This is a genomic window from Paracoccus versutus (assembly GCF_029909795.1).
Lineage (GTDB): Bacteria > Pseudomonadota > Alphaproteobacteria > Rhodobacterales > Rhodobacteraceae > Paracoccus > Paracoccus versutus.
This window is the reverse complement of record NZ_CP038196.1, coordinates 568,425-680,367: the sequence shown is the minus strand read 5'-3', so window position 1 is coordinate 680,367 and position 111,943 is coordinate 568,425. Positions and strand designations below refer to the sequence as shown.

Below are 111,943 nucleotides of genomic sequence, written 5' to 3'. Positions count from 1 at the left end.
GCATGGTCTACAATCGCGGCCAGCGGGCCGACTATGACGGGTGGGCGCAGCGCGGCAATCCGGGCTGGAGCTATGACGACGTGCTGCCCGCCTTTCGCCGCTCGGAAAAGCGGGGCGGCGCTGCCGATCAGGACTATCGCGGCACCGACGGCCCCCTGACCGTGACCGACCCGGCCTTCGACAGCCCGCTGTGCCGGATGTTCGTCGAGGCGGCCAGGGAAATGGGCATCCCCGAGGTCGAGGATTACAACGCCGCCGCGCAGGAAGGCGTCGGCGGCTTCCAGTTCACCATCGACCTGTCGGGCCGGCGCTCGGTCCGCATGAGCACGGCCCGCGCCTTCCTGCATCCGGCCGAAACAACCGGCCGGGTCTCGGTGCGGACCCATGCCTATGCGGCGCGCATCCTGTTCGATGGCAAGCGCGCCATCGGCCTGCGCTATCATGCCGGCGGCCCGCATGGCACGCCGAGCGAGGTGCGCGCCCGGCGCGAGGTCATCCTGTCGGCGGGCGCGCTGAACAGTCCGCGGCTGCTGCAGATCTCGGGCATCGGCGATCCTCGGCATCTGCGCGGGCTGGGGGTGGACCCGGTCGCCGCCCTGCCCGGCGTGGGCGCGAACCTGACCGACCACTACCAGGTGCGCGCGGCGGTGCGGCTGAAGGGCATCCGCACCGTCAACGAACGCGGCCGGGGCCTGGCGCTGGTTTCGGAGGTCGCGAAATGGGCCCTTGGCAGCCGCGACACCATCCTGGGCATGGGGCCGGTGCCGATGCGGGTCTTCATGCGCTCGGACCCGGCGCTGGATGCGCCCGACCTTCAGCTTTCCTTCACCCCGGCCAGCTATCGCGAAGGGGTGGCGGGGCTTCTGGACCGCTATCCGGGCATGACCTGCGGCGGCTACATGCAGCGCCCGGAAAGCCGGGGCTGGGTGCGGGCCGTGTCCACCGACCTGGCGGTCCAGCCCGAGATCCAGCCCAACTACCTGGCGACGGAACGCGACCGCATGGCCATCGTCCAGGTGCTGAAATACGCGCGGCAACTGCTGGGCGCGAAAAGCTTCGCACCCTATTACGTCCGCGAGGAATTTCCGGGCGACAAGGTCTCGACCGACGACGAGATCCTGGACTTTGCCCGCCAGTTCGGCGGCACCGCCTTTCACCATTGCGGCACGGCCCGCATGGGGCCGGCCAGCGATCCGATGGCGGTGGTGGACGAAAGGCTGCGGGTGCATGGGATCGAGGGGCTGCGCGTCGTCGATGCCTCGATCATACCGGCGATCATCTCGGGGAACACGAACGCGCCCACCATCATGATCGCCGAGAAGGCGGCAGAGATGATCCGCGCCGACAACGCCGCCTGACCTGCGGCCGCGCATCGGCCCGCGCCTTTGCGCCTTGCGGACGGGCCCGTGGGGGCGCCGCAAGCCGTTGTTGCGGCGCAGAGCGGAGGCTGTGTCGAACACGTTGCGGCATCAAGTTTCGCTTTGCAAAACATGTTGACGCGAATCGGGATTAGATTTACTTACTCGAAAGTAAGCAAAGGAGACGCGGATGATCCCCCAGCTTGCCAGGAATGGATCCACCTGGACGAAAAGATCGGTCGGGCCCTGCGATTGTCAACGAAGATTGGGCTGGCGGCGGCTTTCCGAAACCGCGGCCAATCCGCAAGGCGAGGATGCCCAGGAACATGGAAATCCCTCGGCAATATCCGCGCCCCATTCCGCATGAAACCGGGCGGCAAGGACAGGCAATCGCAAGGCAGGAGGAGGATTATGGATATGAATGAGCAGGTGCTTGCCGATTTGTCGGCATTCGTGGCCGATACACGCTTCGAGGATCTGCCTGCGGCGGTCGTGGATGAAACGGTTCGGATCATTCTCGACTCGGTCGGCTGCGGCATTGCCGGGACGACGCATAAGCGCGGCCAGATCGGCATCGATTACGGGCGGATGCAGGCCGGGACGGAGGCGACGATCCTGGGGACCGGCCATCGCGCCTCGATCCTTGGCGCCGCCTTCGCCAATGCCGAGTTGATCAATGCGCTGGACCATGACGCGGTCCTGCCGCCCGGCCATGTCTGCCCCTATGTCCTGCCCGGCGCACTTGCCCTGGCCGAAACCCGGCATGCCAGCGGCCGCGAGCTGATCCTTGCGACCGCGCTGGCGCACGAGATTTCCTGGCGCATCGGCAAGGCGATGGATTACCTGCGCGACATCCGGGACGGCAAGGTCGAGCCGCCGCCCGTCTGGGGTTTCGCCAGCACGATCTTCGGCGCGGCCGCCGCCATTTCCAAGCTTCAGGGCCAGCCCGCCGAGGTCGTCGGCAATGCGCTGTCGATCGCGGCGATGATCTCGCCCGTGAACGCGGCGGCGTCCTGGCGCCAGCACGCCCCGCCGACGACGATCAAATACATGCTGGGCGGCTGGCTGGCCCATGGCGCGATCACCGCCGCGCATATGGCGGGCTTCGGCCATCGCGGCGACCGGCAGATCTTCGAGCCGGAATACGGCTATCCGCGCTTCATCGGCACCCGCCGCTGGGAACCCGAACATATCCTGGACAAGCTTGGCAGCGAATGGCGCTTTCCGTCCGAAAGCTCGTTCAAGCCCTATCCGCATTGCCGTGTCCTGCACCCGCCGCTGGACGCGCTGAACCAGATCATCGACCAGAACCGGATCACGCCGGACGAGATCGAAGGCATCAAGGCCTGGGTCGAGGGTTTCCTCGAACGCCCGCTGTGGATGAACCGCGACATCACCGACGTGACGGATGCGCAGTTCAGCATCGCGCATGGCCTGGCGCTTGGCGCCCATCAATTCCTCCGCGGCCCGGAATGGCAAAAGCCCGAGAGGGTCTATGACCCCTCGGTCATGCGGCTGATGGAGAAGGTCGAGCATGTGATCCACCCGGATTATGCCGATTCGCTGACCAAGGACCGCGCCAGCCGCCCGACCCGTGTCGAGGTCCGCGCGCGCGGCCAGGTCTTCGTCGCCGAGCGCAGCCACCCCAAGGGCAGCGGCGCGCCGGGCAGCGACAGCTACATGACCACTGCCGAACTGGTCGAGAAGTTCCGGGTGAATGCCGAAGCCGTCCTGGCGGAGGGCCGCGCACGACAGCTCGCCGACCGGCTGCTGGACCTGGCCGATGCCGACGACGTCTCGGCTGTCGTCAAACTGGCCGGCACAGGCTGAACGGGGCTGGTCTTGCCGGCGGTGCGGGGCGGCGCATGGGCCCGGCAGGACAGGCAGGACTTCGCGCGGGAAAGGCTTTCCCCAGGTCGCCGCCGAACGGGGTGGTCCGAACCGGCTGCCCCGAGGGGAACGATCGACCCGTTTTCGGGCCGCGTATGAAACTGCTGCAGCGCAGGGAGGATGAAATGCCGCGTTTCGACTTTATCGTGTTCACGAATTGCAAGGAAGGCACGGACGAGGAATTCAACGACTGGTATACGCATCAGCATCTTCAGGACGTGATGCGCATTCCGGGCGTGGTCAGCTCCCAGCGATTCAAGCGCAGCGAGCACCAGCGCGATCCCGGTCCGTTCGAATGGAATTACCTCGCCATCTATAATTGCGATACCGACAACGTTCAGGACATCATCGGCCAGATCCGGGCGCGCGTGAATACCGATGCGATGCCCATATCGGACACGCTTGCGGAAAAGCGCTTCTTCTGCGTCTTCGAACCGATCACGGATATGCAATATCCGAAAGAATAAGCCAATCGCCCCCGCATGCCCATGGCGCTTGAATGCCAGGCCGTGGCGGAGAAACACGCGCCCCTTTTCAATTGACCAACACGAGGATTCCCATGGAGAACATCCTGACCCCCGACCAGCAGGAGATTCGCGACGCCGCCCTGCGCATCGCGTCGAAATTCGGCCCCGACTACTGGCTGGAACGCGACCGCGAGGGCGGCTTCCCCGAGGCCTTCTATCGCGCCTGCGCCGATGACGGCTGGCTCGGCATCGCCATGCCAGAGGCCTATGGCGGCGCCGGCCTTGGCATCACCGAGGCGGCGATCTTCTTGCAGGCCATGGCGGAATCGGGCGGCGCGGTGCAAGCCGCCTCGGCCATCCACCTCAATATCTTCGGCCTGCAGCCCATCGTCCTCTTCGGCACCGAGGAACAGCGCCAGCGCATGCTGCCGCCGATGATCCAGGGCAAGGTCAAGGCCTGTTTCGGCATCACCGAACCCGATGCCGGGCTGAACACCACCAAGCTCAAGACCCGCGCCGTGCGCCAGGGCGACAAATACGTGGTCAACGGCAAGAAGGTGTTCATCTCGACCGCGCAGGTGGCCGATTACATCATGCTGCTGGCCCGCACCACGCCGATCGAGGAATGCAAGCGCCCGACCGATGGCCTCAGCATCTTCTACACCAAGCTCGACCGCAGCCGCATCGAGGTGCGCGAGATCGACAAGATGGGCCGCAAGGGCATCGACACCAACGAGCTGTTCATCGAGAACCTGGAAATCCCCGCCGAAGATCTGATCGGCGAAGAGGGCCAGGGCTTCCGCTACATCCTGCACGGGATGAACGCCGAGCGCATCTTCGTGGCCGCCGAATGCATCGGCATCGGCCGGGCGGCGAACGAGCGCGCGGTGCAATATGCCAAGGAGCGCGTGGTCTTCGACCGGCCCATCGGCCAGAACCAGGGCATCCAGCACCCCTTGGCGCAGAACTGGGCGAACCTGGAGGCAGCGAACCTGATGATGCTGCATGCCGCAAGGCTGTGGGACGAAGGCAAGCCCTGCGGTTCCGAGGCGAATGCGGCCAAGCTTCTGGCCTCGCAGGCGGCGGTCGAGACCTGCAAGAACGCGATGCTGACCCATGGCGGCTATGGCTATGCCAAGGAATACCATGTCGAGCGCTTCATGCGCGAGATCATGATCCTTTATATCGCCCCGATCACCCCGCAGCTGATCCTGTCCAACATCGCCGAGAAGAAACTCGGCCTGCCGAAGTCGTATTGAGGGCGTGCTGCCCCCGGCGGATCGTCGCCGGGGGCACGGCCCAGGAAAGCTCGGGAAGAAAGAGCGATCCCAAAGAGCAAGCTGCTTGCCGCCATCCGCATTCTCGGGCTGGGTGCCATGTCCGGGCACGCCATGCGGGAACGCTGCCGCGCGCCTCGCTGCGAAAAGCGGCATCGTCCCCGGCGAAGGATCGAGCGAAGACCAGGCGGGGCATGCAGTTCCGCGAGGAAAAGCCCGATTCCGGCAACACGCCACTGGGCCTTTTACCCACGATGCCAAGGGGCCTCACGCGGGCGGCGGCAGGGGTGGCATAGGTCGTAGCCTGTTACCCGCAATGCCAGCGCGCCTCACTCTTTCCGCAGGATCTTCTCCATCGGCTTCCCCTTGGCCAGTGCGTCGACCAGCTTGTCGAGATAGCGGATCTCGCGCATCACCGGGTCTTGGATCTTCTCGACCCGGACCCCGCAGACCACGCCCCTGATCCGCGCGCACCGGGTTCACAGCCTCGGCAAGGAAAGTCTCGAAATCCGTCCGGTCTTTCAGCCGGGCCGCCAGTTCCTCTGGCCCGCAGCCCTTCAGCCAGGGGATGATCGCATCGACCTCGGCCTTGGTGCGGCCCTTCTTCTCCGCCTTCGCCACGCAATGCGGTGAGAGGCTGGCGAAGCGCGTGGTGAAGATCCTGTGCGTCATGCCGCCTCCCCCGACCGTTCCAGGCGCGTCACGTTGACCTGCCCGCGTCGAACGGGCGACGCGCTCCGGGCCAACCTCGGCCGCGGGCGATCAGTCCATCTGCGCCCCGGCATCCCCAGCAAGATCGCGGCAATAATGCCCGAAATCCCTGGCCGTGACGGGACCGGGCTGGCTTTCCAGCAGCAGGGCCAGCAGGATGCGGGCCTTCTTGCCCTGCAGCCGGCCCGCCAGGATCGCCCCCGCATGCTGCAAGTCCAGCGCGCCGCCGTCGGCGTAAAGCGGCCGGGTCTCGCCCCGCAGGCAGCGCGTCGTCACGACGCAGGTCACGCCCCGCTCCCGCGCGCGCGCCACGGCCGAGGCCAGTTCGGGCGTGCCGTTGCCGCAGCCGAAGCCCTCGATCACGATGCCCCTCATGCCGGTGGCGACGAGCGCGTCGATGCCGCGGCCGTCCATGCCCATCACCGCCGGCAACAGCGCCACGTCCTGGCTGATGCCGGTCGCCGGCCGGGGCGCGGGCCGGGGCGGCCGTGCCAGCAGGCGGATACCGGCACGGCCGACGCGCGCCACCGGGCCGAAATGCGGACCGGCAAAGCCGGCGCGGGCCTGCGCGTCTATCTTGGTGACATCCTCGGCGGCATAGGCGCTGCCGTCAAAGACCACCACCACGCCCAGGCCCCGCGCCTTGCGCGAGCCCGCCAGGCGCAGCGCCGCCGCCAGATTGCCCGGCCCGTCCGGCACGGGGCTGTCGGCGGCGAATTGCGCCCCGGTGAACGCCACCGGCTTCTCGGACCCGATCACCAGGCTGGCCAGGAAGGCGCTTTCCTCCATCGTGTCGGTGCCATGCGTCACCACGCATCCGGCCACCTCGGGATCGGCCAGATGCCCGGCGATCCGCCGCGCCAGTTCCAGCGACAGCGCCAGGTCGATGCGGTTGCTGCCGAGATTGCAGAACGGATCGACCCGCAGTTCCGACGGACCCGAGGGCAGCAGCGCTTCGGGCCCGTCCATGCTGAAGAGCCCGCCGCGGTCGGCCGAAAAGCGCGAGGCGATGGTGCCGCCGGTCGAGACCAGCGCGATGGTCCGTGGCGCCATGCCCGCCCCCTAGTGCAGAACCTGGCTGAGGAAGCGCCGGGTGCGCTCATGCACCGGGGCGCCGAAGAACGCCGCTGGGGGCGCCTGTTCCACGATCTGGCCCTGGTCCATGAACACCACCCGGTCGGCCACCTGCCGGGCGAAGCCCATCTCATGCGTGACGATCATCATGGTCATGCCCTCGGCCGCCAGGCCGCGCATGGTGTCCAGCACCTCGCCCACCATCTCGGGGTCGAGCGCCGAGGTCGGCTCGTCGAACAGCATCACGCGCGGCTCCATGCAGAGCGCGCGGGCGATGGCGGCGCGCTGCTGCTGGCCGCCCGACAGCTGCGAGGGGTATTTATGCGCGTGTTCGCCCAGCCGCACCCGCTCCAGCAGCTTGACCGCCAGCGCCTCGGCCGCGCGCCGGGACATGCCGCGCACCGACATCGGCGCCAGGACGCAGTTCTGCACCAGGTCGAGATGCGGGAACAGGTTGAAATGCTGGAACACCATCCCGACCTCGCGCCGCACCGCCTGCGCGGCGCTTTCGCTTTTGCCCAACTCGATCCCGTCCACGACGATCGAGCCCTCCTGGTGCTGTTCCAGCTGGTTCAGGCAGCGGATCAGCGTCGACTTGCCCGAGCCGGAGGGGCCGCAGATCACCACCTTCTCGCCCTTGGCGACCGACAGGCTGACATCGGTCAGCACCTGGAACGCGCCATACCATTTGTTCACCCCGGCGACGGAGATGATCGGCCCGGCGGGCGAGGCGTCTGGATTGGACATGGCGGACCTCCTGAATCCTGGGTTGGCATCCTTGACGGCCCGCCCCGGCGGGACTGCCGGAACGGGCGGGGTGCGATCAGGCGGCGGGCCGGGCGGCGCGCCGGCTGATCCGCTCGTCGAAATAGCCGGCGCGGACGGCGGCGCCGACCAGGTTCACGAAAAAGCGCCCGGCGGCGATGGCGGTCAGCTGGTTCACGTCCTTCGAGGGGGTGATCTCGACGATGTCCATGCCGACCACACGGCCCTTGCGCACCAGCCCGTGCAGCAGCTCGCGCATCTGGCAATAGGTCACGCCGCCAAAGGCCGGCCCGGCCACGCCCGGCATCACCGAGGGATCGACCCCGTCCGCATCCACCGTCAGGTAATAGCGCCCGCCGTCCGGGATGCGGTCCAGAATCGCCTGCATGCCCTTTTCGTGCAGCTCGTAGGCGGTGACGATGTTCGAGCCGTAAGCCTGCGCCGCCTCGTATTCCTCGGGGCGGGCGGTGCCCTGGGCGCGGATGCCGATCTGGAAGATCTCCTTCACATGCGGCATTTCCGAGGCGCGGCGGATCGGGCTCGACAGACCATCATGCACGCCGTTGATCTGGTCGCGCCAGTCCAGATGCGCGTCGATCTGGATCAGCGTGATCGGCCCCTGGTCGTCATAGGCGCGCAGCACCGGGATCGGGATGCCGTGGTCGCCGCCGATGATCAGCGGCAACGCCCCGGCGGCCAGGATCTTGCGCACCGCGGCTTCGGCATTGCGCGCATGCACCTTGGGATCGGCCGGATCGCCGGTCACGTCGCCGCAATCCACCGCCCGCACGTCGCGGCCGTCGTAAAGCGTGCCGCCGATGTCGAAATCATAGCGGTCGAGCAGCCGCACCGCCCGGTCCGTCGCCTGCCGCACCGCGGTCGGCGCGCGGCTCTGGTCGTTCGTCACCTCGTCCATGGTATAGGCCGAGCCGTAGGGGATGCCGAGAAAGGCGATGTCGGCATCCAGCGTGTCCAGGTCGGTATGCACGGTCGAATAGAGCATGCTGGTATGGCCATGCTTCGGTGCCGAGGTCAGCTTGCGGGTCATGAATGGTCCTCCGGGTAAATCAATGGCTTGGGGTGGAAAGGTCGGCGGGGGCCGCCACCTCGTGGATCTGGGCGAGGAATTCCCTCAGCCTGGGGTTCTGCGGGTCACCCAGCACCTGCCGGGCCGGGCCCTGTTCGGCGACCAGGCCGCCGTCGAGAAAGATCACCCGGTCGGCGACATGGCGGGCAAAGCCGATCTCATGCGTGACGATCACCATGGTCATGCCGCTGTCGGCCAACTCGCGCAGGAACAGCAGCACCTCCTTGACGATCTCGGGGTCCAAGGCCGAGGTCGGCTCGTCGAAGAGCATCAGCCGCGGCTCCATGGCCAGGGCACGGGCGATGGCGACGCGCTGCTTCTGGCCGCCCGACAGGGCCGAGGGATAGGCATCCTCCTTGCCGGCAAGGCCGAAGCGGGCCAGAAGCGCGCGGGCCTGGCGCTCGACTTCCTCGCGCGGGCGGCGCTGCACTTTGATGGGGCCGCGGGCGATGTTCTCCAGCACGGTCATGTGCGGCCACAGGTTGAACTGCTGGAACACGAAGCCCATCATCGGCCGCAGCTGGTCGATGCGCTTGTGCGACTGCATCCGCACCTTGCCGTCGCGGCCCGGCTCGCGGCCGATATGGGTGCCGTCCACCTCGACGAAGCCGCCGTCGGGAAAGGTCAGGTAGTTGATGCAGCGCAGGAGCGTGCTCTTGCCGCAGCCCGAGGGGCCGATGATGCAGACCACCTCGCCCGCCGCGACCTCGAAGCTGATGTCGCGCAGCGCGGTCATGGTGCCGAAGGACTTGGCCAGGTTCGAGACTTTCAGAAGGGGATGGGTCACTTGCTCCTCCGCATTCCGAGCTGGAGATACTTGTCGGCCAGGCTGTGGCGGGCCTGCTGGCTGCCCTGCGCGGCGCCGGCGGCGCGCTCGACCCGGTGCATGCCATGGGCGAAGGCCGAGGTGATGAGCCAGTAAAGCGCCGCCGTGGTCAGGAACACCTCGAACGGGGCGAAGGTGGCGCCCTGGACCACCAGGCCCTGATAGGTGATCTCGGCCACGGTGATGGTGGACAGCACCGAGGTTTCCTTGATCATCGAGATCGCGGTGTTGGTCGAGGGCGGCAGCAGCAGCCGCAGCGTCTGCGGGGCCACCACCTCGCGCATGCCCATGAAATAGGACATGCCGACGGCGCGCGCGGCTTCCAGCTGGCCCTTGGGCACCGCCAGCACCGCGCCGCGGATCACCTCCGAGAAATAGGTGCTGGCATAGAAGGCCAGGGCGATGCCGCCGACCACCGGCTCGGGCAGGCGCAGCCCCATGAAGGGCAGGCCGTAGAAGAAGATATACAGCACCACGATGAAGGGGATGTTGCGGAACCATTCCACATAGGCCCCGGCGATGGCGCGCAGCCAGCGGCGATGCGACAGCGCCATGATCGCCACCGGGATCGCCAGCAGGAAGCCCGCGGCGATGGACAGCAGGGCGACGACCAGCGTCATCCACAACCCTGCGGCGAAAAGCGGCCAATTGTCGAGAATGACGGAGAAATCGAGGGTCATGACCTATCCCCTGCGTGCGGCGAAGCGGGTTTCGATGCGGCGGCCCAGCTGGCTGATCGCCAGGTTCAGCGCAAACAGCACGATGGCGGCGGCCAGGAGCGCCTCGAGCGGGCGGAAGGTGGTGTTGGCGATCTGCTGGGCGGTGCGCAGCACCTCGACCACGGTGATGACCGACAAAAGCGCGGTGCCCTTGACGATGGTGGTCAGCTCGTTGACCAGCGGCGGCAGGATGCGGATGTAAAGCTGCGGCAGGATCACCCGCGTCCAGATCGTCCGCGCCCGCACGCCCAGGGCGATGGCCGCCTCGACCGGGCCGGGATCCATGCCGGCTAGGCCGCCGCGCATGATCTCGGTGATGAAGATCGAGCTGTTCAGCGCGATGGCCAGAACCCCGGCCTGGATCGGCGTCAGGTCCAGCCCCAGCGCCGGCAGGCCATAGTAGAACAGGAAGATCTGCACCAGGATCGGCGTGCCGCGGATGAAGCTGATCAGCACGCCGATGGCGCCGGTCAGCAGGCCGATGCCGGTGGTGCGCAGCACCGTCAGCACGGTGCCGCCGATCAGCGCCAGCAGCATCGCGCCCAGGGCGATGGTCAGGTTGGTGAGGGCTGCGGGCAGCAGCCGGGGGAAGGCGTCGCCAAACGCCAGCATATCGAAATCCACGGGCTTCCTCCTGCTTCTGCTCGGCCTGTGCCGCGGCCCCTTGCCAAGGGCCGCGGGGCCGTCAGAGCGCCCCTTCGGGCAGATAGCCCGTTTCGGGCAGCTCGTAGGTCATGCCGAGCCATTTCTGCTGCAGCTCGGCAAAGCGGCCGCTGGCCTTCAGCTCCAGGATGACGGCGTTGATGGCGTCGCGCAGGTCCTTGTCCTCGGGGCGCACCACCCAGGCGTTCAGGCTTTGGGTATCGGCCGCCTGCCCGACCAGCTCGAACACGCCCGGCCGTTCGTTCATCAGGTTCTGCAGCACCGGCAGCCCGGCCATGGCGGCATCCGCCGTGCCATTGGCCACCGCCAGGAAGGAATCGTTGAAGGTGGGGAACAGCTTCAGCTCGGCAAAGCCCTGGCCCTCGGCCTTCAGCTTCTCGTCCAGCGCCTTGGCGACCGGATCGACGGCCGAGGCGAGCTGCGTCGCCACCACCTTGCCGGCCAGGTCCTCGACGCCCCCGATGTCGCCGTTGCCGGCGCGCTTGATGGCATAGGCGGTGCTGTCGGCGATGGGCAGCGTATAGGCATAGCGCGCCGCCCGTTCCGGGTTGATGCCGACCGAGGTCGCCACGAAGTCGAACTTCTGCGCCAGCAGCCCCGGCAGGATGCCCTGGAACGGCAGGTCGAGCTGCTTGATCTCGACGCCCCAGGCCTTGGCGATCTCGTCCAGCAGGTCGCGGCCGAAGCCGGTGATCTGCCCGTCCTTGACGAATTCAAAGGGCGGATAGGCGGCCTCGGTGCCCACGACCATGGTGCCGGTGCGCCTGATCTTCTCGAAAGTGGTCTCGGCCAGAGCCGGCACTGCGCTCGCCAGGGCGATGGCGATGCTGACCGACAGGCCGGCAAAGGTGCGGCGGGTGATCATTGTCAGGCTCCTCCCTTGTCAGATGATCTGAGCCGTGGATAAGGCGAATCCGCGCCTTATCAAAAACAAAAATCATTCTCTGGTCGCGCGCCGGAAAACTCGCCGGCCCCGATGGGTTCCCATTAATTCCATTGTTTACAGGATTATGTCCCAGAAACACCCGCATATCCGGCACGATTCTAGCTTGCCATCATCCCGAAAATTCCTGATCATCATTCCCTAAAATCATGGTTTGACCCTTCATGTGCGCTGCCGACCCCCTCAGCCCCCCGCCGCGCCTGGCGATAGACCTGCATGCGCTTGAACTGTATCTCGCCGTCTTCGGCTCCGGCAGCATGACCGCCGCCGCCGAGCGCATGCAGCTGACGCAATCGGCCGTCTCCCGGCAGATCCTGCGGCTCGAGGCAGAGCTGGGCGTGCCGCTGTTCGACCGCACGTCGCGGCCGTTGGTGCCGACGCCCGCCGGCCGGCGGCTGGCGCAAAGCGCCGAGCGGCTGCTGTCGCAGGCGGCATCGCTGCGAAACGAATTGCTCGACGCCAACCAGACGACCCTGACCCAGCTGCGGCTGGGGATCATCGATTCGCTGTCCGATCCGCTGGTGCCGCAGCTGATCAAGGCCATGCGCCACACCATCGACGCGGTCTCGATCTTCAGCGGCTTCATGGAACCGCTGCGGCAAAAGCTGATCAGCGGCGACCTGGACGCCGTCATCTCGGCGGACCCTTTCGACGATCTCGACCGCTTCGACCGGCACGAGCTGTTCTCCGAGCAGTTCATCGCGCTGCTGCCCAAGGAGGTGCCGCCGTTCCGCGACGAGGAATCGTTTCGCCGTTTTGCCACCACCTCGCCGATGATCCGCTCGGGCGCCACCACCGGCATCGCGCGGCGGGTCGAGCAGCAGTTCCGCCGCACCCGGCTGGAGGTTCCGCATGCCTTCGCCTGCGACACCATCGATTCCATCATCAGCTTCGTTGCGGCGGGGCTGGGCTGGACGATCCTGACGCCAAGCTGCATCCGCAAATGCGCGCACCATGTGCCGTTCCTGCAGATCCTGCCCCTGCCCGGCCCGGCCTTCGCGCGGCGGATCTATCTGGTGACCCGCAGCGGCGAATTGACGGCGTTGAAACCGTTGCTGGTCCAGACCTGCCGCGCGATCGTCGCCACGCAATATGTCCCGGCTCTCAGCGCCCTGGCCCCATGGCTGGGCACCGCCGTGACGGTGGCGAAATAAGCCACGGCCTTGGGGGCAATATGACCGCGCGCCAGACCGAAACCGCCGCAGAGCGCGCCCTTGCTCAGCCCCCCGCGCCGGATTCCTTCGCGGGGCCTGGGCGGCAAATGCCTGGAAATCCGTCTGCCGGCGAAGCTCGTGCCATGCAGGCCGGGTCGTCACCGGGCGCCTGTCCCTGGGCATGGGCATTCGAACATGCCGGAATGCAAGCCGCCCCTCTTCGCCATGCGCCGGCATTGTCGCCAGAAGAATGCGGCGGCATCCGGCACCCGCCGGGGCGACCCGAAAGCTGCGGCGATGTTGCGATTGCACGAAGCGCAGGAATTGTATTCCCTTTGCTCGAGATGGATGAGCAATGCACCACGACCGCCGTATCGGACCGCCACCGCTTTCTGCGGCAATGCCTGTCGATCGATCTGGAGGTCAACCCCAGGACGGCGCGGATCTTTGCCTTCGCCGCGGTCCGTCACGGCATGGACGGGGCGATCCGCGCCGAAGAGGGACAGCTTGAGAAGGGGCTCGATCGTCTGGAAGAGGCGCTCGACGGCATCGCGCACCCGATCGGGCATAATTTCCTGCGGCACGATCTGGCGCATCTCGTGGCTGCCCGGCCGCGCCTGTCGCGGATCATGCAGGCGCCCATCGACACGCTCTGGCTGAACCCCCTCGCCTTTCCGCGCAATCCCTATCACCATCTGGTCAAGCATTATCAGGACGGGCGCCTGCAGGCCGGCCATGTGAACGACCCCGAGCTCGATGCGAAGCTGGTCTTCCAGGTGCTGGAGAACCAGCTCAAGGCCTTCAGCGACCTGAATGCCCAGACGCCCGATGCATTGACCGCCTATCACTGGCTGACCACGCGCAAGGATCTGAGCCGGGGATTCGACGCGGTGTTTGGCCATGTGCGGGGCGCCGGGCTACCCTCTCGGGAACAGGCCTTCGCCGCGATCCGCCGCCTTGCGGAAGGCAAGACCTGCAAGCAGCGCCTCGAGCAGGAACTGGACCGGCTGGCCAGCCCCGACCGCGGCTGGCCGATGGCCTATGCCCTGTCCTGGATCTCGGTCGCCGGCGGGGATTCGGTCATGCCGCCCTGGGTTCGGGCCCAGTTCAGGGAGGCCTCGCTGATCGTGCGAGAGCTGAGGGACGGCTCCTGCCAGGATCCCGGATGCGGATGGTGCGCGGAACAGAACGACCCGGTCAAGGCGCTCCGGCGCTGGTTCGGCTTCGATGCCTTCCGGCCGCAACCCGCCGACGAGAGGGGGCGCTCGCTTCAGGAACGCATCGTCGGCGAGGCGATGGACGGGCGGAACCTGCTGGGCATCCTGCCCACGGGCACCGGCAAGTCCGTCTGCTACCAGATCCCCGCCCTGTCGCGTTTCGACAGGACCGGCGCCCTTACCGTGGTCATCTCGCCCCTGGTGGCGCTGATGGCCGATCAGGTCCAGGGGATGGAGCGGGCCGGGATCTCTTCGGCCGTGACGATCAACGGGATGCTGTCGATGCCCGAGCGCAAGGACGCGCTCGACAGGATCCGCATGGGCGATGCCGCGATCCTGATCATCTCGCCCGAGCAACTGCGCAGCACCTCGATCCGCTCGGTGCTGCAACAGCGGGAAATCGGTCTCTGGGTTCTGGACGAGGCGCATTGCATCTCGAAATGGGGCCACGACTTCCGGCCGGACTACCGTTATGTCGCGCGCTTCATCCGCGAAACCGCCGGGGACGGGCCGCCGCCGCCGATCCTTTGCCTGACCGCCACCGCGAAGCCCGAGGTCGTGCGCGACATTCGCGAGCATTTCGAAAGCCGCGTCGGCGTCGAGCTGTTGCTTCTGGACGGCGGTGCCACGCGAGACAACCTGAGTTTCGAGGTCCGTCCGACGGGGAAAGAAAGGAAACTGGCCGACATCTTCGAAGTGATCTCGGACATGCTGCCCGCCGAAGGCCGCTCGGGCGCCGTGGTCTATTGCGCGACCCGGAACGCGACCGAGCGGGTCGCCGCGTTTCTGAAGCACCAAGGCATGGCGGCCGAGCATTTCCACGCCGGCCTCGGCGCCGACGACAAGAAGGACATCCAGGAACGCTTCCGAACCGGAGAATTGCGGGTCATCGCAGCCACCAACGCCTTTGGCATGGGGATCGACAAGCCCGACATCCGCCTGGTCGTGCATTGCGACATTCCCGGCTCGCTGGAGAACTATCTGCAAGAAGCCGGGCGGGCCGGGCGGGACCGGGCCGATGCCAATTGCGTGCTGCTTTATGCCGCCGACGACATCGAGCGGCAATTCCAGCTTTCGGCACGCTCGCGCCTGGCCCGGCACGAGATCGGCGCGATCCTGCGGGCGATCCGCCGGATCGACGAACGCACCCGCAAGACCGGGACGGTCGTCGCCACCTCGGGCGAGATCGTCCGCGAGGAAAAGGACCGCGAGTTCCAACGCGACAGCGCCACCGAAGACACGCGGGTCAAGACGGCGGTGTCCTGGCTCGAAGAGGCGGTGCTGCTGCGGCGCGAGGAGAACCGCGTCCAGATCTATCCCTCCTCGCTGAAGATCCGCACGCTCGACGAGGCCGAGAGCCGCTTGCGCGAGGCCCAGATCACCGAGGCCCGGCGCAAGGCCCTTGTCGCCATCGTCCGGCATGTGATGAACGCGCCGCCGGACCAGGGCATCTCCAGTGACGAGCTTTGCGGCGCGAGCGGCCTCACGCCGGGCCAGCTGAACAAGGCCATGGCCGATCTGGAGACCCTGGGCATCGCCAGCAACGATCTGGCGATCACCGTCTTCGTCCATATCGGCATCGAAGGGCATTCCGCCGCCCGCCTTGCCGAGGCGTCGGATCTGGAGAAAACCCTGATCGCGCTGATGCGCGAGGCGGCCCCCGATGCCGGGCGGTCCGAACCCGTCCCGCTGCACCTGTCGGAGACCTGCCAGACCCTGCGCGACAGGGGGTATAAGGAGGCACGCCCCGACATCGTCGAAAAGCTGCTGCGCGGCATGGCCCGCGACGGACGGGACCAGGATGGCGGCCGTGGCAATATCCGGCTGAGAAAGGCGTCGCGCAACACGCTTGCGGTCGCGCTCGAACGGTCCTGGCGGATCATCGAGCAGACGGCGGAACTGCGCTGGAAGGCAGCGGCCGTTCTGCTTGGACATCTGGCCGGCAAGGTCGGCAAGGGGATCCGGGGCAAGGACATCCAGATCGAAACGAAGATCGGCGATCTCCTGAACGCCATGGCCGCGGATATCGAGCTGAAAGCCAGCGGCGTCAGGGACAAGACCAAGCTCATGGAACGTGCGCTTCTGTGGCTGCACGAACAGGGCATCGTGACATTGGGCAAGGGGCTCATGATCTTCCGCCCGGCGATGACCGTCCACCTGAACCCCAAGGGCGGACCCTTCACCAAGGAACATTTCCTGCCGCTCGAGGAACATTACACCGAGCAGACCGTGCAGACCCATGTGATGGCCGCCTATGCCGAACGCGGCCTGGTCGACATGAACGAGGCGGAACGCCTGTCCGCGGACTACTTCACCCTGGACCAGGACAGCTTCCTGCACCGCTGGCTGCCCGGTCGGGGCCAGGACATCCGCCGGCAGACGACCGGCGCCTCCTGGAAGGCCATCGTCGAATCGCTGGGAAACCCGGTCCAGCAGCGGATCGTCACCGATACGCGGGAAAAGACCAATGTCCTGGTGCTGGCCGGTCCCGGCTCGGGCAAGACGCGGGTGCTGGTGCATCGCATCGCCTTCCTGCTGCGGATGCGCCGCGAAGATGCCCGCGGCATCCTGGTGCTGACCTACAACCGCCATGCCGCCATCGAGATAAGGGCGCGCCTGCGCCATCTGGTCGGCGACGATGCAAACGGCGTCACCGTCTCGACCTGCCATGCCCTGGCCATGCGCCTGGTCGGCGCCAGCTTCACCGGCCAGAAATCCGACGACCGCGATTTCGACGGCATCGTCATGGAGGCGGACCGCCAGCTGAACGGCGAGGGCCTGGGCCGGGCCGAGGCCGAGGCGCAGCGCGATGCGCTGATCCAGGGCTATCGCTGGATCCTGGTCGATGAATACCAGGACATCGGCCCCGAGGAATATGCGCTGATCGCGGCGGTGGCGGGCCGGTCGCTGGACGACCCGGACCTTCAGCTCAGCCTGTTTGCGGTCGGGGACGACGACCAGAACATCTATGCCTTCGCGGGGGCCTCGATCGACTACATCCGCAAGTTCGAGGAGGACTACCGCGCCCGCCCGGAATTCCTGGTCGAGAACTACCGCTCGACCCGGAACATCGTCGAGACCGCGAACGCCGTCATCCGGCCGGCGCGGGACCGCATGAAGGCCGATCGCGACATCACCATCGACAGCGGCAGGGTGATGGAGCCTGCGGGGGGTGTCATGGCCCGGCATGATCCCGTCGCCCAGGGTCGCGTCCAGCTGCTGGACTGTCCTGCCGGTGAAATCCCCCACGCCATGGCCGCGCTGGACGAATTGATCCGGCTGTCCCGCCTCGATCCCGAATTCTGTTGGGACCGGGCCGCGATCATCGCGCGGCAATGGAAGCGGCTTGGCCCCGTCCGGGCCTATGCCGAGACGCTGGGGATCAAGGTCGAGCTGGCCAGCGAAAAGCCCCCCGGCCTCTGGCGCCTGCGGGAAATGCAGGCCCTGGTTGCGGACCTGCGCCGCGAACCCGGCAGGGTGATGACGATCGCTGATATCCTGGATCTGCTGAACGCGCAGACACCGAGCCGGTGGATCGACCGCATCGCCGAGGGCATCGCGGCCCTGGCCCGCGAGTTGGGAACAGGCGCGATGCCGGCGCTGGATGCCATCGAATGGCTGGCCGAATGGTCGCGGGACAGCCGGGGCGAACAGCGCGGATTGCTTCTGCTGACCGGGCATCGCGCCAAGGGGCTGGAGTTCGACCACGTCGTGATCCTGGACGGCGGATGGGAAAACGCCAACCGTGGCGAGGATCAGGACGCCCCCCGCCGGCTCTTCTACGTTTCCATGACCCGCGCGCGCCAGACGCTTGCCATGACCACCACCGGCCGGCATGCGTTCCTGCAGCCAGGGGGCGACGGCATCCTGCACCGCCCGGTGCGCGTGGATCTCGGAAATGGCCTGCCGCCCGAAAGGCATTACGAACTGCCAAGCCTCGAGGCGGTCGATCTGTCCTTCGCCGGTCGTCTTGCGCCGGGACATCCCGCCCATGCGGCCATTGCCAGCGCCCGCTCCGGCGACGAGCTTCACTTGATCCGCGAGGATGGTCGCTGGAGCCTGCGCGACCGTCGCGGCCGCCCGCTTGGCCGCATGGCGAAAGCCTGGCAACCACCCGAGGGCATGACCTTCCTGAAAGGTTCCGTCGGTGCCGTCGTGCGCTGGCGGAAGACCGACAACGAGGAGGCCTACAGGGAATGGATCAAGCGGGACGAATGGGAAACCATCCTGCCCGAGCTTGAATTCACCCGCGATTAAACGGGGCAAGGCTTGTTCGCCCTGTCCAGATTCGGAGGCTGGATCGCCCCTGCCCCTTCCGCGATCAGATGGTGAAACCCTCCAGACCTCTCCAGGCGGATATGCGCGACGACGGGCGGACGCATGCCTTCATGGCCAGCACCATCGCGCTTGGCCGCGCCGGGGGCCATCGCCACGCCGCTTTCGAAAGCCGATCGCCCGGTCAACGCCGGATCGAGATTTCGGGCGAGAGGGCGAACTGATCTCCTCCAGTTCTGGCGCCGGCACGCAGCTGGAACTGCCCATTTCGAGCGTTCGACATGAGTTGGGTGATCTCGGTGCCGACCTCGAACGACGGGTGCCGGCTGCCACTGTCCGCCGGTCCGGCTGCCGGAGCCAACTGCGCCGACCTGGCCTGCTTCGAGGGCCGCGAGCGTGACGCGGCGCGCCCTGCCCCGGCGTCATAGGCGGCGCCGGCGTCACCCCGCCGGACGGTCTGGTGCGGCTCAAGCAGCTGCTTGCCGCGCAGGTGATGGCGGTCCGCTCCCTCGATGCGAACGACCTGGCGGCCCGGAACGACAAGGGAGGGTGGTGACATGCGCATTCTCGTGACCGCCGATCTTCACCTCGCCTTCTGGCTGCAGGCCGGCCGCGATCCGCTCGCGGCCCTTGATGCGGAGTTGCTCGCCTCGCTCGATGCGCTGATCGTCGCAGGCGATCTTTCGAACAAGCCCAAGGTGCGCTGGCCGCATATGCTCCGGCACCTGGGTCGCTATGTCGAGCCCGGCCGGAGCCATCTCCGGCCTGGCAACCACGACTATGACGACCATGCGCTGGACGGCGACGACTCGCTGGCAGCGATCTGCGCCGGGGCCGGGGAGCATTCCTGCAGAAGGCGGAACTCGTCCTCGGCAACCTGCGCTTCCTGTGCTGCACGCTCTGGACAGATTTCGCCCTGCGCGGCGATCTGCGCCTGGGCGATGATGGCGGCGCAGCGTGACGATTGCCGCTATCGCATCAGCTAAGGCTACCGCCGACACGACGCTTGCCCATGCCGATCACCGGACATGGCTGGAAGGGCGCCCTTCCCCGGCCTCACCATCGTCGTCGCCCATCACTGTCCGCATCCGGGCCTGATCGGCGGGCGGCGCAGTAATCTGGATCCGGTCTATGGCTCGGATATGCTACCGCTCATCGAGCGATATCAGACCAACAAGGCTCCGATCATATCAATGATACAATTACTGCCTCCCAGGGGTCCGTGCGCCGCTATACCGTGGAATATCGCCTCGTGAACTGCAGGGCTTGAAGTGTCATGTGCAGCACTGCCAAGACAATGATAATGGCCGGGTCCATTTCCATGGCACTCATCCACGGTTTTCGAGGCCATGCATCCGGTTACGCTTACGCCGGGCATGCCGGAAATATTGTTCAGGAATGCATTTCCCCCATGCTCCGGTGCCGAGGTGGCTTGGCAAGCACCATGATCGGCCTGCAGAAGGTGTTGCTGACGGTCCCGTATTCCCCATGGCAATCGATCTTCTCGCTTCCACCGCTGGCAATCTTGAAAACACCGGGCGCCACCTCATTCGCCATCAGGATGTCGGGAAGGCTGACGGCGATAGCTGTGGCTTTTGCCAAATCACCTCTGATGATCATTTCCATCTTTCGGCTGGAACTTTCCCTACCAGTTATATTCGAGGAGGAGACACCTCTGGACAGCGGAAACCCGTGGACAGCCATCAGCTTCCACAGCAAGAAAGCAGGAGGAGGATTATCGAAAAACTCTATGAATCACCATATGCCTGGACGAACATCGCCTCGTTTCACCGGAAAATCAGATCCCAGCACGGCGATGCTCACCGCAGACCAAGCTCGGTTGGGGGGATAATAGCCATCCAGAAGGTCGTTTCGTTTCCGAACATCGCGCCGACAGCGGCAAAGAAGGCAATAAGGCGACGGAAACGGCCTTCCCGCAGCTCGAATTCGTGCTGGCCACGACGGGCAACGTGCAGACCCAGGTCAACAACGTCGAGGATCTGATCGCCCAGCAGATCGACGCGCCAGTGATCCTCCCGCTGGCCGAGCCGGTCAAAGCCGCCAAAGCACGCGGCATCTTCTTTCAGTACCAATGCGACATCTGCTGCGCGTCATCCTCTGATCCGGTCCCAGGATGTCGGGATAGGAATGACCCTAACAGGCTGCTGAAAAAGGATTTTGAGAGGGCGACGCAGCAGAAATCGTTCTGGATCCAGCTGATATCGGCCCGAAAATAGGGTGTTTTCGGCAAATTTGAGGCGGATTTCCCGGTTCCCCGCCCGCGCTGTCCTGTCGCAAGGACCTTTTCAGCAGCCTGCTAAGTTGCCCACAGAGCCGCTCCCCTAGTTCTTGCGCTTCATCTGCAGCCCGGCAGCCTTGGCCGGGTTGCACCACTCCCGAATTGATCCCCTGGTGACAGATACGCCGCCGCCCGGCGATATCACAGAGGCGTTACGGCGCGCTCTGGTCCAACGGCTGGTCGCGACAGGATGATGCGATGTGCTTGACCGGAATTCTTCCCGGATCGCGGCGAGAAGGATATGGCTGCAACATAAAAAGTGGATGCGCCGAGAATCAGCCAGCGCAGCACCCTGTTCACGGCGGCCGTCGAGCGGATTCCACTTGATTCAACAGCGGAGAGGTCAATGCGGCTTTCGCAAATCAGGTCGCCTAACATTCCGGCGAGAGGCGCCGATTATCCACAATGACATTCCCCTGAGATCGTTACCGAAACAGCGGCCGGGCTTCATGTCAACTGCAGGCATCCGCCCGCCCAAATCGCCGACATGATAAAGTGGCACTTCACCCTATTTGTCCTCATTCGGTTTGGGGACGGCTCCTTCGGCCACCAGGATCTCATGCGCGGCCTTGAAAGCGTCAAGGCCTGCCGGGATACCGCAATAAGCCGTGGCGTGCAGCAACGTAGCGCGGATCTCGTCCACGGTGACGCCGTTGTTCAGCGCCCCCCGCACATGCAGCTTGATCTCGGGGGTGCGGCCAAGCGCGGTCAGCATGGCAAGGTTCAGCAGGCTGCGCGTCTTGCGGTCCAGGGTTGGATCGCCCCAAGCCCAGCCCCAGGCCCAAGCCGTGGTCGCCCGCTGGAACGACATCATGAAGTCGTCCGCCCGCTGCATCGAGCCATCGACATAGTCCGCGCCGAGCACCTCGCGCCGGATCGGCAGGCCCTTGTCGAACAATTCCTGGTCTTCGGCCATCGCGATATCCCTTCTCGCTTGATCATTCGCCGGCCTCCTAGCCGACCTGCATCAGGACGACGGTTCCGAAACGCCTTCCACGACCACGACATGCGCCTCGCATGCGCCGTCCCGGCGAGCACGGGCTTCCCGTAATTCCGGGGAATGAAAGCAGGCGCGGGCGCGGGCCAAGTCGGGAAACCGGATCACCACATGGCGCTGGAGAGCCGGGCCTTCCAGGGTCTCGGCTGCCCCACCCCGGACCAGAAACTCGGCGCCGAACTTCGCGAAAGCCGCGGGCGCCAGCGCCTGGTATCCGGCATAGGCCTCGGGATCGAGAACGGTCACATGGGCGATCCGATAGGCGCTCATTGCCCCATCCTCTGGTCATCCTCGTTCGCCGCATGCAGCAGCTTGCTTGCGATTTCCGCGGTTTCGGTCAGGTGCTCGCGCACGGCTTCGCCTGCCCGGTCCGGGTCTTGCGCGAAAATGGCCTCGGCAATGCGCTGCATCCGGGCCTGGCCCGATACATGCCGGTCGGTCGAGGCCAGCGTCAGCGCCCGAAGCCGCGAAATGCGCCCATTGAGGCGCTGGACGATCTCCCAGGCGATGTGATGCCCGGCGGTGACGAAAATGACCTCGTAGAACCGCGTCGTCGCATCGTAGAGCACCTGGGGATCGTCGGATAGAAAGGCCTCCTTGAGGCGCTGAAGCGCGGCCTGCAGATCGGCACGGGCGGACGTGTCGAGAAGCCTGGCGCAAGCCGCCGCCGCCGCCGCCTCCAGCCGGAGACGGATGTCATAGATCTGCCGGGTCTTGTCCCAGTCGAGGGTAGCGACGATCGGCCCTTGCCGGGGCTGGATCTCGACCAAGCCCTCGGCCTCCAGATAGCGGATCGCCTCGCGGATGACGGATCGCGAGACACCCAGTTGATCGACCAGCGTCCGTTCGACGAGCCGGTAACCGGAAGGGAAGCGCCCCGACATGATCGCGGCCCGCAAGCGCTCCACCGCAAGTTCGCGAAGCGTCTGAGGAACGTGCTCGATGCGCAGGCTGGCATGTTGTTCGTTTGTCATGGTGCCAGATTAACGCGGCTGGAATGCCAAGACAATGTCTTATTGACATATGGAATGTTGGTATACCACCTTCCGGTCATCGAATTGCTCTGGGGACTGCCATGATAGCGGAAATCCGCAAGACCTTGCTGAATATCGAGACCACGCTGAGCGAAGGCGGCCGCACCGCGCCGCAGCCTTTGAAGCTGATCACTGCCGCCGCCGTGCTGAAGAATCCCTGGGCGGGGCGCGGCTATGTCGACGACCTCAAGCCGGAAATCCACGCCGTCGCCCCGATCCTGGGCGAATTGCTGACCACTATGGTGATCGAGGCCGCCGGCGGCGGCGACAAGGTCGAAGCCTAGGGCAAGGCTGCGGTGGTCGGCCTCGATGGCGAGGTCGAGCATGCCAGCGCGCTGATCCATACCCTGCGCTTCGGCAACCAATACCGCAGCGCGGTGGGTGCGAAGTCCTACCTGGCCTTCACCAACACCCGCGGCCCGGCGCACGCCCCGATCATGATCCCGCTGATGGACAAGAACGACGAGGGCCGCCGCTCGCACTATCTGGCGATCCAGTTCGCGATCCCGGATGCCCCAGCCGCCGACGAGATCGTCGTCGCGCTCGGCGCCTCGGTCGGCGGGCGCCCGCATCACCGTATCGGAGACGCCATCAGGACCTGAAGGATCTGGGTCATGATGTCTCGAACCCTGCCGCTGTCTGACGGCGCCTCCGTCCGGCTGATCGAGGCCGGGCGCGGCGATCCGCTGCTGCTGATCCACGGCGTCGGCATGCGGGCCGAGGCCTGGGAGCAGCAGATGGCCGCCTTGTCGGCGCATCACCATGTCATTGCCGTCGACATATGCCGGGGCACGGCGCTTCGTCCCTGCTGCCGGCGGCTGCGCGCCTGCCCGATTTCGTCGCCTGGGCGGCGCGACTGGTCGAGGCGCTGGACCTGGGTCCGGTCAATCTGGCCGGCCACTCCATGGGCGCGCTGGTTTCGGCGGGCCTGGCGGTCGAGCGTCCCGACCTGGTCCGGCGGCTGGCATTGCTCAACGCGGTCCATCGCCGCTCGCCCGAAGCTCGCGCCGCCGTCCTGGCCTGCGCCGACGAGATCGCGCGCCGATCCGCGCTGGCTGCAGGCCGCCTTCACCTCGGCCAAGATCGCCGCCATCGTCATGGTGCTGTCCGTCGCCATCGGCCTGCTGGCCTCGCTGGCGCTGGTGCGCGGCCGGTTCCGCGGGCGGGCGGTGCTGCGCGGCTTCTTCCTGACCCCGATGGTGCTGCCGGTGGTCATCATCGCGGCGCGCTTTGCGCCGCCTTCCTACGGCTGGGGCTGAACGGCACGCTGGTGGGCTTTGTCATCGCGCATCTGATCGTCGCCCTGCCCTTCGCGATCATCACCATCTCGGGCGCGCTGGAAACCTTCGCCCCCTCCATCGAGGATGCCGCGATCCTCTGCGGCGCCAGCCCGTGGGAGGCGCGCTTCCGCGTCACCCTGCCGGCCATCAGCCACGGCCTGTTCTCGGCCGCCATCTTCTCGTTCCTGATCTCCTGGGACGAGGTGGTGCTGGCGATCTTCATGGCCTCGCCCAAGCTGCCGACCCTGCCGGTCAAGGTCTGGACCACGCTGTGCCAGGACCTGACGCCGGTGATCGCCGCCGCCTCGACCCTCCTCGTCCTTCTGACCGTGGTCCTGATGATCGCGGCCGCCCTGATCCGCAAAGGCAAATCCCGATGACCAGCCCCTACCTGCACATCAACGGCATTCGCAAGACCTTCGGAGACGTCGTTGCCACCGACCATGTCGAGCTGGAAATCGGCGAAGGCGAGTTCATGACCTTCCTCGGCCCCTCGGGCTCGGGCAAGTCGACGACGCTTTACATCCTGGCCGGTTTCCAGGATCCGACAGCGGGCGACATCAGGCTGCGCGGCAAGACCATCCTGCAAACGCCCTCGCGCACGCGCAACATCGGCATGGTGTTCCAGCGCTACACGCTGTTCCCGCATCTTTCGGTGGGCGAGAACGTGGCCTTTCCCCTGCGCGTGCGCCGCGCGCCGCAAGCCGAGATCGCCGCCAAGGTGAAGCGCGCCCTGTCGCTGGTGCGCCTGGACGGGTTCGAGGACCGGATGCCCGCCAACATGTCCGGCGGCCAGCAGCAGCGCGTCGCCCTGGCCCGTGCGCTGGTCTACGATCCGCCGGTCCTGTTGATGGACGAGCCCTTGTCCGCTCTGGACAAGAAGCTGCGCGAGGAAATCCAGTATGAGATCCGCCGCATCCACCAGCAGACCGGCGTGACCATCCTCTACGTCACCCACGACCAGGAAGAGGCGCTGCGCCTGTCCGACCGGATCGCCGTCTTCAACCGCGGCAGGATCGAGCAGGTCGGCACCGGACCCGAGCTTTATGCCAGTCCCGCCACGCATTTCGTGGCCGATTTCATCGGCGACAGCGCCTTCCTGGCCGGAGAGCTGGCCGAGGTGAAGGACGGCCGGGCCACGCTGCGTTTCACCGATGGCACGGTGCTGGCCGATGTGCCGATGCACGGCGCGGGCGCGCGGGGCGGCAAGGCCGAACTGATGCTGCGCCCCGAACGGATCGACCTGTCTGACACGATGGGCCCGCCGGGCGCCTCGCTGCCCATCACGGTAGAGGACGTGACTTTCCTGGGCAACAACAGCGCCGTCACCGCCCGCACCGGCTGGGGCGACCCGCTTTATATCCGGCTGAACTTCGGCCATCCGATGATGGGCAGCGTCTCGCGTGGGGACAAGCTGCATGTGCGCTGGCAACCGCAGGATGCCCATGCCTTCAGCAAAGAATGACGCCCGAGATCGGAATTCCCTCCAACCCGCCGGCTTGCAACACGCGCCCGCCCGCAGCGGAAACCGCGATGCTTGACCTGAACGATCCCTCGCTGCTGACCGGCAGCGCCCTCATCAACGGCTCATATGTGCCGGGCGACCGGGTGTTCACCGTGACGAATCCCGCAACCGGCACGGAACTGGCACAGGTGGCCGATCTGGGCGTTGCCGCGCTTCGCCAGGCCGTCGACGCCGCCCATGCCGCGCAAAAGCCCTGGGCCGCGCGCACCGGCAAGGACCGCGCGACGATCCTGCGCCGCTGGCATGACCTGATCATGGCCAACCCGGAGGATCTCGCCCTCATCCTGACCGCCGAGATGGGCAAGCCCCTGGCCGAGGCACGGGGCGAGATCGCCTATGGCGCATCCTATGTCGAATGGTTCGCCGAAGAGGCCAAGCGCGTCTACGGCGACACCATTCCCGGCCATATGCCCGACAAGCGCATCATCGTGCTGAAGCAGCCGGTGGGCGTCGTCGGCGCGATCACGCCCTGGAATTTCCCCAACGCCATGCTGGCGCGCAAGATCGCCCCGGCTTTGGCGACAGGCTGCACCATGGTCGCCCGGCCCTCGGAACTGACGCCGCTTTCGGCCCTGGCGCTTGGCGTTCTGGCCGAGCATGCGGGGATTCCGGCGGGGTCCTGAACATCGTGCCCGGCCTTGATGCCGCCGGCATGGGGGCCGAGCTTTGCGCCAATCCCAAGGTCGCGAAGATCACCTTCACCGACTCGACCCGCGTGGGCAAGATCCTGATGCGGCAGGGCGCTGATACGATCAAGGAGCTGTCGCTGGAACTCGGGGCAACGCGCCCTTCATCGTCTTCGATGACGCTGACCTGGACGCGGCGGTCGAGGGCGCCATGGCGGCCAAGTTCCGCAATGCCGGCCAGACCTGCGTCTGCGCCAACCGCATCTATGTGCAGACGGGGTGCATGACTCCTTCGTCGAAAAGCTGGCTGCCAAGATCGCGGCCCTGGCGGTCGGCGACGGTCGGGCCGAGGGCATCGCGATCGGTCCGCTCATCAACGACGTGGCGCTGGCCAAGGTGGAGGACCATATCGCCGACGCCCGCAGCCATGGCGCGACCATCGCCACCGGCGGCACACGGCATGCGCTGGGCGGCCGCTTCTTCCAGCCGACCGTGCTGTCAGGCATGACGCCCTCAATGAAGATCGCCCGCGAGGAAACCTTTGGCCCCGTCGCCCCCATCTGGCGCTTCGAGACCGAGGATGAGGCGGTGGCGCTGGCCAATGCCAGCGTATTCGGACTGGCGGGCTATTTCTTCTCGCGCGACCCGTCTCGCGTCTGGCGCGTGGCCGAGGCACTGGAGGTCGGCATGGTCGGGGTGAACACCGGCCTGATCTCGACCGAACTGGCGCCCTTCGGCAGCGTCAAGCAATCCGGCCTCGGCCGCGAGGGCAGCCATTACGGGATAGAGGATTACCTCGAGATCAAATGCATGTGCCTGTCGGCCTAAGCTACTTTGGCAGATTGCAGTCCTGCGAGCGTTTTGAGGATCTCCCTGTTCGGTTTTGCGGGATTCATGGGGTCGATTGTTGCAGGCACCGGCCAAGAACATGGATTGGCAAGTCGATCCGCAGCGGTGGCTTGAGCCGTTCATCACGGCCTTACGCGCGCGGATCTATCCGGCCTGTATGGCCAGGCTGATTGGTCCTGGGGATCGCAAGAGCATCCAACCGATGGCGCCGCGTGCCGCAGGCGCAAGCTATGACCCACTTCATCGCTGGCTTGTGGGATGCCGCGCCGTTGGAGGCGGCGCTGCCTGCCGAGGCCGAACAGACAAGTCGGCGGGGACGATGCGTGGCTGATTGTGGATGACACCGCGCTCCTCAGGAAGGGATGCCGGGCGGCCGGCGGCGCGCCGCAATATGCCTCGGCGCGCGGCAAGAATGCCAACTGCCCCACGCGGGTGGCGCAGACGCTGGCCTGGGGCGAAGTGCCGGTCACCGCGATTGTTGGCCATACTGCCCAGAGATTCAGGCTGAGGGCGAGAATACCGTAGATGCAGGAGATCGAGACGACATGAATGAGGAAATCAGACACGGCTTGCCTCGCTGACGAAAATGCCCTTGGGGTGGAACAGCAGGATGGCAACCAGCAGCGCGAAGGAAGCCGCAGGTGCATAGCTTGCCGGCAGGAAGAAGAAATCCCTCCCGATCAGCAGACCATAATTGAGATTGGTGATCAGCGTTTCGGCCGCCGCGATAATGACGGCTCCCACCACCGCACCAAAGGCGTTCCCCAACCCGCCAAGGATTGCCGCCGCAAAGACCGGCAGCAGCATGTTGGTCCCCATGTCGATGCTGACCGATCCCCTCAGCGCCAGCATCGCGCCGCCAAGTACGGCGAGAACGCCAGACAGGAAAACGACGAAGCCGGTTACCTGCCCGATGTTCACCCCGGCGGCGGCGGCGAGGACGGGGTTGGTCGAAACCGCGCGCATCTCTCGCCCGAGCGGCGTGCGGAACAAGAGCAATGCAAAGCTCAACAGCACGACCAGCGCCAGGCCGCCGGTGATCATCTGCATCTCGGTCACGCGCACACCCAGGATCCGGGTGGCAGGCGCAACGGGAACCGCGAAGCGCTGCGCCGACAGAACATGGCCAACGCGAGCGACCCGGTCAATGCGATCGCGGACTCCAACCGCAACAGCCGCTCGAAGATGAGGCGGTTGCACAACCAGGCCAGCACGCCCGCGGACAGCGCCGAAACCGTGATGGCCAAAGCCAGGGAAAACCCATGCCTTTGCAGCGCTATGCCGGTGCACAAACGCGACGTTTGGAAAGCAGGTCAAGGATTAGGCCGCCGTCAGGTTGACCGCGATGACATCCCGCCAGTTCTCGGGTGCCATCTCGGGGACCAGCCCCATCTGGCCGACGATGCCCGCATTGTTGAAGGCGCCGTCCAGCGCACCGAATTCCTGCAGCGCAAGGCCGGCCAGCACATCGGCATAGCCTTCATCCCTGACGTCGCCGGCCAGAACGCGGGCTCAGCCGCCGTCCCGGTTGATCGAGGCCGCAAGGGTTTCCAGTTCCGCCGCCCGGCGCGCGGCCAGCGCCAGGTTGGCACCCTCGGCGGCAAACAGCGTGGCTGCGGCTGCGCCGATCCCGCTGCTGGCGCCGGTGACGATGATCGTCTTGCTCGTCAGTTCCATGATCCGTTCTCCTGAATAGTGGCCCATGGGTGTCCAGCCGCGGGGCCGCCCTGGCGGCTTCCCGTTCCTTGCCCTCGAAAGGCGGCGGCTCATAGCCTGCGGGCGATGTCCGCCGCGATCCGCTGAAGCGCGGCATCACCCGGATGCGGAAGCTCGCGATAGGTCACTTTCTCCTCCGGGATGTATCGCCTGGAGGTGATGTCGTCCTTCTCGACCAGCGGCACCAGATGGGCATGGGCATGGGCATGGGCATGGACGACATCGCCGCCGGTGAAGGCGAAAGCGACCCGCTCGACATCGAACAGCGCCTTCAGGATCCTGGCAAGCCTCTGCGCCAGCCTCATGATGTCGGTGGCAATGTCCGGCGGCAGCTCATCGAAGGTTTCATAGTGCTCAATGGGGATGATCTGCAGATGTCCCGGCCGGGTCGGCCCGATATCCACGAGGCGCCCAGCCGTTCGTCGCGGAAGACCTCATGCGCCAGCCCCCGGTTGCGGGCGACCCGGCAGAGCAGGCAGGACATCGCGTTCACCCCTTCCCAAAGCCCGCGCTTTTACCCGATCATGTCGCGTCGTGGAAGATGATCCCCAGCGTGTGGCGCCGGCCGCCTCGGACGGTGCTGACGCCGTGGCGCATGTTCACGCGGTAATCGCCCCGGTTGCCGCGCACCGGGCGGTGATGCACCGCGAAGGCGACGGCGTCGCCCTGGCGCAGCGGCACAACCTCGGCCCGGCTCTGCATCCGGGGGCGCTGTTCGGTCAGCACGAACTCGCCGCCGGTGAAATCGCGCCCAGGCTCGGACAACAGGAAGGCCACCTGCAGGGGAAAGGCCAGCTCGCCGTAAAGATCCTGGTGCAGGCAATTGAAATCGCCCGGCCCGTATTGCAGCAAGAGCGGCGTCGGACGGGCCTGGCCGGCCGCATGGCACTGCTGCAGGAACGCGTCCAGCGTACCGGGATAGCGGGTGCCGATCTCCATGCGCGCGTTCCAGCCATTCGCCACCGTCGCCAGATGCGGATAAAGCCCCGCGCGCAACTCCGCCACCAGATCCGGCAGCGGATAGCCGAAATAGCGGTATTCGCCCTGGCCGAAACCGTGCCGGGCCATGTGGATATGGCTGCGGAAATGGCCCTCCTGCGGATAGAGCGCCGCCAGCGCGCGGCATTCGGCCGCGATCAGCAGACCGGGCAGGACCGCGCTGCCATGCCGATCCAGCTCTGCCCCGAAACTCGCCCAATCCCGTGCGGCCAGCCGGTCCTGCAAGGTCGCCAGGGCGCTCATGCCTGCGCCTCTTTCTCCAGCAGCGCACGCTTGCGCGGGACGCCCCAGCGATAGCCCGAGAGGCCGCCGTCGGTCCGCACCACGCGGTGGCAGGGGATGGCGACGGCGATGTGGTTCGCGGCGCAGGCCCCGGCCACCGCGCGCACCGCCCGCGGCGCGCCGATGCGACGGGCGATCTCGGCATAGCTGGCGGTCCGGCCCGCCGGTATATCGCGCGACGCTTGCCAGACGCGGGTCTGGAAAGCCGTCCCGCGAATGTCCAGCGGCAGGTCCAGCCCGATCCCCGGCGCCTCGACGAAGCCGACCACCTTCGCGACCAGCGCCGCGAAATCCGCGTCGTCACCCGTCAGCCGGGCCTGCGGAAAGCGGTCCTGCAATTCGCGCACCAGCGCATCGGGATCGTCGCCCAAGCTGATCGCGCAGATGCCCCGGCCGCTTTGCGCCACCAGGATCGCGCCAAGCGAGCATTGCCCCACCGCGAAACGGATATCGGCATCCCGGCCGCCCTGCCGGTAGGCCGAGGGGGCCATGCCGAGCATCCGCGGCGACTGTTCGTAAAAGCGGCTGCTGGCGTTGAACCCGGCGGCATAGATCGCATCGGTGACGCTGGCGGCCTCGGGCAGTTCCGCGCGCACGCGCCCCGCCCGATGCGCCGCCGCATAGGCCCGCGGCGTCAGCCCGGTGATCGCCTTGAACTGGCGGTGGAAATGATGCGGGCTCATCCCGACCTTCTTGGCCAGATCGTCCAGCCGCGGCACCTCGTCCGCCCGTTCGATGATCCGGCAGGCCTCGGCGACGATGGCGGCATTCGCCTGCGCCGACGACGGGCCGCGGGGATTGCAGCGCAGGCAGGCGCGGAAGCCCGCGGCCTCGGCCTGGTCGGGCGTGTCGAAGAAGGACACGTTCTGCGGCTTCGCCTTGCGCGAGGGGCAAGAGGGGCGGCAATAGACGCCCGAGGTCCGCACCGCATAGACGAAGGCGCCGTCGCAGGCCGGATCGCGGGCAAGAACGCCTTGCCAGCGCGGATCGCGTTCGGTTTCGGTTTCAGTCGTCATCGCCAGTTCCATCGCTCGGCTCCTTCCATCACATATGTCGCGATGATAGGCGCCGCCAGCATCGCGTCGCTTCCCGCCCCTTGCTTTCAAATCCGCGACCGGGCGCCGACGGTCCCGGCACGGCTACCCCCCGGCGACGGGGTGCGCCCCCGCCCCGCCCGGCTGCGAGAGGATGTCCGTGGCACGATGATCGTCCCCGACCCCGTCGATCAGGATCACATCCCCTTGGGAATTGCGGGTGCGCAGCGGCAGGATCGCCTGATAGGCCGGCGAGGCATACCAGGCGCGGGCAGCCACGCGGTCGGGAAAGCCGATGACGATCAGATCCCCCGGCCAGGCGCCCTCCAGTTGTTCCTTGTCGCCGCCATGGATCAGGAACCTGCCTCCGAACGGCGCGAGCGTGGCGTCGATGGCTTCGAGATAGGCAACGATATCGGGGCCCATCTCGACCTGATGCAGACGGGCAACGGCGTAGCTGGTCATGAGTAGATCTCCTTCTCCGATGTGATTGGTTGAGTGCCGGCCGATGGCGTGGCGCACCAAACCCCGGCCCGGCTGGAAAGCCGGCAACCGCCGCCCGGCCGATGAACGGTCCAACGACCGCTCGACATGATCGGGCCCGTCGCCGGCGGGACGATGGCGGTCGTCTGCGCCGCCTTCATGGGGAACGGGCGGAATGCCCGGACCCGATACCTATTTTCCGCCGGATTTCCCGGCCCAGGCCTTCCAGGCCGAGCCGATGGCGAGGCCCAGCGCCAGCCCTATGCCGACGCCAATCCCGATATTGTCCATCGCGCTGCCCACACCGGCGCCAATCCCCAGGCCCAGCGCGATCCCGATAGCGATTTTCCTGTTGCGCATCACCGCCCCTTTCCCAGGCCGATGGGTCCGGCCTCCACCCTGGCTTTCAGTGCCGCGTTCATCCTGTCGAAATCGCCGGCAAACCGCTTCACGTCGATGAACCACAGCAACACGCCGTGAAAGCTCTCGCCATGGACCAGCCGGGTGCCGCCCCGGCGCCCGTCGAGGATGAAGTAATGCTCGCCGTCGAAGACGCGCGGCAGGAACAGGCGGCCAAGCCAGCGCAGCTCCCTTGCCGGCGCGACCTTCAGCACGACCGGCCTGAAGGTCATCTCGCTGCCGGTTTCCGGGCGCATCCTGTTGACGAGCGTTGCGCCCTCGGCCAGCTCGCCTTCCATCGACAGGATGAAGGGATTCCAGTCGCGATGGCTGCCCGGATCGCCCAGCAGCGCCCAGACCTGCGCGGGCGTGGCGTCGATCTCGACCTCCGTGATCACCTCCTGCCGCGGCGCGAACAGGAACGCCGCCGCCAGCAGGGCGGCCACCAAGGCGACGGCAAGCAGGATGGTCATGGCGTTCCTCCGCATTGGCGCTGTCCGTGGACAAGACATAGGCCGCGCAGGGCAGAACGAAAATTGACGAATGACGTAGGGAAGATATACAAAATCGTATGTCTGGTCGTGTCGATAGCTGGGATCATTGGCGCAGCTTTCTTGCCGTGGTCGAGGAAGGCAGCCTGTCGGGGGCGGCCAGGGCCCTGCGGCTGACCCAGCCGACGGTAGGCCGTCACATCGACGCGCTCGAGGATGGGATCGGGGCAAGGCTCTTTACCCGGTCGCGCGGCGGCCTCGATCCAACCCAACTGGCGCTGTCGCTGGTGCCGCAGGCAAGGGACATGGCCGTGATCGCGGATGACCTGGTCCGCACCGCCTCGGGCGAGCGGGACGAGGCGCGCGGCACCGTCCGGCTGGCGGCGATCGATATCGTCGGAACCTTCGTGCTGCCGCCGATGCTGGCCGACTTCCGCGATCGCCATCCGGGGATCGACATCGAATTGGCGCTGTCGACCCGCAACGAGAACCTTCTGCGCCGCGAGGCCGACATCGCGGTGCGCATGGTGCGCCCCGAACAGCAGGCCATCGTCGCGCGCCATGTGGGGCTCATCCGGGTCGGCCTGTTCGCCCATCGCCGCTATGTCGTCGCCCACGGCCTGCCCGAGACGGTCGAGGCGCTGTTCTCTCACCCGCTGATCGGCATCGACCAGGAAGAGGGCCTTGTCGCCGGCATATCCTTCGGCGGCCACCCGCTCACGCGCGAGAGCTTCGCCTTTCGCTGCGACAGCGCCGTGGCCCAGCTGATGGCCGTGAAGGCCGGCTTCGGCATCGGCGCCTGCCACCTTGGGCTTGCGGCCGATGAGCCGGACCTGGTGCGCGTGCTGCCGGACGTGGTGGAGTTCGGCTATGAGATGTGGGTCGCCATGCACGAAGACCTGCGCGACACGCGCCGGATGCGACTGCTGTTCGACCACCTGGTCGAAAACCTCGCCGCCTATGCGGCAATGCAATAGCTTCGACAGGCTTGAGCCGTTCAGGGCGCCCCCGGTGCAGGCCGGTCAGGGCCGAAGAACACAGGTGCCCCCGGACGCCATCGCCCCGCCGAATGCGATTACACGGTGGCTGCGGGCGCGAAGAATGCGCTGGATCATGCTGGACGGTCGGAAGCCCCGCAGGCTTGGGCCATACCGTTCCTGCTGATCGTTCCCGGTATCCTTCCGGGGCCTCCGCGGGACCAACCTGGTCCCGGCCCCGTCGCGGTCGTTGCCGATGCGGCCGGGCTGAGGGCCGGCAGCCTTCGCGTGATAGTTTCGGCCGCAGGCAAGGGAGTTGACGATGGGAATTTCGAACGACGCAGACAGGTAAGCCGCGACAGCCTGGAAAACTGTCGCGGCGTGCCGTCAGGCATGATTCTCCTCTGCTGGCAGGACGCCGCTTGACCTTCAATCAACGCGGAGTTTTGTTATACTTGCAAACCGGAGTGGCCATGCGGCCATCGGGCTTTCATCCCTGTTTCTGGCCTCGCTGGTGCTGTTCACCGACGACTATGTCATCGCCGGCATCCTGCCCGAACTGGCCCGAGACCTGGCCGTCAGCGAGGGCCTGGCGGGCCAGTTGATCACCGTCTTTTCGGTGACGGTCGCAATCGCGGCGCCCCTATGCGCCATCCTTCTTGCAGGGCTCGGGCGCAAGCCCCTGATCCTGGCGGCCCTGCTGCTATTCGCCTGCGCCAATCTGCTGGCAGCATTCGCTTCGTCCTTCGCCCTGTTGATGGCAATGCGGGTCGCCGCGGCGCTTTGCGCGGCGGCAACCACGCCATCGCTGTTCGCCGTCGCAGCCTCGATGGCGCCAGAGGAAAAGGCCGGGCGCTACATCGCCGTGATCAGCCTTGGCGTCACCGGCTCGATCGCCTTCGGTGTGCCTTTGGGAACGTGGATCGGGGCCGCCTTCGGCTGGCGATGGACCTTCGGTTGCATGGCGATGGGCGGCCTGCTGGCCGCCATCGCGATAGGGCGACTGCTGCCGAGGTCGGAGCGTCAGCCGGCTTCGGACCTGAAGGCGCTGCTGGTTCCGCTGATGTCGCGGCCTTTGCTGCTCGGCTTTCTGGCGAATTTCCTGAACATGGCGGCAAGCATGATGCTTCTGACCTATCTCGCACCGGTTCTGCTGGCACTGGGCGATATCGGCCCGCAGCAAAGGGGGCTGGTCTTCGGCCTGTCCGGCTTTGCCGGGATGGCGGGGGTCTGGCTCGGCGGGCGCGCGATTGATCGCCGGAGCGCGTTTCGCGCCCTGATCATAGGGATGACGGCCTTTGCCATCGCCATGATCGGGCTGACGATCTTCTGGGCCTTGCGGCCCGTCCCGCTGCCCGGCCTGCTTATGGTAGTCGCCCTGTGGGCGGGATCGGCGTTCTGGAACGCGCCGGCCATCGCGGCAAGGATCATGGGCCTTGCCGGTGGGGCCGCGCAGCAGGCGATGGCGCTGAACACCAGCTTCACCTATCTCGGCGTGGCTTCTCGGCGGCATCCTTGGCGGCATTGTCCTCGATCTGGCCGGCGTCGCGTTCCTCGCGCCGGTTTCTCTGACGCTTGCCACCCTGGCCGTGGGCGTGCTGCACATGTCCCGCGGAAGCTAGCGGCGCGAAGCCCCCTGCCTTCGGGCCGGCCCCTGGTCCATCCTCGTGTCGGCCGAACGGTCGATAGGGTCTGCCTGCCGATCCCGACCTCGCCCTTCGAGATCGCAAGGTAGCGCAATGGCTGATTTCCCCACCTTTGCGAATGCACCGGCCTGCCGCCGGTAGCACCTAAAATCGTTTGCGCACAGACAAAGACAGGCAGGCTTGGGCGGCTGACGGCAACCGAAGCTCGCAATGAACGAAGGGACAGGCCATGAAGACGATCCTTGTTGCGGTTGATCCTCAGCACGATGCCGACCGGGTGCTTGCCCGCGCCGCCCAGCTGTCCGAACAGCACAAGGCAGCCGTGGTCGTCATGCACGTGCTCGACGATATGGGCGTCATGGAACCCGAAATGCGTGCCGCGGCAGGGCGGCATGCCCGTGCGACGCTCGAGACGCTCATCGACGCCCCGCGCTTTGCGAGGGCGCCGACCCTGAGGGTCGAGTTCGGAATACCGCATCGCTGCGTGACAAAGGCAGCGCATGAGCTGTCGGCCGACATCGTCGTGATCGGACCAGGGCAGCCCTCGACCCTGCTCCAGCGCGTGTTCGGCTCGACCGCGGATCGCATTGTGCGTATGGCATCAGTTCCGGTGCTTGTTGTCCGCGGCGAGCATGCGCGGCGATATGGCACCGTGGCCGCCGCCATGGATTTCTCGCCCTTGTCGGAGGCAGCTCTGGAAGCGGTCCGGGGGCTGGCGCCGGATGCACGGATCACCCTTGTTCACGCCTATGAAGCGCCTCTTCCCTTCGAGCAGGCGATGCTGCAGGCCGGCACCCTGCCAGACGATGCCGAACATTTTCGGCGGTCCAGGATGAACGATTGTCGCCGGCAACTGCTGGACCTGGCGCGATCCCATGGCCGCGAAGAGAACGTCCTGATTCTACAGGGGGCTCCCGGTGCCGCACTTGTGGAATTGTCCCAAGGCGGGCGCGTGGACCTTGTCGCCATGGGAACGCAAGGGCGAAGCGCGACCGCGGAGGTCTTGTTGGGAAGCGTCGCCAGGCGGCTGCTTTCGGAGGCGGGTTGCGATGTGCTGGTCGTTGGACCAGCGCGCGAATAGGACAGTGGCCGCGCCTGCCGGCAGAGCCCGCATAGCCGGGTCGAACGCTTGCTTTCGGGCAGCGGCGGACGGGACGACATGGTCTCTGGCGCGAAACGATGGGGAAGATCGGCGGGCGGCCCGCAAATCTGGACCTTTTGGCAGAATTGCGCCATGGTCGCCTTCTTCCGGGCGCTGCGTCGGAAGCCGGGACGCATCGCCGGCACAAGGTGGCTCGGTCATGCCCGCAGCGCGACACGCGACCCAGCAAAGGACGACCCGGACCATTGACCTGCACGCCTCAAGCCGCCTCTCTCCAGTTCCGTCCGACGGAGGGAGAGCGTTATCCCGCCTTCAAGCGCCACATCCCCGAGCGGCTGTTCTATGTGCTGCCCGCGCTGATGTGGCTGGCGCTGGCGATCCGATATCGCAGCCTGACGCTTCCCAGCGCCGCCAACCCGGCGATGGAGGCGGGCGGGCTGTGGGGGGAAAGCAAGTCGCAGGGGCTGGACCTGTTCGGGCCGCAGGGGCGGACCCGGCTGGCGGGTTTCGTCCGCCTTCGTCGTGAGGCGGCGGACATCGCCCCCCTCGACCGCGCGCTGACCGCCATGGCCGGGGCGGGGCTGGACTTTCCGGTCGTCGCAAAGCCCGACCGCGGCTATCAGGGCTGGGGCGTCAGGCTGATCCGGCAGGCCGAGGATCTGGCGGATTACCTGGCGGTGCATCCTCCGGGCACCACCATCCTGCTGCAGGAACTGGTCGATCTGCCCGGCGAGGCGGGGATCTTCTACCTGCGCCACCCCGGCCAGGCGCGGGGCCGCATCGTCTCGATGGCCTTCGTCTATCCGCCGCATGTGGTCGGCGACGGACGCAGCAGCGTGGCCCGGCTGGTCCAGGCCGACAAGATCCTGCGCCCGAACAGCGCCATCTATCGCGACCGGCATCCCGAAAGCTGGGAGACGGTGCCCATGCCGGGTGCCGCCCATATCCTGACCAATGCGCGCAGCGCCCGGCTTGGCGCGGTCTATCGCGACGCGCAATCCTTCGTCACGCCAGAGCTGGAAGCGGTGATCGACGAGATCTCGCGCGAGATCCCGGATTTCCATTTCGGCCGCTTCGACGTCCGCTTTCGCAGCGCCGAGGAACTGGCCGCGGCCCGCAGTTTCAGGATATTGGAGCTGAACGGCGCCGGGGCCGAGATGCTGCACATCTGGTCCGGCGGCCGCACGCTGCGACAGGCATACCGCGCGTTATGGCAGCAGTATCGCTGGCTTTTCGCCATCGGCGATGCCATGCGGCGGCGCGGGGCGCGGGTGGTGGGCCTGCGCGGCATGATCCGGCTGCAGCGCCAGCAGGAGGCGCTGCGGCGGATCTATCCCCCAAGCTCGTGAACGCCCCTTGCGCAGCTTCGCGCCGGGCGGGACAGTGCCATTGATCGGCGCGGCCAATCCGGCCCGGCGCAAAGGAGCCCTGCATGATCCCCGACCTGCCCCTCTGCCAGCCCCCCGGCGAAACCATCGTGGTTCCCGCGCCGGAACAGTCGCTGGCCGAAGAGGCGCTTGGCTTCGTGCTTGAGCCGTTCCAGCCGCTGCGCGAACAGTTCTCGGCCATCACCGGCCTCGGGCTGGAGCCGGACGAGGCATGGCCCGAGGAACAAGGCCGCACGGTCCGGCAAATGCGGCTGGCGCGCAAGGACGGGCAGGCATACCTGGGCTATCTGGCGGCCGGCCAGCCCGGCGGGCGGCGGGTGATCTTCCTGCATGGCAGTCCCGGCACCGCCGAGGAATGGGACAGGTTCCTGCTGGATGTCCCCGCCGGGCAGTATCACATGGCCGTGGACCGCCCCGGTTTCGGCGCGAGCGGCGAAGAACCCGAGACCGCGCTGGCCGGTCAGGCCGCCGCCGTAGCCCCGCTGCTGACCGCCGGCACGCGGCCTGCGGTTCTTGTCGGCTATTCCTACGGCGGTCCGGTCGCCTTGCGGCTTGCCGCCGATTATCCCTACCGGGTGGCGGGCGTCTTGTTGATCGGTGCCGCCGCCGATCCGCAGCTGGAGGAAACCCACCCGCTGCAGCAGCTGGCCGCGCTGGATTTCTTCGCCCGGCTTTTGCCCGCCGAGCTGGCCAATGCCAATGCGGAGCTTATGAACCTGCAGCCGGGACTTCAGGATCTGGCCGCCGATCTGGGGCGCATCACCGCGCCCGTCACCATCGTTCAGGGTCTGGCCGATACCCTGGTGCCGCCGGAGAACGTGCCCTTCCTGCAAGCGCATCTGCCCGAGAGCCCCGGCCCGCGGGTGATCCTGGTCGAAGAGGCCGACCATTTCCTGCCCTGGACCCATCCCGAGCTGCTGCGCGCGGCGCTGGATTGCGTGATCGGCGACGAAGAGGCGCCGCCTCAGCCGCCCGAGCCGTCCCCCTCGTCCTTGCTCGAGGCGAAATAATAGACCGTGAACCGATGGCTCAGCCAGACCGCGGCGATGACCAGCGCCGCCACGACCAGCCAGGCCCAGTTGCCCAGCAGGTCGAACAGGACGAGGTTGAGACCGAACGCCCCGAAGAACAGCGCCACCGTGTAGACCGCCGCAACCACGCCGTTCACGATGGCGAACCGGCGAAAATCCACCCGCAGGAAGCCGCTGGCCATGAAGATCGGCGGCAGCAGCCGCGCCAGCAGCGCCGCCGGCCAGACCCCGCGATCCAGCAGGTGCCGCCCCCGCTCCAGCATCTTCCCGTCGATCCAGCGGCGGACAAGCGGGCTGCTTCCGGCCAGCGCGCCGATCCCGTAAAGCGCCCAGTCGCTGACGATATTCCCTGTCACCAGCGCCACCAGAGCCAGCGTGGTGCCGATCTCTCCGGCGGCAGCCAGCGCCGCACCGGCGACGATCGCCCCTTCCTCCATGACGAAATTCGCAAGAAACAGCAGCACGGCCAATATCAGCGGATTGCCCAGATACTGTTCGATAAGGGCCTCCACCGGGCGGATCCTCCTGGGGCATGGGGCATGATGGGTCTAGCTAATGGCACCCGCCTGCCTCCGCAAGCCGGGCACCGGACAAAGCTTCATCGCGGGCGTGACCCACGCGCGCCTGTCCAGCACCGGCCGGAGAAATGCGCTATTCGCCGAGCGAGAGGCGGGGGCCCGCCGGCGATCCACCTTTCCTGAAATACGGCTCTGGCCATGGGGAAGGGCCAGGACAAAGCTGCGGCAGGAAGCCCGCCAGAGCCAGCTTGCGACCGCCGGCCGCCGGTTGCTGCGGTCCCGCGGGGAAAGCCCTACGCTGGCATGGATCGCTGCGCCTGTCCGAAACCGATCCGCGTCGCCGGGGCCGAGCGGCCGCGCCTCGACGCATGACGGCACCCTGCGGGGAACCGTTGCTCTTGCCTGACGTTGGACCATCTCCGGCGGCGCTGGTCGGCGTGCCAGTGCCCACCCACCTTCATGGCAGGCGAGGAACGATGGCACCGAATCCCGACAGGACTGAACAAGGCAATGCCGGCGAAACGCAGCAGCGCGGCGGCGAGACCCTGACCACCAACCACGGCATCCCGTTTTCCGACAACCAGAACAGCCTGCGCGCGGGCCATCGCGGCCCGACGCTGCTGGAAGATTTCCTTCTGCGCGAGAAGATCTTCCATTTCGACCATGAGCGCATCCCCGAGCGCATCGTCCATGCCCGCGGCTCGGCCGCGCATGGCCATTTCGAATGCACCGACCCGATCCCCGAGCTGACGCGCGCCAGCCTCTTTGCCAAGAAGGGCAAGAAGACCCCGGTCTTCGTGCGCTTTTCCACCGTCGCGGGCGGGGCGGGCTCGGTCGATACGCCCCGCGACGTGCGCGGTTTCGCGGTCAAGTTCTATACCGACGACGGGAACTGGGATCTGGTCGGCAACAACATCCCGGTCTTCTTCATCCAGGACGCGATCAAGTTTCCCGACCTCGTGCATTCGGTCAAGATGGAGGCCGACCGGGGCTATCCCCAGGCCGCCTCGGCCCATGACACGTTCTGGGATTTCGTCTCGCTGATGCCCGAAAGCCTGCATACGGTGATCTGGGCCATGTCCGACCGCGCCATCCCGCGCAGCTATCGCATGATGCAGGGCTTCGGCGTCCATAGCTTCAAGCTGGTGAACGACCAGGGCGAGACCCGTTTCGTCAAGTTCCACTGGCGCCCGCGGCTGGGCATGCAATCGCTGGTCTGGGACGAAAGCGCCAAGATGCAGGGCGCGGACAACGACTATCACCGCCGCGACCTCTACGAGGCGATTGCAGCGGGCGACCATCCCGAATGGGACCTGGGCCTGCAGATCTTCGACCAGGAACTGGCCGACAGCCTGCCCTGGGACGTGCTGGACGCGACCAAGATCATCCCCGAGGAGATCGTGCCGCTGCGGATGGTCGGCCGCCTGGTGCTGGACCGCAATCCCGACAATTTCTTCGCCGAGACCGAGCAGGTCGCCTTCCTGCCCTCCAACATCGTGCCGGGGATCGAGTTTTCCGACGACCCGCTGCTGCAGGGGCGGCTGTTTTCCTATCTCGACACGCAGAAATCGCGGCTGGGCACGACCAATTTCCACCAGATCCCGGTGAATGCGCCGAAATGCCCCTTTGCCAACATGATGCGCGACGGGATGATGCAGACCCAGGTGCCGAAGGGCCGCGCCAATTACGAGCCGAACAGCCTGGACCAGGCAGGCGAAGACCCCGGCCCCCGCGCCAGCGCCGAAGGTTTCGCCACCGCGCCGCAAGAGGTTTCCGGCCCCAAGCTGCGCATCCGGGCCGAAAGCTTCGGCGATCACTACAGCCAGCCGCGCCTGTTCTGGCGCTCGCAGACCGCGAACGAGCAGGCGCATATCGCCTCGGCCTTCGTCTTTGAACTCTCCAAGGTGGGGCTCGGCCATGTGCGCAGCCGCGTCGTCAGCCATCTGCGCAATATCGACGAGGATCTGGCCAAGCGCGTGGCGGCGGGCCTCGCGATCGAGTTGCCCGAGGCGGCAAAGCCGTTCCGCGACCCGATCGATATCGCGCCTTCGGACGCGCTGTCGATCCAGAAGAACTGGCAGCCGACGCTCAAGGGGCGCAAGGTCGGCATCCTGTTCGCCGAAGGCTCGGACAAGGCGGAGCTCGACGCGCTGGTGGCGGCGGTCGGAAGGGCCGGCGGCACGCCCTTCACCATCGCCCCCAAGGTCGGCGGCATCGCGCTGGCGGGCGGCGAGGCCAAGGCCGACGGCCAGCTTGCCGGCTCGCCCTCGGTGCTGTTCGACGCGGTGGCGCTGGTCCTGACCGAGGAGGCGGCGCAAAAACTGGCGCGGGACGGCGCGGCGGTCGGCTTCGTCATGGACGCCTTTGCCCATCTCAAGGCCATCGGCCATACGCCGGGCGCGCAACCGCTGCTGGACCGCGCGGGGATCGAGCCGGACGAGGGCGTCACCGATCTTGCCGCCCTGCCCCAGGCGGCTGCCCGCCGCTATTGGGACCGCGAGCCCAAGGTTCGCGACCTGGCCTGACCCCCGGCCCGCCCCGCAACGGGTGGGCCTTTCCATCTTTCGGCAGATGCCATGCCCGCGCAGGGCGCCAAGTCCCGCAAGGACGATCTGCGCGCCGGAACACCCTTCCGGGTCACGGCCGCAAAGCCCCTACCCCGCGGCTGACCCGCGACCGCCTCGACGTCATCGGGCGCACGCATCACGGGCTGGGGCCGAGGCGGGTTAGGGAAATCCGTCCTGATCCAGGACCGCCGCCCGCCGATGCGCGGCTCGTCGTCTCGACCGCGATGATCCCGCCCCAGTTCGGCGTGCGGACCGACAGGTCAGCGCTGCGGATGCACCTATCGACAGCAACCGACGACAAAGCGGACACGAGGCTTCAATCCGCCCATCTCCTGTCGCAGGAAGACCCGCGCCCGCAGCCGCGGTCCCGAAGCGGTTTCGAGCATCGGATTTCCTGCCGCCCGCGCGCGGATGCGATGTCCGAGCCCGCCACCGGATATGGCGCGACCGTGAGTGCGAAGGTCTGCAATAGCATTTCCAGGGCGATGAAGCCCAGTTGCACCGCCTTGCGCGCGCCTGGCAGGCTGCTGAAAAAGGATTTCGAGAGGTCGCCGCAGCGGAAATCGTTCTGGATCCAGCTAATATCGGCCCGAAAATGGGGTGTTTTCGGCAAATTTGAGGCGGATTTCCCGGTTCCTCGCCCGCGCTGTCCTGTCGCAAGGACTTTTTCAGCAGCCTGCTAGCAGGGCGCGCGCCGAGACCGACCTGCAATGCCCCGAAAGGTGGAGCAGGCGCGCCATCCCCTCGGCATCCGGCCGATCCGTCCTGATCGGCCTGGCCTGCAGTTCCTGCGCCATGATGCTGCGGCCCCCAGACCACAGGTGCGCAGGCTGCGCCCCGATCTCCGCCTCGCGATCCTTGCGGCGCTGCGTGCCGCTGCGATGGGTGATCGCCAGCAGGACCGACGGTTCCCTGAGCCGCAGCCGATGCCAGCTGCCCGCCGGCACCACCTGGCCGGTCCTCGGTGCCAGTTCCACCGTGCGCATGCCGCTGGCAGCCTCAAGATCCAGCTCCAGCCTGCCGGAGCAGAGGATCAGCAACTCATCGCCACCGGGATGCATCTCCCAGGAGTCCGGGTGAACGTCCTCGGGGCGTTCGGCAGGGAAGACGGCGAGCGTCCTGCCCTCCGCCGGCCGGTCGCCGGAGGCCAGCGACACCGGGCGGATCCGCGGCCCGTCCTCGAGGTGCAGGTGAAAGCGGCTCAGGTCGAGCCCGGAATTCGTATCGGTCATGGCGTTTCTTCCTTTCCGGCCGCGATGTCCTGCGGCCTTGCTTGCATCGATGCCTGGAATATGTGACGAATCCCTCGGCTTTTATATTCGCATTCCCCGTTCATGACCGGAGGATGGTGCAGATGGATGTGAATCCACGCAAAATCCCGCGCCAGAGCCGGGCGCGCGCCACGGTTCGGGCGATCATCGAGGCGACCGCTCAGGTTCTGGCGCATGCCGGGTTCGAGCGCATGACCACCGCGATGGTGGCGGAGCGGGCCGGCGCCAGCATCGGCTCGCTCTACCAGTATTACCCGAACAAGCAGGCGCTGGCGGCGGCGGTGGTCGATCATTACGGCGAGGTCTTTGCTGCGCGTTTCGCCCAGGCGATTGCCGCGCCGGGCGAGACGCTGGCCCGGGCGGTCGATGCCCTGGTCGCGACCGCCTTCCAGGACCATCCGCATGATCCCCGGCTGCACAAGGTGCTGATCGAGATCGCGCCGCGCGTCGGCCGGGCCGAGCATCGCAAGGCGCTCAGCGCCCGCATCGCCGCGCTGATCGAGGCGCGGTTGCGGCGCCATGCGGACGAGTTGGCCGCCGATCTCGATCCGGCCGAGGCGGCGGCGATGCTGGAGGCCGTGCTGGAAACCGCCGCGCACCGCGCGCTGGAACAGCATCCCGCCGGCCTGCCGACCGCAAGGCTCGCGGCCCAGTGCCGGCGGATGATCATGGCCTATCTGACATGCCCGGGGGAGCCGCTTGAATGGGGCAGAGGTCGTACGGATCAGTGAATGACCTGCTGCAAGGACTTCCGCGCGCGGGCTTTGCGGGTTGGCGAAGAAAACGCCGGGCACCGTTTCCTCGATCTTTTCGCCGCGATCCATGAAGACGACTCGGTCGGCGACCTGCCGCGCGAAACCCGTCTCATGGGTGACGCACAGCATGGTTATGCCCTCCGCGGCCAGTTCCACCATGGTGTCGAGCACCTCCTTGACCATCTCGGGGTCCAGCGCCGAGGTCGGCTCGTCGAAGAGCATCACCCGCGGCTGCATGCACAGCGCCCGCGCGATGGCGACGTACTGCTGCTGGCCGCCGGAAAGCTGGCCGGGATGCGCACCTTGGTCAGGCAATGCATGGCGCGCTCCTCCGCCTCGGCCTTGCCGAGGCCGCGCGACTTGCGCGGGGCGATGGTGCAGTTTTCCAAGATGGTCAATGCGGGAACAGGTTGAAGGGCTGGAAGACCATGCCAACCTCGCGGCGGATGGCGGCGACGTCCTTGGTGTCGCCGGTCAGCCGGTGGCCATCGACCAAGATCTCGCCGCTGTCGTGCCGCTCGATGCGGTTGATGCAGCGGATCAGAGTCGATTTTCCCGAGCCCGAGGGGCCGCAGATGATGATCTTTTACGCCCTTCGCGGGCTCCAGGCTCACATCGCGTGGAAATTGCCGTAATGCTTGTTGGCCTCGATCAGCCTGATGACGGGGTCCGCGGGAACGGGGCTGTTCATGGCCGGAAACCTTCCTGCTCCTGGATCTCGGCGACGCCGATGCCCTCCAGCAGTTCCAGCGCCCCGCCCAGCCCCGGCACGGCGGGCAGGTTGAAATTGCCGATCTCGAACCGGCGGGCGGTGCTGGCGATGACCATGTTGTCATGCCGCGCGATCAGGTCGGCGGGCGGGTTCTCCCGCGTGATCGCGGCCATGTAGCTGGGCCGAGCATCGACCACCTCGCAGTTCCAGTCAAGAAAGCCCAGCCCCTGCGGCAGCAACAGCCCCTTGCGCGTGCCCGAGCCGACGAAGGGGACGCCGATCTTCTTGACGTCCACCAGCACGACACCGATGCCCTGCATCACGTCCACCACGAAGAAAATCCCGCGTTCCCGGCACAGCCGACCGACACTTTCGACATCGAACGGATGCCCGGCATGGAAGGCCACCAGCGACATCGGGACGGTGCGGGTCCGCTCGCCCAGGTGCCGCTCGAAAAAGGCGCCGTCCACGACCTCGTCCACGACCTGGGGCATCGGCAGGAAGCGGGTCTCGGCGCCCTTGCGGGACAGGTTTAGGCATTGTTGGGATGATCGCCCTCCAGCATCAGCACCTCGTCCCCGGTGGCCAGCGGCAGGGCGTTGGCGGCGATGGTCATCGCCTCCGAAGTGTTGAGATCTCTTCGCGGGCGGCATTCACGAATGCAGCCGTTTGGCCGCGCACCGCCTCCATGCCGGCAAGCCATTCGGACTTGGGACCGGCAGTGTCGAAAAACCAGGCGATGAACGCCTCGAGCCGCTCTTTCACCGGCACCGACAGCGGTGACTGAAAGCCCGCATCCGGACAGGTCATCCGCTCTACCGCCGGGGAAAGCCGCCGCACCGCGGCAACGTCATAGGACATGGATTGCACCCCGTGGATCGACCGTCAGCAAGGCGCTCCCCCCCGATGATCAATTTCCCTGATCAATGATTTGGCGGCAAGCTCGGCGCGGAACGGGTCGCAGCGGCGGCTCTGACCTTGACGCACCGCCGCGGCGCTTCAGCGCGAGCTTAGCCCATATACCTGGCGAGGTATGCCAGCGCCTTCTCGGGGTGGCGGCCGAACCAATGGTAGCCCTCCTCGCAGTGCTTGGTGGTGCCCTCGATCCAGTGCAGCTCCTTGTCGGTGCTGCCCAAGGCGTCGAACGCGCCCTGCCCGTCGCTCGGGTTGTTGATGAGCCAGTCGTCCTTCACCTGCCACATGAAGACAGGAAGCCTGACGTTCGGAGCCCAGATTCTGCCGGACATGGACCTGCCAATCTCTGTTGCCAGTCCCACCGACGACACGCGCCACTCGCTCTCGCCGCCCATAACGCCGTGAAAACATGGACCGGCACTCGGTGCCGTCGCAAAGATCCTGAATTATGCTTCGCATGGATCTTTGAGTTTTATGTAACTATGCTCCTTTGGGGACGCTCGAATGATGAGGGATTTGGCCTCCACCGGCAGCGTATCAGCGCAGGTTGCGCCAAGAGCCGATCCTCATGCCATGAGGAACCAACCAGGGACGGGCATGACATCGTCTTTCTCGGCTTGGATATTTCAAGGCCGGCACGTCGTGGCACCGCGGAAGGGCCGCCACGGGGACGCCTTGCACGATTGGGCGCTGGCTCCCCGCCGTGGCGCGGCCAGGGATGCCGGAGGAACGTCAGGCTGATCTGCGCCGCTGCCTTCGTGGTCGAGATCGGCGATAGGTGTCGTCTGCGAACCGACGCCAATTTATGGCCTATCCTGGATCGGCGCCTTCGAAACGCTCCACCGGAGACGGCAGGATCACGCGCACCGGCAATGCCCGGATCAGGAGCGTGCTGGCAAAGAGCGCCTGCGCCCACCGCTATCCGGCCCAAGTCGGGACGAAGAAATACGGCGAGGCACGCCATAGGCCGGAGGAGGTGCCCCAGATCGCCGGAAAGGCGCAATCGCGACCGACGAAGCGCTGCCCGGCGTTGATCGCATGCGGCAACCGGAAGACACCCTCGCAACGAAGGCGATCGCATGAGGAGTGGCGGCATTCACCCAGGCGATCACGCGATTGACCCCATCGGTCCGCGATCCTGCGCCGGGCAAACCGCCCCGATATCCGCTCCTCCCTCCTCGTTGCTGTCGCGACCGTCTCAGTGCAGGGTCAGCCCGCCGGTGGGGCTGAGCACGGCGCCCGTCAGGTAATCCGCATCGCTCGAGGCCAGGAAGGCCACGACATTGCCGATATCCGTAGGCGCCGCCACCCCCAGCGGGCTGCGTTGGATGACGCGCTGATACTGCTTGCGGTGATGTTCCGAGACAGCGCCTTCGCGCTCGAACGCCGCCTCCCAGGAGGGCGAGTTGCGCACCAGCGTGACGCAGACGCAGTTTACCCGGATCTTCTCGGGCGCGAGTTCCCTGGAGAGCAGTTTACTGACCTGGATCAGCCCGGCCGAGAAGGCCGAGATGCCGGTCTGGCCTGGGGTCGGCACCCGGCCACCCTCGGAGGTGACGAAGACCACCGATCCGCCGCCGCGCTGACGCAGAGCGGGGATCGCGGCCTGCACCACCCGCAGCTTGCCCAGCAGGGCGCGGCCGACGAAGCCCGCCACCTGCTCGAGGTCGATGCCTGGGAACGGCCCCCGCACCTCGGGCGAGCGTGCCTCGTCATCGCTGCCGCCGGCGTTCGGCACCACGATGTCGAGTCCGCCGAAGGCCTGCACGGCGGTTTCCACCGCCGCTTCCATGTCGGCCTTGTCCCGCACATCGCCGGGCGCGAACACCGCCTTGGCCCCCAACGCTTCGATCTCGGCAATGGCCGCCGCGGCCTTCTCGGGGCTGCGGCCGTTGATCACCACATGGGCGCCGCGCCCAGCCAGTGCCATCGCCACACCGCGGCCGATGCCGCCCGTTCCGCCAGTGACCAGCGCCACCTTTCCATCCAGATCCGCCATATCGCTCCTCATTCCATCCTGTTCAGTAGTAGCCCGGCCTGCCGCAGCCCGGCCAGTTCGTCGTTCGTCACGCCCCAGCCCCGCAGCGCCCCGGCGGCGCCGGCCGGTCGCGGAACCATCCTGGCGTGCGGCTGAAGCGCGGCGCAACCCCGGACTGCAGCACGCCCTCGCGCGCGGCCAGCGTGGCGCGGGCGCGGGCGCGCAGATGCAGATGCGCGGCAGTCTCCTCGATCGAGAGCACCGGGGTGATGCGGGCCTCGGCCGCACCCGCAGGGCGGCCCATTCGGTGCGGCGGCAGACGCCGGCGGCGAACTGTTCCCGCAACACCTGCCGCATGGCGCGGGTCTTCAGCTTGGTGATGTTCAGCCCGGCATCGGGTTCGGTGATGCCGAAACAGGCCATGGCCCTGCCCTGGATCATCGGCAGCAACATGCGCTGGCGTTGCTTCTCGGTGCCGAACAGAACGATGGGCGCGAGGCAGAGGATGTCGAGATGAATGGCCGAGGCCGCCTGCACCGCACCGCCCGATTCTGTCATGGCCCGCAGGAAGATCGCCGCCTCGGAGATGCCGAGGCCGGCGCCGCCATAGGCCTCGGGCGAGGGTACGCGCACCGCCTTCTCCATCGCCGCCCCGTTGGCGCGCAGCTTGAGCCCGGCGACATCGCCGAGCCCGGCCACCTGCTTGCCGGTGGTCATCACCGTATAGGGGCGCAGCGACGAGACGAACAGCACATGGATGCCCTGGGGCTTGTATTCCTGTTCGTTCAGCAGCCCGCCGTCCTGCGCCAGGTCCCAGACCGCGCCATCGCCTCGCAAGAGGTCTCGCAAGAGGTCTTGTAGGCTGATCTTTCCCGATGGCCGCTCCCTGGTGCTGGAACGCTCGCCGGGCACCGATGCGCAGGACTTTACCGGGCTCGAGGACGGCGTCGATTACCGCTGTGCGGAAATGTCCAAGGCTGCCGGTCTCTCGACCGTTCTCGCCATCGGCACCGAGATTGGCAGCAAGGACAACGATCCCCTGGTCCGCGCCACCCGCGAGCGCGCCGACGGGATCATCACCGATGCCGGCCAGCAAATCGTCGAGCGCCGGTTGCAGATCGCGCCGACCCTGACCATCCGGCAGGGCTTTCCGGTCGGGATTCCGGTGACGCGGGATTTGGTCCTGGAACCACAGGGAGGTTGATCATGGTAAAGCTGAAGCTCGGACCCGTTGCCGATGACAAGCCGATGAAACTGGCCATCGAACTGCCCGCGGCGCCGTTTCTCGATCTTGTCGCTTACGGGCAGATCCTTGGGCGTGAATCCGGAAGGACGCCCGTCGTCGCACCGATGCCGGAGCGCCTCGTCATCACGGATCGGGGGTATGCAAAGGCGAGGCGAGACAGGCGGACCGGCTCATCGCAAGGCTATCAGGCCATTTTCTGGTCCGCGATTTCCGGCCTTCCGGCGTGCCATTTCAAGGAGCCGCCGTGCGACCGGGTTCGCGTGGGGTTGAGAGCATACCGCGCTGAACCTGACCGGCTCCTGGAGTTCCGCCAGGGGGACGGACCCGACGCCCTCGCGTCTCTGCTGGGCCGCCGAAGACAGCAGCAATGCCACGCAGAAGCCGTCGGACACCATGTCGAGAAGGCTTTCCCGGCCGACGGACTGTATCCACATGCGACGATCACCCCCTCTGCCTGAGAGCTTCCCCTGGAAGTAGACGTCGAGTTCGGCGCCGGTCCCTCTCGACGGGACAAGGAACACCTCGCTGGCAATGACTTCCCAACGCGGGGTTTCCCGGTCGCGCAGCCGATGGCCTTTGGGCGATGCGCAGAGCGCCTGCTCGCTCCGCTATCCGGCCGTCTTGCAAGCCGAGACCTCCACGACATTCGGCAGGAACGCACGGATCTCTCCCAAATGATCGATATGCAGAAAATACTGGGTCTGAACCCACGAATTCAGCACCAAGGCATGGATCCCGAGGTCTGGCCAATATCGGGGTTCAGGCTGTTGGTTGGGTCCAGCTGCCGATGGAAGCCGGCCCGTTCCAGCTTGGCGCGAGGGAGATGGCCGACGTTATGCTCGGCTGGGGATCCAAACCTCAGTCACCACGCCGGCATGGCAACGATGAAGGCCGCGCCTCTCATCGCCTCAACCACGGGTCAGGGTCCAGGCCGGCAGCAGGACGGCGGTCCGCCCCATCAGCCTCTCCACGGGGGCTTCGGCATCTGTGGCCGCGTCCTGAAACGATGTCTGTTGAACCGAACGCCAGAGCCGCACGATCGTCAGCTAGCAACGACCGCGCTGGGAGGGGCTCGGCAGAATGCCCGCTGCACCCAGCTGCCTGTTCAGGTCCCGCAAGGGTTTCCGGGCCGACTTTCGACCTTGTCTCGTCCGGCAAGGTCGCAAATGCATTGCCCTGTTGCCAGTGTTCCAGGATGATGCGCATGGCTTCAAGCATGCTGCAATCCTCCGATATCGCCAAGCGACGCAAGGCTTTCTATTTCGCCGCGCTCGATATGCAAGGTCGCATCGGCGATGGAGTTCAGCAGCTTGGGGCTGGATTCCGTGACCAGAATGGCGATATCGCGCTTGTTGCTGTGCAGATGGGCAAGGGTGCGGGCATATTCCAGCGCCAGCGCGGGGGCCAGGCCCTGGAACGGCTCGTCCAGCAGCAGCACCTTGTCGGCCAGCATCAACGCCCGGCCCAGCGCCACGATCTTGCCCTGCCCACCCGACACGCCGCCGCCCGGCCGCGCCCGCATAACCGCCAGTTGCGGCAACAGGCTGTAGACCTCGTCCAGCCTGCGCGTGCGCTCCGCCGCGGACATCCGCCGCACCAGGGCGGGGACAAGGATGTTCTCCTCGACCGTGAAATCGGCGATCAGGCGCCGGTCCTCGGGGGCATAGCCGATCCCAAGCCCGGCGCGGGCGTGTCCCGGCAGCGGCCCCAGTTCCGTTCCGTCGATGCGAACCGAGCCGGCCTTCCACGGCAAAAGCCCCATGATCGCGCGCAGGGTCGTGGTCTTGCCCGCCCCGTTGCGCCCGACCATCACCGTGGCCTTTCCCGCCGCCAGCGAGAAGCCGACATCGCGCAGCACCTCGACCCCCGCGATCTCGACCTTCAGATTCCTGACCGTCAGCATCACACCACCCCCACGACGCTTTCCAGAACCTCGGGATTGCTCATCACCTCGGCGGGTGTTCCCTCGGCCATGACATGGCCGGCGTTCCAGACCACCACCCGGTCGGCGTATTTCTGCACCACTTCCATGTCGTGCTCGACGAAAAGCGCCGAGAGACCACGACGGCGCATGGCGTTCATCAGCGTCTCCATGATGCGGAAACGCTCGATCGAGGACACGCCCGAAGTCGGCTCGTCCAGCACCAGCAGCTTGGGGTTCAGAGCAAAGGCCAGCGTGATGTCGGCAAGCTTGCGCAGGCCCTCGGGCAATGTGCCGGTCATCGTTTCGGCATCGGCGGCAAGGCCCAGCAGCTCCAGCACCTCCATCGCCTCGTCGCGATAGGCCCTGCGGTTCAGGGGCGTCAGCCCCTGCCAGATGCCTTCGCGCGCAGCGATGGCCAGCATCAGGTTGTCGATCAGGCTGTGATCGGTGAAAAGCTGCGGGATCTGGAAGGCGCGGGCGATGCCCTGGCGCGAGATGCGCCGCGGCGCCATCCGCGTGATGGGCCGCCCGTCCAGCCAGACATTGCCGCGATGCGGTTTCAGATAGCCGGTCACAAGGTTCAGGAAGGTGGTCTTGCCGGCGCCGTTCGGCCCGATGATGGCGACGAACTCGTTCCTTTGCAGGGCGAAGTCCACGCCATCGGCAGCCTTGATCGCACCGAAGGAGATCGCAAGATCCTCGGCCCGCAGAAGCGGCTGCGCGGATGCGGAATTGCTGGTCACAGTCCGGTCTCCTTGGTCGAGCCGCGACGAGCCTCGATCAGGCCGTAGATGCCGCGGGGAAGGAAGAAGATGACGCCGATCAGCGCCAGGCCGATGATGAGGTTCCAGGCCTCGGCGGCCACCCCCACGGCGACGGTATGCAGGATCTCCAGGAAGACCGAACCGATGAAGGCCCCGGCGACCCCGCCGATGCCGCCCAGCACGGCGGTCAGCACCAGATGGCCGGATTCGGTCCAGAAGGCGAACTCCGGCAGCACGTGGCCGATGCTCATGGCGGCCAGCGCGCCGCCCAGGCCCGCCAGCGCCGCCGAGATGGTGTAGGAGGTCAGCAGGGTCTGCCAGGCCGAGACCCCCAGATATTCCAGCCGGACCTCGTTGGTATGGATCGCCGACAGGGCATGGCCCAGCGGGCTTTGCAGATAGCGATGCACCAGCCAGCCCAGCACCACCATCAGCAGGATGCAGAGATAAAACAGGAAACCGTCGAAGGCCGCCTTGCCCGGCGCCCAGCCCAGCACGGTCGGAACCGCGACGCGCAACCCGTCCGTGCCGCCGGTGATGCCGTAGAGCTTGGAGGTCAGGGCAAAGATCACCATCGACACGGCAAGGTTCAGCATGGCGAAGAAGATCGCCCGGTAGCGCACCAGGAAGGCGCCGAAGACCAGCCCCGCCAGCGCCGCGACCGCCGTCGAGGCGACCAGCAGCAGCACGAGGTCGCTTACCCCCGCCTTGCTGCCCAGAAAGGCCGTCGCATAGGCGCCGATGGCGAAATACATCGCATGGCCCAGCGAGATCAGCCCGCCCCGCAGCAAAAGCGCGACGCCGAGGGCGGCGAAGCCCTTGGCCACCGCCAGCGTGATGACGAATTTCAGGTGGGGAAAGGCCACGGGGACCAGAAGCAGCAGCGCCAGCGCCGCGACAAGCAGGGGAATGGGTTTGCGCATCGCTCAGATCCTCCGGATGGCAGGCTTGCCGAACAGGCCATAGGGCCGGACCAGCAGCACGATCAGCATCACGAGATAGGGCGCCACCGCATCCAGTGCCGGGAACAAATAGATCGCCAGCACGCGGGCCGCCGCGACGATGACCGCGGCCAGTGCCGCGCCCTCGACCTGGCCCAGCCCGCCGATGGCGGCGACCGCAAAGGCCAGGACCATGGTGTCGGCGCCAAGGCCCGGCGCGACCCCGGCGGTCGGCGTCGCCAAGGCACCGCCAAGCGCCGCGAGAAAGATCCCCAGCGTGAAGGCGATGGTGAACATCCGCCGCGTGTCGATGCCCAGCGCCTCGGATATCTCGCGGTCGGCGACCACCACCGCCAGCAGCCGGCCCATGCGGGTATGGCCGATGAACACCCGCATCGCGACCAGCGCCACGACGGCCAGCGCGATCAGCAAAAGCTGATAGTTCAGGTAGATGATGCCGCCGATCTCGATGCTGCCCAGCAGCGCCACCGGCGTGTCCTCGTAATAGGACGAGACGCCGAAGACCAGCCGCTGCAAATCCTCGAGGATCAGGAACAGGCCGAAGGTCATCAGGATCTGCACCGCCTCGCCGCGGCCATAGGTCCACTGGACCAGCGTCCGCTCGATCAGCGGGCCGAAAAGCGCCGCCACCAGCGCCGCCGAAACCAGCAACGCCGGAAAGGTCAGCCAGGGGTTGAGGCCGGCGCTGACGATCCACAGGCCGATGCTGGCCGAAACATAGGCGCCGATGGAATAGAAGCTGCCATGCGCGACATTCAGGATGCGCAGGACGCTGAAGACGAGTGTCAGCCCGAACGCCACGAAAAAGATGAGCGCGGCATTGGCAAGGGCATCCACGAAAAGTGGAACGATGGTCTGGAACATGACCCTTCCTGCTGATGTATCGGAATGGAAGGCGTGCCGGGCGGCCATGGCCGGCCCGGCACGAGGCGCTAGTTATAGCTACCCGGCCGGGGCAGGTCGGCCAGGAAATCGGGCGTCAGCGTGCCGATCCAGGCGATGGGATCCTGCCCCACCGGCGCCAGCAGCGCCTCGCCGTCATAGCGCACCATCCCTGTCATCACCGGCCGGTCGACGCCCTCGGCCCTGCCGACGGTGCCGATCACCTGGTCGACCACGCCGTCATTGTCGTCGCGGAAGGTGGTCGTGCCGGTCAGGGTCTGGACCGACAGCCCTTCCAGCGCGGCGACGACTTGCTCGCGATCGGGCCAGGCGCCGTCATTGTCCGAGATGGCCTTTTCATAGGCGGCTTTCAGCACGATCAGGCTGTTGGCCATCTTGATGGTGGGAAAGACCGGATCGCTGCCGTATTTCTCGCGATAGGCGGCGGCAAAGGGCGCGGCCTCGCCGATGGTCCTTGCATCGGGCGACATCCACCAGCCGTCGCCCAGCACGCCGACGATGGTGCCTTCGGGCAGGTCGACCCGCTGCATCACCGTCTCGCCCAGCGCCAGCACCACCGCGCTTTGCCGGAACAGGCCGCGCGGGCCGGCCTGGCGCACGAAATTCTCCAGATCGCCGCCCCAGAGGTTCGAGAACACGACATCCGGCCGCGCCGCCGACAGGCGCGAGATCTCGGTCTGGTAGGTCGAGGCGCCGAGCTTGGGATAGAGTTCGGCCACGATCTCGACCTCGGGCCTGACCGCCTTCAGCGTGGCCTTGACGATCTCGGCCGCATCATGGCCGAAGGCATAGTCCGGGTTGATGATGGCGACCCGCTTCACCTCGGGATGCTGCTGCAGGAAATACAGCGTATAGGCCATGAACTCGGCGATGGTGTTGCCGTTCGGGCGATAGAAATAATCCGGCTGGTCCTTGAGGAAAAGCTGGTGGGTGTCGCAGTTCCAGCCGATGGTCGGCATCTTCAGCTGGTCGGCCAGCGGCGACAGCGCCAGGCAATTGCCCGAGGACAGCGCCGCGATCATCGCCTGTGCCCTGCCGCCTTCGGCAAGGCGGCGATATTCGGCGATCACGCCTTCGGCGCCCTGCGCCTCATCGACATAGGTGGCCGAGACGGGCACGCCGCCGATGCCGCCCTGGGCATTGATCCTTTCGATCATCAATTCGGCGCCCTGCTTGCCCGGCAGGCCATAGGCGGCCGAGGGGCCCGACAGGAAGGTGAATACCCCCAGGTCGAGGCGGGCGGGCTTGTCCTGCGCCCAGCCCGCGCCGGTCATCAGCGCGGCTGCGGCGGCAGCAGTCATGGCAAGTCGAAACTTGGGTTTCGGCATGGTGAGGTTCCCTGTTGGCGAGTCCGTTGCGATATATTTTCATCTTGTAAAATATCACAAGCACATTAATGCTGGACCCGTCAAGACGGAATGTCGGCCAGGCACGTTCGCAAACCCTTTCAGCCGGCCGGCGCCCGCATCTTGGGAAAACTGCCAAGCAAAGGAGCATCCCTTGAAAATCGACATGAATGTCGCAAGCCTGTCGGGCAGCACACCGCTATGCTTTGAAATCAACGACCTGGTCATCGCGGGCTGGGCCGGGCGCGACAAGGAGGCGATGGAGCATCACATCCGCGAACTGGAGGCGCTGGGGGTGAAACGTCCCGAGACGACCCCGACCTTCTACCGCGTCGCGGCGAATCGGCTGACGACCGGGGGGCGGATCGAATGCAACGGCAGCGCCTCTTCGGGCGAGGTCGAGACGGTGATCATCGCGCAGGGCGGCAAGCTTTATGTCGGCATCGGCTCGGACCATACCGACCGCGAGGTCGAGACCTACGGCATCACCGTGTCCAAGCAGATGTGCGACAAGCCGGTCGGCGCCGAGGTCTGGCCCTTCGACGAGGTGGCGCCGCATTGGGATTCGCTGATCATCCGCAGCTGGCTGACCGCGGACGGCAAGCGCAGCCTCTATCAAGAGGGCACGGTGGCCGGGCTGCTGGACCCGGCGGATGTCATCGCACGCTACACCCAGGGCGCGGACCTTCCCGACGGCACCGCGATCCTGGGCGGAACCACGCCCGCCATCGGGGGAATCCGGCCAGGCAAGGTCTTCGAATGCGAGCTGGAGGACCCGGTGCTTTCCCGCAAACTGCATCTGGTCTATGAAATCAAGGAACTGCCGATCAGCGGCTAACAGCATCGAGGCCCCAATGGATCGCAACTCCGATCCCGTCATCGAGGATTCGCGGCAAGGACCGAAACGCGGGGTCAGGAAACTGTCCCTGCGCGACCAAGCCTATGAGGCAATCAAGAAGCGGATCGTGAGTTGCGAATTGCGCCCCGGCGAGGCGGTGACCGTGGCCGACCTGGCCGAGCAGCTTCAGATCGGCCGCACCCCGGTCTTTCAGGCCATCGACCGGCTGACGGTCGACGGCCTGGTCGAGGTGATGCCGCGCAAGGGCGTGGTGGTCGCGCCGATCAGCATGGACAGCTTGGTCGAGATCATCGAGATGCGGCTTCTGAACGAGGCTCAGGCGGCGAACTGGGCGGCGCAAAAGGCCACGCCGCAGGAAATCGCCCAGCTCGACGCCAATGTCGCCGCGACATGGCGGGCCGCGCAGGACCACGACCTGGAGCAGATGATCGAATGCGACCGGGACTTCCACCGGCTGCTGAGCGGCATCGCCGGCAACACCATCCTTGCCGAGTTCCTTGGCAACCTGCACGACCGCTCGCTGCGGTTCTGGTTCCTGTCGCTGCGCGCGCCCGACCACAACCTGCGCGTCTGCGAGCAGCATGCCGCCATCGTCGAGGGCATCCGGGCGCATGACCCCGAGGCGGCCGAGAAGGCGATGCGCGAGCATATCTCGGCCTTCCACAAGAACCTGACCCAGCAGAACCTGCGCGGCTGATCCCCGGCTGGCTGCGCCGGGAACGCCGGTTCAGGCGGCCAGCACCCGTTCGACGCCGCGCGCGAACGCAAGCAGGTCGCGGTCGGCCAGGGTTTCGCCCATCAGCGTCAACCCCACCGGCAGGCCGTCGACGGGAAGCGGCAGCGAGATCGCGCAGCGGTCCAGGAAATTCGCCACCGTCGGATTGCGCAGCGCCAGCAGGTTGGTCGCGCCGAAAAGCGCGTCGTCGGCCTCCAGCGCCGCTGTCTCGGGCGCGATGATCGGAACGGTCGGCATCAGCACCGCCGCGAAATCCGCGGTGATCCCGTTCGCCCGGCCGATCATGGCAAGGCGGGCTTCCAGCAGGCTCGCATATTCGCCCGGCCGCAGGGTCTCGCCCTTGCGGATGCGGATGGCAACGCGCGGGTCATAGCCGGCCTCGCACCGCGCCAGGCGCTCGCGGTGCCGCTCCAGCGCCTCGGCCGCGACGATGCCGCCGCGGGCATTCAACTCCGGCAGCCGGTCCAGGTCGGGCAGGCGGATGCGGGTCAGCCGTGCCCCTGCAGCCTCGATCCGGCGCAGGGAGGCCTCGAAGGCGCGGGCGACGGCGTCATCCATGTCCTCGGTGACGTAATTCTCCAGCACCGCGAAGCGCAGCCCCGACAGCGGCGCGGCATCCGGTGCGGCGATCGGCTCGCCCGCCAGCGCGGCATCCACGAGGGCGCAGCATTCGACCGTCCGGGCGATGGGCCCTACGGAATCGAAGCTGTGCGACAGCGGGAACACGCCGCTGCGCGGCACCCGCCGCGCCGTGGGCTTGAAGCCGACAAGGCCGCAGAGCGCCGCCGGGATACGGCACGAGCCGCCGGTATCGGTGCCCAGCCCGACCGCCGCCATGCCGTCCGCGACCGAAACCGCCGCCCCCGAGGACGACCCGCCCGGAATGCGGCTGCGATCGGCCGGATTGCCGGGCGTGCCGTAATGCGGATTGAGCCCCAGCCCGGAATAGGCGAATTCGGTCATGTTGGTATGGCCCATCACCACCATCCCGGCCATGCGCAGCCGTCGCACCGCCTCGGCATCGGCACGGGCGGGCGGCGCCTGCTCCATCACCCTGGCCCCGGCCGTCGTCACCTTGCCCTGGATGTCGAACAGCGCCTTGATCGAGACGGGCACCCCGGCCAGCGGCGACGAAGCCCGCCCCTCGGCCCGCATCCGGTCGGCCAGGCCGGCCATGGCAAGGCTGCGGTCGGGGTCGATCATGGTAAAGGTGCGGCGTCCCTCGCCATCGCCGTCAAGGATGCGGTCCAGGCAAGCCGATGCCAGCGCCGTGCCGGACAATTCGCCCGCCGCCATGCGGCGGGCCAGAACGGAGACGGGCTCCATCACTTGTCCTGATCGTAATAGTGGATCTCCATCAGCACGCAGCCGTTCTCGGACTTGAACGGGCCGTGATAGGCCCCCGGCGGACGACAGGCATAGGTGTTGGGCTGGAAGGATTCGCCGCCATCCCCGTTCTCGTCATTGCCCACGGTCAGGTCGCCCGAGACGAGATAGACCTCTTCCCAGTAGTCATGGACGAAAGGCGCGGTGGTAAAGACGCCGGGCTGAAAGCGCAGCAGCCGGGTGCGATTGCCCACCTTGGCCTCTTCGTCCAGCCTGCCGGCCAGGATCTTCTGCTGGATGCCGGCCGGATAGCCCGGCGGCGTGTGCCAGCCCTCGGTTTCCATGTCGATGGCGTGGAATTCCTTGTGTTCCTTGTCGATGGCCATGAATGCCTCCTTTGCTGCGGAATTGGGCTATTGCGAAACCTGGGCCAGCTCGGCCTCCAGGGAGTAACTGTCGAGCATCCGGTCCACGAGGCCGGTGGCACCGTCCCAGTCGAAGGTGCGGAACGAGTGGTTCTTGGTCACGAAGGTCGCGCCGGCATAGAACATCTCGTATTGGGTGTGACGCGAGGCGAATTCCGAGCCGATCGCATCCCAGGCCAGCTTGAAGAACTTCACCCGCCCCTCGGAATCGGTGGTGGGCGATTGTTGGGTCTTGCCGATCAGGGCGCGCAGTTCGGGATTGCCGAAATCCTCCAGCGACGAGGGCAGCATGATCAGCCCGCCGCCGGCCAGATCGCGCAGCGCGCCGATGAAGGCATTGTAGTTCTGCTGCGTCAGCACCTGCGCCGAATACAGCATCGAGCCGTCGGGCACATAATAGCCGTTGACCATCTTGCCCTTGGCCTCCAGCGCATGGACGAAAGCCTCGACCATGGTGCATTGCGCGGCAAGCTGGCCCAGCGTCTCGCGCACCTGCGGGAAGGCGATGATGCCGTTGGTCTCGGCGATCTTGCGCGCGATGCCCATCAGGAAGCGCATCTTCACCATCAGCCGGATCTGCGCCTGATAGTTCTGATAGACATGCGCCGGGGTGGCGTGGAACTGGCCCGAGGTGAGCTTGAGATCCTGGTTGACGAAGACCCGGTCCCACGGAACCTTCACGTCGTCGAAATAGAGCACCGCGTCGTTCTCGTCGAAACGCGAGGCCAGCGGATAGTCGAAGACGTTTCCGGCATGCTCCTCGTAGGATTTCCGCGACAGGATCTTCAGCCCCTTGGCGTTCATCGGGATGGCAAAAGAGATCGCATAGCGTTCCTCGCCCTCGCGCAGGGGCTGGATGCAGGTCACGAAGACCTCGTTGGCGACGATGCCGCCGGTGGCCAGCATCTTGGCGCCGCGCACGGTGATGCCCTCGGCGTCCTGATCCACGACGCCGGCGGTCAGGAACGGATCGGCCTGCTCATGCGCGGCTTTCGAGCGGTCCGCCTGCGGGTTGATGATCACATAGGTCAGGTAAAGTTCGTTGTCGCGCGCATAGTGATAGTAATCCGACAGCGCCTTGGCGCGGGCGGGGTCATGCGCCTCGAATAGCGGCAGCCCCATATACATGCCGGCGATGCACGAGGCGACGTGATCGGGCGCCCGGCCCAGGAAACCGCCATGCAGTTCTGTCCAGGCCTCCAGCGCCCGGCGGCGCTCGACCAGATCGGCATAGCTGCGCGGCAACTGCCAGATCCGGTTGGCACGAAACCCGGTATCGGTCTCGAAGGTCATCAGGTCCAGGTTTTCCGGGCGCGACTGGAAATCATACATCCGCGCCACCGATTGAACGGTTCGCCGGAACGAGGGGTGTTCGGTCACATCCCCGGCCTCGGCGCCGTTGATGAAAACCCTGCGCCCATCGCGCAAGGATTCGACATGTTGCTGTCCGGTCTTGAACATCAGGCTCTCCTGTTGGTGATTGTCAGTAATGGATGTCGAGCGGCCAGAGCGACGGCGCCGCCTCGCCCTGGTGCAGCGAGGCATAGCGGCCCTGCGCAAAGACCAGCGGCGGCCGCTCGGGATGGGATGCAAAGCGGCGGACCCGGCCAAGGAACAGCACATGGTCGCCGCCGTCGCAGCGGGCATGGGCATCGCATTCGAAGACAGCCGCGGCGCCGGGCAGCAGAGGCGCCCCGCCATGGCCGGGCCGGTAATCCACCCCCTGCCATTTCGCGCCCGGCCGGGCAAAGCGGTTGGACAGCGCCTGCTGGTTCTCGGCCAGCACATGGACGGCATAGCTTTCTACCGCCTCCCATGCCGGCAGGCCGCGGGCCTTGCGGTCGATGGAAAACAGCACCAGCGGCGGATCAAGCGACAGCGAATTGAACGAGCTCATCGTCATGCCCAGCAACTCGTCGCCGAGACGGGCGGTCATGATGCAGACGCCGGTCGGGAACTGGCCGAGGGTCCGGCGCAAGGCGAGCGGGTCGGTGACGGTCATTTCTCGTCCTTTCCATCGTCCAGCAGGTAATCGGCCAGCGTGGCCGCGCGCCCGGCGCTTGCCCGCATCCGGCGCATGATCTTGCAGAGCAGGCGGAAATCCTGGGCCGAGAGCGGTTCGAAGAGCGTGTCGTTCACCTCGCGCTGCAACGGGGCAAGCTGCAGCAGCAGCGCGACACCGCGCGGGGTCAGGGTCAGGTTCACCCGGCGCTGGTCCGCGGGATTGGTCTTCTTGTGGATCACCCCGAGCTTCGCCAGCCGCTTGGTCTCGATGGTGATGAAGGCGCCGGACAGGCCAAGATGGTCGGCCAGTTCCTTCACGCCGACGCCCTTCTCGCCCTGGAACTGCCGGATCGCCGCCAGGATCGTGTATTGCGGCCCCGACAGGCCCAGAAAGGTGCCGAAGCGGTCGCGCATATGCTCCAGCCCGGCAAAGACCGACAGCATGTCATGCAGCATGTCGCGGAAACCGTCGTCCGAGCCATGGTCCAGCAATTCGTCGCGGCTGACGGTCAACCCCTGCTCCTGCAGTTCTGCATCCTTGCGAATCATCAGATCATCCTGTGATATTTCAGAAGATGATTAATTGAGAATGCTAAGCTGTAAAGCTATTTTTTGTCGGATCGGCGCTTTTCGGGCGGAGGCGCAGAGAAAGGCGAGCAGGCGGCGCTTCCGGCGCACCCGCTCGCGGAAAAGAAGGCAATCGCCATGAGCGGCTGTCGACGGCGCCGGCCCCAGCCGCCCTTCTAGGCCGGCGCGGCCTCTGCATTGGCTTGGCGATAGCGGCCCAGCAGCGATACGCTGACCAGCGAAATGACCGCCAGGGTGCTGGCAAAGACGGCGAGCGGCCACCATTCTCCGCTGAACTTCTCGGCCAGGATGGTTCCCAGCACCGGCGTCAGCCCTCCGGCGATGGCACCGCAGAACTGGTAGCCGATGGAAATCGCGCTGTAGCGAACGCGAGCCGGGAAGATCTGCGAGATATAGCCGGCGATCACCGCATAAGCGAAGGCGCCGAAGATGATGTTGACGATCAGCCCGACCTGGATCAGCGCGTAATTGCCGGTTTCGACCACCATGAACACCGGATAGGGCGTCAGGACCGAGATGCCCAGGCAGACTTGCAAGAACAGGCGCTCATTGCCCATCCTCTCGGCGATGCGGGCGCCGATCGGCTGGCACAGAAGCTGCGCCACCGCAGTCCAGAACAGCGCGTTCAGGATCGTGGCGCGCGGGAGGCCGGCATATTGCGTGGCATAGGCGACCAGGAACGTATTGTAGAAATAGACCGCCGCGATGCCGAAAGTATTCGCGCCCATCGCCAGGAAGATGGCACCGCGCCAGTCGCGGAACACCTCGACCGCCGGCAATTTGGCCGGTTTCCCGGTCTGCCGGACCTTCTCGAATTCCGGGGTCTCCTCGATGTTGAGGCGGATGACCAGGCCGACGCCCAGCAACACGATGCTGACCAGGAACGGCACGCGCCAGCCCCAGCTCAGGAACACCTCCTGATCGACCAGCCCGGCGATGCGAAAGGCCAGCAGCGCCAGCACCAGACCGGCCGGACTGCCCAACTGCGCGAATGAGGCGAAAAAGGTCTGCCGTCCCTTGGGCGCATGTTCCGCCGCCAGCAGCACCGCGCCGCCCCACTCGCCGCCGACCGCAATGCCCTGGAAGATGCGAAGCACCACCAGCAGGATCGGCGCCCAGACGCCGATCGTCACATGGGTCGGCAGCATGCCGATCAGGGCGGTGGCGATGCCCATCATGACCAGCGTCACCACAAGGATGTTCTTGCGCCCCATCCGGTCACCCAGATGGCCAAAGATCAGCCCGCCCAGCGGACGGGCAAAGAAGCCGACCGCAAAGGTGCCGAAGGCCGCGAGCGTGCCGATATAGGGCGACGATCCGGTAAAGAACAACGGCCCGAACACCAGCGCGGCGGCGAAGCCGTAGATGTAGAAGTCATACCACTCGATGGTGGTGCCGACGAAAGAGCCCAAGGCGGCCCGCCGGGATTGGGATTTCCTGTCTTGCATCGTCGTCTCCTCCTCAGACCCTGCGCAGACCACACCAGCGCTGGATGAAGTCGGCGATCACCCGGGTGGTGTGCCTGACGCTCTCCAGCTCGACATATTCGTCGAAACCGTGCATCTGCCCGCCGGCGGGGCCGTAGCAGAGGCTGGGGATGTCGTAATAACGACCATAGAAGCGGCTGTCGGTGACCCCGGTGAACAGCCATTCCCGCGCCTCGGCGCCGGTCGCCGTCCTGTGGGCCTCGCGCATCGTCGCCTCGAAGGCGCTGCCGGGTTCCAACACGTAATCCTCCGCCTGAAAACCGTGCCAGATGATCTCGGGCGGGTTCGGCGCGAGGAACGGATCGGCCCCTGCCGCCCGCATGACCACATCGGCCAGCTCCTGGCGGAATGCCTCCAGCGACATGCCCGGCAGGACCGCGATGCGGCAGTCCAGCTCGCACCAGGCCGGGGTCGAGCTCGCCCAGTCGCCGCCGCGGATCTTGCCTGCGTTGAACTTGATCGGCGCGGTCAGCCCGGAGAACCGGGGGTGCGTCTTGACCCGTTCGTTCAGGTCGCGGGTGAAGGCCTGCAGCGCCTCTATCAGTCGATAGGTCGAGAGAATGGCGTTGGTGCCCTGTTCGCTTTCGGCGACATGCGCCGGTTTGCCCCGCACCGAAAGGCGGAACCACATCACGCCGATCTGCCCACGCCCGATGCAATGCCCGGTGGGTTCCGGGATCAGGCAGGCATCGGCACGATAACCGCGCGCCAGCGTCGAAAGCGCGCCGTTGCCGGTGGCTTCCTCTTCGGTCACACTTTGCACATAGACGTCGCTGCCCGGCAGATAGCCGGCATGCCGCAGGGCGTCGAGCGCGAAGACCATGGCGCAAACCCCGGCCTTCATGTCGCAAGCCCCGCGCCCGAACAGCTTGCCCTCGACGACCGTCGCGCCATAGGGCGGCGCGGACCACATGGCCTCCGGTCCGGTCGGCACCACGTCCACATGGCCCTGCAGGATCAGGCTGCGGCCAACCGGCTGTGGCGCGCGGATCGCGGCGACCACCTGCACCGCCTGGCCATAATCGGTGTCGCGCACCGGCGAATGGCCCGGCAGGTGCTCCATGTCCACATCGGAAAGCACATAGCGGTCGACACTCCAGCCACGGGTGCGGAACGCGTCGGCGATCCAGTCCTGGCAGGGGCCTTCCAGGCCGCGCTGGCTGGGAAAGCCGACCAAGGTCTTCAGCCAGTCGAGCTGTCGGTCCCAACTGGCCGCGATGGCCTGGTCGAGTTCTGACGACGTGAGCATTCCTTCTCCTCCCATGATCTGCATCGTCTGCGCCGCGTGCTGGATCTCGTCGGGAACGGCGCGGGGTCTGAGCAACGGAATAGGCGTCGCCGGATAATCTGGAAAATACATTAATTTCGTTCTATTCTTTCATTTCATGAAACAAGGAGGATGCATGCGATCCCGGCTGACGCTCAGGCAGTTGCGCTATGTCTGCGAAGTGGCGCGGTTGCAGAATGTCCTTGCGGCCTCGCGGGCGTTGGGGATCTCGACCTCATCCATCCTGGCGGCCATCGACGCGGCCGAGCACGAGGCGGGCACCCGCATCTTCAACCGCTTCCCAGCCAAGGGCATCCGCATCACCCCGGCCGGCAGCCGGTTCGTCGCTGCCGCCGCTCGGCTGCTGGCAGCGGAGACCGAATTCGCGCGCGCTACCAGCGACATCTCGGCGCGCATTCCTGATCCGCTGCGGATCGGCTGTTTCGAGCCGCTGGGGACGCTGCTTCTGCCCAGCGTGCTGCGCCGCTTCGCGGCGAACGAAGCGGATGTCGAGATCGTGGTGAGAGAGGGCGACCAGAGCGAATTGCGCGACTGGCTTTCCGCCGGCGAGATCGAGTTCGCCGTGCTCTACGAGGGCGACATCATCGCCCCCTTCGACCGGACGCCGATCTGCCTGGTGCCGCCGCATGTCGCCATGCACCCCGACGATCCGCTCGCCAGGCAAGAGGCAATCCGGATCGCGGACATCGCCCGGCGTCCCTTCGTGTTGCTGGACCAGCCCGAGATCGCACCGCAATTGCTGGCCATCTTCCGCCTGATTGCCGAGGCGCCGCAGATCAGCTTTCGCGCCCGGACCTATGGTGCCGCGCTGGCGGCAATATCAGAGGGGTTCGGCCTGTCGATCCTGAACTTGCGGCCCTTGACCCCGATTTATGCCGAGCAGGGCGCCATCGTCAGGAAGCCCATCGTCGACGACCTGCCTTTTGCCAAGCTCGTTGTCGCCGATACCTATGGGGCCGAGAAACCCTATTTCCTGCAATCCTTCATCGCGACCTTCAGGAAATACCTTGCCGAGATCGGCACCGACGGTTTCGCCGTCCGCAATCCCGGTCACAAGAAGGATCTTCTATTCTGAGACCCAACGCAAAACCGGCAGACCGGCGCTGTCCCCGCCTGGCTGCCATCGTGCGGCTGGACGCGGCGGTTGTCGGACCCGCGCCGGCTTCCGCTGAGGTGACGGCCTGCATCTAGGGTCAGGATGCGCATATACTGATATTCAGGCAATTCTCGATGCCATGGTGCTGCCCTCGCGGCCAAGGCAGGACTGTTTGACGCCGCCAAAGGGCATCACCTCAGACGAGATCAGCTGGCGTTCACCCTGACCATGCCGATCTCCAGCATCCCGACCACCCGCCAGACGTGGGAAAGGTGGCGGGCATAGAAATAGCCCGCCAACCTGCATTTTCTGGCATTGGCCACCGCCTCGTCCTCGGCCTCGAAGCGCCAGATGGAAGCGGCAGGTGAACATCCGCCGCGACGCGCCGGAGGCCTCAGCCCAGAACGAGCTAGGAAAGCACCTGTGGAGCCCGAGCTGTTTCGCGCGTTCTGTGCCGAGTTCACGAGGGAGATGAACTGACCCCTCTCTGGTTTTTCCGGCAGCTCCATCTTTTGCATAGGATGGAGCATCATGAGCCAGATGACGATCAGGTTTTCCCGCGAAATGCGCGCGCAGGCGGTGCGATTGGTTCTCGACAACGAGGGCCAGCACGCCTTTCGTTTGCCGTCGGTCCTGTCGATCTCGGCGAAGATCGGCTGCGGAGCGCAGATGCCGAAGGGTTGGGTCCAGAAGGCCGAGGTCGACAGCGGCAAGCGCGCAGGGATCCCGACCGAGATGGCCCAGAGGATGCAGGCGCTGGAGCGAGAGAACCGCGAGTTGCGCCAGGCGAAGGAGGTCTTTCGTAAGGGTGAGGGCCTCGCGATCGGTTCGAGGGCTGGCCCTCACCCTTCGCGATCGCTGCCTCCGCCCGGACGCTCGTCGGCTGGCGCGCCAGCACTTCAGCTCATGCGGGTTTCGTGCTCGATGCCCTGGAACAGACCGTGCATGATCGGCGCCCGCCCAAGGGCATCGGCTGGTTCACCATAGCGACAACGGCTCGCAATATCTGTCCGTTCGCTCCAGCGAGCAGATGGCAGAAGCGGGTATAGAGCCTTCGGTGGGGAACGTCGGAGACAGCTGCGACGACCCCTTGGCCGAGACGATCAATGGTCTGCTCAAAGCCGAGGTCATCCGCCGCCGCGGGCCGGGACGCAGCTTCGAGGCCGTCGAGTGCGCCACGCTGGAATGGGTCGACTGGTTCAACACCCCCTCGCAGGTTCTCGCGAACCCATGGCGTTCACCTGCTCGATCTGCTCGAACCGATCGGGAACATCCCGTCCGCCGAAGCCGAGGCCAACTTCTACGCGGTTCTGGACACTGATCCCATAGCCGCGTAGCTCACCAAAATCGGCCTCCGGAAAGCACCGTGCGGTTCACTATATCGATGATGGCTCGAGATATCTTGGCAGGGGCGTCTGCCGGGTTTTCCAGAGTGGCGGCGCCAAACGCCGGCATAACAGGTATTCCGCTCACAAGAGACGAATGACCGATTGCATCGGCTACAACTTTACGGTCCACTCGGAAAACCCCGCTCTCCACGCGCCAATCCACCACCCCAAATCCCGGAATTTCGCCGCCGCCAAGCAAAGTTGCCCCTAATCCAGGGCCTCTAGATCCAAGTCGACTTCCAAAATTCGTAGGCTATTCCTCGCGAGCAGAGGCACGGCCGATGCGGGCCGCCAAACGCAGCATCGGCCGCAGCCCCCGCGGCGAAAGTCGGGAACTCGGGCAAGGTGCAACCCGGTGCAAACAGGGCGCGATCTGCATCGCCCCAGGAAAGGGCCATGAGTGGGCTGCGGCATTCATGGACCGATCCGCCCGCGGCGATCAGCCCTCGAAACGGATGCCGAGGGCAGGAAGATGGTCCTGCGCAAACGGCGACCAGCGTGCTGGCGGGGTGCCGGCCTCGGGGGCGAATGCCTCCAGGACGCCGAGCAGCTGCACCAAGGTCGCCCGGATGATCGCATGGCCCAGGCAGGCAGGCTGCCCCAGGCCGAACATCAGCGCGCGCGCCCTGGTGGTCGGGGTCGAACCTTTCCGGCGCCGGAAACGCCAGCGGATCATGATTGCCCGCGGCCCAGACCATCGACAGGACGGTCCCGGCCTCCATCACCAGGGCGCCCAGGGCAATCCTGCCCGTTGCCATAGGAGTGGAGATGGCCAGGCGCAGGCATTCGTTGGCGCATTGCGCCGTCGCCGTCACCTGGCGCCGATGCGCGAAACCCCCGCCGGTCCGGCTGTCGGCCTGGAGCGAGCGCATCCGCCGGTTCCGCCCGCCATGCCGGAAGCAGGCTGCTGGCCGATGTCCGCTATGGCGACATGGCGGTCGACGGTTTTCCCACGCCCCCCTGGAAGCGCGCCATGTCCACACCCCTGCCCCGGCAGCCCGAGCGCCTGAGCCATGCCGGCCCGCGCGGCACGCCGCGGCCGCGCACCGCGCTGCAGGGCCATCTCTGGCGGGCGCACTGGTCTGTGAGCCCGGCCAGATCGTCATCGCCCACGGCCCGCGGCAGGGACTGGATCTTTGCGCGCGGCTGATCCTCGATCCGGGCGATGCCTTCGCGATCGAGAGCCCCTGGCATGCGACGGCGCGCCAAGTGCTGAGCGACACGGGGGCGATGCCGGTTTCCATCCCGGTCGACAAGGCGGGGCCGAGGACCGAGGCGCTGAGGTTCGCGATGTCGAACAAGACCGGCAAAGGCCGGACATCGAACTGCCAGGGATATTTGCCCCTCAGATCTTCCCGCCCCAGGGTCCGTGATGGCTGTCCTGGCCGTCCAGCCGGTCGAAGCCATGCGCGCCGAAGAAGTCGCGCTGCGCCTGGATCATGTTCGCCGTGCCGCGGCCGGTGCGCATCATGTCGAACCAGCCAAGCCCCGAGGCCAGCGCCGGCAAGGCATGGCCGTGCAGCACGCCCTGCGCCACCACCGCGCGCAGCGCCGGCATCGCGGTCTCGAGCTTTTCGGCGAAGAACGGCGCCAGCACGAGGTTGCGCGACGGATCCTCGGCCAGCGCCGTCGCCATGTCGTTCAGCATCGCCGAGCGGATGATGCAGCCCGCACGCCAGACCCGCGCGATCCCCGGCAGGTCGAGCTGCCAGCCGAAGGCGCGGCCGGCGGCCTCGATCATCGCGAAACCCTGCGCATAGCACAGGATCTTGCCGGCGATCAGCGCCTGCTCCAGTTGGTCGCGCGCCAGGTCCAGCGCCTGCGGGGCGGCAGCGAAACGCGCCTCGCCCGCCTTGCGCTCGTCGATGCGGGCCGAGACGTTGCGCGCCATCACCGCCGCCTCGATCACCGGGATCGGCGCCGCCAGGTGCTGCGCCTCGATCGCGGTCCAGCGGCCGGTGCCCTTCTGCCCGGCGGCGTCCAGGATCACGTCCAGCATCGGCTGGCCGGTCAGCGGATCGGCGGCGCCGGCCACCGCGGCCGAGATCTCGACCAGATAGGATTTCAGCACGCCTTCGTTCCAGCCGGCGAAGGTCTCGCCGATGGCGGCGGCGGACAGGCCGAGCCCGTCGCGCATCACGCCATAAACCTCGGCGATCATCTGCATGTCGGCATATTCGATGCCGTTATGCACGGTCTTGACGAAATGCCCGGCGCCGGCCTCGCCCATCCAGGTGGCGCAGGGGGTGCCGTCCTCGGCCTGGGCGGCGATGGCCTGCATGACCCCTGCGACGCGGTCCCAGTCGGCCCGTGCGCCGCCGCCCATGATGGCGGGGCCGTGGCGCGCGCCCTCTTCGCCGCCCGAGACGCCCATGCCCAGGAAGCGCATCGGCAGGCCGGACGCCGCGCGGCGGTTGGTGTCGTGGAAATTGGCGTTGCCGGCGTCGATGACCAGGTCATCGGGGCCGAGCAGCGGCGCCAGCGCGGCGATCTGGTCGTCGACGGCCGGACCGGCGGGGACCATCAGGATGATGGCGCGCGGCGGGGCAATGGCAGCGACCAGGTCGGCCAGGCTCTCGGTCGGGATCACGCGATCCGCCAGCGCGCCGGCCTCGGCGTGGAAGCGGCGGGTCACTTCGGTGGTGCGGTTCCAGACCGCGATGGGAAAGCCCTTCTCGGCGATGTTCAGCGCCAGCGCCGCCCCCATCGTCCCAAGGCCGATAAGGCCGATCGAAGTTTCAGTTTTCATTATTCTTCTTTGCTCTGGACAGCGCATCCCCGAGGGACGCCGATTGATGATCGAAATGCAGCTGCGCGTTAGGCCGTGGCATGGAGCCTCTGATAGCGCCAACGGAACAGGCAGTCAAAGCCGACCTGCATGGCGCCCCCGGCAAGAAGACCTGGGCGCCACGCCTTAGCGGGTTCAGCCCAGCAGCAGGTTGGGCAGGAAGGTGACGATCCCAGGGAACACGGCCAGCATGATCGCAAAGCCGATCATGATCAGCAGGAAGGGGAAGGTGACGCGTGCGATATAGGCCGTGCTTCGGGCGGTGATGTTCTGGATGACGGCAAAGTTGAACGCCACCGGCGGCGTGATTTGCGCCATCTCGACCACCAGGACCATGAAGATGCCGAACCAGATCTTGTCGAAGCCCGCGGCCTCGACCAAGGGCAGCACCACCGGCAGGGTGGTCGCGATCATGGAGAAGCCTTCAAGCGCCGTCCCCAGCACCAGATACAGCACGATCAGCGCAACGATCAGCAGCATCGGCGAGAGGTTCCAGTCCGTCACCACATTTGCGACCGCGCCAGGAATGCCAAGGGTCGAGGTGATGTTGCCCAGCACCGATGCCCCAAGGATGATGATGCCCATGACCGAACAGGTCTGCACCGTCCCCAGCAGAATGTCGCGCAGCGCCCGCAGGCTCAGCGCACCCTGCGACAGCGACACGAGGAAGGCCCCGACCACGCCCAGGGCCGCGGCCTCGGAAGGGGTCGCCAGCCCGCCATACATCGAGCCCAGCACGCAGAGGATCAGGAACATGACCGGCCCGAGATCCCGAAGGGCGGCAAGGCGCTGGCGGAACGGCATGTGGCGCAACGCCCGTTCGTTTTCGGGCACCAGGTCAGGCTTGGTGCTGGCGCGGATCATGATGTAGACGGCAAAGACCAGGGCAAGCAGGACGCCGGGGATGAAGCCGGCGGTGAAAAGCCGCAGGATCGATTCATTGGCCAGCACGCCATACATGATCATCACCGTCGACGGCGGGATCAGGAAGCCCAGCGTCCCGGCACCGGCAAGGCTGCCGATGGCCAGGTCGGGCGAATAGCCCCTGGCCAGCAGCTCCTTCAGGGTCATGCGGCCGACGACCTGCGTCGTCGCGGCCGAGGATCCCGAAATCGCCGCAAAGATCGAGCAGCCGACGACATTGACATGCAGCAACCGGCCCGGAAGCAGGCCCGCCCAGGGCGCCAGGCCACTGAACAGCGTTTCCGACAGGCGCGTCCTGAACAGGAACTCACCCATCAGGATGAACAGCGGCAACGCGACCAGGTCGGGCGTCGTCAGGATGTTGAACAGGTATTGCGGAAACAGCCTGTCGACGGGCAGGCCGGTGAACAGCATTGCCAGGCCGATGGCCGTGGCCAGCAAGGCGATTCCGATCCAGGCCCCGATGGCCAATGTGCCGAAAAGAAGCCCGAACAGGCTTGCGACGATAGCGCCCATGTTTCTCCCCGATATTCCTTGTTTCGCGCGCAGGGGCGCTGTGGCTTACTCGATGGCGCTCGCGGCACCGAGGCTGGGTTTGTCGACGGCGTTTCCGCTGATGGCGGTGACGAGACGGGCGACCATCTGGAAGGCCAGGACGGCCGCGCCGATGGTCAGCACCAGTTGCGGAATCCACAAGGGCGTGAAGCTGTCCTGGGAAACCTCGCCATAGCTCCAGGTGCGATGCGTGAACTGCGCAAGCCAGATCGCCAGCGGCAGCGTGACGGCGGTCCCCAGGATGGCGGCGAAGATCTCGAACATCCTGGCATAGCGACCCTTGCCCATCGAGAGCAGCAGCTCCACCCGCAATTGCAAGCCCGCGCGCAGCGTCATGCCCGAGCCGAGCAGGAAGGCCGCGCCCATCAGATAGGCACTATACTCCCAGCCGATTCCGGTGCCCGTCGGAAAGGACGGGACATAGCGGCTGATCAACGCCATCGCGGTGTCGATCAGCACGAGCAATGTCAGGCCCACGACGCAAAGACCGGCAAGCCAGGCCGCGACAAGTGAGGCGAAGTCTGCCGCCCTTTGCAGGGCAGCCACAGCGCCGCGTTCAGCGACGGCTTCGGGGGCGAGGTGCCGCTCTCCGGCCATCTCAGTTGCCGCCTTTCGACGCGAGATAGGCATCGGCAATCGGCTTGGCCGCAGGAACCCGGTCAAAGAACTCTGCCTGAACCTGCTTGGCTTTCTCGACGATCTGGGCCTTCAGCTCGTCCGACAGCTCGACCACCTGCATGCCGTGGCCGGTCATGATCTCAAGGCTCTTCTGGTCGCTCTCGCGCGAGCTTTCCCAGAATTGCGGCTCAAGCTCGGCGGCGACCTTCTCGATGGCAGCCTGCTGTTCCGGCGAAAGCTTGCCCCAGGAATCCAGGTTGATCGTCACCGCGTTCGACCCCCAGGTGTGGTTGGTCGGATAGATGTGGCTCAGGAATTCCCAGAACTTGCCGTCCACGCCCGAGGTGGCAGAGGTCGCGACGCCACTGACACGGCCCGAGGCCAGCGCCGGCAGCAACTCGCCCCAGGGCATGGCGATGCCGTCCATGCCAAGGCTGCTGACGATATCGACGGTATTCTTGTCGGCGCCGCGCACCGTGATGCCGCGGAAATCGCCGATGTCGTCGATCTCGGTCTTCAGATAGACATACTGCGCCGGCGACGGCACCATGTAGAGGATCTTCTGGTTGTATTGCTCGGCCAGCTTCTCGAATTCGGGGCGAAGGAAGGCGTGGTATTCTTTCAACTCCTCCATCGACTCCACCAGGAAGGGCACGCCTTCGGCGCCGAACAGCGGATTCATCCCGACCTGCTGGCTGATGTTGATATCCGCCATGTCGGCCAGCCCGTCGCGAACCGCACCGAGTTGGTCGGGCCCCTTGAAGCCCAGCGACCCCGAGGTGGCGACGGTGATGACGACCTCGCCATCGGTGGCCTCTTTCACGGCTTCGGCGAAGCTCTTGGTGTTTTCCGCCATGAAGTTGCCGTCCGGCAGCACTTCGGACAGGCTGAGCCGGGTCTGCCCCATGGCGGCGCTTGCCATGACCAGCGCGGTCGCTGCCCCGCAGGCGATTGACTTCAGGATCATCGAACTCTCCCAATGTTGGCGCTTACCGCAGACGAACGGGACCGAGATCTCGCGGCTGCGGCGCGACAGTTTTGCAGTTTTGTGACCGTTGCACCTGTCACCCTAGCGACAGGCCCATCGCTGCGAAAAGAACAGTTCGGTCTGACATGATCGCGAATGCTTATACATCGGTGCGCCCCACGCGCCGACCCAATAGAATGGCCGCGCGGCCGGGCAGAATCGCGCTTCAGGGGTGTATTATCATGGACATACGCAGGCTTTACGCCTTCATGAAGATCGTGGACATCGGCAGCATCACGCGGGCATCCGCGATCCTGCACATCGCCCAGCCGGCGCTGAGCCAGCAGATCGCCGCGCTGGAAACCCATTTCGGCAAGCCGCTGCTGCTGCGCTCGAAACGCGGCGTCATCCCGACCGAGGCGGGCAAGGTCCTGTATCGCCATTGCCAGATGATCATCCGGCAGATGAACCAGGCCGAGCAGGACATCGCCACCTCATCGGAAGAAATTACCGGCGCGGTCAGCGTCGGCTTCGCGCCGCTGGGCCTTGGTTCTCTTGTGGCGACGCAGCTGATGCGGACCATCCGCGAAAAGCATCCGGGGATCCTGCTTTATGCCAATGAGGCGGTCGGCGGCGGCGTGATCAGCGAACAGATCATGACCGGCAAGATGGACATCGCGCTGATCTTCGATCCCGGCAAGATCCCCAGCCTCAGCTTCGAGCCGATCTCGACGGAAGAGCTGTATTTCGTGGGAACGCAGATCGCCGAGCCGGAGGATGGCGAGATCTCGTTCGCCGAGGCCGTGTCCCAGCCGCTGATCCTGCCGAGCCCGATCCATACCGTCCGCCAGGTGATCGAAACCACGCTGTCGCGCGTCGGGACCAGCGCGCAGGTCGTCGCCCAGACCGAGTCGATCTCGTATCTGTCGAACGCGCTGGCCGAAGGGCTGGGCTGCACCATCCTGCCCGCATCGGCAGCGCAGGCCGTGCTGCGTCGCGTCCCGGATGCCCGGAGCTACCGCATCCGGCGCCCCAACATGAAGGTCGCCATGGCGATCTGCGTCTCGGCGCAGCTGCCTCTTTCGGAAGCGGCCGCCGTGGTGCGCGATCATCTGGTGCGGCTGGCAACAGAGATGGCGCAGTCCCCGGCGGCCTTCGGTTCAGCCCAAGGATAGCGCGCCGCTCAGGCGAAAAGGATCTGTGCCTTGACCGCCGTGGCGCGGTCCGAGGCCAGCCGGAACGCCTGCTCGGCCTCGTCCAGGGCGACCTCGTGGGTGATCAGCGGCTTGACGTCGATCCGGCCCGCCAGCATGGCCTGGACGCCGGTCGCGAACTCCTGGTGGAACCGGAAGGAGCCGCGCAGGTCCAGCTCCTTGGCGGTAAGCGCCGTCATCGGCAGCGGCATGTCGCCGCCCAATCCCAACTGCACGACCACGCCGCGCGGCCGCATGGCCGCGATGGCCGGCGCGATGGCCGCGGCGACACCCGTGCATTCGAACAGGACATCGAAGCTTCCCTTGCCCACGGCAAAGGGCGACAGGCCATCCGGCGCCGTGCCGGTGTTGACCGTCAGATCCGCGCCGCATTGGCGCGCCATCGCCAGCGTGAAATCCGACAGGTCCGTCGCAACGATCTCGCCCGCGCCCGCCAGCCGCGCCGACAGGATCGACAACAGGCCGATGGGACCGCAGCCGGTGACGAGCACGCGCTTGCCCAGCAATTCCCCGGCCCGGCGCGCGGCGTGCAGCGTGACCGCCAGGGGCTCGGCCATCGCCGCCTCGCCCGGCGTCAGGCCGTTGGCCAGCACGCATTGCGTGGCATCCGCCACCAGTTCCTGCCGGAACGCGCCCTGGATATGCGGGAACGGCATGGCCGAGCCGTAGAAGCGCATGTTCTCGCAATGGTTGGGCAGCCCCTCGCGGCAATAGCCGCAGTCCCCGCAGGGACGCGAGGGCGACACGGCGACCAGATCGCCGGGAACGAGCCCCGCCACGTCCGGCGCGCATTCGACGACATGGCCGGAAACCTCATGGCCAAGGATCATCGGCTCGCGCAGCCGCACCGTCCCGAAGCCGCCGTGGTTGTAGTAATGCAGGTCCGATCCGCAGACCCCGCCAGCCGCAAGGCGGATGCGCACCTGTCCGGGGCCAAGCGCCTCGGGCTCGCGTTCCTCGATGCGCAGATCCCTGGCGGCGTGGATGACGATCGCTTTCATGGTGGCCTCAGATAACCGGGGTAAGCAGGGGCTGGCCGGCGAAATGCGCCGCCAGGTTGTTGCGGACCAGCTCGCCCATCGCCTTGCGCGTCTCGATGGTGCCCGAGGCCTGGTGCGGCTGCAAAAGCACGTTCGGCAGGTCCAGGAAGCGCGGGTCGATCCGGGGTTCGTTATCGAAAACATCCAGCGCCGCCGCGCCCAGCCGGCCGTCTTGCAAGGCAGCGATCAGCGCCTGCTCGTCGATGTTGGAGGCGCGCGAGACATTGACCAGCACGCCCTCGGGGCCCAGCGCCTCGATCACCTCGCGATTGACGATGTGCCGGGTCTGCGCCGAAGCCGCCAGCGCGACGAACAGGAACTCGGAATGCCGCGCCAGCTCGACCGGATCGGCGATGAAGGTCAGGTCGGTGGCATAATCCTTGGCCGCGACATCGGAATAGGCGATGTCCATGCCAAAGCCGCGCAGACGCTGGGCGATCTCGAAGCCGATCCGGCCCAATCCCAGGATACCGGCCTTCTTGCCCCAGATGCGGCGCTGCAGCGGATAGTTGCCCTTGGCCGCCCAGTGGCCGCCCCGCACCCAGGCCTCGGCGCCGACGATCCCGCGCGCGACGGCCAGCATCATCGCCACGCCCAGATCGGCCACATCCCCGGTCAGCACGTCGGGCGTGTTCGTCACCCGGATCCCCCGCTCGCGGCAGGCCTGCAGATCGACCGCGTCGAAACCCACGCCATAGACCGAGATCAGCTCGAGATTCGGGCAGGCCTCGATGACCTTGCGGCTGGCCCCCAACTCGCCCCTGGTGGCGATGGCCCGCACATGCGCCCCGCATTCGGCAAGGAAGGCATCCTTGTCCGCGGCCTCGAAATAACGGCGCAGGTCGTAATCCGCGTTCAGCGGAACTTCATCCCATTCTGGATAGGCCCCCATCTGCAGGACTACCGGCTTGCTCATCGTCTTCTCCATCATGGTGCGGGATTTTCCGATCGCCCCTTCAGCGGGCCCTTGACTCGGATTGTTATCGATAACAAACACGAGTCGAACGGATTTGTCGAGCCCCAAACGGAGGATCTGGGATGGCCGGAACGAATGGATTTGTGGAAAGCATGTTCGGGTTGGCGGGCCGCCGTGCGCTGGTGACGGGGTCGTCGCAGGGCATCGGTCATGCGCTGGCGCGGGGGCTGGCGAAAAGCGGCGCCGCGGTCGTGCTGAACGCCCGGAACCCGGAACGGCTGGAGGAAGCGCGCGCCGCGCTGCAGGCGGAGCTGCCCGAGGCCGAGATCCGGGCCCTGCCCTTCGACGTGACGCGCCATGACGAGGTCCGCGCCGCGATCGACGGTTTCGAGGCCACGACCGGGCCCATCGACATCCTGGTCAACAATGCCGGCATGCAGTATCGCACGCCGCTCGAAGATTTCCCGGCTGACAGGTTCGAGGCCCTGCTGCAGACCAACATCGCCTCGGTCTTTCACGTCGGCCAAGCGGTGGCGCGGCACATGATCCGGCGCGGCCGCGGCAAGATCGTCAATATCTGCTCGGTCCAGACCGCATTGGCACGGCCGGGCATCGCCCCCTATACCGCCACCAAGGGCGCCGTCGGCAACCTGACCAAGGGCATGGCCACGGACTGGGCCCGCCACGGGCTGCAATGCAATGCCATCGCGCCGGGATATTTCGACACGCCGCTGAACGCCGCGCTGGTCGCGGACCCCGACTTCTCGGCCTGGCTGGAAAAGCGCACGCCCGCCGGGCGCTGGGGCCTGGTCGAGGAACTGGTGGGGGCCTGCATCTTCCTGTCCTCGGACGCCTCGAGCTTCGTGAACGGGCACACGCTCTATGTGGACGGGGCGATCAGTGTTTCGCTCTAGGCGCGCATCATCCCCTCGTGCCGGGCGGCCGGCGCGAGGCCCGCTGCGATTCCCGCGGCAGGCCGGCCCATGCCGCAGGGGTGTTGTGACCGCATCCCGCAGCGTCTAGCCTGCCCTTTCGGCAGGGGCATGTGGCGGCATGAGCAGGGACGGATTTCACAGCGCAACCGTGAAGATGGCGGATATCGCCAAGGCGGTCGGGGTTTCCGCGATGACCGTCTCGCGGGCCTTTCGCGGCGACGAGGGCGTCAACTCGCAGACACGGGCACGGATTCTGGCCAAGGCCGAGGAGCTTGGCTATGTCTTCGACGCAACCGCCGCCAGCCTCAGGCAAAACCGGACCGGCTTCGTGGCGGTCACCGTGCCCTCGATCAACAATGCAAACTTCGCGGAAACCGTGCGGCAGCTCTCGCGCGGGCTGTCCCGGAACGGCTTGCAGATCCTGCTGGCCAATACCGAATACGACCCGCACGAAGAGGAAAGGCTGATCGGCCAGCTGCTGCGCCGCAAGCCCGAGGCGATCGTCCTGACAGTGGGCGACTATACCCGCAGGACGCGGCAAATGCTGCGGGCGACGCGGATTCCCGTGATCGAGATCTGGGACCTGCCCGCCGAGCCGATCCGACATGTGGTGGGCTTTTCCAACACCGCTTGCATTGGCCGGCTGGTGGATCATCTGGTCGCCTCGGGCTATCGCGACATCGCCTTCATCGGCGGTGAATCGCCGCGCGATCCGCGCGGCGGCCAGCGCCGACGCGGCTTTGTCCAGGCGATGCGCCGCCATGGGCTGGACGACACGCGGCTGGTTCCCGCGGGCACCGCTCCGGTCGGAATGGCCGAAGGGGCGCAGGCGCTCGGGACGTTGCTGGACAACCATCCGACGACACGGGCGGTCGTCTGCGTCTCGGACCTGGTGGCTTTCGGGGTGATCTCGGAATGCCAGAGGCGGGGCATCGGCATCCCCCGCGATCTGGCGGTGGCCGGCTTCGGCAATTACGAGATCGGCAAGATCAGCGTGCCGCGCCTGACCACGATCGATGTCCATGCCGGCACCATCGGCGGCAAGGCCGCGGATCTGATCGTCGCCCTGCTGCGACAGGATTCCGACGCGCCGCCCGCCCGGATCGAGATCCAGACGGACCTGATCGTGCGGGAATCCTCGGCCTGACCCTGCGCCCCGGCGAGGCGCAGGACATGTCTTGTCAAAGGGGGGTCGTCAAAGATCGGTGGTCAGGCCCTTGGCCTTCAGCACCGCCTCGAGATTGCAGACGTCGATCACCGTCCGGCCGGATTTGTAGGCCTCGATATAGCCGGCCTCGTCCGCTTCGCGGGCGGCGGATTTGCGCGCCACCTCGGCGGCATCCTCGCGGCGCACGACGACCAGGCCGTCCGCATCGCCCCGGATCACGTCGCCCGGCCGCACCACCTGGCCGCCGATGACGATGTCGCCGTTGATCTGGCCCAGCGTTTCCTTGACCGTGCCCTTGATGCAGACGCTCAGCGAAAACACCGGCAGGCCCAGCCGGATCAGTTCCTGCGTGTCGCGCACCCCGGTATCGGTGACGACGCCGGCAATGCCCTTGGCCAGGCAGGCATTGGCCAGGACGTCGCCGAAACAGCCCGCCTCCTCGTATTCCCCGGCCGAGACGATGACGACGTCGCCGGGCTGGGCATAATGGATCGCCAGTTGCAGCATGATGTTGTCGCGCGGCGCGCTTTGCACGGTGAAGGCGGGGCCGCAGACCGACATGGCGCGGTCGACGGGCTTCAGGCGCGAGCTCAGCGCGCCCAGCCGACCCTGCGCCTCGTGAATCGTGGCGCTGCCGAATTTCGACAGCGCGGCCACATCCGCTGCGGCGGCACGTTCTATCCTGGTGATGATATGGGGCACGTCGTGCTTCTCCTTGCTGGAATATCGCGGCCGGGGCCGGGGGTGATCGGCCGGCAGCATAGGAAGGACGCAGCCCCCTGGCATAAGAGCGTCTGCATCTGATGTGATCGGGTTTCGCGATGCCCCGCACCGGGTCATGCGAAACCGCTCTGACATCATTGCAAAGCGGCGGTGCTACCAATCGCAAAAGAACGCAACTTCGCACAGGGACGACGCCCTTCGCATGCCGATCACCATCGACTCCATCATCGCGGGGATGGAATGGGCCGCAGAAAACCATCTCGCCGAGTTCGCCTTTTCGGCCGAGGGGCACCGGATCACCATCCGCCGCGGCGCGGCCGGCGGCGCCCAGCCCGCGCCACCCGCCGCCGCGGCGGCAGCGCCGCCGGTCCCGGCACCCGAGGCGGATGCCGTCACCGCCCCGCTGGCCGGCCTGTGCCACCTGCGCCCCGAATCCGGCGGGGCGGCCTTTGTCGAGCCGGGCGCCCGCGTCGAGGCCGGCCAGACGATCTGCATCATCGAGGCGATGAAGATGATGACCCCCATACCCGCGCCCCAAGCAGGCACCGTCGAGGCCATCCTGGTCGGCGACGGCGCGACGGTCGAGGCCGGCGCGCCCCTGATGAGGATCCGCTGATGGCCGCGATCGACATGGACTGCCTGCTGGTCGCCAATCGGGGCGAGATCGCCCTGCGCATCATCCGCGCCTGCCGCCGGCTGGGCCTGCGCGTCGTCTGCGCGCATTCCGAGGCGGATCGCGACGCGGCATGGCTGCCGCTGGCCGACCAGGCGATCTGCATCGGTCCCGCGCCCGCCGCCAAGAGCTATCTGAACATCCCCGCCCTTCTCGCGGCCGCCGAGGCCAGCGGCGCGGGCCTGATCCATCCCGGCTATGGCTTCCTCTCGGAACGCCCGGAATTCGCCGAGGCCGTCGAGGCGGCCGGCCGGCGGCTGGTCGGACCCAGCGCCTCGGTCATGCGGATGATGGGCGACAAGGTCGAGGCCAAGCGCGCCATGATCGCCGCCGGCGTGCCCTGCGTGCCCGGCCCCGACAGCGTGCTGCCGGACGATCCCGAGGAAATCCGCCGGATCGCCGCCGGGATCGGCTATCCCGTCATCCTGAAGGCGGCCGGCGGCGGCGGCGGGCGCGGCATGCGCGTCGTGCGGGCCGAAGCCGAGCTGGCCGGCGCCTTCATGGTCACGCGGCAGGAGGCGAGCCGCTTTTTCGGCAATGCGGACATCTATATCGAGAAATTCCTCGAAAGGCCGCGCCATGTGGAAATCCAGGTGCTTGCCGATGCGCATGGCCATGCGCTCTGGCTGGGCGACCGCGACTGTTCGATGCAGCGCCGCCACCAAAAGCTGATCGAGGAAGCCCCCGCGCCGGGGATCGACCGCGCGCTGATCGCGGAAATCGGCGAACGCTGCGCCGCCTCCTGCCGCCGGATCGGCTATGTCGGCGCGGGCACCTTCGAGTTCCTCTTCGAGGACGGGCAGTTCTATTTCATCGAGATGAACACCCGTATCCAGGTCGAACACCCGGTGACGGAAATGGTCACGGGACTGGACATCCTGGCCATGCAGATCGACGTGGCGCGCGGCAACCCGCTGCCGATCACCCAGGAACAGGTGCGCACCCTGGGCCATGCCGTCGAATGCCGGATCAATGCCGAGGACCCGGACAGCTTCGCCCCCAGCCCCGGCCGGATCACGGCGATGCATGTGCCGGGCGGGCCGGGCATCCGCGTGGATACCCATGTCGGCGCCGGCTCGGTGATCCCGGCGAGCTACGATTCGATGATCGGCAAGATCATCGCCCATGGCGCCGACCGCGACGAAGCGCTGGCCCGCGCCCGCACCGCGCTGGACGAGGCGCGGGTGGCCGGCGTCTCGACCAATATCCCGCTGCACCGGCAGATGCTGGCGGACCCCGGCTTTTCGGCCGGGGGGGTCAGCATCCACCATCTCGAACACTGGCTCGAAGCACGGAAGTCCCGCCATGCCTGACGCGAAGCTCTCCATGATCGGCAGCCGGGCGGTGCTGTTCCAGCCCTCCTGCCCGTTCGATCTCGCCAACCAGCAGCGCATCTGGGCCATCGCCGACGAGGCCGCCACCTGGAAGGGTGTCCGCGAGGCCGTGCCTGGCATGACCAATGTCACCCTGCTTCTGGACCATGTCCCGACCGGGCTGGACCGGATCGAGAGGGATCTGGCCGCGCTGTGGAAAAGCGGCATCCGCAAGCAGGTCGAGGGCCGGCTTCTGGCGATCGACATGGCCTATGACGGCCCGCATCTGGCCGAGGTGGCCGGGATGACCGGCCTGCCCGTGGATCAGGTCGTGCGCCTGCATGCCGCGCCGGAATACACCGTCTATGCGGTCGGCAGCCATGCCGGCTATTGCTATCTGGGCGGTCTCGATCCCCGGCTGGAAACGCCGCGGCGCAAGGTGCCGCTGCCCCGGCTGCCGGGCGGATCGCTGTCGCTGGCGGGATTGCAGACCGGGGTCTCGGCCTCGGCGGGCCCCAGCGGCTGGAACACCATCGGCAGCACCGACCTGTCCTTCTTCGACCCCGAGCGCACGCCCGCCGCGCTGCTGCGGCCCGGCGACCGGATCCGCTTCAACCCCGTTGAGGTCAAGGCATGATCGAGGTTCTGTTCATTCCGCCCGCCGCGACGGTGCAGGATCTGGGGCGCGACGGCTACTGGTCGCAGGGCCTTGGCCGCGCCGGCGTCATGGATGCCCTGTCGCACGGCGTCGCGAACATGCTGCTGGGCAATGACGTCGATGCCGCGACGCTGGAGATCCCCTTGACCCCGGCGCGGTTCCGGTTCCGGCAGGCCGGGGCCTTTGCGCTGGCGGGCGCGGCCTGCGGCGCGACGCTGGCCGGACGACCCCTGCCCCGCGTCTGGGCGGGCATGGCCGCTGCGGGCGATGTGCTGGAGCTTGGCCCGATGACATCCGGCGCCCGCAGCTATCTGGCGCTGCCCGGCGGGATCGACGTGCCGGCGGTGCTGGGCTCGCGCAGCACGCAACTGCGCGAAGGCTTCGGCGGGCTCGAAGGCCGCGTCCTTGCCGCCGGCGACGTGCTGCGCGCCGCGTCGGAGACGCTGCCGCTGCCGCCTCTGGGGCTTAGCCTGACCATGCCCGCGCTGCGCGCCGCGGGTGCCGCAGAGATCGAACTGCGCGCCCTGCCCTCGGCCGAGCATGGGGATTTCGCCCCGGCCTCGCGCGAGGCGTTCTGGACCACGCCCTACACGGTCAGCCAGCAAAGCAACCGCCAGGGCTATCGGCTGGAAGGCGAGACCCTGGCCTATGAGGCGTCCGGCGAATTGCGCTCGCACGGGATCGCGCCGGGGATCGTGCAGGTGCCGGGCGGCGGGCAGCCGATCATCCAGCTGGCCGATTCCGCGACCATGGGCGGCTATCCCAAGATCGCGGCGGTCATCGAGCCCGACCTGTGGCGCATCGCGCAGGCCCGGCCGGGCGACCGCCTGCGCTTTCGCCAGGTGACGCTGGCCGAGGCGGCCCTGGCCGCAAGGACGCAACAGGAATGGCTGGCCGGGATTCGCACGCAGTTGGAAGGATTTCTGACCCGGCAGAGGGGATGGCTCTGATGTTCGACAAGCAAGACCTCGCCCGGCTTCTGGACGCGATGCGCGCGCATGGCGTCGGCACGCTGGAAATAGAGGGCGGGGACATGTTCCTGCGCCTGGCCCTGCCGGCCGGGCCCGCACCGGCCACCGCGGCCGAGGCAAAGCCCGCGACCGCCACCGCCGCCGCGTGCAGCCCCGATATCGGCACCTTCCTGCCGCGCGGCAGCGACGACGGGCTGCCCGCGATCGCACCCGGCGACGCCGTCCGCGCCGCCGACCTTCTGGGCTATGTCGCGCAGGGCGCCGTCCGCGCCGCCGTCACCGCCCCGGCGGATGGCATCATAGCGTCCGGCATCCCGGCGCCGGGCACCCTGTTCGGCCACGGCGACCCCGTCCTGACATTGGAGACCAGGCCATGATCATCGACATCAACTCGGACATGGGAGAGGGCTTCGGCCCCTACCGCATCGCCGACGACGAGGCGCTGATGGCGCAGATCAGCTCGGCCAACGTGGCCTGCGGCTACCATGCCGGCGATCCGGTCATCATGGACCGCACGATCCGGCTGGCCAGGGAGCATGGCGTCGACCTGGGCGCGCATGTCAGCTTTCCCGACCGCATGGGTTTCGGCCGCCGCCGGATGGACATGGACCTGCCGGAACTGGAATGCCATCTGCTGTATCAGCTGGGCGCGCTGGCCGGGCTGGCGGGCCGCGCCGGGCATCGCGTCACCCACATGAACCCGCATGGTGCGCTTGGCAATCTCGCAAGCTCCGATCCCGCCATTGCGGCGGCAGTGGCGCGCGCGACCATGGCCTTCGACCCCGAGATCGCGTTCCTGGTCCTGCCGGGCAGCGCCCTGGAACAGGCCGCGCTGGAGATGGGCGGCAACGTGGTCCGCCTGTTCCTGGCCGACCGCGGCTATCTGGCCAGCGGCCAGCTTGCCCCCCGCAGCCAGCCAGGGGCGGTCATTCACGACGCCGAGCAGGTGGTGGCCCGCGTCATGCGGGTCATCCGCGACCGGCAGGTCGACACGGTGGACGGCCAGGTCATCCCGATGCCGGTGCAGTCCATCCTGGTCCATTCCGACACCGCGGGCGCCGTCGAGCTGGCGCAGCGCCTGCGCAAAGGCATCACGGCCGGCGGCGCGACCATCGCCCCGCTGACCCGTCACATCTGACCCCCGGCGCATTCACGAGAAGAAAGACAGAACCATGGCATTCGCGGATTACAAGACGGCATTGGTAACGGGCGCCTCGGGCGGAATGGGCTGGGCGATCGCCGAGCGGCTGCGCGCGAAGGGCCTGGCCGTTCACGCCCTGGCCCGCAACGCCGAAAAGCTGCAGGAACTGGCGGCGCATTGCGGCGCGATCCCGCATGTGATCGACGTTTCCGACACCGAGGCCGTGTCCGCGCTGGTGAAGGATCTGGAAATCGACGTGCTGGTGAACAATGCCGGCGTATCGCGGCCGGGCAGCATCCTCACCTCCAGCGCCTTCGACATCGACGAGCAGATCGACGTCAACCTGCGCGCCGCCCTGCACCTGGCCCGCCTGCTGTTGCCGGGCATGATGGAGCGCGACCGCGGCCATATCGTCAACATCACCTCGATGGCCGGGCATTACGAGTTCGGCGGCCATATCGCCTATCACGCCACCAAGGCGGCGATGCATACCGTCTCGCGCCAATTGCGCGTCGATGCCTTCGGCCGCCGGGTCCGGGTGACCGAGATCAGCCCCGGCCGGGTCGAGACCGACATCTTCGCCAAGGTCGAGAAGATCGACCCCGCCGAGGCGAAGCGCAAATATTACGAAGGCTTCGAGATGCCGCAGGTCTCGGACATCGCCGACGCCGTGGAATATGCGGTCGGGACGCCGCAATACGTCAACATCAACCTGATCGAGCTGCTGCCGACGCTGCAAGTCCCCGGCGGCCTGCGCACCGCCAAGCGCGTGGGCGACGACGTGATCCTGACCGGCAACAAGTAACGCGCCGCCCCGCCGGCATCCGAACAATCCGCACCGATGGAGATTGCCTTGAGCAACATCAAACTCGCCTCGCGCGTCACCAGCATCCGCGTCTCGCCCAGCACCGCCGCCGCGCAGAAGGTCCGCGACCTGCAGGCCGAGGGACGCAGGATCTTCAACCTCACCGTGGGCGAGCCCGATTTCGACACGCCCGACCACATCAAGGCCGCCGCCATCAGGGCGATGGAGAATGGCGAGACGAAATACACCTCGGTCAACGGCACGGTCGAGCTTCGCAAGGCCATCCAGCACGACTTCAGGACGCGGCTGGGCATCGACTGCGGGCTCAACGAGATCTGCGTCGGCGGCGGCGCCAAGCAGGTGCTGTTCGTGGCGCTGATGGCCACCGTCGAACCCGGCGACGAGGTCATCGTCCCGGCGCCCTATTGGGTGTCCTATCCCGACATGGTCATCGCCAACGGCGGCACGCCGGTCATCGTTCCCTGCGGCGAGGAGGTCGGCTTCAAGCTGACCCCCGACGCGCTGGAGGCCGCGATCACCGCGAACACCCGCTGGGTGATCCTGAACTCTCCCTCCAACCCGACCGGCGCCGCCTACAGCGCGGACGAGCTGCGGGCGCTGGGACAGGTGCTGCTGCGGCATCCGCATGTGATGGTCCTCTGCGACGAAATCTACGACCGGATCTGGTTCGCCGGTTTCGAGCCCTGCAGCATCCTGACCGTCCTGCCCGAGCTGAAGCCGCAGGCCCTGGTCGTCAACGGCGTGTCCAAGTCCTATGCCATGACCGGCTGGCGGATCGGCTACGGCGTCGGGCCGCTGGCGCTGATCGATGCGATCAACAAGCTGCAATCGCAAATGTCGTCCTGCCCCTCGTCGATCAGCCAGGCGGCGGCCGCCGCCGCCCTGACCTCGGACCAGCGCTCGGTCGACGAGGCCGTGGCGGTCTATCGCCAGCGGCGCGACCGCGCCCATGCGCTGATCAACGCGATTCCCGGCCTCAGCTGCAGCCTGCCGGACGGCGCCTTCTATCTCTATCCCAGCTGCGCGGGCATGATCGGCAAGAGGACGCCGGACGGAAAGACGATCAGGAACGACCTGGATTTCAGCCTGTATCTTCTGGAAGCGGCGGGCGTCGCCTCGGTGCATGGCGGGGCCTACGGGCTAGAACCCTATTTCCGCATCTCGACCGCAACCTCGATGGAGATCATCGAAGCGGCCTGCGCCGCCATCGCCCAGGCATGCAAGGCTTTGGACTGAGAGCAGCAAAGCAAAGGGCGGGCGCCCCGTTCCTTGAGCTCGGCGGGCAACGATTGCCCTGCGTCCCGGTTCGCACGAAAACCTTGACCCGCCGATCATGGCACAATTGCGCAAGACGATCTTCGTCAGCCATCTGGGTCGCCGTCGAAGATGGAGCTGTCGAACGCGCCTTTCGTGGCGCCCCAGGGCTTCAACCTGAAAAGTTATGCCCACAACTGGGATCTGGCAGGAGGAACCCGAGGGCATCGTCCGGCGCTTTTCCCCGCGCGTTGCCCGCGATGCAGCCAGCTATCGCTTCCACCCTGCCGAGAGGCACGAGCCGCAGGACGACGGCAGCCTGATCGTGCGTTTCCGCGCCGACGGCCTGCAGGAAATAGCCTGGCATCTTGCCCGCTGGGGTGGAGAGGTCGAGGTGCTGGCCCCCCATCGGCTGCAGCAGATGGTGCGGGATCTGGGTGCGCGGCTGGCAAGCCCGTAACGCAACCGCTTACAGGAAGCGTTTCCCCAGTTCGCCGGCGGCACTGACATCTTCGCCGATCCGCTCTCTTGCTGGTTTTGTTCTGGCGTGGAATTCGTCGCTGACATCCCTGACGAAATCCGCCGGACTCAGCCCTGCGTGAAGGATGCACTCCAGGAAGGCGCAAACGTCAAAGAGATAGCCATAAGCGCTCGTCGCTGCACTCGTGCTCACGATCGAAAATATGCAGGCCGCGAAGGCAAGGATCCACGCAAAACCCGCCACACCACGAAACCCGAGCCAGGACAAGAGCGTCGCCGCCGCAACAAGATATTCGGGGATATCCGAACTGGCATTCAGGGCGATGGATATGATCGCCCGAATACACGGTCCAGAGCAGAACAAAAACGATCAGCCCATAGATCGATTTGCTCCACCTGAGGATACCACGGGCATAAAGAGGCGTCAGCATGGCCAATGCGGCGGCACCGGAGATCAGGGTGGGCTTGATCGAATAGTTCTTCGAGAAAAAGTGCAGGCTCGGCGCAGAATAGTTCTTGAAGCATAGAGCAGTGGCAACAAGCAGAAAAATGATTGCCAGCAGCTTGGTCGTGCGCTCGGAAAGCGTCTCCTCGCTGGTAAGGATGTCTACGGCAGCAAAGATCTTGGCCTTTATCCAGAGAATCCATCATTCGTCATGGTCAGCATAGTGCATATTCCCACATCACGCCTGCGTGAAGGACGATTTTGAGCCGGTGTTCGAAATTTCATGTGGCACGGCCGGAATCCGGCCTCCCGGCCGAGACCGGCCTTATTTGCATGTCGGCATGTCAAATGTAAGCCGGCATGGCCAACTGCCCCCGTAACGGGGTGATCGGCTTCCCAAACGGCCCCTCTTTCACTGATGGTCATGATGCCCCCGTGGTCATCGGGGGCACAGTGCGGGATGCTGGTTGTGGAGACGATTGCGAAGATCCGTCGGGCGTATTTCCAGGAGTAGAGGACGATCAAGCAGATCTGCCGGGAGTTTCGGGTCTCGCGGAGTGAGGCGTGAGCCGCCATTGGTTCGAGGCCACGCCGAACGGTGCGGAAGGTGATCCGGTCCGGCGCGACGGAACTGACCCATGAACGGACAATCCAGCCGCTGCCGAAGATCGGCCCTTGGAGAACCAAGCTCGACGAGATGCTGGCGGCAAACGCCCGGAAGCCGAAGCGCGAACGCCTGACCCTGATCAGGATCTTCGAGGCACTCCGGTCCTTCGGCTATGACAGTGGTTACGATGCTGTCCGGCGTTACGCGGCCTCGTGGTCCAGGGAAGAACAGGAAGCTTCGGCCGCCGCCTGTGTGCCGCTGGTCTTCGATCCGGGCGAGGCTCGACCCCATCGACCGGAGCCACGAGATCGTGGTGATCGATGGGGTGACCACCACCGTGAAGGTGGCGCATGTCCGCCTCTGCCACAGCCGGATGCTGTTTGTCCGGGCCTGCCCGCGCGAGACGCAGGAGCCTCAGCCATCGGGTTCGGACCGATGGCGCCGCGATGGCTTCGATCTTCGACGCTCATGACAAGGCCTTCGCCTTCTTCGGCGGCTGCGCTCGTGGGATCTACGACAACATGAAGACGGCGGTGGATACGATCTTCGTCGGCCGCGACCGCGCCTACAATCGCGTTCGCCTGTTCTCTCGAACCGCTGGCGTTCACAGGCTCACTCCGGCAGATGTGCGGGCACTACCTGGTCGAGCCGCCGTCCCTTGGGCTTGAACCAATGGCGCCTCAATGAATGGCCCTGCACCCCGGCCTCTGGCTGGGACTGCGCCTGCGTGGCGCCATCGGTTCGAGCCCGCTGGCGCAGGGACAGGTCGAGAACCTGGTCGGCGTTGTCCGGTGGCGGTTCTTCGTGCCTCGACCGAAGTCCAAGAGCCATGCCGAACTCAATGCCTGGCGCGAGGATCGCTGTGTTGCATGGGCCAGGTCGCATCCGCACCCGGAGCTGCGCGATCGCACGATCTGGGGGGTGTTTCAGGACGAGCGTGCGAGCCTGGTGCCCTATGTCGGCCCCTTCGACGGCTTCCATGCCGTGCCCGCCTCGGTATCGAAGACCTGCCTGGTCCGGTTCGACAAGAACCGCTACTCGGTGGACGGTCGCGCTGTCGGTCGACCGCTCGAGATCCGCGCCTATGCCGAACGGGTCGAGTTCCGGCAGGACGGCAGGATCGTCGGCCAACCCATCCGCGCCTTCGGCCGCGACAGGCCATCTACGATCCGCTGCACGATATTCCGGTGCTGGCCCGCAAGCCCGGCGCCCTCTGGAACGGCGCTCCCTTCAAGGAATGGAAACTGCCGCCAGCGATCAGGCGCGTTCAGCGCAAGCTGGGCAAGATGCCAAACGGCGACCGGCAAATGGTCCAGATCCTGAGCATGATCCCGACCGACGGACCGGATGCAGTGGAATCCACTTGCGCGGAGGCCCTGAACGAAGGCGCCCCGGCGGCAGCTGTGGTCCTGCACATCCTGGCCCGGCATCGCGAACCGCCACCGCCGCTGACCATCGCCACGCCGGATGCGCTGCGGCTGGCCTGCGAGCCCGCGGCCGATTGCAAACGCTACGACAGCCTGAGGAGACCGAGCCATGGAAAGATCACAGGTGCTGGACGCGTCGTGTCGAAGACGCGCATCCCGCAAGACGGGCCGGCTGAAGCTCTACGGCATGAAAGCCGCCTATGATGAGATCATCGCCACGGCAGCGAAGCGACAGCCCGAGCCGCAGCAGATCGTCGGCGACCCCCGCCTTCGGGAGGCCGCGTGTTGGACCCACCTGCGGCGCGACTTCCATGGCGAATGGACTAAGACCAAATCCGTGATCGCCCGCGAGGCGCTCGACCGCATCGGCGTGCTCTATGACATCGAGCGGGAAATCGACGGCCGTCCTGCTGATATCCGTCTTGCCGCCCGGGAAAAACACAGCGCCCCAAAGGTCGAGGCCTTCTTCGCATGGTCCGAGAGCCAACTCTCGCTGATCCCGGGCAAGGGTGAATCTCGCCAAGGCCTTTCGTTACGGGCTCAGCCGTCGTGCCTCATTCAGCCTCTTCCTTGAGGACGGCCTGGTGGCGATCGACAACAATCCCGCAGAACGCGCCCTGCGCCCGATCGGTGCCGGGCGCCGCAACTGGCTCTTCGCTGGCGCTGATACTGGTGCCGAGACGCTGGCTCCCGCCATGACCATCATCGAGACCGTCAAGATGAACGGCCTCGCTCCGCAGGCCTATCTGGCCGACATCCTGACCCGTATCCACGATCACAAGATCAACCGGCTCGACGAACTCCTGCCGTGGAATTGGGCGCCGACGACCGAAACCTTGTCCGATACCGCCTGATGGCAACCGTCACCCATGTCCGCACCCTCGACTACGTCGCCAGGATGCTGGGCGAAGATCCCGAGCTGCTCGAAGCCATCGTCTCCAATGACGACAACCTGAGCTACGGCGCGAGCATCAGCGTCCATACCGGCCCAGACGACACCATCACCGCCCTGACCGATGACGGCATCGATGAACCGAAAGACATGCTCACGGCCGCGCGCATCACCACCAAAACCTGGCACGCGTTCCTCGACGACTTTGTCGATGACCAGAAAATCGTCACCCGCATCAAGGCACAGTCGCCGCGGGAACAATCGGCCGGTTACGCCGCGTGCCGTCGCATGCCTGCTGAAAACCTACGAGCGCCTGTTCTCTCTGCGGATGGGTTCGGTGTTCGATTAACTCTGACCCCAAAAGGCATCGACCCATCTGCTGCGGGGCTTCCTGGAGCCTAATCCGACCGGAGTACGGTCGTCCGGGGTGGCATGCATGCTCCGTCGGGCGACCAGCGGAGAATTTTCGCCTCCTGCGGCATGAAAACCTGTGTAGCATCCAGGATTGTCCCATCCTCGATCCGCGAATTCGCCGCCTGGGAGGTGGGTGAGCGTGAAAACCGTGACGCGTAAACGTCGCGGCTACAGTAGGATCAAAATAAATTGTTTAATATAAATCATCTGAGAAGCGATGATGCTGCGACGCAAATGAACACATATGATTATGGGAATAGGCATGACCGAATGTATGCGCGTGTGAATATTTATTTATACTGTATAATACGTTACATGGTTGCAGAAATATATTTCTACTTTATATTCACAGCCTTAGCGCGTAACAGTAAGCGTGACGAGTGCGTGACACATGTTACGTTGAAGGCTACCGGTCGGTGTGGCAAGAACGATGATCCATGAAAGGCCGACTGGGTTCAATCCGCGTCACCGCTGCATATCCCGTGACAGTTCGCCAACGCCCTTTATAGTGGTCATGCCTGCCGCTGAAGAATGAATCATGCATGTGGTTTCGCTGCTTCGCACCGATATGTTCTCGATCCGCATCGGCGGTGTCGCCTCAGGGCTGGACGACCTGTTCCCCGGCTGGACCGAGCTCGACCGTTTCGGGCTGGTCATCGACGAGCCCCCGGGCGGTGTGGGGGCCACCCACCTGCTGCAAGCCGCGATGATGGCCTATTGCGATGCAAAGCCGCCGCGCCGGACCAGCCGCGCTGTCTATCCCGAGATCTATGCCTTCCATATCGGCAAGTGCGACGGCGCCCATGCGCCCTATGACTTCTGGCCGGCCCGGCGCGAAGTGATCCTGCGCACCGACGATCACCGCGAAGTGCTGGACGCCATCAATGATCGCGGCATCACCCGGCTTGCGGTGCCCGACCGGCCGCCGCGCCAGGTCGTGCATCGCCCGAAGAAGGTCGAGGCGGCGTTGGACCGGCGGGTGGCGATGTCGAGATCGCGGGCACCGACAAGCGCACGGAGTTCAACCCGACGCAGGCGCTTCGCCCGGTTTCGGAAATCGTGGCGCTACGCCGCGCGCCCGACGCCTTGTCCAGCAGCGGCATCCCGATCAAGGAAAATGACGACGATTATGCGCGCTGGCTGGTCGCCTGAGATGAAGAGGTCACCGCCGAAAACCGCAGGCGGCGTTCGAGGCGCAGCAGAGCCTGCGCTCGGCCGAGGGGCTTGCGACCGAGACCTATCGCCGGATCCAGGTCGTCGAGGCGCTGGAACGCCTTGCATCCGCCGGACTGCCCCGGAGTGCCGCCGCGGCGGAATAAAGGCCGGCCTGCCGCTTCAACTCCGCCGGATCGCGTCAAGGACGGCATGCACGGCCTTGTCCTTGCGGCTTTCGGGCAGCATCCATGCGGTGATCGACAGGCGCTACGCTGTTTATGCGCTTTCCATCAGGCGCCTGACTATGAGACTTTAGCTTTAACCAAATGAAAGACCGGCCACGGATCGTGGCCGGCCTCTTTTATGCAAATGTCGGCAGTCTCAGGCCGCCAGGCCGCCATGCGGGTCCAGCACGTATTTCTTGGCCACGCCGGCGTCGAAGCTTTCATAGCCCGCCACCGCCTGGTCCAGCGGGATGATCGTCGCATTGACGATATCGGCGATGGGCAGCCGATCGTGCAGGATCGCCTGCATGAGCTGGCGGTTGTATTTCAGCACCGGGGTCTGGCCGGTGTGCAGCGACTGCGCCTTGGCCCAGCCCAGGCCGAAGCGCATCGACAGGCTGCCCTGCTTGGCGGCATTGACGACCGCGCCCGGATCCTCGGTGACGTAAAGCCCGGGGATGCCGATCTGGCCGGCGGCGCGGGTGATCTCCATCATCTGGTTCAGCACGATGGCCGGCTGCTCGCCGCCGGAATGGCCGCGCGCCTCGAAACCCACCGCGTCGATGGCCGAATCGACCTCGGGCGTGCCGGTGATCTCGGCGATCATGTCGCCCAGCCGGTCGGATTTCGACAGGTCCACCGGCTCGAAGCCGACCTTGCGGGCATGCTCGAGCCGCTCCTTGTTGAAGTCGCCGATCATCACCACGGCCGCGCCCAGGATGCGGGCCGAGGCGGCAGCCGCCAGACCCACCGGGCCAGCGCCCGCGACATAGACCACCGAGCCGACGCCGACGCCGGCCTTGACCGCACCGTGGAAGCCGGTGGGCAGGATGTCCGACAGCATGGTCAGGTCGCGGATCTTCGACAGGGCGCGGTCGCGATCCGGGAATTTCAGCAGGTTGAAATCGGCATAGGGCACCATGACATAGCGCGCCTGGCCGCCGATCCAGCCGCCCATGTCGACATAACCATAGGCGCCGCCGGCGCGGGCCGGGTTCACCGTCAGGCAGACGCCGGTGTCGCCTTCGCGGCAGCAGCGGCAGCGGCCGCAGGCGACGTTGAACGGCACCGAGACGATGTCGCCGATCTCCAGCATCTCGACATCGGCGCCTTTCTCGATCACCTCGCCGGTGATCTCATGGCCCAGCACCAGGCCCGGTTCGGCGGTGGTGCGGCCGCGCACCATGTGCTGGTCCGAGCCGCAGATATTGGTCGAGACCACCTTCAGGATCACGCCATGCTCGATCTTGCGCCCGTCGGGGGATTGCAGTTTCGGGTCGGCGATGTTTTGCACCTCGACCTTGCCGGGGCCGATGTAGACCACGCCTCTGTTGCTGCTCATGCGATCTCTCCTCCTCATCCTTCGTGTGAAAGCTGTTTTCGTCTGTTGGCGAACGGCAGGTTTCCCACCTGTTGTTCACAGGTCGATGGTAACGTTTCCGATGGGCCTTGAGCAGCAGGCGAGGATATAGCCCGCCTCGACATCCTCGTCGGTGATGCCGCCGTTGTGGACCATGTGGACCTGGCCCGAGAGCCTGAGCACCTGGCAGGTGCCGCAGATGCCCATGCCGCAGCCCGAGGGGATCGGGATGCCCGCCGCCCGCGCCGTGGCCAGGATGGTCTCGGTTTGCGCGCAGCGGGCGGTCTTGCCGGATGCGGCGAAGCTGACCTCGGCCAGCGCGTCCTCTTGCGGCACCACGTCCTCGGGCACCGCCTCGGCCTCGGCCGGCGGGGCGCCGAAGCTTTCCTGGTGATAGCGGGCCATGTCGTAGCCCAGCCCGTGCAGGATGTCGCGCACCGCCTGCATGAAGGGCTCGGGGCCGCAGCAATAGACGTCGCGCTCCAGGTAGTCGGGCGCGACCAGGCCCAGCACCAGCTGGTTGACCATGCCGCGATAGCCGGTCCAGGGCCGATAGGGGTCGGGTTCCTCGACGATCCATTTCAGGTCGATGCCGGCGACGCGCGTCGCCATGTGCTCCAGCCGCTCGCGGAAGATGATCTCGGAGGGGCGGCGGGCGCAGTTGACGAAGACGATGTCCGGCGCCCGCCCGGAATCGTAAAGGAAGGTCGTCATCGACATCATCGGCGTGATGCCCGATCCGGCCGAGATGAACAGGTATTTCGCGGCCGGATCCCGCATCATCGAGAACTTGCCCGCCGGTCCCCTGGCGCGGATGCGCATCCCCGGCCGCAGGTGGTCGAACATCCAGCGCGTGCCGATGGAATCCCTTTGCGCCTTGACCGTCACCGTCAGCGAGGTCGGCCGCGAGGGCGAGGACGAGATGGTATAGGTGCGATGCAGCGGCCCGCCGGGCAGGGGCAGCTCCAGCGTCAGGAACTGCCCCGGCTCATGGCTGAAGAGCGCGCCCGAGGGGCTGCGGAAGCAGAAGGTCATCACCTCCGGCGCCTCGGGCAGGAACGAGACGCATTCCAGCTCCTCGGCGTCGGTCCAGAAGGCCAGCGTCGGTTTCAGTGCTGCGTTCATCGTCACTCGGCCGCCATGCGGCTGGGGCCGAGCGCACGCTCCATGGCATCCGCATACCAGTCCACGAACTGGATGACGCCGCTTTCCCAATAGTCCGAATAGGGACCGGGGACGAAGGCGGGCGTGCTGACGCCAAGCTGGTTGGTCTCGACCACTTCGCGATCCTCGTCATTGGTGGCGATCCAGACCTCGGTCAGGCGCTTGAGGTCGTAGTCCACCCCCTCGACCGCATCCTTGTGCACCAGCCAGGTGGTGGTCACTTCGGTCTCGGTCGGGCTGATCGGCATCACCCGGAAGGTCAGCGAGTGATCGGGCAGGAAATGGTTCCAGGTGGTCGGGTAGTGGAACACCATCAGCGGGCCGGCGTCGGCAAAGGGCACCCGGCCCAGGTTCTTTTGCACCGCGACCTTGCCATCCATGGTATAGCTGACCGCATCGCCTTCCAGCGGGGCGCGGGTCAGGCGGAACTGGCCGTGCTCGCCCAGGTAGAACTGCGCGGGTGCGCCCGCGGCGGTGCAGCGGTCGAAATGCGCCTGCAGTTTTTCCGAGACGCTGCCGTCGGGCATGATGCCGGACATTTCCGGGTCCAGCGGGAAGGATCGGCACAGCGACGGATGGTTCGCGCTGCAATGATAGCATTCGCGGTTGTTTTCCCACACCAGCTTCCAGTTGCCCTTCTCGATGATCGAGGAGGTATAGGCCACCTTGGCGTCGCCGAGGTCGTGCACGTCCAGATAAGGCGCCGCCTTTTGCGCGAATGTTTCGAAGTTCGGCGGGTTCTCGGCCAGGCAGATATAGACCAGGCCACCGACCTCGCGCAGATGGACGCTGCGCAGCCCGTGCTGCGAGGGGTCGAAATCGGCATTCATCTTGTCGGCCCAGACCAGCCGGCCGTCGAGGTCGTAGGTCCAGGAGTGATAGGGGCAGACCAGCTTGGCCACCTGGCCCTCGCGGGCCTTGCAGACGATCGAGCCGCGGTGCCGGCAGGAGTTGTGGAAGGCGCGGATCTCGCCGTCTCGGCCCTTGACGATGATGACGTTGTAATCGCCGATCTTCAGGGTGACGTAGCTGCCCGCCCTGGCCAGCTGGCAGGCCGGGATGGCATAGAGCCATTCGCGATACCAGATATTCTCCAGGTCGAGCTGATAGATCTCGGCCGAGGTGTAGAAGGGCTGTTCCAGCGCATGTCCGGGCCGGCGGCGCGCAAGCAGGTCATGGATGTTCGGTTGGGTGGCTGTCATTGTCGGCTTCCACGCTGAGGTTGAACTGGCCTAATATTCCGCCGACTCGTTTCCCATTGACAACGGCATAAAAATTCATCCTGGATTAGGTGAAGTAACCTGAATACGGCCCGGCATGCCCAATCCCCATGACTTCGCCTCGATGACCGCGCTGATCTGCTTCGAGGCGGCGGCCCGCAACATGAGCTTCAAGGCCGCCGCGCAGGAGATGAACGTCACCCCCGCCGCGATCAGCCACCAGGTCAAGGCGCTGGAGCAGAACCTGGGCTGCGCGCTGTTCATCCGCCGGCACCGCGGGGTCGAGCTGACCGAGAAGGGCGCCTTCCTGCTGGTTGCGCTGCAACGCGGCTTCGAGACGATCTCGGACGCCGTCAGCCGGCTGCGCGACCGGCCCGATGCCGTGGACGTGACCATCCGCACCACCACGGCGGTCAGCGCGCTGTGGCTGACCCCCAAGATCACCGCCTTCTGGAAGATCCACCCCGGCATCACCGTCTCGCAGATCATCAGCGACGTGGCCACGGCGGCCATGCCTGGCCATCCTCCTGGCCGAAGCGGCGGGAACGCGCGAGTTGGAGCAAGACAATGATGGACGGTGATCTCCTTCCGCCGGCCATCCTGCAGCACAAGGCGGTGGTCCATGTGCGCCAATCGACCCCGGCCCAGGTGGAGTTCAACACCGAGAGCCGGCGACGGCAGTATGAACTGGTCGAGATCGCGCGCCGTCGTGGTTTCCGGACCGTGGATGTGACCTGTGACGATCTCGGCCGCTCCGCCAGCGGCATGGTGGCCCGGCCCGGCTTCGAGAAGCTTGTCGCCGCCTTGTGCGCCGGGGAAGTCGGCGCCGTGCTCTGCTTTGACGCTGCGCGGCTGGCACGCAACGGCAGGGACTGGCACCACCTGCTCGAACTGTGCGGGCTTGTCGAGGCGCGTGTCATCGACCTCGATGGGCTCTCACGATCCCTGCCTGCCGAACGACCGCCTGCTGCTCGGCATGAAGGGCAGCATCAGCGAGTTCGAGCTTGGGGTGATCCGGGCGCGCATGCTTGACGCCGCCCGGGCGAAGGCGCGCCGTGGCGAACTTCGGATCAGCGTGCCGATCGGCTATATCTGGCATCGCGAGGCCGGCCTCGGCCTCGATCCTGACTTCCGGCTCCAGCAGGTCATCCGGCTGGTCTTCGAGCGATTCCGCCAGCTCGGCAGCGCACGGCAGGCGCATCTGTCGCTGGCGGCGGAGGGGGTGTTCTTTCCGCGCCCCTCGGACGGCAAGCGCCTGACCTCCTTCGACTGGACGGCGATCCGCTATCGCAACGTCATCGGGCTGCTGAAGAACCCCTTCTACGCAGGGGCCTATGTCTATGGAAAGAGCGAGAAACGCATCGAACTGGTCGACGGCCGCGCGCGCAAGACCTACGGCCATGGCAAGCCGCCTGAGGCATGGGACGTGTTGATCCACGATCATCATGCCGCCTATATCGATTGGGCGGAATACCAGCGGAACCAGATGCTGCTCGCAGCCAACGCCTATGGACGTGCGGGAGGGCAGAAGTCCGGGCGGGGCGGTCGTGCCCTTCTTGCCGGCATGCTGACCTGCGGGCGCTGTGGCCGCGGCCTGGCCGTCGCCTATGCCGGCGCCCCGCCCGGGCGTCCGACCTATCGCTGCGACCCGCCCAATCTCATGCTCGGCCTGCCGCGCTGTCTCAGCTTCGGTGGATCCCGTGTGGACGCCGCGATCGCATCGGAGATACTGCCCGTGGTCGAGCCGATGGCGGTCGAAGCCGCACTGGAGGCGGAGCGGATGCACAGGGAAGGAGAGGCCGAGCGCCGGCGCGTAGCCGAACTCGACCTGCAGCAGTCAGAATACGATGCTTCGCTGGCGGAACGGCGCTATGCCGCCTGCGACCCGGAGAACCGGCTTATCGCGGCCCAGCTCGAGAAGCATTGGGAAACTGCGTTGCGGCGTGTCGAGGCTTGCCGGGCGCGCCTTGCCGCGACGGATACCCCGGACCCGACCGCGCCGATGCCCGACTTTGAGGGCTTGGCAGCGGATCTTTCCGCAGCCTGGTCGGCGCAGGGTGTCGCGACCCGAAGCCGCCAGCAACTGATCCGGGCGCTGATCTCGGACATCATCGCCGACGTCGACGACGCGACACGGGAGGTCGTGCTGACGATCCACTGGCAAGGTGGTCAGCATTCGCAATTGCGGGTGCGCAAGCCACGGACGGGGGAGCACGGCTGTCAGACACCGGAACAGGCTCTTGTCGTGATGGAAAGCATGGCGACGCGCCTTTCCTATGCCGATATCGCGGCAACCTTGAACCGGATGGGCGTGCGAACCGGCCAGGACAAGACCTGGACGGCGCACCGGGTGGCCTCCATCCGCAGGGTCCGCAGGATCCGCGCCTTCCGCTCGGCCGAGAAGGATGGAGCATGGCTCACAATGCGCGAGGCCGCGGCAAAACTCGGGGTGACCAGCCATGTCGTGCGACGCATGATCCAGGACGGGATCCTGCCTGCCGATCAGGTCGTTCCAGGCGCACCCTGGCAAATCCGGGCCGAGAATCTTGAGAATGATGACATCATCAAGGCCCTCCGGCAGAAAGGGCGCCCGCGTCACACCGTTAGCCGAGACCAACTTCCAATGTTTCCAGATACTTGAAGAAGAGGGGCAATGACTCACCACTCGCGATCGGCCTGATCAGGTTCTCGACCCTATTGGATTCGATCTCGACGCGGCCATCTTCGAGGAACAGTTCGAAAGATGGCCAGCGGCTGAGACCATATCGGAAGGCCCTGGCGAGATCGCCCTTGCCGGGAATGCGCAGCAGCTGGGCCTCGGTCCATGCCTTAACAGGCTGCTGAAAAAGTCCTTGCGACAGGACAGCGCGGGCGGGGAACCGGGAAATCCGCCTCAAATTTGCCGAAAACACCCTATTTTCGGGCCGATATTAGCTGGATCCAGAACGATTTCCGCTGCGTCGCCCTCTCAAAATCCTTTTTCAGCAGCCTGTTAAAGGCATCAACCATAGGTCGGGAGTGCGTCTGGCGCGCGGCCTTTCGCAGTTCGGCGGACTGGCCGGCGATTTCGCGTTCGACATCGTGGAGCTTGATCGTAGAGCTTGCCGATCCGCTCCAGGGCCCCCCGGGCGATCTCGGATTTCGGGCCTTCCCACACATCGTGGAAGTCGCGGCGCAGATGCGCCCAGCAGGCCGCCTCGCGGAATTGGCGGCTGCCATCCGCGCGCGGGGCGTAGAGCGGGTTGAAGCCGGCATAGGCGTCCGCTTGCAGGATGCCACCGCTGTCTTGCAGGTGGTGCTGGGGATGCTCCCCTTTCCGGTCCGAGGAAAAGCGGTAGACGACGCCGGGCGGCGCAGTGCCGGCCCACGGCCTCTGATCCGAGACATAGGCCCAGACCCGACCCTGCTTGACGCCTTTGCCGAAGCCACGATCCCGGCGTGACCGGTCAAGGACGCGGATGGGCGTGTCGTCCGCATGCAGGATCGGTGCCGCCATGACTTCGGCCTCGATCCGCTCGATCACTGGGGTGAGCACCTTCATGGCCCGACCACACCAGCCCAAGAGCGTGCTGTCCGGAATGTCGGCCCCCATGCGGGCGAATATCTCGTGCTGGCGATAGAGCGGGAGGTGGTCGTCGAACTTGGAGACGAGGATCTGGGCCAGCAGCCCCGGCCCGGCCATGCTGCCGGGAATGGGACGGCTCGGCGCGGCAGGCTGCACCATTCTCTCGCAGCGGCGGCAGGACTTCTTCACCCGCGCGATCTGGATCACCTTCATCTGGGCTGCGACCAGGTCGAGCAACTCGCTGACATCCTCGGCCACCACACGCAGATCGCCGCCGCAATCAGGGCAACACGGACCGGGATCGAGCTCGCGGCGTTCGCGGGGTGTTGCGTCCAAGACGCGCGGACGGCGGCGAGGCCTGGGCTCCGCGACAGGGTTGTCGGTCTCGGCAGGCTCGTCTTCCTTGATCGGCCCGCCACTCTGCTCGGCAACCGCGACAAGCAGGTCTTCCAGCGTCAGTTCCAACTGGGCGATCTCACGCTCGATCTTTTCCGAGGACTTGCCGAAGGCCTGTTTCTGCAGTTTTGCGATCCGCAGGCACAGGGCCTGAACAAGCTGCTCATGGGCCTGGAGCGTGGCCGGCATGCGTGCATTCTCCGCCTGAAGCGCGGCAATCATTGCCTTCAGGACAGTGGGGATTATCCGAGAGAATGTTGGCATCATCAGACATGCCGACCGATACCACGCGCAGGTCGATATGGCCAATAAAACAAGGAGTTTCAGAAAGATAATCTACCCGACCCGCGCTGGGGGTGCGCCCCAGTCGGGACGCCGCCAGTCGATCCCCTCCCACAGCATGGCAAGCTGCGCCGAGGTCAGGCGCATCGCCCCTTCGCCGCTGCCGGGCCAGGGAAAGCGGCCCCGCTCCAGGATCTTGTAGTAAAGGCAGAAGCCTTGGCCGTCCCAATAGAGCAGCTTCAGCCTGTCGCCGCGGCGACCGCGGAAGGCAAAGACCGCGCCGCTGGCAGGCTTCTGGCGCAGCACGTCCCGGGCCAAAGCCGCCAGCCCCTCGATCCCCTTGCGCATGTCGGTCACGCCGCAGGCCAGATAGACCCTGACACCGGTTCCGGGGCCGATCATGCCGCCTCCACACCCGGATCAACCGCACCAGCACGGTGGGCTCCAGATCCGGTGCAAATCGCAGGCAGCGGCCATTGGCCAGCACCAACTCGACCTGCGGATCGGGGTCGGGCGAGCGGACAGTTGCCTCCGGCAGGGCAGTCTCTATCGGCTCGGGCGTTGAGATCGGCAGGAACAGCGCATCGGCGGTCGGGAACAGCAGCCCCTTCTTCTTCAGCTCGGGCCGCCAGGCGTAGATCTGCTGGCGCGTCACATCATGGCGCTGCGCGACCGTCGCACCATCGGCGCCAACCGACAGCACGATCGCGAGCTTCTCCTCGTCATCCCACCGCCGCCGCCGTTCCAACCCAAGGACATCGCCACGCATCCTGAACCCCGCATAAGAGACGTCGCTAACGACGTCATTATGCACGTCCCATAGCCGATCCGCCAAAACTCAGGCAGGCAGTGCCAACCGGCCGGTTACCTCTTTTCTGCCTAGGCGATCTGGAAGCCGTGTTTCAGCGGGTCGTCGTCATCGACCAGGATGGTGTTGTGGCCGGTGATCCGGGCCCAGCCGCCGATGCTGGGCAGGATGCCGGCATGGTCGCCCACCGTCACCGCCTGCTCGGCCCGGCCCTCGAAGACGGTGCCGATCAGGCTCTTGTTGCGGAAGCTTTCGCCGACCGCCAGCCGCCCCTTGCCATGAAGCTGGGCCATGCGCGCCGAGGTGCCGGTGCCGCCGGGCGAGCGGTCGATGGCCTTGTCGCCATAGAAGACCGCGTCGCGGCCGTCGCAATCCGGCCCGTCCGGGCCGTCGCACCAGACCGCGTGATGGACGCCGCGGATGCGCGCGTTCTCGGGGTGGACGACCTTGTCGCCGATCCCGGCCAGCGCCTCGCGCAGCGCCCGGCTGTGGGTCACGATCTCCGCCGCGGTCATGCCGGTCAGGCCGGGCCAGTTTTCCTGCGGCTCGATCACCGCGTAGAAATTGCCGCCATAGGCAATGTCCACCACCAGCGGGCCAAGGCCGGGCACGTCGACGCGGACATCGGCGCTGTGCAGGAAGCTCGGCACGTTGAACAGCCGCACCGAGGCGACGCGCTCGCCGTCCATGGTGTATTCCACGTCGACCCGGCCGGCGGGGGTCTCGATGGCCAGCCTGCCGGGGATCTTGGGCGTGACCAGCCCTTCCTCGATGGCGACGGTGGCCAGGCCGATGGTGCCGGCGCCGCACATCGGCAGGCAGCCCGAGACCTCGATGAACAGCGCCGCGAGGTCGCAATCCTCGCGATGGGCCGGGTAGATAATGACGCCCGACATGATGTCATGGCCGCGCGGCTCGAACATCAGCGCGGTGCGCACCCAGTCGTGGTCGCGCAGGAACAGGTCGCGGCGCTCGAAGATCGGCAGGTGCGGCAAGAGCGGCGCGCCCCCCGCCACGACCCGGACCGGGTTGCCGCAGGTATGGCTGTCGATGCAGAAGAAGCGGTGGCGCATGGATCATTCCTTGTCAGCGGATTGGGGTTCGTCATGTCAAAGGGCCGGGACGTCCAAGGATGAAGGTTGTCCAGCTCTTTTCCGGTTCATTCGATTCCGGCCCTGCGTTCGCGGATCGCCAAGGTGGCCTTGGCGCCGATCGTCAGGAACGGTTGCGGGGGTAGCTTTTTCGGTGCCGGAAAGTCGCGATAGATGCGGGTCAGGTCGGTCGGGATGCCCATCATTTCCTCTGCCGCGGCAAGGCCCGAGGCGGTGGCGTTCGACGCCCCCAGCCCGTTGCAGCCGCAGGCCGCAAAGACGCCCTTTTCGACCTCGCCCCAGGCCGGGACGCTGTTGAGCGTCACCGCCATGGCGCCGCCCCAGCGATATTGCATCTTCACGTCGGACAGCCTGGGGAAGCGGTGGGCGAACTTCCCGTCATGCACATGGCCGGCCCTTCGCAGCGTGCCTTCGCCGACAGTCATGCTGGGGTTGCAGGTATAGCGCGAACGCACCAGCAGCCGGTCGCCATCCGCGCCCGAGACCCGGCGCAGCGTCGTGCCCATGGGCGAGGACGGCGTCGCCGCCCAGTCCCTGAGCCCGCCAAGGCGGTTCGGCGAGAAAGGCTCGGTCATCGAGGCATAGGTATAGACATGCAGCAGCCGACCCCGGAAGAAGCCGAAGCGCTCGGCATAGCCGTTGTTGGCCAGGACGATCCGTCCGGCCTGGACCGATCCGCCGGGCGTTTTCACCAGCCAACCCGCGCCCTTGGGCTCGAAAGCCATGGCGGGGGATTGCTGGTAGAGCGTGACATTGCCGGCCAGCGCATCGGCCAGCCCACGGATATAGGCGGCGGGCTGGACCATGGCGGTGCCCGGCATGAAGATCGCCGAGGAAAACGCCTGCGAGCCGGTCACATCGGCGATCTCGGCGCGGTCCAGCAGGCGATATTCCTCGCCCAGCTGGTCGAGTTGCCTGGCGTAGTCGAGGATATGGTGATCGCCCTCGGGCGACATGGCGACGTTGTAGCGCCCGCACATGTCCAGCACCTCGCGCGGCCAGCCCTTCTCCTGCGCCAGTTCCACGGCGAAATCGACCGCCCGGCGCTGCAGGGTGATGTGGTCGCGGCTTTTCTGCAGCGCGGTGCCGCCGTAATCCTCGGACGAGACCTCATGCGGCAGGTCGATGATGAAGCCCGAATTGCGCCCCGCCGGGCCGTCGCCGACCACGCCGGCCTCGAGCACGGCGATGCGCAGGCCGGGGTCGATCTGTGCCAGCCGCCTTGCCGCCGAAAGCCCGGCGAAACCGGCGCCGATCACCGCGATGTCGGCGGTGATCGCGGCTTTCAGCGCCGGGGTGGGCTTGCGGGGCGGCAGCATCGCCACCCAGCCCGAGACCCCCGGATGCCGGGGCAGATCGGATGGCTTGATCCGGTGGCTGGTCACGATTGCGCCTCGGATTCGATCAGCCCGCCAAGCGCGGCCCGCAGCACCTCGCGCTTGTCAGCCGAAAGCGGGCTGAACGGGCGGCGGGGTTGGCCCGCGCCATAGCCGGTCATCTCGGCGGCGGCATAGACCGACTGTCCGTAATCGCCCTGCCAGATCAGGTTCATCGCCGGCTCCAGCGCCCGCCAGAACTCGCGCACCTTGCTCCAGTCGCCCGCCTCGGCGGCCTTGACCACGGCGACGCAGGCCTTCGGCGCGAAATTCGCCCCGCCCCAGATCAGGCCCGCAGCGCCGGCATAAAGCGCATAGGGCACCAGCGGATCGGCGCCATTCATCACCGGCAGGCCGGTGCGGATCAGGTCGGTCTGCTGCACCAGGTCGCCGCTGCTGTCCTTGACGGTGACGAAGTTCGGGATCTCGGCCAGCCGGCGGAACAGGTCGGGCGTGATGGCGACCCCCACGACATGCGGGACATTGTAGCCGATGATGGGCAGCCCGCCCTGCGACGCGGTTTCGTAGAAGGCGACCACATCGTCGTCGCTGGTCGGACCCTCGAAGAACGGCGGCAGCAGCATCACCCCGTCGGCGCCGCAATCGGCGGCGTGGCGGGTGCGGGCCACGACATCCTCGACCAGCAGGGCCGAGGTCTGCACGATGACCTTGGCGCGGCCGTCGATGATCCTGGCGCCACGCGCCACCAGCTCGTCGGATTCCTCGCGCGACAGATAGGCATGCAACCCGGTGCCGGAGCTGAGGACAAAGCCGGGGATGCCGGCGGCGATATAGCGCTCCAGGTGCTCCTCCAGCCGGTCGAAGGCGACGCGGCCGTCCGGGTCAAAAGGGGTGGTCACGGCCAGGTTGAGGCCGGGAAAGGCAAAGTCGGTCATGTCGGGTGATCCTTAGTTCAGGTCGATCCAGATTGTCTTGAGCTGGGTGTACTGGTCATGGGCGTGGACGCTGTTGTCGCGGCCGCCGAAGCCCGATTGCTTGTAGCCGCCGAAGGGGGTGGTCACGTCGCCCTCGCCGAAGCTGTTCACCGTCACCGTGCCCGCCCGCAAGGCCCGCGCCCCGCGCAAGGCCCGCTTGCCGTTGGCCGAGAAGATCGAGGCCGCAAGCCCGTAGTCGGTGTCGTTGGCGACCGCGATCGCCTCCTCGAAACTGTCCACCACGATCACCGTCAGGATCGGGCCGAAGATCTCCTCCACCGCCAGCCGGGAATCGCGCGCGGTCTCCACGATGGTCGGCTCGATGAAGCCGGGGCTGACGACATTGCCGCCGACCAGCACGGTTTCCGATTTCGCCGCATCCAGATAGCTGCTGACCTTGTCGAAATGCGCCTTCGAGACAAGCGGACCCACGCGGTTCACCGGATCCAGCGGATCGCCCACCAGCCAGCCGGCCGCCTCGGCCCGGACCTTCTCCAGCAGCCGGTCCCTGATGCCCCTCTGCACGATCAGCCGCGAGGCGGCCGAGCAGTTCTGCCCCATGTTCCAGAACGCGCCGTTCACCACATGCGCCGCCACCGCGTCCAGGTCCTCGGCATCGTCCAGCACGATGCAGGGGTTCTTGCCGCCCAGCTCCAGCACCACCTCCTTGAGGTTGCTGTCGGCCGAATAGTTCAGGAACCGCCGACCCGTCGCGGTCGAGCCGGTGAAGCTGACCATGTCGACGTCCGCGTGCCGGCCCAAGGGCTCGCCCACCTCGCGGCCCGAGCCGGTGACGATGTTCAAAACCCCCGCCGGCAGCCCGGCCTCGGCCGCCAGCTCCGCCACCCGCAGCGCGGTCAGCGTCGTCTCGCCCGCGGGCTTCATCACCACCGAGCAGCCGGCGGCCAGCGCCGGGCCGATCTTCCAGGCCAGCATCAGCAGCGGGAAGTTCCAGGGCAGCACCAGCCCGACCACGCCCACGGGTTCGCGCACCACCATGGCGATATGGTTGTCCGAGGCCGGCGAGACCTGGTCGTAGATCTTGTCGATCAGTTCCGCGTGCCACTTGATGACATGGATGGTCTCCGGCACGTCGACGGTTTCGCAGTCGAAGATGGTCTTGCCGGCATCCAGGCTTTCCAGCACCGCCAGTTCGCGGGCGTGGTCCTGCATCAGCGCGGCCAGGCGCAACAGCACCTCCTTGCGCTCGCCGGGGTGCAGCCTGGACCAGCGCCCGTCCTCGAAGGCGGCGCGGGCGGCGGCCACGGCCAGGTCCACGTCCTGCGCGTCGCAGGCGGCGATCTCGGCCAGCGCCGCGCCCGTCGCCGGGTTGGTGGTGGCGAAGGTCCTGCCCGACAGCGCCGGGCGGAAGGCGCCGTCGATGAAGGCCTGCGTCGGGAAAGACAGCCCGGCGGCGATGGCCCTGTAATCCTCGGTGCTCAGCAGATCGGTCATGGTTTCTCCCAGGTGGCGAAGTCAGCTTGTTGAAGGTATCTCCATCCCCTCCGGGACGGCGTATGCGGCCATGTTGCGCCGCGAGAGCTCGAGATGCGCCTGCACGATGCGGCCGGCGGTCTCGGGGTCGCGGCGCTCGATGGCGTCGATGATCTGGTCGTGCTGCGCGGCGGCGGTGGCGAGTTCGGCCTTGTCCGAGACGTCGTCGCGGTAATAGGTTCGCCCGATCCGGGCATGGTCGATCAGCAGCCGCCGCAGGCTGGGCAGCAGATAGGCGTTCCGGGCGATGTTGCCGATTTCCAGGTGGAAGGCGTCATTGGCGAAGATCCGGGCATCCACATCGCCCCCTTCGACCGCCGCGCGGAATTCGTCCTGGATCCGGCGCAGCTTGGCGATGTCGGCGGGCCGGGCGTTTTCGGCCGCCAGCCTGGTCGAGGCGATGTAGATCATCGGCGCGACAAGATAGAAGTCGCGCAGCGCGTGATAGCTCATCGAGGTGGCGCGGGCGGGACGATTCGCCTCCAGCTCGATATAGCCTTCGCCCGCCATCTGCCGCATCAGCTCGCGCACCGGGGGGCGCGACAGGCCGAATTCCTCGGCCAGTTCCTGCTCGTCGATCACCGCGCCGGGGGCAATCTCCATCAACAGGATCCGCCGACGCAATTCCAAGGCAAGAACCTGTTTCTTATCAATATTTACCAAGCGCGGTTGGGCTGCATCCGACTTCTGCATCGCCATGAAAAGACCTCCATGATCATGTGTAGACAATCTGTAGGCCATTCGTCGGATTCCGTCCTGCGCAAATTATTTGTAGACAGAATGTCTATCGAAAAATAGCGTGTCAATATAATCTTCGCAGACAGAGCGAAGGTTTGATCCGACCGCCGATCCGTCCAGGCGGTGTTCCGTCACAGGTTGGGCCGGCAATGAAGCCCGATCGGACAATCAAGGGAGTGCACATGAAACGACTGATGAAAGCTCTTGCCGCGGCAGCCGTGCTGGGGGTGAGCGCGTTTGCCGCAAACGCCCAGGACAAGGTGATCAAGCTGGGCACCATGGCCTGGGAGGACATGGTGCCGATCGCGGCCGTGGCCAAGAAAGTCCTTGAGAACAAGGGCTATACGGTGGAGCTGACCGAGTTTTCCGAATGGGGCATCGCCTATGCCGCGCTGACCCGCGGCGATGTGCAGGTCATGGCCTCGCAGGTCGACTTTGTCGCCTACGACTATTGGGAAAAGAACAAGAACCGGCTTGAGAAGGTCTCCATCGCCTCGCATGGCCTTTACCAGGGCCTGGCGGTTCCCAGCTATGTCGAGATCAACTCCATCGAAGAGTTGAACGACAGTGCCGACAAGCTGGGCGGCAAGATCGTCGGCATCGAGCCCGGTTCGGGGTTGATGCGCGAGACGACCGATGCGGTCGACAAATACGGCCTGAAGCTGCAGTTGGTCGAGGGCTCGACCGCAGGCATGACGGCCGCACTGAAATCGGCCGTGGACCGGCAGGAGCCGATCGTCGTGACGCTGTGGACACCGACCTGGATGGCCGAGCAATTCGAGATGAAGTTCCTGGCCGATCCCAAGGGCGTGTTCGCGCCGCCCCAGTCCTATAACCTGATCGCGCAAAAGGGCTTCTCGGAAGCAAACCCCGAGGCACGGGAAATCCTGGCCGGTGTCTTCCTGCCGATCGCCGACATTGCGGCCATCAACTCGGCTGTCGCGGGCGGACAAACCATGGATGCCGCTATCCAGTCCTGGATCGACAGCCACGGCCTGCTGCTCGAGCGCTGGTCGAACACCAAGAGCTACTGAGCCACGTCCGGGCCGCCGATTGATCTCCGGCGGCCCAACCATCTGTCATCTCGGAGAAACGGATAGTGACCACAGGAAGCATGAATGCCGGGGAAATCCTGCTCGACTGCCAGTCGGCATGGAAGATCTTCGGCACCCGGGCGCCGGCCGCGATGGATGCGGTCCAGCGCCGCAACCTCGGCAAGCGCGAAGTCCTGCAGGAATTCGACTGCGTCGTCGGCGTATCCGACGCCAGCTTTCAGGTCGGGCGCGGCGAGATCTTCTGCATCATGGGCCTGTCGGGCAGCGGCAAATCGACGTTGATCCGCATGCTGAACCGGCTGATCGAGCCGACCAGCGGCCAGATCAAGGTCAAGGGCCGCGACATCGGTGCCATGAGCGAGCCTGACCTGCGCGAGTTGCGGGCCAAGCATATGGCCATGGTGTTTCAGAGCGTGGCATTGCTGCCCAACCGCACGGTGCTGGAAAATGCCGCCTTCGGGCTGGAGGTGCAGGGCATCCCCAAGGCCGAGCGCAACCAGACGGCCAAGGCCGCGCTGGCCAAGGTCGGGCTGGCCGATTGGATGGAGCGTTATCCGGGCGAGCTTTCGGGAGGCATGCAGCAGCGGGTGGGCTTGGCCCGCGCGTTGACCTCGGACCCCGAGATCATCCTGATGGACGAACCGTTCTCGGCGCTCGACCCGCTGATCCGTCGGCAGTTGCAAGACGAGTTCCGGCAGCTGACCAAGGAACTCGGCAAGTCCGCGATCTTCATTACCCATGACCTGGACGAGGCGATCCGCATCGGCGACCGCATCGCCATCATGAAGGACGGCGTCATCATCCAGACCGGAACCGCCGAAGAACTGATCCTGAACCCGGCCGACGACTATGTCGCCGAATTTGTCGCCGGCATTTCGAAACTGCATCTGATCAAGGCGCATTCGGTCATGATCCCGCCCGCCGAGTTCCAGCGCGAGCATCCGGGCGTCGGGTTGGAGAGCCTGCCCCTCACTTCGCCCGATACCGACATAGACGGGCTGATCGAACTGATGGTCGGCCATCGCAGCGCCGGGCTTGCCGTGGTCGAGGCGGGCCAGATCGCCGGCGTGGTGACGCCGACCAGCCTGCTGCTGGGGGTCAAGGGATCGCAAGCCTCCGAAACCGGGGGGCATTGACCGGCATGGATCCCGCAACGATTGCCAGCAATTTCGACCGCATTGTCGATGATGCGCTGTTCTGGGTCACTGACCATGCCGCGTTCCTGTTCGATGGCCTGCGCCTTGGTTTCGAGGGTTTCTATGGCGCGGTATTCTGGGCACTCGGGGGCTCGCCCTGGTATGTCACCATGATTCTCCTGGGGCTCGCCGGTTGGCGCCTGATCGGCGCCAGTGCCGGGCTTGCCATCGCCGCGGGCCTTGCGGTCTGCGCCTTCATGGGGCTTTGGTCCGAAACCATGAGCACATTTGCCCTTGTGCTCAGCGCGACCTTCCTCGCCCTGCTGGTCGCGTTGCCCATCGGCATCCTGGCCGGTTTCAATCCGCGGCTCAACCGAGCTGCCGAGCCGGTGCTGGACCTGATCCAGACCATGCCGCCCTATATCTATCTGCTGCCCGCCATCGCGCTTCTGGGCTTCGGCCCGGCGACGGCGCTGGCCGCGACGCTGATCGTCGCCATGCCGCCGGCAATCCGGCTGACGGCGCTGGGTATCTCCCGCACCCCGGCCGAGTTCTTGGAACTGGGCAAGTCCCTCGGCATGAGGCGCGGCCAGATGTTCCTGAAGATCCGCCTGCCTTTCGCCGTTCCCAGCATCATGGCGGGGATCAACCAGACCCTGATGATGGCATTCGGCATGGTGGTCATCGCCGGCATCGTCGGCTCGGGCGGGCTGGGCCAGACGATCTATGACGCGATCCGCACGCTGGACATCGCCAAGTCCATCGACGCCGCCATCGCCATCGTGATCCTGACCATGGTCATCGACCGCCTGACCCAAGGCATGGCGCAACAGAAAGGGAGCGGCGCATGACCTTCCAGTTTTCCATCGGCACCTGGCTCGCGCCCTTCGTGGACTGGCTGAACGCCAACCTGCACGGGCTGTTCGATGTCATCGGACGCGTGGTCGAGGCCGTTCTCGGCGCCTTCCAGTCGCTGCTGCTCTATCCGCCGGCCATCGTGGTGATCCTGCTGGTCACGATCACGGTGGCCTTGCTGACCGGCCTGCGGGTGGCGCTGCTGGCCTTCCTGTGCCTGGGCTTCTGCTGGCTGATGAACCTCTGGCCGCAATCGATGCAGACGATCGCGCTGGTCTTCACCGCGGTCGTGGCGGCTGTGGCGATCGCCGTTCCCCTTGGGATCATGGCGTCGCGCCGGCCGCGTCTTGAGGCGGCGCTCCGTCCCATCCTCGACATCATGCAGACCGTGCCGCCATGGGTCTATCTGATACCGGCGGTGATCCTGTTCAGCCTGGGTCAGGTGCCGGCGCTGCTGGCGACCGTCGTCTACGGCATCCCGCCGATGCTGCGACTGACCACGCTGGCCTTTCGCCAGGTGCCCAAGGACCTGCTGGAGCTGGGCCAGGCCATAGGCGCACCGCCCCGCATCATCCTGACGCGGATCGAATTCCCCGCCGCCTTGCCGACGCTCGTCGTCGGCCTGAACCAGTGCATCCTGCTGTCCTTGGCGATGGTTGTCCTGGCCGGGCTGGTCGGCGCGGGCGGCCTTGGCGCCGAGGTTACACGCGGGTTGACGCGGATGGAGATGGGCCTTGGGCTGCGTGCTGGCCTGGCCATCGTCGCCATCGCCCTGCTGTTCGACCGCGTGTCGCGCTCTGCCCTGCAGCGGCCCGCAGGCGGATCGCGCATATAAGGCGATGGATAATTCCTGGTTTTCCCGGTCAAGTGTTTGCTGACGGTGTCGCGCGGTTCGTTTTCGGCCGCGCGGTCCCTTCAGCCGGTAACACCCCATGTAAGCTGAGCAAAAGTTCCTCCACCATACCGGCCTATTGGCAAGCGGCGGGCTGGTGCTGGACGACTGGCCGCCCATTTTCGACGGCTATTTCCTCCACTATCCCAGCCGACAGAACCTCCCTTCCTCATCAACGATGCAGATCGAGGTCTCTTTTACCGATGCATCCAATCCGGCATAATGCTTCATGCTGCGCGTCCTTTCCTGATGCTTGTGGCTGCTTCACACAGACCACGTTCTACCATCAGCCCGAAGCGCAGCACCTCATGGCGTCCGGGGCCGGAAGCAGCCCAAGTCCATTCAGGGCGAGTTGGGCGACGACTTCACCGGCAGGCGTAATGATTGCACCCGGCCCCCACGACACCATGTCGCCACGCTCGCCCGTAACGTCGGAAGATGCCAACCAGAGACCTGCTTCGCGGCATCGGTTCGCACGTTCCGCGTTGTGAACGTCCTTGTAGATTCCGGGGACTGCGTGACGCCGATACGGACCTCCGCCGCCCCCTTATGTGAATTGACCAGCCTTAGCCCCTCTTGCTTCACCGGGTCACATACCACGACCCGCAGCCTTGTCCCGCATCCTTGCCATGATGGTGAGGAATTCGCTGCAGTGCCAGTCGAGCGTCAGCTTTCGGGAGGTTGCGCCGCAGCATTTGCAGGTGCCGACCGTGCGCTCCGGGACCGGATACAGCTGTCTGATCGGTTAGTTAGGGTCTTCGTGACATGGGTTCATCGCCGAGATGAGGAACTGTCGATATGCCCTCACTCACCCGACCCCGAGCGCACCAACGTGCCTGCGCGTCCTTCCAGGATCGCGCGGGCATCCTCCAGTCGCCCGATTCCGGCCATCCTGCCCGGCGATGCCGCGAAGGTGCGGGCGGCCTCGACCTTGGGTGCCATCGAGCCCGCGGCGAAGCGGGCCGGATCCAGCTGGTCGGGCCGCGCCCAGCGGATGGCGCGCTGCTCGGGGGTGCCCCAGCCGTCATAGACCACATCGACATCGGTCAGCATCAGGAAGGCATCGGCCTCCAGCTGCGCGGCCAGCAGGCCGGCAGCGTGGTCCTTGTCGATCACGGCCTCGACCCCCTGCAAGCTGCCATCGGCCCGCCGGATCACCGGGATGCCGCCGCCGCCCGCGCAGATCACCGTGACGCCCGCTTCGACCAACAGGCGCACCGCGCGGATCTGGGTGATGTGCCGGGGGCGGGGCGAGGACACCACGCGGCGCCACTGTCCGGCAGCCTCCTCGGCCATCGGCCAGCCATGGGCGGCGCGCATCTTCCCGGCCTCCCCGGCGTCATAGAGCGGCCCGATGGGCTTTTCGGGCCGGGCGAAGGCGGGATCGTCCGGCGCCACCTCGATCTGGGTCAGCAGCGTAGCCAGCACCGCAGCGCGCGGCAAGGCATTGGCCAGTTCCTGCTCGACCAGATAGCCGATCATGCCGACGCTTTCGGCGCCCAGGATGTCCAGCGGCCAGACCGTCTCGCTGCCATAGGCCGCCGCCTGCAGCGCCAGCAGGCCCACCTGCGGGCCGTTGCCATGCGCGACCACGATCTGGTGGTCGCGCGCCAGATCGGCCAGCGCCCGCGCCGCCTTGCGCACATTGGCGCGCTGCGCCTCGGCCGTCATCGGCTCTCCCCGGCGCAGCAGCGCATTGCCGCCCAGTGCCACCACGACACGCATCGCCCTAGCCCGCCAGGGTGGCGACCAGCACCGCCTTGATCGTGTGCATGCGGTTCTCGGCCTGGTCGAAGACGATCGAGGCGGCGGATTCGAAGACCTCCTCGGTCACTTCCATGCAATCGATGCCGTATTCGCGGAAGATCTTCTCGCCGATCCCGGTCTCGCGGTTGTGAAAGGCGGGCAGGCAATGCATGAACTTGGCATGCGGGTTGCCGGTCGCCTCCATGACCTGGCGGGTGACGCGATAGGGGGTCAGCCTTTCGATCCGCTCGGCCCAGACCTCCTCGGGCTCGCCCATCGAGACCCAGACATCGGTATAGACGAAATCGCAGCCGCGCGCGGCCTCGGCCGGATCCTCGGTCAGGGTGATCCTGGCGCCGGTGGTCGCGGCGATCTCGCGGCAGCGGGCGACCAGCGCCTCCTCGGGCCAGCAGTCGCGGGGCGCGCCAAGGCGCACGTCCATGCCGATCAGCGCGGCACCCTCCAAGAGCGAATTGCCCATGTTGTTGCCGGCATCGCCCAAGAAGCAGAAGGCAAGCTGCGACAGGTGCTTGCGGGTGAATTCGCGCATGGTCAGGAAATCGGCGAGGATCTGCGTCGGGTGGAATTCGTCCGTCAGCCCGTTATAGACCGGCACGCCCGACCATTCCGCCAGCAACTCGGCCTGCTGCTGGCCGAAGCCGCGATATTCGATGGCGTCATAGATGCGGCCCAGCACGCGGGCGGTGTCCTTCATCGATTCCTTCTTGCCGATCTGGGTGCCGGTCGGACCCAGATAGGTGACATGCGCGCCCTGGTCATAGGCCGCGACCTCGAAGCCGGTGCGGGTGCGGGTCGAATCCTTTTCGAAGATCAGCGCGATATTGCGGCCCTTCAGCCGCTGCTGCTCATAACCGCCGTATTTGGCCTGCTTGAGCGAGGCCGACAGCCGCAGCAGGAAGCGGATCTCGTCGGGGGTGAAATCCATGAGCTTGAGGACGCTGCGCCCCAGGAGATTGACGGACATCTCGGACCTCCCCTACGCCGGATCGCGGATCAGCGGGCAGGTCATGCAATGGCCGCCGCCGCGGCCGCGGCCCAGTTCGCCGCCGGGAATGGTGATGACCTCGACCCCGGCCTTGCGCAGCTGGGTGTTGGTGAAGGTGTTGCGGTCATAGGCGATGACCACGCCCGGCTCCAGCGCGATGACGTTGTTGCCGTCGTCCCATTGCTCGCGCTCGGCGACATAGGCGTCGCCGCCGGTCTCGACCACCCGCAGCTTCGGCAGGCCGAGCGCCTCGGCCGCGACCTCGACCAGCGGGCGGTTTTCCTCGCGAATGTCCAGCGTCCAATCCTTGTCGCCGGGCCGGATGGAATAGGGCACGATCCGTTCGGCCACATCGGCAAAGACCGTGACCAAGTCGTGGTCGCAGAAGCTGAACACCGTGTCGAGATGCATCGAGGCGCGCTCGGCCGGCAGCTTGCAGGCGATCACGCGCTCGGCCCCGCCCTGCGCGAACAGGGCGCGGGCAAGCTGGTCCACCGCCTGCGGGGTGGTGCGCTCGCCCATGCCGACCAGCACGGTGCCGTTGCCGATGGGCATCACGTCGCCGCCTTCCAGCGTGGCCAGGCCGTGGTCGCGATCCGGGTCGCCCCACCAGACCGGAAAGCCCGCGTCGCGGAAATCGGGATGGAAGCGATAGATCGCGGCGATGTTCACCGTTTCCAGCTTGCGCGCGTTCCAGCGCATCGGGTTCAGCGTCACGCCGCCATAGATCCAGCAGGTCGTGTCGCGGGTGAACAGATGGTTCGGCAGCGGCGGCAACACGAAATCCCCCGGCCGCAGGGTGGCGGGAAACAGCCCGCCGCCCTCCAGCGGCA

Annotated in this window: 99 protein-coding genes and 19 pseudogenes (2 of these 118 only partly in view); 50 read left to right on the top strand and 68 right to left on the bottom strand. The window is 66.3% G+C overall.

What is annotated here, in order from left to right; genetic code table 11:
- From E3U25_RS03325 to E3U25_RS03310, 4 genes are all read left to right on the top strand, one after another.
- On the top strand, nucleotides 1-1,358 hold the 3' portion of the coding sequence (locus E3U25_RS03325; protein ID WP_116221206.1) for a GMC family oxidoreductase. Its footprint begins 274 nt before the window's first position; only the last 1,358 of its 1,632 coding nucleotides appear in the window; its start codon lies beyond the left edge, outside the window; its stop codon occupies nucleotides 1,356-1,358.
- A gap of 417 nt (nucleotides 1,359-1,775) precedes the next feature.
- Nucleotides 1,776-3,188, top strand: a complete 1,413-nt coding sequence (locus E3U25_RS03320; protein ID WP_116221207.1) for an MmgE/PrpD family protein — start codon at nucleotides 1,776-1,778, stop codon at nucleotides 3,186-3,188.
- Nucleotides 3,189-3,343: 155 nt separating this feature from the next.
- Nucleotides 3,344-3,715, top strand: coding sequence for a DUF4286 family protein (locus E3U25_RS03315; protein WP_116221208.1), 372 nt, complete (start codon nucleotides 3,344-3,346; stop codon nucleotides 3,713-3,715).
- Between the two features lie 92 nt (nucleotides 3,716-3,807).
- Nucleotides 3,808-4,974, top strand: coding sequence for an acyl-CoA dehydrogenase family protein (locus E3U25_RS03310; protein ID WP_114536551.1), 1,167 nt, complete (start codon nucleotides 3,808-3,810; stop codon nucleotides 4,972-4,974).
- A gap of 347 nt (nucleotides 4,975-5,321) precedes the next feature.
- On the opposite strand, the pseudogene E3U25_RS03305 reads toward E3U25_RS03310, so the two are convergent.
- From E3U25_RS03305 to E3U25_RS03270, 8 genes and pseudogenes are all read right to left on the bottom strand, one after another.
- A pseudogene (locus E3U25_RS03305) lies at nucleotides 5,322-5,664 on the bottom strand (DUF2200 domain-containing protein).
- 90 nt (nucleotides 5,665-5,754) lie between these two features.
- On the bottom strand, nucleotides 5,755-6,756 hold the full coding sequence (locus E3U25_RS03300; protein ID WP_116221209.1) for an asparaginase: 1,002 nt from the start codon (nucleotides 6,754-6,756) through the stop codon (nucleotides 5,755-5,757).
- Between the two features lie 9 nt (nucleotides 6,757-6,765).
- The gene (locus E3U25_RS03295) at nucleotides 6,766-7,524 is read right to left on the bottom strand and encodes an amino acid ABC transporter ATP-binding protein (RefSeq protein WP_116221210.1); all 759 of its coding nucleotides are present in this window, start codon (nucleotides 7,522-7,524) and stop codon (nucleotides 6,766-6,768) included.
- A 76-nt stretch (nucleotides 7,525-7,600) separates the two neighbouring features.
- A complete protein-coding gene (locus E3U25_RS03290; protein ID WP_116221211.1) occupies nucleotides 7,601-8,590 on the bottom strand; it encodes an agmatinase in 990 nt (329 codons plus the stop codon).
- Nucleotides 8,591-8,609: 19 nt separating this feature from the next.
- Nucleotides 8,610-9,416, bottom strand: a complete 807-nt coding sequence (locus E3U25_RS03285; RefSeq protein ID WP_036752656.1) for an amino acid ABC transporter ATP-binding protein — start codon at nucleotides 9,414-9,416, stop codon at nucleotides 8,610-8,612.
- On the bottom strand, nucleotides 9,413-10,135 hold the full coding sequence (locus tag E3U25_RS03280) for an amino acid ABC transporter permease (RefSeq protein WP_036752659.1): 723 nt from the start codon (nucleotides 10,133-10,135) through the stop codon (nucleotides 9,413-9,415). The genes E3U25_RS03285 and E3U25_RS03280 overlap by 4 nt, the downstream gene beginning before the upstream one ends.
- A 3-nt stretch (nucleotides 10,136-10,138) precedes the next feature.
- Complete coding sequence (locus E3U25_RS03275; RefSeq protein ID WP_116221212.1) at nucleotides 10,139-10,798, bottom strand: amino acid ABC transporter permease; 660 nt, start codon at nucleotides 10,796-10,798, stop codon at nucleotides 10,139-10,141.
- A 61-nt stretch (nucleotides 10,799-10,859) separates the two neighbouring features.
- The gene (locus E3U25_RS03270) at nucleotides 10,860-11,702 is read right to left on the bottom strand and encodes a transporter substrate-binding domain-containing protein (protein WP_116221213.1); all 843 of its coding nucleotides are present in this window, start codon (nucleotides 11,700-11,702) and stop codon (nucleotides 10,860-10,862) included.
- 242 nt (nucleotides 11,703-11,944) lie between these two features.
- Between E3U25_RS03270 and E3U25_RS03265 the strand changes: the two genes are divergently transcribed.
- On the top strand, nucleotides 11,945-12,934 hold the full coding sequence (locus E3U25_RS03265; RefSeq protein ID WP_116221214.1) for a LysR family transcriptional regulator: 990 nt from the start codon (nucleotides 11,945-11,947) through the stop codon (nucleotides 12,932-12,934).
- Between the two features lie 344 nt (nucleotides 12,935-13,278).
- Nucleotides 13,279-18,408, top strand: coding sequence for a RecQ family ATP-dependent DNA helicase (locus tag E3U25_RS03260; protein ID WP_116221215.1), 5,130 nt, complete (start codon nucleotides 13,279-13,281; stop codon nucleotides 18,406-18,408).
- A gap of 202 nt (nucleotides 18,409-18,610) precedes the next feature.
- On the opposite strand, the gene E3U25_RS03255 is transcribed toward E3U25_RS03260, so the two are convergent.
- Nucleotides 18,611-18,985 (bottom strand): hypothetical protein, encoded by a 375-nt coding sequence (locus E3U25_RS03255; protein WP_166435415.1) that lies wholly within the window; start codon nucleotides 18,983-18,985, stop codon nucleotides 18,611-18,613.
- Between E3U25_RS03255 and E3U25_RS03250 the strand changes: the two genes are divergently transcribed.
- A complete protein-coding gene (locus tag E3U25_RS03250) occupies nucleotides 18,984-19,412 on the top strand; it encodes a metallophosphoesterase (protein ID WP_166435416.1) in 429 nt (142 codons plus the stop codon). The genes E3U25_RS03255 and E3U25_RS03250 overlap by 2 nt on opposite strands.
- Before the next feature lie 406 nt (nucleotides 19,413-19,818).
- On the opposite strand, the gene E3U25_RS03245 is transcribed toward E3U25_RS03250, so the two are convergent.
- The 5 genes from E3U25_RS03245 to E3U25_RS03225 all read right to left on the bottom strand — a co-directional run bounded on the left by E3U25_RS03245 (nucleotide 19,819) and on the right by E3U25_RS03225 (nucleotide 22,696).
- Nucleotides 19,819-20,052, bottom strand: a complete 234-nt coding sequence (locus tag E3U25_RS03245; protein ID WP_116221217.1) for a hypothetical protein — start codon at nucleotides 20,050-20,052, stop codon at nucleotides 19,819-19,821.
- A 194-nt stretch (nucleotides 20,053-20,246) separates the two neighbouring features.
- On the bottom strand, nucleotides 20,247-20,519 hold the full coding sequence (locus tag E3U25_RS03240; protein WP_166435417.1) for a hypothetical protein: 273 nt from the start codon (nucleotides 20,517-20,519) through the stop codon (nucleotides 20,247-20,249).
- Nucleotides 20,520-21,233: 714 nt separating this feature from the next.
- The gene (locus E3U25_RS03235; protein WP_036752673.1) at nucleotides 21,234-21,641 is read right to left on the bottom strand and encodes a carboxymuconolactone decarboxylase family protein; all 408 of its coding nucleotides are present in this window, start codon (nucleotides 21,639-21,641) and stop codon (nucleotides 21,234-21,236) included.
- Nucleotides 21,642-21,692: 51 nt separating this feature from the next.
- Nucleotides 21,693-21,992, bottom strand: a complete 300-nt coding sequence (locus E3U25_RS03230; RefSeq protein WP_116221218.1) for a DUF1330 domain-containing protein — start codon at nucleotides 21,990-21,992, stop codon at nucleotides 21,693-21,695.
- Nucleotides 21,989-22,696 carry a GntR family transcriptional regulator gene (locus E3U25_RS03225; protein WP_116221219.1) on the bottom strand — a complete coding sequence of 236 codons (708 nt, stop codon included), beginning with the start codon at nucleotides 22,694-22,696 and terminating at the stop codon, nucleotides 21,989-21,991. Before E3U25_RS03225 ends, E3U25_RS03230 begins: the two co-directional genes overlap by 4 nt.
- 101 nt (nucleotides 22,697-22,797) lie before the next feature.
- Between E3U25_RS03225 and E3U25_RS03220 the strand changes: the two are divergent.
- The 6 genes and pseudogenes from E3U25_RS03220 to E3U25_RS03200 form a co-directional block, all read left to right on the top strand.
- Nucleotides 22,798-23,399: pseudogene (locus E3U25_RS03220) on the top strand (amino acid synthesis family protein).
- Between the two features lie 138 nt (nucleotides 23,400-23,537).
- A pseudogene (locus tag E3U25_RS25005) lies at nucleotides 23,538-23,684 on the top strand (alpha/beta fold hydrolase); the annotation flags it as partial.
- Between the two features lie 79 nt (nucleotides 23,685-23,763).
- Nucleotides 23,764-24,416: pseudogene (locus E3U25_RS03215) on the top strand (ABC transporter permease); the annotation flags it as partial.
- Complete coding sequence (locus tag E3U25_RS03210; RefSeq protein ID WP_116221714.1) at nucleotides 24,413-25,501, top strand: ABC transporter ATP-binding protein; 1,089 nt, start codon at nucleotides 24,413-24,415, stop codon at nucleotides 25,499-25,501. The pseudogene E3U25_RS03215 and the gene E3U25_RS03210, both read left to right, overlap by 4 nt.
- A gap of 68 nt (nucleotides 25,502-25,569) precedes the next feature.
- Nucleotides 25,570-27,015 (top strand): annotated as a pseudogene (locus tag E3U25_RS03205) (NAD-dependent succinate-semialdehyde dehydrogenase).
- A gap of 100 nt (nucleotides 27,016-27,115) precedes the next feature.
- Nucleotides 27,116-27,504 (top strand): annotated as a pseudogene (locus E3U25_RS03200) (transposase); the annotation flags it as partial.
- 90 nt (nucleotides 27,505-27,594) lie between these two features.
- Here E3U25_RS03200 and E3U25_RS03195 read toward each other — a convergent pair.
- The 8 genes and pseudogenes from E3U25_RS03195 to E3U25_RS03160 all read right to left on the bottom strand — a co-directional run bounded on the left by E3U25_RS03195 (nucleotide 27,595) and on the right by E3U25_RS03160 (nucleotide 32,422).
- On the bottom strand, nucleotides 27,595-28,086 hold the full coding sequence (locus tag E3U25_RS03195) for a branched-chain amino acid ABC transporter permease (protein WP_244295122.1): 492 nt from the start codon (nucleotides 28,084-28,086) through the stop codon (nucleotides 27,595-27,597).
- Nucleotides 28,087-28,359: 273 nt separating this feature from the next.
- Nucleotides 28,360-28,713, bottom strand: a pseudogene (locus E3U25_RS03190) (SDR family NAD(P)-dependent oxidoreductase); the annotation flags it as partial.
- Nucleotides 28,714-28,802: 89 nt separating this feature from the next.
- Nucleotides 28,803-29,156: an HIT family protein gene (locus tag E3U25_RS03185; protein WP_116221221.1), complete on the bottom strand. Its 354-nt coding sequence runs from the start codon at nucleotides 29,154-29,156 to the stop codon at nucleotides 28,803-28,805.
- A gap of 118 nt (nucleotides 29,157-29,274) precedes the next feature.
- Entirely contained in the window at nucleotides 29,275-29,994 is a 720-nt protein-coding gene (locus E3U25_RS03180; RefSeq protein WP_116221222.1) for a 2OG-Fe(II) oxygenase, read from the bottom strand.
- Nucleotides 29,991-31,049 carry a bifunctional DNA-binding transcriptional regulator/O6-methylguanine-DNA methyltransferase Ada gene (gene ada / locus E3U25_RS03175; RefSeq protein WP_208861528.1) on the bottom strand — a complete coding sequence of 353 codons (1,059 nt, stop codon included), beginning with the start codon at nucleotides 31,047-31,049 and terminating at the stop codon, nucleotides 29,991-29,993. The genes E3U25_RS03180 and ada overlap by 4 nt, the downstream gene beginning before the upstream one ends.
- A 123-nt stretch (nucleotides 31,050-31,172) precedes the next feature.
- On the bottom strand, nucleotides 31,173-31,532 hold the full coding sequence (locus tag E3U25_RS03170; protein ID WP_116221224.1) for a DUF1330 domain-containing protein: 360 nt from the start codon (nucleotides 31,530-31,532) through the stop codon (nucleotides 31,173-31,175).
- A 210-nt stretch (nucleotides 31,533-31,742) separates the two neighbouring features.
- Complete coding sequence (locus E3U25_RS03165; protein WP_166435418.1) at nucleotides 31,743-31,910, bottom strand: glycine zipper domain-containing protein; 168 nt, start codon at nucleotides 31,908-31,910, stop codon at nucleotides 31,743-31,745.
- The gene (locus tag E3U25_RS03160; RefSeq protein WP_116221225.1) at nucleotides 31,910-32,422 is read right to left on the bottom strand and encodes an SRPBCC domain-containing protein; all 513 of its coding nucleotides are present in this window, start codon (nucleotides 32,420-32,422) and stop codon (nucleotides 31,910-31,912) included. The genes E3U25_RS03165 and E3U25_RS03160 overlap by 1 nt, the downstream gene beginning before the upstream one ends.
- A 98-nt stretch (nucleotides 32,423-32,520) precedes the next feature.
- Between E3U25_RS03160 and E3U25_RS03155 the strand changes: the two genes are divergently transcribed.
- From E3U25_RS03155 to E3U25_RS03135, 5 genes are all read left to right on the top strand, one after another.
- Nucleotides 32,521-33,417: a LysR family transcriptional regulator gene (locus tag E3U25_RS03155; protein WP_116221226.1), complete on the top strand. Its 897-nt coding sequence runs from the start codon at nucleotides 32,521-32,523 to the stop codon at nucleotides 33,415-33,417.
- A gap of 514 nt (nucleotides 33,418-33,931) precedes the next feature.
- Nucleotides 33,932-35,152, top strand: coding sequence for an MFS transporter (locus E3U25_RS03150; protein WP_166435419.1), 1,221 nt, complete (start codon nucleotides 33,932-33,934; stop codon nucleotides 35,150-35,152).
- Between the two features lie 140 nt (nucleotides 35,153-35,292).
- Nucleotides 35,293-36,144, top strand: coding sequence for a universal stress protein (locus tag E3U25_RS03145; protein ID WP_116221228.1), 852 nt, complete (start codon nucleotides 35,293-35,295; stop codon nucleotides 36,142-36,144).
- A 266-nt stretch (nucleotides 36,145-36,410) separates the two neighbouring features.
- The gene (locus E3U25_RS03140; RefSeq protein WP_116221229.1) at nucleotides 36,411-37,514 is read left to right on the top strand and encodes an ATP-grasp domain-containing protein; all 1,104 of its coding nucleotides are present in this window, start codon (nucleotides 36,411-36,413) and stop codon (nucleotides 37,512-37,514) included.
- Nucleotides 37,515-37,597: 83 nt separating this feature from the next.
- Nucleotides 37,598-38,563, top strand: a complete 966-nt coding sequence (locus tag E3U25_RS03135; protein WP_116221230.1) for an alpha/beta fold hydrolase — start codon at nucleotides 37,598-37,600, stop codon at nucleotides 38,561-38,563.
- Here E3U25_RS03135 and E3U25_RS03130 read toward each other — a convergent pair.
- Nucleotides 38,518-39,096 (bottom strand): DedA family protein, encoded by a 579-nt coding sequence (locus tag E3U25_RS03130; protein ID WP_036752694.1) that lies wholly within the window; start codon nucleotides 39,094-39,096, stop codon nucleotides 38,518-38,520. The two genes, E3U25_RS03135 and E3U25_RS03130, sit on opposite strands and share 46 nt — an antisense overlap.
- Before the next feature lie 482 nt (nucleotides 39,097-39,578).
- Here E3U25_RS03130 and E3U25_RS03125 point away from each other — a divergent pair, with 482 nt between their 5' ends.
- A complete protein-coding gene (locus tag E3U25_RS03125) occupies nucleotides 39,579-41,627 on the top strand; it encodes a catalase (RefSeq protein ID WP_116221231.1) in 2,049 nt (682 codons plus the stop codon).
- Nucleotides 41,628-41,985: 358 nt separating this feature from the next.
- On the opposite strand, the gene E3U25_RS03120 is transcribed toward E3U25_RS03125, so the two are convergent.
- Both E3U25_RS03120 and E3U25_RS03115 read right to left on the bottom strand, forming a co-directional pair.
- Complete coding sequence (locus E3U25_RS03120; RefSeq protein WP_116221232.1) at nucleotides 41,986-42,282, bottom strand: hypothetical protein; 297 nt, start codon at nucleotides 42,280-42,282, stop codon at nucleotides 41,986-41,988.
- 55 nt (nucleotides 42,283-42,337) lie between these two features.
- A complete protein-coding gene (locus E3U25_RS03115) occupies nucleotides 42,338-42,901 on the bottom strand; it encodes a cupin domain-containing protein (protein WP_244294979.1) in 564 nt (187 codons plus the stop codon).
- A 122-nt stretch (nucleotides 42,902-43,023) separates the two neighbouring features.
- Between E3U25_RS03115 and E3U25_RS03110 the strand changes: the two genes are divergently transcribed.
- Complete coding sequence (locus E3U25_RS03110) at nucleotides 43,024-43,671, top strand: TetR/AcrR family transcriptional regulator (RefSeq protein WP_166435420.1); 648 nt, start codon at nucleotides 43,024-43,026, stop codon at nucleotides 43,669-43,671.
- Here the strand turns inward: E3U25_RS03110 and E3U25_RS03105 are convergent.
- The 4 genes and pseudogenes from E3U25_RS03105 to E3U25_RS03090 all read right to left on the bottom strand — a co-directional run bounded on the left by E3U25_RS03105 (nucleotide 43,665) and on the right by E3U25_RS03090 (nucleotide 45,654).
- Nucleotides 43,665-44,386: pseudogene (locus E3U25_RS03105) on the bottom strand (amino acid ABC transporter ATP-binding protein). The gene E3U25_RS03110 and the pseudogene E3U25_RS03105 sit on opposite strands and share 7 nt — an antisense overlap.
- Nucleotides 44,383-44,901: an aminotransferase class V-fold PLP-dependent enzyme gene (locus E3U25_RS03100; RefSeq protein WP_166435421.1), complete on the bottom strand. Its 519-nt coding sequence runs from the start codon at nucleotides 44,899-44,901 to the stop codon at nucleotides 44,383-44,385. The pseudogene E3U25_RS03105 and the gene E3U25_RS03100 overlap by 4 nt, the downstream one beginning before the upstream one ends.
- Before the next feature lie 118 nt (nucleotides 44,902-45,019).
- The gene (locus tag E3U25_RS03095; RefSeq protein ID WP_140848064.1) at nucleotides 45,020-45,268 is read right to left on the bottom strand and encodes a hypothetical protein; all 249 of its coding nucleotides are present in this window, start codon (nucleotides 45,266-45,268) and stop codon (nucleotides 45,020-45,022) included.
- A 149-nt stretch (nucleotides 45,269-45,417) separates the two neighbouring features.
- Nucleotides 45,418-45,654 (bottom strand): alpha/beta hydrolase, encoded by a 237-nt coding sequence (locus E3U25_RS03090; protein ID WP_140848061.1) that lies wholly within the window; start codon nucleotides 45,652-45,654, stop codon nucleotides 45,418-45,420.
- Between the two features lie 473 nt (nucleotides 45,655-46,127).
- Between E3U25_RS03090 and E3U25_RS25000 the strand changes: the two genes are divergently transcribed.
- Nucleotides 46,128-46,442: a hypothetical protein gene (locus tag E3U25_RS25000; protein WP_116221236.1), complete on the top strand. Its 315-nt coding sequence runs from the start codon at nucleotides 46,128-46,130 to the stop codon at nucleotides 46,440-46,442.
- A 78-nt stretch (nucleotides 46,443-46,520) separates the two neighbouring features.
- Here the strand turns inward: E3U25_RS25000 and E3U25_RS03085 are convergent, their stop codons facing one another.
- Complete coding sequence (locus tag E3U25_RS03085; RefSeq protein WP_244294981.1) at nucleotides 46,521-48,137, bottom strand: SDR family NAD(P)-dependent oxidoreductase; 1,617 nt, start codon at nucleotides 48,135-48,137, stop codon at nucleotides 46,521-46,523.
- Nucleotides 48,138-48,159: 22 nt separating this feature from the next.
- On the opposite strand from E3U25_RS03085, the pseudogene E3U25_RS03080 reads away from it, so the two are divergent.
- Together E3U25_RS03080 and E3U25_RS24995 are read left to right on the top strand one after the other, a co-directional pair.
- A pseudogene (locus tag E3U25_RS03080) lies at nucleotides 48,160-48,504 on the top strand (TraB/TrbI/VirB10 family type IV secretion system protein); the annotation flags it as partial.
- Nucleotides 48,505-48,506: 2 nt separating this feature from the next.
- Nucleotides 48,507-48,689: pseudogene (locus tag E3U25_RS24995) on the top strand (DUF2274 domain-containing protein); the annotation flags it as partial.
- Between the two features lie 27 nt (nucleotides 48,690-48,716).
- Here E3U25_RS24995 and E3U25_RS24990 read toward each other — a convergent pair.
- The 7 genes and pseudogenes from E3U25_RS24990 to E3U25_RS03045 all read right to left on the bottom strand — a co-directional run bounded on the left by E3U25_RS24990 (nucleotide 48,717) and on the right by E3U25_RS03045 (nucleotide 54,427).
- On the bottom strand, nucleotides 48,717-49,112 hold the full coding sequence (locus E3U25_RS24990) for a LysR substrate-binding domain-containing protein (RefSeq protein ID WP_084197276.1): 396 nt from the start codon (nucleotides 49,110-49,112) through the stop codon (nucleotides 48,717-48,719).
- A 149-nt stretch (nucleotides 49,113-49,261) separates the two neighbouring features.
- Nucleotides 49,262-49,393: pseudogene (locus tag E3U25_RS03070) on the bottom strand (hypothetical protein); the annotation flags it as partial.
- Between the two features lie 363 nt (nucleotides 49,394-49,756).
- Nucleotides 49,757-50,449: an ATP-binding cassette domain-containing protein gene (locus tag E3U25_RS03065; RefSeq protein WP_116221239.1), complete on the bottom strand. Its 693-nt coding sequence runs from the start codon at nucleotides 50,447-50,449 to the stop codon at nucleotides 49,757-49,759.
- Nucleotides 50,449-51,213: an ABC transporter ATP-binding protein gene (locus E3U25_RS03060; protein WP_036758301.1), complete on the bottom strand. Its 765-nt coding sequence runs from the start codon at nucleotides 51,211-51,213 to the stop codon at nucleotides 50,449-50,451. Before E3U25_RS03060 ends, E3U25_RS03065 begins: the two co-directional genes overlap by 1 nt.
- On the bottom strand, nucleotides 51,210-52,157 hold the full coding sequence (locus E3U25_RS03055) for a branched-chain amino acid ABC transporter permease (protein WP_072463299.1): 948 nt from the start codon (nucleotides 52,155-52,157) through the stop codon (nucleotides 51,210-51,212). Before E3U25_RS03055 ends, E3U25_RS03060 begins: the two co-directional genes overlap by 4 nt.
- 3 nt (nucleotides 52,158-52,160) lie before the next feature.
- On the bottom strand, nucleotides 52,161-53,060 hold the full coding sequence (locus tag E3U25_RS03050; RefSeq protein WP_036758298.1) for a branched-chain amino acid ABC transporter permease: 900 nt from the start codon (nucleotides 53,058-53,060) through the stop codon (nucleotides 52,161-52,163).
- A gap of 68 nt (nucleotides 53,061-53,128) precedes the next feature.
- Entirely contained in the window at nucleotides 53,129-54,427 is a 1,299-nt protein-coding gene (locus E3U25_RS03045) for an ABC transporter substrate-binding protein (protein ID WP_208861529.1), read from the bottom strand.
- Nucleotides 54,428-54,611: 184 nt separating this feature from the next.
- Between E3U25_RS03045 and E3U25_RS03040 the strand changes: the two genes are divergently transcribed.
- Complete coding sequence (locus tag E3U25_RS03040) at nucleotides 54,612-55,283, top strand: DUF2848 domain-containing protein (protein WP_116221716.1); 672 nt, start codon at nucleotides 54,612-54,614, stop codon at nucleotides 55,281-55,283.
- Between the two features lie 16 nt (nucleotides 55,284-55,299).
- Nucleotides 55,300-56,001: a GntR family transcriptional regulator gene (locus E3U25_RS03035; RefSeq protein WP_166435422.1), complete on the top strand. Its 702-nt coding sequence runs from the start codon at nucleotides 55,300-55,302 to the stop codon at nucleotides 55,999-56,001.
- Nucleotides 56,002-56,031: 30 nt separating this feature from the next.
- On the opposite strand, the gene E3U25_RS03030 is transcribed toward E3U25_RS03035, so the two are convergent.
- From E3U25_RS03030 to E3U25_RS03000, 7 genes are all read right to left on the bottom strand, one after another.
- Nucleotides 56,032-57,366, bottom strand: a complete 1,335-nt coding sequence (locus E3U25_RS03030) for an amidase (RefSeq protein ID WP_116221241.1) — start codon at nucleotides 57,364-57,366, stop codon at nucleotides 56,032-56,034.
- Nucleotides 57,366-57,752, bottom strand: a complete 387-nt coding sequence (locus E3U25_RS03025) for a cupin domain-containing protein (RefSeq protein ID WP_036758291.1) — start codon at nucleotides 57,750-57,752, stop codon at nucleotides 57,366-57,368. The genes E3U25_RS03030 and E3U25_RS03025 overlap by 1 nt, the downstream gene beginning before the upstream one ends.
- 27 nt (nucleotides 57,753-57,779) lie before the next feature.
- A complete protein-coding gene (locus E3U25_RS03020) occupies nucleotides 57,780-59,252 on the bottom strand; it encodes a 4-hydroxyphenylacetate 3-hydroxylase family protein (RefSeq protein WP_036758288.1) in 1,473 nt (490 codons plus the stop codon).
- Between the two features lie 22 nt (nucleotides 59,253-59,274).
- The gene (locus E3U25_RS03015) at nucleotides 59,275-59,793 is read right to left on the bottom strand and encodes a flavin reductase family protein (protein WP_036758286.1); all 519 of its coding nucleotides are present in this window, start codon (nucleotides 59,791-59,793) and stop codon (nucleotides 59,275-59,277) included.
- On the bottom strand, nucleotides 59,790-60,344 hold the full coding sequence (locus E3U25_RS03010; RefSeq protein ID WP_116221242.1) for a MarR family winged helix-turn-helix transcriptional regulator: 555 nt from the start codon (nucleotides 60,342-60,344) through the stop codon (nucleotides 59,790-59,792). Before E3U25_RS03010 ends, E3U25_RS03015 begins: the two co-directional genes overlap by 4 nt.
- A gap of 194 nt (nucleotides 60,345-60,538) precedes the next feature.
- A complete protein-coding gene (locus E3U25_RS03005; protein WP_116221243.1) occupies nucleotides 60,539-61,831 on the bottom strand; it encodes an MFS transporter in 1,293 nt (430 codons plus the stop codon).
- 13 nt (nucleotides 61,832-61,844) lie between these two features.
- Nucleotides 61,845-63,119 carry an ArgE/DapE family deacylase gene (locus E3U25_RS03000; protein ID WP_208861530.1) on the bottom strand — a complete coding sequence of 425 codons (1,275 nt, stop codon included), beginning with the start codon at nucleotides 63,117-63,119 and terminating at the stop codon, nucleotides 61,845-61,847.
- 154 nt (nucleotides 63,120-63,273) lie between these two features.
- Between E3U25_RS03000 and E3U25_RS02995 the strand changes: the two genes are divergently transcribed.
- Entirely contained in the window at nucleotides 63,274-64,233 is a 960-nt protein-coding gene (locus tag E3U25_RS02995) for a LysR family transcriptional regulator (protein ID WP_116221244.1), read from the top strand.
- A gap of 227 nt (nucleotides 64,234-64,460) precedes the next feature.
- On the opposite strand, the gene E3U25_RS24985 is transcribed toward E3U25_RS02995, so the two are convergent.
- Nucleotides 64,461-64,967, bottom strand: coding sequence for a hypothetical protein (locus E3U25_RS24985; protein WP_420872907.1), 507 nt, complete (start codon nucleotides 64,965-64,967; stop codon nucleotides 64,461-64,463).
- A gap of 135 nt (nucleotides 64,968-65,102) precedes the next feature.
- Here E3U25_RS24985 and E3U25_RS24980 point away from each other — a divergent pair.
- Nucleotides 65,103-65,591 (top strand): annotated as a pseudogene (locus E3U25_RS24980) (DDE-type integrase/transposase/recombinase); the annotation flags it as partial.
- Nucleotides 65,592-66,081: 490 nt separating this feature from the next.
- On the opposite strand, the gene E3U25_RS02985 reads toward E3U25_RS24980, so the two are convergent.
- Nucleotides 66,082-66,318 (bottom strand): hypothetical protein, encoded by a 237-nt coding sequence (locus E3U25_RS02985; protein ID WP_116221245.1) that lies wholly within the window; start codon nucleotides 66,316-66,318, stop codon nucleotides 66,082-66,084.
- Between the two features lie 297 nt (nucleotides 66,319-66,615).
- Between E3U25_RS02985 and E3U25_RS02980 the strand changes: the two genes are divergently transcribed.
- The gene (locus E3U25_RS02980; protein WP_166435424.1) at nucleotides 66,616-66,792 is read left to right on the top strand and encodes a hypothetical protein; all 177 of its coding nucleotides are present in this window, start codon (nucleotides 66,616-66,618) and stop codon (nucleotides 66,790-66,792) included.
- 195 nt (nucleotides 66,793-66,987) lie between these two features.
- Here the strand turns inward: E3U25_RS02980 and gndA are convergent, their stop codons facing one another.
- From gndA to E3U25_RS02960, 4 genes are all read right to left on the bottom strand, one after another.
- Nucleotides 66,988-68,391, bottom strand: a complete 1,404-nt coding sequence (gene gndA, locus E3U25_RS02975) for an NADP-dependent phosphogluconate dehydrogenase (RefSeq protein ID WP_116221247.1) — start codon at nucleotides 68,389-68,391, stop codon at nucleotides 66,988-66,990.
- Nucleotides 68,392-68,565: 174 nt separating this feature from the next.
- A complete protein-coding gene (locus E3U25_RS02970; RefSeq protein WP_116221248.1) occupies nucleotides 68,566-69,870 on the bottom strand; it encodes a TRAP transporter large permease in 1,305 nt (434 codons plus the stop codon).
- Nucleotides 69,871-69,915: 45 nt separating this feature from the next.
- The gene (locus E3U25_RS02965; RefSeq protein ID WP_036758266.1) at nucleotides 69,916-70,506 is read right to left on the bottom strand and encodes a TRAP transporter small permease subunit; all 591 of its coding nucleotides are present in this window, start codon (nucleotides 70,504-70,506) and stop codon (nucleotides 69,916-69,918) included.
- 1 nt (nucleotide 70,507) lies between these two features.
- The gene (locus E3U25_RS02960) at nucleotides 70,508-71,494 is read right to left on the bottom strand and encodes a TRAP transporter substrate-binding protein (RefSeq protein ID WP_114537920.1); all 987 of its coding nucleotides are present in this window, start codon (nucleotides 71,492-71,494) and stop codon (nucleotides 70,508-70,510) included.
- Between the two features lie 242 nt (nucleotides 71,495-71,736).
- On the opposite strand from E3U25_RS02960, the gene E3U25_RS02955 reads away from it, so the two are divergent.
- Complete coding sequence (locus tag E3U25_RS02955; protein WP_114537919.1) at nucleotides 71,737-72,669, top strand: LysR substrate-binding domain-containing protein; 933 nt, start codon at nucleotides 71,737-71,739, stop codon at nucleotides 72,667-72,669.
- A gap of 8 nt (nucleotides 72,670-72,677) precedes the next feature.
- Here E3U25_RS02955 and E3U25_RS02950 read toward each other — a convergent pair whose 3' ends face one another.
- Both E3U25_RS02950 and E3U25_RS02945 read right to left on the bottom strand, forming a co-directional pair.
- A complete protein-coding gene (locus tag E3U25_RS02950; protein ID WP_036758262.1) occupies nucleotides 72,678-73,709 on the bottom strand; it encodes an L-idonate 5-dehydrogenase in 1,032 nt (343 codons plus the stop codon).
- Nucleotides 73,710-73,716: 7 nt separating this feature from the next.
- A complete protein-coding gene (locus E3U25_RS02945; protein WP_116221718.1) occupies nucleotides 73,717-74,664 on the bottom strand; it encodes a 2-hydroxyacid dehydrogenase in 948 nt (315 codons plus the stop codon).
- Nucleotides 74,665-74,786: 122 nt separating this feature from the next.
- On the opposite strand from E3U25_RS02945, the gene E3U25_RS02940 reads away from it, so the two are divergent.
- Together E3U25_RS02940 and E3U25_RS02935 are read left to right on the top strand one after the other, a co-directional pair.
- On the top strand, nucleotides 74,787-75,578 hold the full coding sequence (locus E3U25_RS02940) for an SDR family oxidoreductase (protein WP_036758260.1): 792 nt from the start codon (nucleotides 74,787-74,789) through the stop codon (nucleotides 75,576-75,578).
- 175 nt (nucleotides 75,579-75,753) lie between these two features.
- Nucleotides 75,754-76,746, top strand: coding sequence for a LacI family DNA-binding transcriptional regulator (locus tag E3U25_RS02935; protein ID WP_072463285.1), 993 nt, complete (start codon nucleotides 75,754-75,756; stop codon nucleotides 76,744-76,746).
- Between the two features lie 48 nt (nucleotides 76,747-76,794).
- Here the strand turns inward: E3U25_RS02935 and E3U25_RS02930 are convergent, their stop codons facing one another.
- A complete protein-coding gene (locus E3U25_RS02930; RefSeq protein ID WP_036758317.1) occupies nucleotides 76,795-77,469 on the bottom strand; it encodes a 4-carboxy-4-hydroxy-2-oxoadipate aldolase/oxaloacetate decarboxylase in 675 nt (224 codons plus the stop codon).
- A gap of 223 nt (nucleotides 77,470-77,692) precedes the next feature.
- On the opposite strand from E3U25_RS02930, the gene E3U25_RS02925 reads away from it, so the two are divergent.
- From E3U25_RS02925 to E3U25_RS02885, 9 genes are all read left to right on the top strand, one after another.
- Nucleotides 77,693-78,106: an acetyl-CoA carboxylase biotin carboxyl carrier protein gene (locus E3U25_RS02925; RefSeq protein ID WP_116221249.1), complete on the top strand. Its 414-nt coding sequence runs from the start codon at nucleotides 77,693-77,695 to the stop codon at nucleotides 78,104-78,106.
- The gene (accC, locus tag E3U25_RS02920) at nucleotides 78,106-79,476 is read left to right on the top strand and encodes an acetyl-CoA carboxylase biotin carboxylase subunit (protein WP_116221250.1); all 1,371 of its coding nucleotides are present in this window, start codon (nucleotides 78,106-78,108) and stop codon (nucleotides 79,474-79,476) included. The genes E3U25_RS02925 and accC overlap by 1 nt, the downstream gene beginning before the upstream one ends.
- Nucleotides 79,469-80,113, top strand: a complete 645-nt coding sequence (pxpB, locus tag E3U25_RS02915; protein ID WP_072463283.1) for a 5-oxoprolinase subunit PxpB — start codon at nucleotides 79,469-79,471, stop codon at nucleotides 80,111-80,113. The genes accC and pxpB overlap by 8 nt, the downstream gene beginning before the upstream one ends.
- Nucleotides 80,110-81,084: a 5-oxoprolinase subunit C family protein gene (locus E3U25_RS02910; protein ID WP_116221251.1), complete on the top strand. Its 975-nt coding sequence runs from the start codon at nucleotides 80,110-80,112 to the stop codon at nucleotides 81,082-81,084. Before pxpB ends, E3U25_RS02910 begins: the two co-directional genes overlap by 4 nt.
- A complete protein-coding gene (locus E3U25_RS02905; protein ID WP_116221252.1) occupies nucleotides 81,084-81,482 on the top strand; it encodes a hypothetical protein in 399 nt (132 codons plus the stop codon). Before E3U25_RS02910 ends, E3U25_RS02905 begins: the two co-directional genes overlap by 1 nt.
- On the top strand, nucleotides 81,479-82,243 hold the full coding sequence (locus E3U25_RS02900; RefSeq protein ID WP_116221253.1) for a LamB/YcsF family protein: 765 nt from the start codon (nucleotides 81,479-81,481) through the stop codon (nucleotides 82,241-82,243). Before E3U25_RS02905 ends, E3U25_RS02900 begins: the two co-directional genes overlap by 4 nt.
- 34 nt (nucleotides 82,244-82,277) lie before the next feature.
- A complete protein-coding gene (locus tag E3U25_RS02895; RefSeq protein WP_072463280.1) occupies nucleotides 82,278-83,051 on the top strand; it encodes an SDR family oxidoreductase in 774 nt (257 codons plus the stop codon).
- 48 nt (nucleotides 83,052-83,099) lie between these two features.
- Nucleotides 83,100-84,308 (top strand): aspartate transaminase, encoded by a 1,209-nt coding sequence (locus tag E3U25_RS02890; protein ID WP_370362703.1) that lies wholly within the window; start codon nucleotides 83,100-83,102, stop codon nucleotides 84,306-84,308.
- Nucleotides 84,309-84,513: 205 nt separating this feature from the next.
- Nucleotides 84,514-84,786, top strand: coding sequence for a WYL domain-containing protein (locus E3U25_RS02885; protein WP_072463278.1), 273 nt, complete (start codon nucleotides 84,514-84,516; stop codon nucleotides 84,784-84,786).
- A gap of 9 nt (nucleotides 84,787-84,795) precedes the next feature.
- On the opposite strand, the gene E3U25_RS02880 is transcribed toward E3U25_RS02885, so the two are convergent.
- Nucleotides 84,796-85,074 carry a hypothetical protein gene (locus E3U25_RS02880; protein WP_147304475.1) on the bottom strand — a complete coding sequence of 93 codons (279 nt, stop codon included), beginning with the start codon at nucleotides 85,072-85,074 and terminating at the stop codon, nucleotides 84,796-84,798.
- A 697-nt stretch (nucleotides 85,075-85,771) separates the two neighbouring features.
- On the opposite strand from E3U25_RS02880, the pseudogene E3U25_RS02875 reads away from it, so the two are divergent.
- From E3U25_RS02875 to E3U25_RS02860, 4 genes and pseudogenes are all read left to right on the top strand, one after another.
- Nucleotides 85,772-87,489, top strand: a pseudogene (locus tag E3U25_RS02875) (IS21/IS408/IS1162 family transposase).
- 52 nt (nucleotides 87,490-87,541) lie between these two features.
- Nucleotides 87,542-88,139, top strand: a pseudogene (locus E3U25_RS02870) (IS66 family transposase); the annotation flags it as partial.
- Nucleotides 88,139-88,432 (top strand): annotated as a pseudogene (locus E3U25_RS02865) (hypothetical protein); the annotation flags it as partial. The pseudogenes E3U25_RS02870 and E3U25_RS02865, both read left to right, overlap by 1 nt.
- A gap of 697 nt (nucleotides 88,433-89,129) precedes the next feature.
- The gene (locus E3U25_RS02860) at nucleotides 89,130-90,062 is read left to right on the top strand and encodes a hypothetical protein (RefSeq protein ID WP_147304476.1); all 933 of its coding nucleotides are present in this window, start codon (nucleotides 89,130-89,132) and stop codon (nucleotides 90,060-90,062) included.
- Nucleotides 90,063-90,127: 65 nt separating this feature from the next.
- Here E3U25_RS02860 and fdhA read toward each other — a convergent pair whose 3' ends face one another.
- The 3 genes from fdhA to E3U25_RS02845 form a co-directional block, all read right to left on the bottom strand.
- Nucleotides 90,128-91,312, bottom strand: a complete 1,185-nt coding sequence (gene fdhA / locus E3U25_RS02855) for a formaldehyde dehydrogenase, glutathione-independent (protein WP_116221256.1) — start codon at nucleotides 91,310-91,312, stop codon at nucleotides 90,128-90,130.
- A gap of 75 nt (nucleotides 91,313-91,387) precedes the next feature.
- Entirely contained in the window at nucleotides 91,388-92,455 is a 1,068-nt protein-coding gene (locus E3U25_RS02850) for an FAD-binding oxidoreductase (RefSeq protein ID WP_072462712.1), read from the bottom strand.
- 2 nt (nucleotides 92,456-92,457) lie between these two features.
- Nucleotides 92,458-93,696 carry an aromatic ring-hydroxylating oxygenase subunit alpha gene (locus E3U25_RS02845; protein WP_116221257.1) on the bottom strand — a complete coding sequence of 413 codons (1,239 nt, stop codon included), beginning with the start codon at nucleotides 93,694-93,696 and terminating at the stop codon, nucleotides 92,458-92,460.
- A gap of 115 nt (nucleotides 93,697-93,811) precedes the next feature.
- Between E3U25_RS02845 and E3U25_RS02840 the strand changes: the two are divergent.
- A pseudogene (locus E3U25_RS02840) lies at nucleotides 93,812-94,213 on the top strand (LysR family transcriptional regulator); the annotation flags it as partial.
- 68 nt (nucleotides 94,214-94,281) lie between these two features.
- A pseudogene (locus E3U25_RS02835) lies at nucleotides 94,282-96,355 on the top strand (recombinase family protein).
- Here E3U25_RS02835 and tnpC read toward each other — a convergent pair.
- The 8 genes and pseudogenes from tnpC to E3U25_RS02790 form a co-directional block, all read right to left on the bottom strand.
- A pseudogene (gene tnpC / locus E3U25_RS02825) lies at nucleotides 96,318-97,949 on the bottom strand (IS66 family transposase). The pseudogenes E3U25_RS02835 and tnpC overlap by 38 nt on opposite strands.
- A gap of 62 nt (nucleotides 97,950-98,011) precedes the next feature.
- Nucleotides 98,012-98,359, bottom strand: a complete 348-nt coding sequence (tnpB, locus tag E3U25_RS02820; RefSeq protein ID WP_116221258.1) for an IS66 family insertion sequence element accessory protein TnpB — start codon at nucleotides 98,357-98,359, stop codon at nucleotides 98,012-98,014.
- Nucleotides 98,360-98,567: 208 nt separating this feature from the next.
- A pseudogene (locus tag E3U25_RS02815) lies at nucleotides 98,568-98,726 on the bottom strand (transposase); the annotation flags it as partial.
- 110 nt (nucleotides 98,727-98,836) lie between these two features.
- Entirely contained in the window at nucleotides 98,837-99,838 is a 1,002-nt protein-coding gene (locus E3U25_RS02810; RefSeq protein ID WP_116221259.1) for a 4-hydroxyproline epimerase, read from the bottom strand.
- 86 nt (nucleotides 99,839-99,924) lie between these two features.
- Nucleotides 99,925-101,196, bottom strand: coding sequence for an NAD(P)/FAD-dependent oxidoreductase (locus tag E3U25_RS02805; RefSeq protein WP_116221719.1), 1,272 nt, complete (start codon nucleotides 101,194-101,196; stop codon nucleotides 99,925-99,927).
- A gap of 62 nt (nucleotides 101,197-101,258) precedes the next feature.
- Nucleotides 101,259-102,149 carry a dihydrodipicolinate synthase family protein gene (locus E3U25_RS02800; protein ID WP_116221260.1) on the bottom strand — a complete coding sequence of 297 codons (891 nt, stop codon included), beginning with the start codon at nucleotides 102,147-102,149 and terminating at the stop codon, nucleotides 101,259-101,261.
- A 12-nt stretch (nucleotides 102,150-102,161) separates the two neighbouring features.
- The gene (locus E3U25_RS02795; RefSeq protein ID WP_116221261.1) at nucleotides 102,162-103,643 is read right to left on the bottom strand and encodes an aldehyde dehydrogenase; all 1,482 of its coding nucleotides are present in this window, start codon (nucleotides 103,641-103,643) and stop codon (nucleotides 102,162-102,164) included.
- A 21-nt stretch (nucleotides 103,644-103,664) separates the two neighbouring features.
- A complete protein-coding gene (locus tag E3U25_RS02790; RefSeq protein ID WP_072463911.1) occupies nucleotides 103,665-104,381 on the bottom strand; it encodes a GntR family transcriptional regulator in 717 nt (238 codons plus the stop codon).
- 221 nt (nucleotides 104,382-104,602) lie between these two features.
- Between E3U25_RS02790 and E3U25_RS02785 the strand changes: the two genes are divergently transcribed.
- From E3U25_RS02785 to E3U25_RS02770, 4 genes are all read left to right on the top strand, one after another.
- Entirely contained in the window at nucleotides 104,603-105,454 is an 852-nt protein-coding gene (locus E3U25_RS02785; protein WP_036759526.1) for a glycine betaine ABC transporter substrate-binding protein, read from the top strand.
- Between the two features lie 80 nt (nucleotides 105,455-105,534).
- Complete coding sequence (locus tag E3U25_RS02780; protein ID WP_116221262.1) at nucleotides 105,535-106,611, top strand: quaternary amine ABC transporter ATP-binding protein; 1,077 nt, start codon at nucleotides 105,535-105,537, stop codon at nucleotides 106,609-106,611.
- A 5-nt stretch (nucleotides 106,612-106,616) separates the two neighbouring features.
- Nucleotides 106,617-107,462: an ABC transporter permease gene (locus tag E3U25_RS02775; RefSeq protein ID WP_116221263.1), complete on the top strand. Its 846-nt coding sequence runs from the start codon at nucleotides 106,617-106,619 to the stop codon at nucleotides 107,460-107,462.
- The gene (locus E3U25_RS02770; protein WP_116221264.1) at nucleotides 107,459-108,301 is read left to right on the top strand and encodes an ABC transporter permease; all 843 of its coding nucleotides are present in this window, start codon (nucleotides 107,459-107,461) and stop codon (nucleotides 108,299-108,301) included. Before E3U25_RS02775 ends, E3U25_RS02770 begins: the two co-directional genes overlap by 4 nt.
- Before the next feature lie 861 nt (nucleotides 108,302-109,162).
- Here the strand turns inward: E3U25_RS02770 and arcC are convergent.
- The 3 genes in view from arcC to arcA are tightly spaced (at most 12 nt apart) and all read right to left on the bottom strand, a layout consistent with a single transcriptional unit that may run on beyond the window.
- Nucleotides 109,163-110,083 (bottom strand): carbamate kinase, encoded by a 921-nt coding sequence (gene arcC, locus E3U25_RS02760; protein WP_116221265.1) that lies wholly within the window; start codon nucleotides 110,081-110,083, stop codon nucleotides 109,163-109,165.
- 4 nt (nucleotides 110,084-110,087) lie between these two features.
- On the bottom strand, nucleotides 110,088-111,089 hold the full coding sequence (gene argF, locus E3U25_RS02755; RefSeq protein ID WP_116221266.1) for an ornithine carbamoyltransferase: 1,002 nt from the start codon (nucleotides 111,087-111,089) through the stop codon (nucleotides 110,088-110,090).
- Nucleotides 111,090-111,101: 12 nt separating this feature from the next.
- Nucleotides 111,102-111,943, bottom strand: the 3' portion of a protein-coding gene (arcA, locus tag E3U25_RS02750; RefSeq protein WP_036759509.1) for an arginine deiminase. The gene runs 385 nt beyond the window's last position; the window shows 842 of its 1,227 coding nt (coding positions 386-1,227); the start codon falls outside the window, past its right edge; the stop codon is at nucleotides 111,102-111,104.

Excerpts from the sequence above, each read along its gene's own strand:
- E3U25_RS03320 (WP_116221207.1), top strand. The coding sequence starts at position 1,776 with ATGAATGAGCAGGTGCTTGCCGATTTGTCGGCATTCGTGGCCGATACA.
- E3U25_RS03315 (WP_116221208.1), top strand. The coding sequence starts at position 3,344 with ATGAAACTGCTGCAGCGCAGGGAGGATGAAATGCCGCGTTTCGACTTT.
- E3U25_RS03310 (WP_114536551.1), top strand. The coding sequence starts at position 3,808 with ATGGAGAACATCCTGACCCCCGACCAGCAGGAGATTCGCGACGCCGCC.
- E3U25_RS03300 (WP_116221209.1), bottom strand. The coding sequence starts at position 6,756 with ATGGCGCCACGGACCATCGCGCTGGTCTCGACCGGCGGCACCATCGCC.
- E3U25_RS03295 (WP_116221210.1), bottom strand. The coding sequence starts at position 7,524 with ATGTCCAATCCAGACGCCTCGCCCGCCGGGCCGATCATCTCCGTCGCC.
- E3U25_RS03290 (WP_116221211.1), bottom strand. The coding sequence starts at position 8,590 with ATGACCCGCAAGCTGACCTCGGCACCGAAGCATGGCCATACCAGCATG.
- E3U25_RS03280 (WP_036752659.1), bottom strand. The coding sequence starts at position 10,135 with ATGACCCTCGATTTCTCCGTCATTCTCGACAATTGGCCGCTTTTCGCC.
- E3U25_RS03270 (WP_116221213.1), bottom strand. The coding sequence starts at position 11,702 with ATGATCACCCGCCGCACCTTTGCCGGCCTGTCGGTCAGCATCGCCATC.
- E3U25_RS03265 (WP_116221214.1), top strand. The coding sequence starts at position 11,945 with ATGTGCGCTGCCGACCCCCTCAGCCCCCCGCCGCGCCTGGCGATAGAC.
- E3U25_RS03260 (WP_116221215.1), top strand. The coding sequence starts at position 13,279 with ATGGATGAGCAATGCACCACGACCGCCGTATCGGACCGCCACCGCTTT.
- E3U25_RS03250 (WP_166435416.1), top strand. The coding sequence starts at position 18,984 with ATGCGCATTCTCGTGACCGCCGATCTTCACCTCGCCTTCTGGCTGCAG.
- E3U25_RS03255 (WP_166435415.1), bottom strand. The coding sequence starts at position 18,985 with ATGTCACCACCCTCCCTTGTCGTTCCGGGCCGCCAGGTCGTTCGCATC.
- E3U25_RS03245 (WP_116221217.1), bottom strand. The coding sequence starts at position 20,052 with ATGGAAATGATCATCAGAGGTGATTTGGCAAAAGCCACAGCTATCGCC.
- E3U25_RS03235 (WP_036752673.1), bottom strand. The coding sequence starts at position 21,641 with ATGGCCGAAGACCAGGAATTGTTCGACAAGGGCCTGCCGATCCGGCGC.
- E3U25_RS03230 (WP_116221218.1), bottom strand. The coding sequence starts at position 21,992 with ATGAGCGCCTATCGGATCGCCCATGTGACCGTTCTCGATCCCGAGGCC.
- E3U25_RS03225 (WP_116221219.1), bottom strand. The coding sequence starts at position 22,696 with ATGACAAACGAACAACATGCCAGCCTGCGCATCGAGCACGTTCCTCAG.
- E3U25_RS03210 (WP_116221714.1), top strand. The coding sequence starts at position 24,413 with ATGACCAGCCCCTACCTGCACATCAACGGCATTCGCAAGACCTTCGGA.
- E3U25_RS03195 (WP_244295122.1), bottom strand. The coding sequence starts at position 28,086 with ATGCAGATGATCACCGGCGGCCTGGCGCTGGTCGTGCTGTTGAGCTTT.
- E3U25_RS03180 (WP_116221222.1), bottom strand. The coding sequence starts at position 29,994 with ATGAGCGCCCTGGCGACCTTGCAGGACCGGCTGGCCGCACGGGATTGG.
- ada (WP_208861528.1), bottom strand. The coding sequence starts at position 31,049 with ATGACGACTGAAACCGAAACCGAACGCGATCCGCGCTGGCAAGGCGTT.
- E3U25_RS03170 (WP_116221224.1), bottom strand. The coding sequence starts at position 31,532 with ATGACCAGCTACGCCGTTGCCCGTCTGCATCAGGTCGAGATGGGCCCC.
- E3U25_RS03165 (WP_166435418.1), bottom strand. The coding sequence starts at position 31,910 with ATGCGCAACAGGAAAATCGCTATCGGGATCGCGCTGGGCCTGGGGATT.
- E3U25_RS03160 (WP_116221225.1), bottom strand. The coding sequence starts at position 32,422 with ATGACCATCCTGCTTGCCGTCGCCTTGGTGGCCGCCCTGCTGGCGGCG.
- E3U25_RS03155 (WP_116221226.1), top strand. The coding sequence starts at position 32,521 with ATGTCTGGTCGTGTCGATAGCTGGGATCATTGGCGCAGCTTTCTTGCC.
- E3U25_RS03145 (WP_116221228.1), top strand. The coding sequence starts at position 35,293 with ATGAAGACGATCCTTGTTGCGGTTGATCCTCAGCACGATGCCGACCGG.
- E3U25_RS03135 (WP_116221230.1), top strand. The coding sequence starts at position 37,598 with ATGATCCCCGACCTGCCCCTCTGCCAGCCCCCCGGCGAAACCATCGTG.
- E3U25_RS03125 (WP_116221231.1), top strand. The coding sequence starts at position 39,579 with ATGGCACCGAATCCCGACAGGACTGAACAAGGCAATGCCGGCGAAACG.
- E3U25_RS03115 (WP_244294979.1), bottom strand. The coding sequence starts at position 42,901 with ATGACCGATACGAATTCCGGGCTCGACCTGAGCCGCTTTCACCTGCAC.
- E3U25_RS03110 (WP_166435420.1), top strand. The coding sequence starts at position 43,024 with ATGGATGTGAATCCACGCAAAATCCCGCGCCAGAGCCGGGCGCGCGCC.
- E3U25_RS03100 (WP_166435421.1), bottom strand. The coding sequence starts at position 44,901 with ATGCCCCAGGTCGTGGACGAGGTCGTGGACGGCGCCTTTTTCGAGCGG.
- E3U25_RS03095 (WP_140848064.1), bottom strand. The coding sequence starts at position 45,268 with ATGTCCTATGACGTTGCCGCGGTGCGGCGGCTTTCCCCGGCGGTAGAG.
- E3U25_RS03090 (WP_140848061.1), bottom strand. The coding sequence starts at position 45,654 with ATGTCCGGCAGAATCTGGGCTCCGAACGTCAGGCTTCCTGTCTTCATG.
- E3U25_RS25000 (WP_116221236.1), top strand. The coding sequence starts at position 46,128 with ATGGCCTATCCTGGATCGGCGCCTTCGAAACGCTCCACCGGAGACGGC.
- E3U25_RS03065 (WP_116221239.1), bottom strand. The coding sequence starts at position 50,449 with ATGCTGACGGTCAGGAATCTGAAGGTCGAGATCGCGGGGGTCGAGGTG.
- E3U25_RS03055 (WP_072463299.1), bottom strand. The coding sequence starts at position 52,157 with ATGCGCAAACCCATTCCCCTGCTTGTCGCGGCGCTGGCGCTGCTGCTT.
- E3U25_RS03050 (WP_036758298.1), bottom strand. The coding sequence starts at position 53,060 with ATGTTCCAGACCATCGTTCCACTTTTCGTGGATGCCCTTGCCAATGCC.
- E3U25_RS03045 (WP_208861529.1), bottom strand. The coding sequence starts at position 54,427 with ATGCCGAAACCCAAGTTTCGACTTGCCATGACTGCTGCCGCCGCAGCC.
- E3U25_RS03040 (WP_116221716.1), top strand. The coding sequence starts at position 54,612 with ATGAATGTCGCAAGCCTGTCGGGCAGCACACCGCTATGCTTTGAAATC.
- E3U25_RS03035 (WP_166435422.1), top strand. The coding sequence starts at position 55,300 with ATGGATCGCAACTCCGATCCCGTCATCGAGGATTCGCGGCAAGGACCG.
- E3U25_RS03030 (WP_116221241.1), bottom strand. The coding sequence starts at position 57,366 with ATGGAGCCCGTCTCCGTTCTGGCCCGCCGCATGGCGGCGGGCGAATTG.
- E3U25_RS03025 (WP_036758291.1), bottom strand. The coding sequence starts at position 57,752 with ATGGCCATCGACAAGGAACACAAGGAATTCCACGCCATCGACATGGAA.
- E3U25_RS03020 (WP_036758288.1), bottom strand. The coding sequence starts at position 59,252 with ATGTTCAAGACCGGACAGCAACATGTCGAATCCTTGCGCGATGGGCGC.
- E3U25_RS03015 (WP_036758286.1), bottom strand. The coding sequence starts at position 59,793 with ATGACCGTCACCGACCCGCTCGCCTTGCGCCGGACCCTCGGCCAGTTC.
- E3U25_RS03010 (WP_116221242.1), bottom strand. The coding sequence starts at position 60,344 with ATGATTCGCAAGGATGCAGAACTGCAGGAGCAGGGGTTGACCGTCAGC.
- E3U25_RS03005 (WP_116221243.1), bottom strand. The coding sequence starts at position 61,831 with ATGCAAGACAGGAAATCCCAATCCCGGCGGGCCGCCTTGGGCTCTTTC.
- E3U25_RS03000 (WP_208861530.1), bottom strand. The coding sequence starts at position 63,119 with ATGCTCACGTCGTCAGAACTCGACCAGGCCATCGCGGCCAGTTGGGAC.
- E3U25_RS02995 (WP_116221244.1), top strand. The coding sequence starts at position 63,274 with ATGCGATCCCGGCTGACGCTCAGGCAGTTGCGCTATGTCTGCGAAGTG.
- E3U25_RS02985 (WP_116221245.1), bottom strand. The coding sequence starts at position 66,318 with ATGATCCGCTGGCGTTTCCGGCGCCGGAAAGGTTCGACCCCGACCACC.
- E3U25_RS02980 (WP_166435424.1), top strand. The coding sequence starts at position 66,616 with ATGTCCACACCCCTGCCCCGGCAGCCCGAGCGCCTGAGCCATGCCGGC.
- gndA (WP_116221247.1), bottom strand. The coding sequence starts at position 68,391 with ATGAAAACTGAAACTTCGATCGGCCTTATCGGCCTTGGGACGATGGGG.
- E3U25_RS02970 (WP_116221248.1), bottom strand. The coding sequence starts at position 69,870 with ATGGGCGCTATCGTCGCAAGCCTGTTCGGGCTTCTTTTCGGCACATTG.
- E3U25_RS02965 (WP_036758266.1), bottom strand. The coding sequence starts at position 70,506 with ATGGCCGGAGAGCGGCACCTCGCCCCCGAAGCCGTCGCTGAACGCGGC.
- E3U25_RS02960 (WP_114537920.1), bottom strand. The coding sequence starts at position 71,494 with ATGATCCTGAAGTCAATCGCCTGCGGGGCAGCGACCGCGCTGGTCATG.
- E3U25_RS02955 (WP_114537919.1), top strand. The coding sequence starts at position 71,737 with ATGGACATACGCAGGCTTTACGCCTTCATGAAGATCGTGGACATCGGC.
- E3U25_RS02950 (WP_036758262.1), bottom strand. The coding sequence starts at position 73,709 with ATGAAAGCGATCGTCATCCACGCCGCCAGGGATCTGCGCATCGAGGAA.
- E3U25_RS02945 (WP_116221718.1), bottom strand. The coding sequence starts at position 74,664 with ATGAGCAAGCCGGTAGTCCTGCAGATGGGGGCCTATCCAGAATGGGAT.
- E3U25_RS02940 (WP_036758260.1), top strand. The coding sequence starts at position 74,787 with ATGGCCGGAACGAATGGATTTGTGGAAAGCATGTTCGGGTTGGCGGGC.
- E3U25_RS02935 (WP_072463285.1), top strand. The coding sequence starts at position 75,754 with ATGGCGGATATCGCCAAGGCGGTCGGGGTTTCCGCGATGACCGTCTCG.
- E3U25_RS02925 (WP_116221249.1), top strand. The coding sequence starts at position 77,693 with ATGCCGATCACCATCGACTCCATCATCGCGGGGATGGAATGGGCCGCA.
- accC (WP_116221250.1), top strand. The coding sequence starts at position 78,106 with ATGGCCGCGATCGACATGGACTGCCTGCTGGTCGCCAATCGGGGCGAG.
- pxpB (WP_072463283.1), top strand. The coding sequence starts at position 79,469 with ATGCCTGACGCGAAGCTCTCCATGATCGGCAGCCGGGCGGTGCTGTTC.
- E3U25_RS02910 (WP_116221251.1), top strand. The coding sequence starts at position 80,110 with ATGATCGAGGTTCTGTTCATTCCGCCCGCCGCGACGGTGCAGGATCTG.
- E3U25_RS02905 (WP_116221252.1), top strand. The coding sequence starts at position 81,084 with ATGTTCGACAAGCAAGACCTCGCCCGGCTTCTGGACGCGATGCGCGCG.
- E3U25_RS02900 (WP_116221253.1), top strand. The coding sequence starts at position 81,479 with ATGATCATCGACATCAACTCGGACATGGGAGAGGGCTTCGGCCCCTAC.
- E3U25_RS02895 (WP_072463280.1), top strand. The coding sequence starts at position 82,278 with ATGGCATTCGCGGATTACAAGACGGCATTGGTAACGGGCGCCTCGGGC.
- E3U25_RS02885 (WP_072463278.1), top strand. The coding sequence starts at position 84,514 with ATGCCCACAACTGGGATCTGGCAGGAGGAACCCGAGGGCATCGTCCGG.
- E3U25_RS02860 (WP_147304476.1), top strand. The coding sequence starts at position 89,130 with ATGCATGTGGTTTCGCTGCTTCGCACCGATATGTTCTCGATCCGCATC.
- fdhA (WP_116221256.1), bottom strand. The coding sequence starts at position 91,312 with ATGAGCAGCAACAGAGGCGTGGTCTACATCGGCCCCGGCAAGGTCGAG.
- E3U25_RS02850 (WP_072462712.1), bottom strand. The coding sequence starts at position 92,455 with ATGAACGCAGCACTGAAACCGACGCTGGCCTTCTGGACCGACGCCGAG.
- E3U25_RS02845 (WP_116221257.1), bottom strand. The coding sequence starts at position 93,696 with ATGACAGCCACCCAACCGAACATCCATGACCTGCTTGCGCGCCGCCGG.
- tnpB (WP_116221258.1), bottom strand. The coding sequence starts at position 98,359 with ATGATCGGCCCCGGAACCGGTGTCAGGGTCTATCTGGCCTGCGGCGTG.
- E3U25_RS02810 (WP_116221259.1), bottom strand. The coding sequence starts at position 99,838 with ATGCGCCACCGCTTCTTCTGCATCGACAGCCATACCTGCGGCAACCCG.
- E3U25_RS02805 (WP_116221719.1), bottom strand. The coding sequence starts at position 101,196 with ATGCTGCCGCCCCGCAAGCCCACCCCGGCGCTGAAAGCCGCGATCACC.
- E3U25_RS02800 (WP_116221260.1), bottom strand. The coding sequence starts at position 102,149 with ATGACCGACTTTGCCTTTCCCGGCCTCAACCTGGCCGTGACCACCCCT.
- E3U25_RS02795 (WP_116221261.1), bottom strand. The coding sequence starts at position 103,643 with ATGACCGATCTGCTGAGCACCGAGGATTACAGGGCCATCGCCGCCGGG.
- E3U25_RS02790 (WP_072463911.1), bottom strand. The coding sequence starts at position 104,381 with ATGGCGATGCAGAAGTCGGATGCAGCCCAACCGCGCTTGGTAAATATT.
- E3U25_RS02785 (WP_036759526.1), top strand. The coding sequence starts at position 104,603 with ATGAAACGACTGATGAAAGCTCTTGCCGCGGCAGCCGTGCTGGGGGTG.
- E3U25_RS02780 (WP_116221262.1), top strand. The coding sequence starts at position 105,535 with ATGAATGCCGGGGAAATCCTGCTCGACTGCCAGTCGGCATGGAAGATC.
- E3U25_RS02775 (WP_116221263.1), top strand. The coding sequence starts at position 106,617 with ATGGATCCCGCAACGATTGCCAGCAATTTCGACCGCATTGTCGATGAT.
- E3U25_RS02770 (WP_116221264.1), top strand. The coding sequence starts at position 107,459 with ATGACCTTCCAGTTTTCCATCGGCACCTGGCTCGCGCCCTTCGTGGAC.
- arcC (WP_116221265.1), bottom strand. The coding sequence starts at position 110,083 with ATGCGTGTCGTGGTGGCACTGGGCGGCAATGCGCTGCTGCGCCGGGGA.
- argF (WP_116221266.1), bottom strand. The coding sequence starts at position 111,089 with ATGTCCGTCAATCTCCTGGGGCGCAGCGTCCTCAAGCTCATGGATTTC.